Source organism: Agrobacterium sp. SORGH_AS 787, assembly GCF_030819035.1.
GTDB classification, from domain to species: domain Bacteria; phylum Pseudomonadota; class Alphaproteobacteria; order Rhizobiales; family Rhizobiaceae; genus Agrobacterium; species Agrobacterium larrymoorei_B.
In genome coordinates this window covers 2381795-2497137 of record NZ_JAUTBG010000002.1, presented here as the reverse complement: position 1 = coordinate 2497137, position 115343 = coordinate 2381795, and the positions used below count along the sequence as shown (strand labels likewise).

Sequence of the window (115343 nt, the reverse complement as noted above, 5' to 3'; positions counted from 1 at the left end):
TGCTGCGCAGATGCCACTTCGTGGTGATGCTTTTCAACAACCACACCCATTTCGCCAAGAACCGTCAGCATTTCGGAACGCATGTCCTGGAGGCTGTCGACTGGCGGTACGGGGAAATAGCCACCCTTGACGCGCGGACGGTGGCCGAGGTTGCCGGTCTCGTAGTCGGTGTCGTCGTTGGACGGCAACTCGGAGGAATCGAGCTTGAAACCGGTGTTATAGGGATCGGCCTTGTACTTCACGTCGTCGAAGACAAAGAATTCTGGCTCTGGGCCAACGAAAACCGTGTCGCCGATGCCCGACGCCTTGAGGTAGGCTTCCGCCTTCTTGGCGGTGCCGCGCGGGTCACGGTTGTAGGATTCGCCGGAGATCGGATCCAGAATATCGCAGATGATCACCATCGTGGACTGCGCGAAGAACGGGTCCATGTGAACGGTGCCAGGGTCCGGCATCAGCACCATGTCGGATTCGTTGATGGCTTTCCATCCACCGATGGAGGAGCCGTCGAACATGACGCCGTCAGCGAACATGTCCTCGTCCACACAGGCCACGTCCATGGTGACGTGCTGCAGCTTGCCCTTCGGGTCTGTAAAGCGCAGGTCGACGAATTTTACATCGTTGTCCTTGATCTGCTTCAAGATATCATTGGCGGTGGTCATAGCAATTTTCCTTGAGTGGTAATGTTCAACCCGGTGAAGCATGAGCCTTTTTCGGCTCATTTTTTTTAAATGGCGTCCACACCCGTTTCACCCGTACGAATACGGATAACTTCTTCCACATTCGAGACGAAAATCTTTCCGTCGCCGATGCGCCCTGTCTGAGCGGCATTGCGAATCGCTTCGATCACAGCATCCGCATTTTCATCTGCAAGCACCACTTCGACCTTCACCTTCGGCAGAAAGTCGACGACATATTCTGCGCCGCGATAAAGTTCAGTATGGCCTTTTTGACGACCAAAGCCCTTGGCTTCCGTAACCGTTATTCCCTGAAGACCGACTTCCTGAAGGGCTTCCTTCACTTCGTCGAGCTTAAAAGGCTTAATGATCGCTTCGATCTTTTTCATGAGAAAATATCTCTCCGCTTCTCCCGTTAAAGCGGTCTTTCCGCTCCACCACAAGAATGCACGTATCGTGCCAGATCGGAAGCCAGTTTGAATAAAAAATCTGCGAAAATTGACGATGAAGTGAACGATTTCGCGCAGTTTGAGCGTGTTCAGCCTGCAAAATGTTTCCCTGTTGAGCCAAATATGGCAAAATTCTTCGAAAGCGGCCACAATTACAACCTGTTAGCTTACCGACTTCTGGCGTTTTTAATTGCATAAAAAATGATCATTTGATCGATTTTTAGCCTTTCTTTCTTGCCTCAAAAAGCGCCGGTTGCGTTTCGCGATATTTTCCGATGAGGTGCGCATCATGAGTCAGTCAATTCGCCGTCTTCTTGTCGATCCGGTCTCAATGAGCCGCATAGATGCCGCAGCGGAAGCCAGTGGGCTTTCCATCCTCTCGCTCATGGAACGGGCCGGGCAGGCCGTTGCCGCCTGCGCGTTGCGGCATTATCCACAGGCGCATCGGTACGCTGTTCTTTGTGGAACCGGCAACAATGGCGGCGACGGGTTCGTTGCCGCCCGCGCTCTTCGGGAGGCGGGTGCGGAAGTTGCGGTGTTCGTGTTTGGCGACGCGGTCAAGCTCAAGGGTGCAGCAAGGCAGGCCTATGATGCCTTGATGGATGACCAAGAGAATGCAGGCTATGAACCGCTTGCTGCTTTCACGCCGCGAGACGGCGACGTGGTGATCGACGGGATTTTCGGGGCGGGCCTATCGCGTGATGTTCCGTCAGAGGTTGCCGAGGTCATTGGTATTGTGGAGCGGGCGGGGACGCCTGTCGTCGCGATCGATCTGCCATCAGGGCTCTGTGGTCGCCGCGGCGTCGCTCTCGGGGCGGCCTTCAAGGCGATGCATACTGTGACCTTTGTGGCGAAGAAGCCAGGGCATGTTCTGATGCCAGGGCGCGAACTTTGCGGCGCATTGGAGGTTTTCGACATCGGCATTCCTCAGCGGATCGTTGAGGCGCATACAGGTCGCCTCTGGGAAAACTCCGCTGATCTCTGGGAGCGCTGTCTCGTTCTCGATGATGTGGAGACACACAAATTCAAACGCGGTCATCTCACCGTCTTTTCAGGCCCATCCCACGCAACCGGCGCAGCGCGGATGACGGCCCTGTCCGGCTTGCGCGCGGGTGCCGGTATCGTGACGATCGCAGCACCACAGGAAGCGATCTCGGTTCTATCGGCAACGCTCACTGCGGTCATGGTGACGCCCGTTGAGGATCAACATGCGCTGGCCACATGGGCTGACGATCAACGTCATGGCACTTATGTTCTTGGTCCGGGTTTCGGCGATCTGAAGAAGGCCAGAGAGTTCGTATCGCTTCTCAAGGGTCGCGCCCTGGTGCTGGATGCCGATGGTATAACCGCCTTCAAAGATGACAGGGACAAACTCTTCTCGCTCTTCGCCAGTGACGCGCCGCGCATTTTGACGCCGCATGAGGGAGAGTTTGCACGACTTTTCCCGGACGTTCATGCGGATAACACGCTGAGCAAGATCGAAAAGGCGCAAGCCGCTGCCAAATGCAGCAATGCCGTCATCGTCTACAAGGGAGCCGATACAGTCATTGCGGCACCTGATGGCCGTACTAGCGTCAATACGAACGCACCGTCGTCGCTGGCAACGGCGGGCTCTGGCGATGTGCTGGCGGGTATCTGCGGCGCGCTTCTCGCACAGCAGGTGCCGGCATTCGAGGCCGCCGCCGCCGCGGTGTGGTTGCACGGGCAGATTGCGCAGGGCCTCGGGCCGGGGTTGATCGCTGAGGATTTGGCATCGGCTGTCCGCCCATTCGCCGCGTTTCAAACGAAGGCTAAAGCGCGCTAGAAACGAGATGCCTTAGAGCTTGGGCGTATGGCTCGACCAGACGGGCTTACTGATCGTCTGAAGCTCTGCGGTCGGTCTGCCTTCAATGCGAGCGAGCACGGCCCGTGCAAGTTCGCGACCCGCCAGCTTGATATCCTCGTTCATCGTGTGGATTTCCGGTCGAAGCCAGTTGAGGAAGTCGGCGGACTGTTTCGACACGATATCCACATCCGTACCGATCTTCTTGCCACTCGCTTCGATCCCGGCCACGATCGCGATCGTCGAACTGCCGCTGATCGACACGATGCCGTCCGGCACATCGGTGCCGGTCATCAATCTTGCGGTTTCCTGCTTCAGCTCTTCCAGCGGCGTGTCGTTGTTGATGTTGGGCAGAGCGAATTCACTCAGGCCAAAGTCTTTGAGGCCGCGCTCAAACCCGCGGCGGGCGAAGTCATGATAGGAAAACTGGCTTTGCGGAAGCAGCACCGCCACGCGTTTTCGACCACACTGCGCCAAGCGCTTCATCGCCTCATAGACATAGGCTTCGTTGTCGAAGTCGTGAAAAGGGTGATCTATGCCCATGCTGCTGCGGCCATGGGTGGCGAAGGGCATGTTTCGCTCGGTCATCAGCCTCACGCGCGGATCTTCCGGGCGCACTTTGGAAATGATGACGCCATCTGCAGACCCCGTTTCCAGAATGTATCGGATAGGGGTCATCGTATCCTTGGCATGGGTGTGTGGCGTCACCACCAGATGGTAGGGTGTGTTGGTCAAAACCTCGGTGATGCCGAAGACCATCTGCGAGGTAAAACCCATCAATTCCTCATCGACGCTGAGGACGAGCGCGATGACATTTGTCTTGCCAGTGCGAAGACGTACACCCGCGCGGTTCGGCTGATAACCGATCTGCTGCGCGACACGCCGCACGCGCTCCTTGGTGTCCGCACCGATGTCCGGCGCGTCCTTCAAGGCTCTTGAGACTGTGGTGATGCCGAGACCGGTCATATAGGCGATGGTCTTCAGCGTCGGACGTTCGTTGGATGAAAGGGCTTGGCCGCTTGCTTCGATATCTGTGCTGTCGTTCATATGCCGCCACCTTCCTTTACCGGACAGTCATCGTAGTGCGGATTTATCCCATTGCAAAGCTTAAGGTGTCGCAGCGGATTGTGCTCATGAGCGAGTGCGACTGAAACGATGTAGATTTGACACGACCGGGTGAATATTTAATCTTCTTTCAAATGCACCAACGCCCCATTCCGATGGCGGGAGACGAACGAATCCTGTTTAGAGATATCATTAAAAATCTAAGCTAGTGTATTGAAATTGAATACATATGAGAATGTGTTGTATAAGGTTTTTGTGTGAGTATTATCTGATATTTGTCGAGCGCTTTTTTCATGGGTGACGGTTATAATTTTTTACGATAACGTTTCCGCCCGGAGGAATTCCCGATCTGATTTTTCATGGCTGCGGAAGAGGCTGGGACTTGCTTTAACCGCATTGCAGACAGTGGATGGAGTCGCAACGCCATGGCGGTTGCGGGAACAAGCAGGGCAGTGAAAATGGCATCAACCTATGCACGCGATCTCGTTATCGATCTCTCCGGCCCGTGGCGGCTGGCTTCGGCTGAAGGTGATCATAGCACAAGCATAACAATCCCGGGCGATGTCCATACGGCCTTGCGCGAAGCATCGATCATTCCCGATCCGTATTTTGGCAGGAACGAGAATGACGTCCAGTGGGTGGCGCATCGCGACTGGATCATCGAGCGCAGTTTCGTGGTCGATGATGTCGACGCCGGTTGGTATCTCGATATCGACAATCTCGACACGGTGGCCGTCGTCTTCGTCAATGATGCGCCTGTCCTGACAGCCGACAATTGTTTCCGCCGCTACAGACCCGATGTGTCCTCGGCTCTCCAGCCGGGTGAAAACATGATCCGCATCCATTTCCATTCCAGCATCAAGGCAGGCGCCGACCGCCAGGCGGCGCAGCCTTTCTATGTGCCCTACCACCCCGGCAACTCACCCATCCCCAACGGCAATCTTCTGCGTAAACCGCAGTGCCATTTTGGCTGGGACTGGAACATCGCGATCGCGCCACTCGGCCTTTATGGAAACATCCTCCTGCGCCGGCTCGAGACGGCGCGCATCGAGCACGTCACCACCACCCAGCATCATAAGGATGGCGGTGTGGAACTGCATGTGGAGGTCACGCTTTATGCCGCTCAGCCTGGCAGCGTGCCTGTGCATTTGTCGCTCGGCGACGAGAGGCTGAGGCTCGATTGTGGTGTCACTGCTGGTGAGACCGTCATTCGTCATGTGTTCTTTGTCGAAAATCCCAAGCTTTGGTGGCCCGCAGGTAGCGGCGAGCAGGCGCTCTACACGCTGAGTGTCGATCTGCCGGATGAGACCCTGACGCGCCAGATCGGCTTTCGCACCGTCGAGCTTCTGACCGATAAGGATGAGGCTGGCAGCCGTTTTGCGCTTCGCGTCAATGGCCGCGAGATCTTCTGCCGTGGTGCGAACTGGATACCGTCTGACGCACTGTTTTCTCTCTCAAGTGCGCAGAAGACCGAAGACCTGCTTCTCTCCGCCGTCGAAGCCCACATGAACATGATCCGCGTCTGGGGTGGTGGCTTCTACGAACCGGACTGGTTCTACGATCTCTGCGACAGGTTGGGTCTGATGGTGTGGCAGGACTTCATGTTCGCCTGCAATCTCTACCCCTGCACCGAAGACTTCCTCGACAATGTCGAGCTTGAGGTCGACTATCAGGTGAAGCGTCTTGCCTCTCATCCTTCGATTGCGCTCTGGTGCGGCGATAACGAGTTGGTCGGCGCACTGAACTGGTTCGAGGAGTCGCGCAACAACCGCGATCGCTATCTGGTCGCCTATGATCGCCTCAACCGCACCATCGAGCGCGCATTGAAGAAGGCCGCGCCATCGGCCATTTGGTGGCCCTCCAGCCCGGCCTCCGGCTATCTCGACTATGGCGACGCGTGGCATGCGGATGGGTCGGGCGATATGCATTACTGGTCCGTCTGGCACGAGAACAAGTCTTTCGACGATTACCGGACAGTGCGTCCGCGTTTCTGCTCGGAATTCGGTTTCCAATCCTATACGTCCATGCCAGTCATCCGCACCTATGCGGACAACAAGGACATGAACATCGCATCCCCGGTGATCGAACTCCACCAGAAGAATGCGGGCGGCAATGAGCGGATTGCGGGAACGATGTTCCGCTATTTCCGCTTCCCCAAGGACTTCGAGAATTTCGTCTACGTGAGCCAGGTGCAACAGGCGCTCGCCATCAAAACCGCGGTCGAATATTGGCGCTCGCTGAAGCCTCATTGCATGGGCACGCTCTATTGGCAGCTCAACGATACCTGGCCCGTCGCCTCATGGTCGAGCCTCGACTATGGCGGCAACTGGAAAGCCCTGCATTATGCGGCGCGGCGCTTCTTCCAGCCGGTTGCCGTGTCAGCCATTCCTTCTGAAGACGGCAAGTCCCTTCTGTTCTCGATGGTCAACGACACGCTGGACGATGTCGAAATCGACATGAACATCTTCGCCCTGGCGCTGGATGGCGTCCGCATTCCGCTGAAATCCGCCAGTGGCACCTGCGGACCGGATGCTGCGACGCTGTTGACCGAGATCGATCTCGATCAATTTCCGGCTGGCGCGCTGCTCTCCTGGAACTTCATCGCCTCCAACGGGATGATGGGCGAGGGGCATCATGTGCGCGAGACCTACAAGTCACTTGATCTTCGGCCATCCGCTCTAAGCCATCAGGTGAAGGCGCTGGACAACGGAGACGTCGAGGTCGAGGTTCAGGCAGAGGGCTTGGCGCTCTTCGTCATGGTGGAAGCCGATGTTGCCGGGCGCTACTCCGACAATCTCTTTGACCTCGCTGCCGGAGAAAGCCGTCGCATCGTCTTCTCTCCGAGCGAAAAGTCGCAGACCGTTAAGCCGTCGTTCAAGGTGTTCGATCTTTACACGTCGCAGTCCCAGGCTTGAAAGCCGACGGTGATCTTCTAAAGCGTATCGCGATCTTTCAGATTCGCTCACACGCTCTAGATATCTGTTTTGTCGCATGTCGTTATCGCAAAACCGCTGCACACTTTTGCGCGACATGCTTTAGTCTAACCGCACCACGATCCGCCGCCTCTTCGGCGGATCAGCGATTCCACACAAGGGAGGAAATCCATGGCCTGGCAACCGGCTGAAAACCGCTACGCATCCATGAAGTACAATCACTGCGGCCGCACGGGCCTCAAGCTTCCGGCCATATCGCTTGGCCTCTGGCACAATTTCGGCAACGACTTCTCCCATAAGACGAAACAGGAGATTTGCCGCAAGGCCTTCGATCTCGGGATCACTCATTTCGATCTAGCCAACAATTACGGCCCGCCTCCAGGCAGTGCCGAAAGCGCCTTCGGCGAAATCCTGAAGACCGATTTTGCCGGTTATCGCGATGAGCTGATCATCTCTTCCAAGGCGGGTTACAATATGTGGCCCGGTCCCTATGGCGAGTGGGGCAGCCGTAAATATCTGATTTCGTCCTGCGACCAGAGCCTGAAGCGCATGGGTCTGGATTACGTGGATATCTTCTACTCACACCGCTTCGATCCGGATACGCCTCTGGAAGAGACCTGTGGTGCGCTCGATCATATCGTGCGTTCGGGCAGAGCGCTTTATGTCGGTATCTCGTCCTACAACTCCCAGCGCACCCGCGAGGCTGCGGCGATCCTCAAGGATCTTGGTACGCCCTGCATCATTCATCAGCCGAGCTATTCGATGATCAACCGCTGGATCGAAGAGGACGGTCTTGTCGATACGCTGGAAGAACTCGGCATCGGCTCCATCGTTTTCTCTCCGCTCGCACAGGGTATGCTGACCACAAAGTATCTGAACGGCGTTCCGGATACGAGCCGCGCCAGCCAGAACAAGTCGCTCAATCCTGCCTTCCTCAATGAGCGCAACATCGAGAATATTCGTGGGCTCAACGCGATTGCCGAACGACGCGGACAGACGCTGGCGCAAATGGCCATTGCCTGGGTGCTGCGAGGCGGCCGGATTACGTCTGCACTGATTGGCGCAAGCCGGCCAGAGCAGGTGGAGGATTGCGTGAAGGCACTGGAAAAGCCGGACTTCACCGCAGACGAATTGGCCGAAATCGACCGCTATGCACGCGATGCCGACATCAACCTCTGGACCAAATCTGCCGAACTGAAAAAGTGAGGGGAGGTTACCGCTCGGGCGTCTCAGCCCGAGCGGCCACTGACGACTCGCTGATAATATTAGGGATCACGAACTTTAAGTTCATCCTCTAAGCCATCGTCAATGTTACCATATTGTAATTTGCTACTTCAGTTTCCGTTCATACTCGGCGCGATAGGGTCACCCCATCACAACAGGAAAGGAAACACCCATGAAAAAGCTCGTCACCGTTTTTCTGGCTGCGACAACTCTCGCAGCGCCGATGGCTCAGGCGCAGGGTCGCCATGATTACGGGCATGATCGCCGAGGTGTCCACGAACGGACGGTCACCACAAAGAAGGTGATCATCAAGAAGCATCGCTGGGATCGCGGTCAGCGTTTGACGCCCGCTGAGCGACGTCACTTTGTCGATCGTCGCGAGTATCGCCGCTACCACCTCCGAGAGCCGCGTCGCAATGAGCGCTGGGTGCGCGTCGACAACCAGTTTCTGCTGATCAACGCGGTCAGCGGCCTGATCATCGGCCTTGCCGCGGCACGGTAAATCGTAAAGCAGATGGGAGCGGGCGCATCGAGCGCCCGCTTTCTTTTATCAGATCAGGCAGCCTTTCTGTTCCAGTCGGGAAACGGGTCTTTCAGCTCCTGCCAGTTTTCCGGCGTGAAGCGCTCGGCCTCAATCAAACAGGCGTCAAGTTCCTGGCGTAGAGCCGCCTCGCTCATCGGGTCAGCGCCGATGAAGACGATCTCCTGACGCCGATCTCCCCAGACCTTGTCCATATAGGGCGCCAGCATCTTCTCGAAGCCCGGATCGTCCGGCCAGCGTGTCTTCGGTACGGAAGACCACCACAGCCCCATCTTGCCGGTTTTCACCAAAGCGCCTGCCTGGCTGATTTCGCCAACATGGTTGGGCCGCGTGGCCAGCCAGAAGAAGCCCTTGGCGCGGATCACGCCCGGCCAGTCACGATTGATGAAGGCATGGAAGCGGGCAGGATCGAAGGGCCGCTTCGCGCGGTAGACGAAGGAGCGGATGCCGTATTCTTCCGTCTCGGGGATGTGGCCCTTAAAACCGTGCAATTCCTTGAACCAGAGCGGATGTGTTTCCGCCTTGGCAAAGTCGAACAGCCCGGTGCCAAGCACGGCTGCCAGCTCCACTTTGCCAAAATCGGCTTCGATAAGACGTGCATCGGGATTGAGGCCGACGACGATCTTGCGGGCAGCATCAAGCTCTGCTGGGCTGGCGGCAGAGACCTTGTTCAAAACCACGACATTGGCAAATTCGATCTGTTCGACCAGAAGATCGACCAGTGTGCGGTCGTCGCCGTCACCTGCCGTTTCGCCGCGATCCGCCAGGAAATCCGCAGATCCGTAATCCTTCAACAGATTGGCGCAATCCACCACAGTGACCATCGTATCCAGCTTCGCGACATCCGACAGGCTTTGACCGTTCTCGTCACGGAAATCGAAGGTGGCTGCCACGGGCAGGGGTTCGGCAATGCCGGTGGATTCGATCAGCAGGTAATCGAAGCGACCCTGTTCGGCCAGTTGCCTGACCTCGTTCAACAGGTCGTCTCTCAGCGTGCAACAGATGCAGCCATTGGTCATCTCGACCAGTTGTTCTTGTGTGCGTGAGAGATTGGCGCCGCCATCACGGATAAGAGCCGCGTCGATATTGACCTCGCTCATATCGTTGACGATCACCGCCACTCGCAGACCTTCGCGATTGCTGAGGATGTGGTTGAGGAGGGTGGTTTTGCCGGCTCCGAGAAAGCCGGACAGAACTGTCACGGGCAGCTTCTTTTGCATGAAACACCTCATACGTTATAACGTTACATTTGGGTTTAAAAAGAGAGGCGGTCCTTGCCGCCCCTCGATGCCGGTCCGATCAGGACAGGCAGTTCTTCAGCGAGCTGGCAATGCCACGCATCAGCTTGAAATAAAGGTCCGGTCCGGCTTCGAGCGTGCCAGCTTCCGGGTCCAACGTGCCGGACTTGGCGTTGGTGCCTTCGATGGCGACATTGACCAGCTTCGGCTCGAACTGCGGCTCGGCGAAGACGCAGGTTGCGTTGAGTTCCTTCACCTTGGCCTGGATCTGCTTGATGCGGTCGGCACCCGGCATGTTTTCTGGGCTGACGGTGATCGACCCGGCTGTCTTTACGCCGTAGCGATGTTCGAAATACTGGTAAGCATCATGGAAGACGATAAAGGGCTTGTCCTTGATAGGCGCGATGGTCGCTGCAATTTCCTTGTCCAGCGCGTCGAGATTATCGACCAGCTTCTTGGTGTTTTCCTGGTAGGTCTTGGCGTTTGCCGGATCGGCGGTCATTAGCGTCTTTTCGATTTCCGTTGCCATGGCTTTGGCGTTTGCCGGATCGAGCCACAGGTGCATGTCATACTCGCCATGGTCATGACCCTCTTCATGGGCGTGTTCGTGCTCACCCTCATGCGCGTGGTCGTGGCCCTTTTCGCCTTCATGTGCATGATCATGACCCTCATGATCATGTCCTTCATGGTCATGCGTATCCTCGCCCTCATGGGCATGGTCGTGACCTTCCGCCTCTGCGTGGTCATGACCTTCATGGTCACCATGGTCATGGGCCTCGAAGGGGCCGCCCTCGCGGAATTTCAGCCTTTCGATGCCTGGCGCATCGTCCAGTTCAACGACGGTTGCCTTGCCGGCCAGTGATTCCAGCGGCTTTTCGAGAAACTTTTCCAGCCCGTCGCCGACCCAGAAGACGACATCGGCGTTCTCCAGCGCCTTGGCATTGGATGGCTTGAGGCTATAGGTATGAGGAGAAGCGCCGCCATCGACGATGACCTGCGGCTCCGCGACACCTTCCATAATGGCCGCCACCAGGGAGTGGATCGGCTTGATCGATACGACGACATTGGGTGCCGCCATGGCGTTGGATGCGCCGATCATGGCGGCAGAGGCGAGGAGGAGGGCGGCGAGTGACTTCATAGGGCATGCTCCACTTGTATCGAAGTGTAATGTTATTACATAAGTTGCGTAACGCTATAACGTATGCCATAGCCATGTGCAACAGCCGCAATCGGAAAAATCCCATGCTTCATTCTCCGGCCAAAACCGACGGAAATCTCGTCTCCCTGTCCAGTGCAGGTGTAAGACGCAGCGGGCGTTGGCTGGTGCGCGGCGTGGACTTTTCTGTCCGTCGCGGCGAGATCGTGACGCTGATTGGCCCCAACGGATCGGGTAAATCCACCAGTGCCAAGATGGCGATTGGCGTCATGAAGCCGGATGAAGGAAAGGTCGAGCGTCTGGCCGGCCTCAAGGTCGGCTATGTGCCGCAAAAACTTTCCGTCGACTGGACGATGCCTTTGACCGTCTGGAGGCTGATGACGCTGACCGGTGCCTTACCCGCAAGAGAGATCGACGCGGCGTTGAATGCCACCGGCATTGCGCATCTTGCCAAGGCCGAGGTTCAACATCTTTCAGGCGGCGAGTTCCAGCGCGCGCTTCTGGCGCGCGCAATCGCCCGCAAGCCCGACCTGCTCGTTCTGGATGAGCCGGTGCAAGGTGTGGATTTTTCCGGCGAGATTGCGCTTTACGATCTCATCAAAACCATCCGTAATTCCACGGGCTGCGGCATTCTACTGATATCCCACGATCTGCATGTGGTGATGGCGGAAACCGACACGGTCATCTGCCTGAATGGCCACGTCTGCTGCCGAGGTACGCCGCAGGCTGTCAGCCAGAGCCCGGAATATATGCGCCTCTTCGGTGGCGCGGCTGCCAAGGGGCTGGCAGTCTATAGCCACCACCATGATCACACGCATCTGCCGGATGGACGCGTGATGCATTCCGATGGCTCGGTAACGGACAATTGCCACCCGGATGATGGGCATCATCACGGCCACGATGACCATGATCACGCACATTCGCATTCCCATGGCGATCATCATGATCATGAGGACAACGCTTGTGGCTGCGGCCATGACCATCACGGGTCCGATGACGCTGCCCATGCGCGTGGAGTGAAACATGTTTGACGACTTCTTCATCCGCGCCATCTTTGCCGGTGTCGGCGTTGCGCTGACCGCCGGTCCGCTCGGCTGTTTCGTGGTTTGGCGGCGCATGGCCTATTTCGGCGACACCATGGCGCATTCGGCGCTACTCGGTGTGGCGCTCTCGCTGCTGCTTCAGCTGAACCTCATCGTCAGCGTTTTTCTCGTCGCCGCAGCGGTGTCTTTGCTTTTGCTCTTGCTGCAGCGCCGCCAGGCCCTTTCGGCCGACGCGCTGCTCGGCATTTTGTCGCATTCCGCACTTGCTTTCGGTCTCGTCATCGTCGCCTTCATGACGTGGGTGCGGATCGATCTCGTCGCGTTTCTCTTCGGTGATATTCTTGCCGTCTCCGTCACCGATATTCAGATGGTCTGGGGCGGAGGCATCCTTGTGTTGCTGGCCATCGTCTATCTATGGAAACCGCTTCTGGCCTCAACGGTCAATGCGGAGCTTGCCGAGGCAGAAGGATTGCAACCTGAAAGGTCCAAGCTTCTCTTCATGCTGCTGATGGCGCTTGTCATTGCCATCGCCATGAAGATCGTCGGCATCATGCTGATCACGTCTTTGCTGATCATTCCGGCAGCAACGGCCAGACGCTTCTCCTCGACCCCGGAAATCATGGCGGTGCTGGCCTCGCTGATCGGTGCTGTCGCCGTCATCGGCGGGCTGATGGGATCGCTGCAATATGACACGCCGTCCGGCCCGTCGATTGTCGTGGCCGCCGTCTTGCTTTTCGTCTTGAGTCTTTTGCCTGTGCCGGGACGGTCGCGCAGTGCCGAGCAGGGAGTGAACTGATGAACATGAATACGAACGCTAAGAACCTCACGCGCAACCAGTCACTGGTCTACGATGCGCTGTCCCGCTCACAGGCGCCGCTCAGTGCCTACGTTATCCTCGACAAGCTAAGAGACAGCGGCTTTCGTGCGCCCTTGCAGGTCTATCGCGCGCTGGAAAAGCTGATCGAATTCGGTCTGGTCCACCGGCTTGAAAGCCTGAACGCTTTCGTGGCGTGCTCCCATACCAGCGCGGATTGCTGCAGCCATCACCACGGCACGGTGGCCTTTGCCATCTGCAATGCCTGTGGCCAGGTGACCGAGTTCCACGACCACGAGATCGACCATCGCCTGGGCGATTGGGTGAAGGGACAAAAGTTCAAGGCGGAAAAGACCACGATAGAAATCCGTGGACTATGTGCGGCCTGTGCTGCCTAAAGGATTGTCATAAGACAAGCGTGGTGAGCGAATCTGAAAGATTTCGACACGCTTTGATCGCACACAATCTCAGTCGCAATATTGATAATAGTTGATAAGCGTCCTAATTTGCGTGCAGTGCCTTGTAGGAGCGATCAATGATTAGCGCTGATCTCGGAAAGCAGCTGGAAAACTATATACAGAACCTCGTTGATAATGGCCGGTATGGTTCCAAGAGTGAAGTTCTGCGGGAAGGCGTGCGGCTTGTGCAGGAGCGAGAGCGACGACTGGAAGCACTCGACGCTTCGATTTCAAGGGGTATCTCTGATGCTGAGGCTGGAAGAACCCATGCAGCTGAAGATGTGTTCAATGAACTCAAGTCTCGACACATAAACTCGTTGCCGGGCAAATAGGAATGAGGGTTCGCCTTACCAGCGAGGCAAAGGACGATCTCATCCGGATTGCAGATTTTATCGCTGAGAGTAACCCGGTCAGAGCCTTATCTTTTATCGAGGAACTGGAGCAGAGCTGTCTTGCGATTGGCGATATGCCAAATGCATTCCCGTTCGTCGCTCGCTATGAACGCCAAGGTCTTCGTAGGCGGGTACATGGCGACTATCTCATCTTTTATCGTGTCGAGACCGAGCACGTTACCATCATTCATATTCTGCACGGCGCCAGGGATTATGTTGCCATCCTATCCGGAGAGTGACCCAATGGCGCTGAACCGAGAACCGGTCACCCCATCACCTAAAGAGGCTTCAGTTCTTCGGCAAAGCGTTTCCAGTTGGCCACATATTTTTCTGCCGATTTTTTGATGCCCTCGGCTGACTTGTCATCCAGCGAGCGAACAACGCGAGCAGGGGAGCCGACGATGAGGGAATTGTCCGGGAACTCTTTACCCTCCGTGACGAGCGCATTGGCGCCAACGAGGCAATTTCTTCCGATCTTCGCACCGTTCAGGATCGTCGCGCCCATACCGATCAGGGTATTGTCGCCGATCGTGCAGCCATGAATGATGGCGTGGTGGCCTATGGTGCAGTGCTCACCGATCGTGGCGGGGAAACCCGGATCGCTGTGCACCATCACACCTTCCTGGATATTTGTACCGCGGCCGACCGTCATCGGCTCGTTATCGCCGCGAAGTGTGGCGCCGAACCAGATGCCGACATCCTCACCCAGTGTGACGGAGCCGATGACATTGGCATCCGGGGCGATCCAGTATCGACCCGGAGCCGGCAGGTTCGGCACTCTTGCGCCAAGGCGATAGATCGGCATGGGGTGGCTCTCCGATTTCTGTTCGAGCGTTAGACGACCTTGACCGTCAGCGTACCGACACCATCCACACCGCACTCCATGGTGTCGCCCTTTACGATGGGGCCGACGCCTGCCGGCGTGCCGGTCATGATCACATCACCTGCGGCCAGTGTGAAAACCTTCGACAGTTCGGCGATGATTTCCGCCGTCTTCCAGATCATCTGATCGAGATCGCCGGATTGCTTGCGTGTGCCGTTCACATCAAGCCAGACCGCACCCTTGTCTGGATGTCCGATCTTAGAAGCTGGAACAAGCGGCGAGATGGGTGCGGAGAATTCGAAGGCCTTGGCGCCTTCCCAGGAGCGGCCCATTTTCTTCAGCGTGTCCTGCATGTCGCGGCGCGTCATGTCGATGCCCACACCATAACCCCATACGTGATCGAGCGCGGTTTCGACCGGAATATTCGAGCCACCGCTCTTCAGCGCCACGACACACTCGACTTCGTAATGAACGTTGGACGAAAGGTCCGGATAGGGAAAATCCTCACCCGCGGGCAGTAGATTGTCCGGGTTTTTCTGGAAGAAGAAGGGCGGCTCGCGCGATGGATCATGGCCCATCTCGATCGCGTGATCCGCATAGTTGCGCCCGACGCAATAGACCCGTCGCACGGGGAAGGTCTCAGTCGTGCCTTCGACGGGCAGCAGAACGGGTTCGGGGGCGGGGACAACTGTCGCGGGCATGATGGCACTCCTTTTTAGGAGTGGTGTTGTCCCGCAATTTCAAGGCAATTTCCAGTGCAAACTTTCTCGTTTCTTCGCCGTCAGGACAGAAGCCAGACGACATGGCTCGCGACAACGAGGAAGGCTATGATCATCGCCAGCAACCGACCACGACCCGGATCAGCGTTCGTGTTGCTGTCAGCGCCAACAATGCTTCAGCAGAGAGACTTTTCGTCGGTCTTTTCGCCCATCATGAGCTTCTGTTCCGTTTCGTCACAACGCGCTTTCCCAATCCTGTCTATGGTTCGCGGCTCCGCTATACGCATCGCGGATTTGAGATCAGGTGGGTGGATCGTCCAGTCGTTTCGCCTTATATGGACGCAAAACGCCGTTCTTCGAAAGTGCCGACGCGTTATGTCGCACGGGAAGATAGGCTGGTAATCCGGGATTGGCTGATACTATGACGATGATTTCTCGACGCACGGATGGCACGTCGCATTACGCGCGGGGAAAAGTCTTCGCCGTTGCCCCGATGATCGACTGGACGGATACGCGTTGCCGTTTCCTGCATCGCCAGCTCTCACAGCATGCGCTTCTCTACACGGAGATGATCGTTGCCGACGCGATCATCCATGGCAAACGTGACAAGCTCCTTGAGTATCATCCTCAAGAACATCCTGTGGCGCTGCAACTTGGCGGTTCGGATCCCGGCAAGCTCGCCGAGGCTGTGAGGATTGCCGCCGACTATGGGTATGACGAGATCAATCTCAATGTGGGCTGTCCTTCGGACCGTGTTCAGTCGGGTACATTCGGCGCGTGCCTGATGCGCGAGCCTGAAACCGTTGCGGCCTGCGTCGAGGCGATGAAGGCCGTGGCGAATGTGCCGGTCACCGTGAAGTGCCGTATTGGTGTGGATGATCAGGAGCCGGAAGCCGTGCTCCCGGATTTCATCGCGCGCATGGTTGCTTCAGGCGCAGACGCTGTCTGGATTCACGCCCGCAAGGCCTGGCTTCAGGGGCTGTCGCCCAAAGAAAATCGCGAAGTGCCGCCGCTCGATTATCAGCTCGCTTATCGAATGAAGCAGGATTTTCCTGATCTCTTCATCGGCATCAATGGCGGCATTACCGATCTGGATCAGGCGGAAGAGCATCTGAAACATATGGATGGGGTAATGCTGGGGCGGGCCGCCTACCACAACACCTCGATCCTTGCGGATGTCGATCATCGGATCTATGGCGAGCCTCCCCGCGATCTCGACCCGATTGTCTTGCGCGACGCGATGATGGCCTACGCGGACGATTATGCTGCCAAGGGCGGCCGCCTGAACCACGTGACCCGCCATATGGTCGGTCTTTTCCAGGGACTTCCGGGCGCGCGGCGTTTCCGGCAAATCCTGTCCAGCGATGCGACAAAGCCGGGTGCCGGCTCCGAGGTCATTGCTGCTGCCTTCGACGCGATCGACTTCGAGCGAGCGCAGGCGGCAGCCGACGCATAATCTCAAGCGAGGTCAGACGAGGGTTTGCAGCAACTGCGCGCCGTTCGGCGCGTTGACCTTACCACCGGTAATGAAGAAGGCGAAAACATCGCGCGGCGTCTTCTCGGCTTTTCTGTCGGGCGCGATCATCGGGAGGTCGTCGGGCGCGCCACCAGCCGCATAGGTCTTGAGGCGCTCGCTCCACGCCTTCACATCCTTCTCGGGATAGCAGGTCTCGATATCGTCCTCACCCTTTTGCAGGCGGCAATAGACGAAGTCGGCCGTCACATCCGGCAGCATCGGATAATCGTGATGATCGGCGCAGACGATAGCGACATTGTGTTTGGCCAGCAACTCGATGAATTCCGGTACCTGGAAGCTGTCGTTGCGCACCTCAACAACATGTTGCAATTTCAACCCGTCCTGCTTTTCCGGCAACAAGGCCAGGAAGGCGGCGAAGTCATCCGGCTCGAATTTTTTCGTCGGCGCAAATTGCCAGAGGATCGGGCCGAGATGATCGCCAAGTTCGGTTAGCCCTTGAGTGAGGAACTTCGTCATCGATTCCTGGGCTTCGGCCAGAACCTTTCGGTTGGTGACGAAACGGCTGGCCTTTAGCGAGAAAATGAAACCCTCCGGCACTTCGGATGCCCATTTGGCGAAGGTCGCGGGTTTCTGGCTGCCGTAATAGGTGCCGTTCACCTCGATCGCCTTCAATTTGGAGCTCGCATATTCCAGCTGGCGTTTCTTGGTCAGCTTCTCGGGATAGAACGTGCCTTCCCAAGGGTCGAAGGTCCAGCCGCCAATACCAGCGCGGATCGTTCCCGACTTGCTCATCCGTCTCTCCCCATCAAAGCGCAGTTGTTATGCGAGGGGCGGATCACTCCGCCGCCTGTATATTTTTTTCCGGATGGCGCTCCAGCAACTCTTTCAAGAATTGGCCGGTGTAGGAGCGCTTCTCTTTGACGATCTGTTCCGGCGTGCCGGCAGCCACGACCTCACCACCGCCGGTGCCGCCTTCAGGCCCGATGTCGATGATGTAGTCAGCCGTCTTGATCACCTCGAGATTGTGCTCGATCACGACGACAGAGTTACCCTGATTGACCAGTTCATGCAGCATTTCCAGCAGCTTCTTCACGTCGTGGAAGTGCAGGCCGGTCGTCGGCTCGTCGAGAATATAGAGCGTTCTACCGGTGGAGCGCTTGGACAGCTCCTTGGCGAGCTTGACGCGTTGGGCTTCACCGCCTGACAAGGTGTTGGCCTGCTGACCGACCTTGATATAGCCGAGACCGACATCGAAGAGCGATTGCAGCTTGTCACGCACGGCAGGAACGGCGGCGAAGAACTCGACGCCTTCCTCCACTGTCATGTCCAGCACATCGGCAATCGATTTGCCCTTGAAGGTCACGTCCAGTGTTTCGCGGTTGTAGCGCTTGCCGTGGCAGACATCGCAGGTGACGTAAACGTCCGGCAGGAAGTGCATCTCGATCTTGATGACGCCATCGCCCTGGCACGCTTCGCAACGCCCGCCCTTGACGTTGAAGGAGAAGCGGCCCGGCGCGTAGCCACGGGCTTTCGCCTCTGGCAGACCGGCGAACCAGTCACGGATCGGCGTAAAGGCGCCCGTATAGGTGGCCGGGTTGGAGCGTGGCGTGCGACCGATCGGCGACTGGTCGATATCGATGACCTTGTCGATGAACTCGAAGCCGTCGATACGGTCGTGTTCGGCCGGAATTTCGCGCGCGCCCATGACACGGCGTGCGGCGGACTTGTAGAGCGTTTCGATCAGGAATGTGGACTTGCCGCCACCCGATACGCCGGTAACCGCTGTGAAGACGCCGAGCGGTATGGAGGCCGTGACGTTCTTCAGATTGTTGCCGCGCGCGCCAACGACCTTGATCTCCTTGCCCTTCTTCGGTTTGCGACGTTCGGCAGGAACGGGGACGCCCATTTCGCCGGAGAGATACTTGCCCGTCAGCGAGTTCGGGTTGGCCATCACCTCCTGCGGCGTACCCTCGGCAATGACCTGGCCGCCATGGATGCCGGCAGCGGGGCCGATGTCGACCACGTAGTCAGCCGTCAGAATGGCATCCTCATCATGTTCGACAACGATGACGGTATTGCCGATATCGCGAAGATGCTTGAGTGTTTCCAAGAGACGAGCATTATCGCGCTGGTGCAGGCCGATGGAGGGTTCGTCCAGAACGTAAAGAACGCCGGTCAGGCCGGAGCCGATCTGCGATGCAAGCCTAATACGCTGGCTCTCACCGCCAGACAGCGTGCCGGAATTTCGCGACAGGCTGAGATAATCGAGCCCGACATCATTGAGGAAGCGCAGGCGCTCGCGGATTTCTTTCAAGATCCGAACGGCGATTTCGTTCTGCTTGGCGTTCAGCTTTTCCGGCAGGCCTTCGAACCAGTCACGCGCGACCTTGATCGACATTTCTGTGACTTCGCCGATATGCAGCTTGTTGATCTTGACGGCGAGCGCTTCGGGTTTCAGGCGATAACCGGCGCAGGCCGGGCAGGGGGCTGCCGACATATAACGCTCGATTTCTTCGCGTGCCCAGGCGCTATCGGTTTCCTTCCAGCGGCGTTCGAGATTGGGAACGATGCCTTCGAAATTCTTCACTGTTTTGTAGGAGCGCGCACCGTCCTGATACTGGAACTCGATCTTCTCGTCGGTGCCTTTCAGGATCGCTTTTTTGGCGGCATCCGTCAGGTCGCTCCAGCGGCTCGAAAGCTTGAAGCCAAAGGCTTTGCCGAGTGCTTCCAGCGTCTGGTTGTAATAAGGCGATGAAGACTTGGCCCACGGCGCAATAGCGCCATCCTTTAAGGTGCGGGCAGGCTCCGGCACGATCAGCGCCTCATCCACCTTCTGCTGCGAGCCAAGGCCGTCGCAGGTCGGGCAGGCGCCGAAGGGATTGTTGAAGGAGAAAAGGCGCGGCTCGATTTCCGGAATGGTAAAGCCGGAAACGGGGCAGGCAAATTTTTCGGAAAATAGCACGCGTTCATGTGTCTCGTTCAGAGACTTGTTGGCGGAACCGCCAGCGGATGTTTCTTCCGCAGGCAACGGCTTGTCAGCAAATTCCGCCACAGCCAGGCCGTCTGCCAGTTTCAGGCAGGTCTCAAGGCTGTCTGCCAGTCGCGCAGCCATATCCGGTCGCACCACGGCGCGATCCACCACCACATCGATATCGTGCTTGTATTTCTTGTCGAGGGCAGGAACGTCGGCAATCTCGTAGAACTGACCGTCTACCTTGACGCGCTGGAAGCCCTTCTTCATCAGCTCAGCGAGTTCTTTTTTGTACTCGCCCTTACGGCCACGCACGATGGGCGCAAGAATATAGAGACGCGTGCCCTCCTCGAAGGCGAGGATGCGGTCCACCATCTGGCTCACCGTCTGGCTCTCGATCGGCAGACCGGTCACGGGCGAATAGGGAACGCCGACGCGAGCGAAGAGAAGGCGCATATAGTCGTAGATTTCCGTCACCGTACCGACCGTCGAGCGCGGGTTGCGCGAGGTCGTTTTTTGCTCGATGGAAATCGCCGGCGACAGACCTTCGATCTGGTCCACATCCGGCTTCTGCATCATTTCCAGAAACTGGCGCGCATAGGCCGAAAGGCTCTCCACATAGCGCCGCTGTCCCTCGGCATAGATGGTGTCGAAAGCCAGCGACGACTTGCCGGAACCGGACAGGCCCGTCATGACGATCAGCTTATTGCGCGGCAGATCAAGGTCGATGCCCTTGAGGTTATGCTCGCGCGCGCCGCGGATGGAAATCGTCTTCAATTCACTCATGGCAAGGCTCTGGATTTCAGGTGTTTGGACGGATCGGTTCTTATGTCATCATCTGGAACGGCGTGTCGAGGCGATTGACGTTCCGGTATGGTCTTGCCCGGCGCGTTCTCGCCTGGGAATGCTTCTGGATCTGCTTGACTCACTCACCACGCCTTAATAGAACAAAAAAGGAACATATTGCAACCGTGTCCGTTGGCAAGAACATTCCTTGTGGATTGTCGTTCCATTCGCTGCCCATCGCGGCGAGGGATGGTCTATGGTGCGCGGGACTTTTGAACAGGAAAAATGCCGTTCATGACGTTCGGCAGACAGGAAGATAAATATGGCTGGCAGCGTAAACAAGGTTATTCTGGTCGGAAATGTCGGCGCAGATCCAGAAATTCGCCGCACGCAGGATGGCCGTCCGATCGCCAATCTGCGCATCGCGACCTCCGAAAGCTGGCGTGACCGTAATTCCGGCGAGCGCAAGGAAAAGACCGAATGGCACACTGTCGTCGTCTTTAACGAAGGCCTTTGCAAAGTCGTTGAGCAATACGTCAAGAAGGGCGCCAAACTCTACATCGAAGGCGCACTGCAGACGCGCAAGTGGCAGGACCAGAACGGCAATGACCGTTACTCGACGGAAATCGTCCTCCAGGGCTTCAACTCGACATTGACCATGCTTGACGGTCGCGGCGAAGGTGGCGGTGGTGGCCGTGGCGGAGATTTCGGCGGCGGTGGCGATTATGCCGGCGGCGGCTCCTATGGTGGCGGCAGCAGCGGCGGTTACGACCAGCAGCCTTCGCGTGGCGGTGCATCGCGTGGCGGTCAGTCGTCTGGAGGCAACTTCTCCAACGATTTGGATGACGATATCCCGTTTTGATGACGGCGGTTGAGGCACGCGTTGTTTTGCGCTCTTATGCCGACTGATAGGACGACATGAAGGGGTGGCGGTTATGCTGCCCCTTCTTTCTTTAGGCCATTGGGGGAGAGGTGGAAGGCAGACCAGACCAGACATCACCATCGCCGCAACCTGCATGGCGGATCATCCGGCTTTTACGGCATTCTGGATGCTGGGTTCCCTCGTCGCGTCTATCCTTGGCGGTCGCACGGAAAGCGGCTTCGAGTTGAACGGCCTGTCGGCCATCGTCTTCTTCGCCTCCATTATCGCCTCCTTCGTCGTCTTCAACAAACATCTCGGAGGCACGATCTCGAACCGGTTGCTGAAGGCGAAGCGGTGAGCGTGTTCTTTCCTGTAAATTCCGTGCGCGCTTGATCAGGCCCGATCACCGAGCGGCGACTTTTATGGGAGTCATCAGGAATGCATCTTGGCTCCCTTGCAAATCTTGTCGACGATCTTCTTGTCGGACCGTAAAGCAAGGCCGACGAGCTTTGCAGTGTCCGGTGCGAACTTTGCAAAGACCTCTCGATTGGCGGCGTCGTGACCGGTCGCGAACATCTCTTCGATGTAGGCTGATGCCGTGACATCCCGCTCCAACGTTCGCCGATGGATTGTTCTTAGCGTCTCCTGATCAGCGGTCAGAACCACGATTGGCTGGATCGACATCGGATTGTAGACATTATCCGCGGCATCCCGATATGGTTCGCCGATGATCGCGGGCGATTGAGCGATTATGCCGCTTGTCAGAAAAGCGGTGACGTTAAGCTTTTGCCACGTTGCAAGGTCATCGCGGATGATGATCGCGATTTTGGTGTCGAACATGTCTTACTCCTTTGAAGGTATCGAGGACATCGAGCAACTAGCGGTCCAGCGGGCGCTGGGTCTTGAACGTTCGTGCGTGGATTTTCAGCCGGGCGTGCGCGTCGTTGCGGAAAGTAGAGGGATCGAGCGGACCGAGGTGCGGTTCCACGGCAATGGGTTTACACCGCATCGACACGACACTTATGCATTGGGGCTGACCCTGCATGGCGTGCAAACCTTTCGCTATCGTGGCGTCGAGCGGTTCAGCATGCCCGGAAACGTGATCGTGCTGCATCCAGATGAGATCCATGACGGGGCTGCTGGAACGGATGCAGGGCTGATCTATCGTATGGTCTACATGCCGCCTGAGTTGATCGGCGCCATCGACGGTTACTCCCGTTCGTTGCCATTCGTGCCGGATCCTGTTGTCGCCAACGCCGAGTTGTCGGGTGCGCTTGCCTACATTCTGTCTGATCTCGATCACGAGCCGGATGATCTTGCCAAGGACGATGCAATCCAGCGGATCGCAACGATTCTGTCTTACGAAGCAGGAGAGCCTCGCAAGCGCGTTACCAAGGTCGCGCAATCGGCCGTCTTGCAGGCGCGGGACTTTCTTCTCAGTCACAGCGACGAGCCGGTGCGATCCGCCACGCTCGAGGCGATCACCGGGCTGGACCGCTATGCTTTGGCGCGGCATTTCAGGCAGGTATTCGGCACCAGCCCGCACCGCTATCTCGTCATGCGCCGACTGGCCCGGTCGAAGCAATTGCTGTTGGCGGGAGGCAGCTTGGCAGGCGCGGCAGTCGAAGCAGGCTTTGCGGACCAAGCTCATCTCACGCGGCATTTTCGCGATGCCTTTGGTATCACGCCTGGACGGTGGTTGGCGTTACAGGACGGTAGGCCCTGAAAGCGTTTCACCGCATTTGGGATTTTCCCGCCAAGAACGCTGAGCCAAGCGCGATTGCTCCCAGAATTACCGATCCCCAGAACAACGCGCGCGGCGTTCCGTCATAGCATTGGCCTATGAGCGAGCCGAGCAAGGTCGCACCCAATTGCTGGATCGCTCCGAATGCCGATGCGGCCGTACCGGCGATTTTTCCTAGATTCATCATTGAGAGGGCTCCAAGCGTTGCGTCTGCCCATGTGAACATCGCCATCATCGCGGTGATGATAAGAAGGAGCAGCCAGAACGGCAGGAGGTTAAGATAAAGCATAATCAACGCCACACCGGCGAAAGCGATGTGGGTTGTGAGCGCGGTGATGCCTACAGCCTGCGCGCCGAACGAGGGGATCAGGCGCGAACAAGCGAAGGCTGCAATTGACTGGACGACTGCTGTACCCGCCATCGCAAGCGCGAAGTGACCTCCCAGCCCGTAAGCTTGACCATAAAGCGGTTGGGCAGTTGCGATGAAGCCGTAAAGTGTGCCGAGCAGCAGCATAGCTGCTATGCCATATCCAATCGCGCTGCGGTCTCCGGCAATAATAGCCAGCCCGGCCCAGACCGAGCCGAAGCTTAGCGGTCGCCTATTCGCCGGGGCGAGCGTCTCCGGCAATCTCCACCATGTCCAGACCAGTATCACAAGCCCAAGTACCGCCATCGTAAAAAAGACGCCGCGCCAACCGCTGACCATCAAAATGACTTGGCCCATCAGCGGCGCGAGAGTGGGCATGATAAGGAACACCATCAAGACGAGCGACATGGCTTTCGCCATCTCGTTTCCAGAATAGCGATCTCGCAAGATGGCCTGGGACAGGCGAGTCGTGCCAGCTCCCGCTCATTGAATGAACCGAAGAACAAGCATCATTTCCATGCTTTGGGCAAAGGGCGCGAGGAGCGAGGCGCCCACGAATACGAGAAGCCCACATAGGATAGGTGGGCGACGGCCATAACGATCTGCAACCGGGCCGACGACAAAGGATGAGATTGCCGCCCCAAGGAGGAATGCGCCAACGGTTAATTGCGCAAGATTGGACGATGAGGCCGCCAATGCCAGGCCGATATCGGGCAGAGCAGGGAGCATGATATCGAGGGAAATCGAGCTAAGCCCCATAAGGGCTGCAACGAGAAGGACGAGTTCGCTTCGTCCGAGGTCAGTGATTCTAGATAATTCGTGCACCCACCGGTAACGACATGACCGTCCAGATCAACCCCGGAACGTGCGGTCGTTACCCGCCCAACATTGCACAAGAAAAGCGGATGGGCAATTAGCGACGCCTTTGATGAGGTGAAGAGTGCGCGTGGCCACGCTGCCCAGGAGGAGACGTTCGCCGAAAACACGGTCAACGGATGGTTAAGCAAATGCGGCTATTGTGATTCCAGTAGCGCGTTTGAAGGCTGTTTTCAGAGTATGTGGACGAAGCATCATAAGAAAAGACGGTTCGGCCGTCTCGTTGTTCCAGCGATCACGGTCGCCTTTCTTTCCTATTTCGGCTATCATTCCATTCATGGCGATTTTGGGCTGGAAGCCATGGAGCGGCTGGAACGCCAGCGCATTGCCAGAACGGCTGAGCGGGACAAGATCGTCAAGACCCGGGTGGCGCTGGAGCGTCAGGTGGAGTTGATGAGCGATGGGTCGCTTGAGCGGGATATGATCGACGAGATTTCGCGTTATCAGTTGAACATGTCGAAACCGGACGAAATCGTCATCATGAACGGATATATGTGATTAACCTAATTTCGGTTAATCATGGAATTTATTTTTAAATACAGTCGTTTACTTAGAATATGTGCCATGCGTTTATGGCATTGCTGTGGCGACCTTTCTTGCATATGTTACGCGCCGATCCAACCATTCTAATTCAACTAGGGAGGGATGAATGGCGCCGCGCAAAAACGCGTCTGTATCCGGCCGCAAGACAACGGCAAAGACGCCTGCCAAGGAATTCACCGGCAAGAACGCCCCGGATTTCGGCAAGGACGAAGAACTCCACGCGTATCGCGAGATGCTGCTCATCCGTCGCTTCGAGGAAAAGGCGGGCCAGCTTTATGGCATGGGCTTCATCGGCGGTTTCTGTCACCTCTACATCGGGCAGGAAGCCGTTGTCGTTGGCATGCAGATGTCGCAGAAGGAAGGCGATCAGGTTATTACCGCCTATCGTGACCACGGCCATATGCTGGCTGCCGGCATGAGCCCACGCGGTGTTATGGCGGAACTGACCGGACGTCGCGGCGGCCTTTCCAAGGGTAAGGGCGGCTCGATGCATATGTTCTCCAAGGAGAAGCATTTTTACGGCGGCCACGGCATCGTCGGTGCGCAGGTTTCGCTCGGTACCGGTCTGGCCTTCGCCAACAAGTATCGCGGCAACGACAATGTGTCGGTGACCTACTTCGGTGACGGTGCGGCCAACCAGGGTCAGGTCTATGAGAGCTTCAACATGGCTGCTCTCTGGAAACTGCCAATCATCTACATCGTCGAAAACAACCGCTACGCCATGGGCACCTCGACCAGCCGTGCCACGGCGCAGTCGAACTATTCGCTTCGCGGTTCCGGCTTCGGCATCCCGGGCGTTCAGGTGGACGGCATGGACGTTCGCGCCGTCAAGGCTGCTGCGGACGAAGCTCTCGAGCATTGCCGCTCCGGCAAGGGTCCGATCATTCTGGAAATGCTGACTTATCGCTATCGCGGTCACTCCATGTCCGACCCGGCCAAGTATCGTTCCAAGGACGAAGTGCAGAAGATGCGCTCCGAGCATGACCCGATCGAGCAGGTCAAGGCGCGGCTCATGGAGCAGGGCTGGGCGAGCGAAGACGAGTTGAAGGCGATCGACAAGGATGTCCGTGACATCGTGGCCGACAGCGCCGACTTTGCCCAGAACGATCCAGAGCCGGATGTATCCGAGCTTTACACCGACATTCTGCTCTGATCGGGAAAGGGAAAACAATGCCAGTAGAAATTCTTATGCCCGCCCTTTCCCCCACCATGGAGGAAGGCACGCTTTCCAAGTGGTTGAAGAAAGAGGGTGACAAGGTCACCTCCGGCGACGTGATCGCGGAAATCGAAACCGACAAGGCAACGATGGAAGTCGAAGCCGTGGACGAAGGCGTCATCGGCAAGATCCTGATCGATGCCGGTACCGAAAACGTCAAGGTGAATACGGCAATTGCCGTTCTCCTTCAGGAAGGCGAAAGCGCAGACGACCTGTCGTCTTCCGCCGCACCGAAGAAGGAAGAGCCGAAGGCCGAAGCCGCAGGCTCCGGTTCTGATGCCGCCGGCGGCAAGGCCCGCGAAGCCAGCGAAGAACCATCCGCTTCGAAAGAGACGGCGAAGGCCCCGGCTGCACCGAAGATTGAAGTTGCTGCCGATCCGGATATTCCGGAAGGCACCGAGTTCGTCAGCCAGACCGTGCGCGAAGCGCTTCGCGATGCCATGGCCGAAGAAATGCGCTCGGACGAAAACGTCTTCGTCATGGGCGAAGAGGTTGCCGAATACCAAGGCGCCTACAAGATCACCCAGGGTCTCCTGCAGGAATTCGGCGCCAAGCGCGTCATCGATACGCCGATCACCGAGCACGGCTTTGCCGGTATCGGTGTCGGCGCTGCCATGACCGGCCTGAAGCCGATCGTCGAATTCATGACCTTCAACTTCGCCATGCAGGCGATCGACCAGATCGTCAACTCTGCCGCGAAGACGCTCTATATGTCTGGTGGTCAGATGGGCGCACCGATGGTGTTCCGTGGTCCGTCGGGCGCTGCTGCCCGCGTGGCTGCTCAGCACTCGCAGTGCTATGCCGCATGGTACAGCCACATCCCAGGCCTCAAGGTCGTCATGCCCTACACGGCAGCCGACGCGAAGGGGCTTTTGAAGGCGGCGATCCGCGATCCAAACCCGGTTATCTTCCTCGAGAACGAAATCCTTTACGGTCAGAGCTTCGACGTGCCGAAGCTGGATGATTTCGTCCTGCCGATCGGCAAGGCGCGCATTCACCGCAAGGGCAAGGATGCGACCATCGTTTCCTTCGGTATCGGCATGACCTATGCGGTCAAGGCTGTCGCCGAACTGGAAAAGGAAGGCATCGATGTCGAGCTGATCGACCTTCGTACCATCCGCCCGATGGATCTTCCGACGGTGATCGAATCCGTCAAGAAGACCGGCCGTCTGGTCACTGTCGAAGAAGGCTTCCCGCAGTCATCTGTCGGTGACTTCATCTCCAACCAGGTTCAGCGCGCTGCTTTCGATTATCTCGACGCTCCGATCCTGACCATTGCCGGTAAGGACGTTCCAATGCCTTACGCTGCAAACCTGGAGAAGCTGGCTTTGCCGAACGTTGACGAAGTCATCCAGGCTGTCAAAGCCGTCTGCTACAAGTAAGGGGAGGGCGTTTCGATGCCTATCAACATCACCATGCCTGCCCTTTCTCCGACGATGGAAGAGGGCAATCTGGCCAAGTGGCTGGTCAAGGAAGGCGACAAGGTTGCTCCCGGCGACGTGATTGCCGAAATCGAAACCGACAAGGCGACCATGGAAGTGGAAGCCGTGGACGAGGGCACGGTCGCCAAGATCGTGGTTCCAGCCGGCACGGAAGCGGTCAAGGTCAATGCCTTGATCGCCATCCTTGCAGGCGAAGGCGAAGACGTGGCTGACGCGGCAAAGGGTGGCGATGCCGCTCCTGCCAAGTCTGAGGCGAAGGCTGAAGCTCCCAAGCAGGAAGTCAAGGCCGAGGCGCCGAAGGAAGCGAAGTCTGAAGCGGCTCCCAAGGCTGACAAGCCGGTTGCCGATCAGGCGGCTGCTGCTTCCACGCCAGCACCTGTTTCCAAGTCCGGCGAGCGTCTCTTCGCTTCGCCACTGGCACGCCGCATGGCGAAGGATGCCGGTCTTGATCTGTCTGCTGTGTCCGGCTCCGGCCCGCATGGCCGCATCGTCAAGTCGGACGTCGAAAAGGCTGTCGCGTCCGGTGGCGCGAAGGCAGCAACCGCCGCAGCACCGGCACCTGCATCGTCTGCCGCTCCGGCTCCGGCCGCTGCCAAGGGTCCGTCTGATGACAGCGTTCTCAAGCTGTTTGCCGAAGGCTCCTACGAGCTTCTGCCACATGACGGTATGCGCAAGACCATTGCTTCGCGCCTGACCGAGTCGACCCAGACGGTTCCGTCCTACACGGTGTCGATGGAATGCGAACTCGATGCAATGCTGAAGCTTCGTGCCGAGATCAACGCCTCCGCACCGGTGAAGAAGACCGAGAAGGGCGAGGTTCCGGCCTTCAAGCTCTCCGTCAACGACTTCATCATCAAGGCTATGGCGCTTGCATTGCGTGATGTTCCGATGGCGAATGCTTCCTGGACATCGACCGCTCGTGTTCTTCACAAGCACGCCGATGTCGGTGTGGCTGTGTCGATCCCGGATGGCCTGATCACGCCGATCGTCCGCAAGGCCGAGGAGAAGTCGCTGTCGGCCATCTCCAACGAGGTAAAGGATCTCGCCAAGCGCGCTCGCGACAAGAAGCTGAAGCCTGAAGAATACCAGGGCGGCACGACATCCGTGTCCAACCTCGGCATGTTTGGCGTTTCGTCCTTCACGTCGATCGTCAACCTGCCGCAGGCTTCGATCGTCTCTATCGGCGCTGGCGTCGAGAAGCCGGTCGTTCGCGGCGGTAAGATCGAAGTCGGTACGGTAATGACGGCGACCTTCGCCTTCGATCACCGCGTCATCGATGGTGCGCTCGGCGCGGAACTCGCTTCCGCCTTCAAGCGCTACATCGAAAGCCCGATGTCGATGCTGGTCTGATAAAATGGTCGAGCCGGATGCTGATGCAGCCTTCGGCTCTTCTCCTTCTGGAGGCGGATGTGACGAAGACCGTTCTTTGCTATGGCGACAGCCTGACATGGGGATATGACGCCGAAAATCTTGGACGTCATGCCTTTGAAGATCGCTGGCCGAGCGTGCTGCAAAAGGCGCTGGGTGGCGACGTCAATGTCATCGCCGAAGGCTTGAACGGGCGTACCACCGCTTATGACGATCATCTGGCAGATTGCGACCGCAATGGTGCGACGCTGCTTCCGACGATCCTTCATAGCCATGGGCCACTCGATCTCGTCATCATCATGCTCGGCACCAACGATCTGAAGCGTGGTATCGGTGCAGGTTCTGCAGTGGGAGCAGTCAAGGGCGTGGAGCGGCTGGTCAGTCTTATCCGGCATCATGCCTGGTCCTTTGACGATCACGACGAGCCGGAAATTCTGATCGTTTCGCCGCCGCATATTTGCGAAACGGCAAACGAGATGTTCGCCGCCATGTATGCGGGTGCCATCGAGCAGTCGACGATGATGGGTTCGCTCTATCGCGATCTGGCGGATGACAAGGGCTGCGCCTTCTTCGATGCGGCTTCCGTTGCGGTGACGACACCGCTCGATGGCGTTCATTTGGACGCCGAAAACACGCGTGCGCTGGGACGTGGGCTGGAGCCTGTGGTGCGCATGCTGGTTGGAATTTGATGTGAATTCGATTGACGCAGCGGCGCAGAAGTCGCCGTCAAAGAGATAAAGGCAGGACATAGAATGGCTCAATCCTACGACGTTATCGTCATTGGCTCCGGTCCAGGTGGTTATATTGCCGCCATTCGCGCAGCTCAGCTGGGCATGAAGGTTGCCGTCGTCGAGCGTGAACATCTCGCGGGCATCTGCTCAAATTGGGGCTGCATTCCGACCAAGGCATTGCTGCGCACGGCCGACGTGATGCACACGGCCACCCATGCGAAGGATTACGGCCTGACGCTGGAAGGCTCGATCAAGCCGGACGTCAAGGCGATCGTCGCCCGCTCTCGCGGCATTGCTGCCCGTATGAATAATGGTGTCGGCTTCCTGTTCAAGAAGAACAAGGTCGATATCATCTGGGGCGAAGCCAAGATCACCAAGCCGGGTGAGATCGTCGTCGGCAAGTCGACCAAGCCTGTGGTTCAGCCGCAGGGCCCCGTGCCGAAGAACACGCTGGGCGAGGGAACTTACACCGCAAAGCATATCATCGTGGCCACCGGTGCCCGTCCGCGCGCGCTGCCCGGCATCGAGCCGGATGGCAAGCTGATCTGGACGTACTTCGAGGCGATGAAGCCGGAAGAATTGCCGAAGTCGCTGCTGGTCATGGGTTCGGGCGCTATCGGCATCGAATTTGCAAGCTTCTATCGTACGATGGGCGTTGATGTCACCGTTGTCGAAATCATGAGCCAAGTGATGCCGGTCGAGGATGCGGAGATTTCCGCTTTCGCGAAAAAGCAGCTTGAGAAGCAGGGCATCAAGATTCACCTCGAGGCAAAGGTGGCGAAGGTTGAAAAGGGTGCAAACTCGATTACGGCCACTGTCGAGATGAAGAACGGCTCGTCGGAGAAGATCACGGCGGATCGGATGATTTCTGCCGTTGGTGTCCAAGCCAACATCGAGAATATCGGCCTTGAAGCTGCTGGCGTGAAGACCGAGCGCGGATTCATCGTCATTGATGGCTATGGCAAGACCAATGTTCCGGGCATTTACGCCATCGGCGATGTTGCTGGAGGTCCGCTTCTCGCACACAAGGCCGAGCACGAAGCCGTTATTTGCGTCGAGAAAATTGCTGGTTTGCCGAATGTTCATCCGATGGACAAGAGCAAGATCCCGGGCTGCACCTATTGCAATCCGCAGGTCGCATCCGTCGGTCTGACGGAAGCCAAGGCGAAAGAGCAGGGTCGCGAGATCCGCGTGGGTCGCTTCTCCTTTGCTGCCAATGGCAAGGCTGTGGCGCTTGGTGAAGATCAGGGCATGGTCAAGACCATCTTCGACAAGAAGACGGGTGAATTGATCGGCGCGCATATGGTGGGTGCGGAAGTAACCGAACTCATTCAGGGCTTTGTCGTGGCGATGAATCTGGAGACGACGGAAGAAGAGTTGATGCACACCATCTTCCCGCATCCCACTCTGTCGGAGTCGATGAAAGAAAGCGTGCTGGACGCTTACGGCCGTGTGTTGAACGCTTGATAAATTCCCTCGTCGCTCCCACTCTCTGAGGGAGCGACATCAAGGGAGAGCGATCATGTCGATTGTTACGGAAGCCTGGATTGTTTTTCTGCTGATCGGCCTTGTGGCCGGTTTTCTCGCCAGCCTTATCGTTGGCGGTGGCGGGTTGATTGGATGCCTTTTGAGCGGCGTCATTGGCGCTTTTGTCGGTGGCTATTTGTTCAATGCTCTCGGCATCTCGCTTGGTATTGAGAATGCGCTGGTGGTGCAGATCATTCATGCGACGGTGGGCGCGATTATCGTGACGTTGATTGCAAGGCTGATCGCTTAGCGAAGCTCAGGTGACGTGGTGGGTTAAAGAAAGGGATCACGGATGGAAAGTGTAGGCTGGATAGCGGCCATCATCATCGGCGGCCTTGCGGGCTGGCTCGCGGGCAAGCTCATGGACATGCGCTTCGGCATCTTCATGAATATCGTTCTCGGCATTGTCGGCTCTGTGGTGGCAGTGGCGGTGTTGCGCACATTCGATGTCTTTGTTCAAGACAGCCGTCTCGGCTACTTCGTCACGTCTTTCCTGGGCGCAAGCCTTCTGTTATTCCTCGCCAAGCTCGTCAGGCGTTAGAGCCGCTTAGAAGCGGTAGAAGCAGGTTTCTTATGGTCACTATTCTCGACAGGATGTCCCAGCCGGAAGAGAAGCGCATCCGCCATCCCGAGAAGGCACACAAGCCCGACACGGAAGTGGCGCGCAAGCCGGAATGGATCCGCGTCAAGGCGCCCACGTCCAAGGGCTACCACGAGACGCGCGAGCTTGTGCGCAGCCACAAGCTGGTGACGGTGTGCGAAGAGGCCGGCTGTCCAAATATCGGCGAATGCTGGGAAAAGAAGCACGCGACCTTCATGATCATGGGCGAGATCTGCACGCGCGCCTGCGCCTTCTGCAATGTCTCGACCGGTAAGCCCAACCCGCTTGATCTGAATGAACCGGAAAATGTTGCCAAGGCCGTCAAGCAGATGGGCCTCAGCCATGTCGTCATTACCTCGGTCGACCGCGACGATCTCGCTGACGGTGGTGCCGAGCATTTCGAAAAGGTGATCTGGGCAATCCGCGCCGCGTCCCCCAACACGACCATCGAAATCCTGACGCCAGACTTCCTCAAGAAGCCCGGTGCGCTGGAGCGTGTTGTTGCCGCCAAGCCCGACGTCTTCAACCACAACATGGAAACGGTGCCCGGCAACTATCTGACCGTCCGTCCCGGTGCTCGCTATTTCCACTCCGTACGCCTGCTGCAGCGCGTGAAGGAACTGGACCCCACCATGTTCACCAAGTCCGGCATCATGGTTGGCCTTGGCGAAGAGCGAAACGAAGTGTTGCAGTTGATGGACGATCTGCGCAGCGCCGATGTCGACTTCCTGACCATCGGTCAGTATCTGCAGCCGACGCGCAAGCACCACAAGGTCGAGCGCTTCGTGACCCCGGAAGAGTTCAAGTCCTATGAAACGGTCGCCTACACCAAGGGCTTCCTGATGGTGTCATCCAGCCCGTTGACCCGCTCGTCGCACCATGCCGGCGATGACTTCGAACGCCTGCGGGCCAATCGCGAGAAGAAGCTTCTGGCTGCTGCGGAGTAGTTGGAAACCGTAATCGGTCGGCAGTTCTGGGCTCATCTTATGAGGTGGGCTCAGGTTAGACCGTGGGGACTTTTGTCATCGGCGGATCAAGTTCGAAATCTTTCCAGATCGTCAGTACTTGTCCTCGACCTGCATCAGGGGTACGGGCGAGCTAGAAATTGGTTGACCCATGCGGTGGCCGGATGATCATGTGTGGTTCTCGAAAACACGTTTCGATGTGGAGTCCATGCTTGAAACTGAAAGATTGATCCTTCGCCAAGCCCGCCGAGCGGACATCCCGGAACTTTTTGAATTCCTCGGAGACCCGGTAGCAATGCAGCACACCCACAGCGATAGAACGCTTAGGGAGTGCCAGCGGAGAGTGATGGTCCACGAATGGCGAAGACGGCGTGATGGCTGTGCGCCGTGGGTGGTGATACGACGTGAAGACCGACGCATTATTGGATGGGGTGGATTGTATGAGGATCCATTCGATCCTGGTTGGGATTTTGAAGTTGGGTACTACTTCCGACCAGAAGTTTGGGGGAAGGGTTACGCTTCTGAGCTTGTCAACGCGGCGTTGAGCTGCGCAGATGATCAGCTTAAGCTACCCGAGGTTTGGGCAATGGCCCACCCGGATAATGGCGGTTCTAGAAGAGTTTTAGAGAAGGCTGGTTTTGAATTTATGCGCCACCTCCATGATCGAAATCGGCTTTTGTTTCGTAGGCTGCGCCCAGTAGCTGTGTCTTGACAGCGAATGGCGGATCAAGCATCCGAAAAAGCCCCTCGACTCTGCGTCGAGCGGACTTAAGCCAATTGTTCAGGTAGCGCAGCCATTGTTGAAGCAAGCTGCCCCATCCCGAGACCTTGATCAGATATCAAGGTTTTCCGCAAAGGCGGCTCTGTCCTGAATAAAGCGGAAGCGGGCGTCCGCCTTTGTACCCATCAGGTTATCGACAGCTTCACGCGTTCCTTCGAAATCCACATCGTCGATTTCCACGCGCAGCAGCGTACGCTTGGAGGGATCCATCGTGGTTTCCTTCAGCTGCGCGGGCAGCATTTCGCCGAGGCCTTTGAAGCGGCTGATTTCGATCTTGCCGCGGCCCTTGAACTCGGTTTCCATCAGCTCCGCCCGGTGGACGTCGTCACGTGCATAGGCTGACTTCGAGCCCTGCGTGATCTTGTAGAGCGGCGGAACGGCGAGATAGAGATGACTGCCGCGAATGAGTTCCGGCATTTCCTGATAGAAGAAGGTGATCAGAAGCGACGCGATATGGGCGCCATCGACGTCCGCATCGGTCATGATGATGATGCGCTCGTAGCGCAAATCCTCATCGCGGTACTTAGTGCGCGTGCCGCAGCCAAGCGCCTGGATGAGATCGGCGATCTGCTGGTTGGCAGAGAGCTTTTCCCGGCTGGCGCTACCGACGTTCAGAATCTTACCGCGTAGTGGCAGGATGGCTTGGTTGGCGCGGTTGCGTGCCTGCTTTGCCGAGCCACCAGCTGAGTCACCCTCGACGATGAAGAGTTCGGCGCCTTCGGCGGTGTTCTGCGAGCAGTCGGCCAGCTTGCCGGGCAGGCGAAGCTTGCGCACGGCGGTCTTGCGGTTGACCTCTTTTTCCTTGCGGCGGCGCAGACGCTCCTCGCAACGCTCGATCACCCAATCCAAGAGCTTGGCGGCTTCGGCCGGATTGCCGGCGAGATAATGATCGAACGGATCGCGCAGCGCGTTTTCGACGATGCGTTGGGCTTCGACGGTTGCGAGCTTGTCCTTGGTCTGCCCAACGAATTCCGGCTCACGAATGAACACGGACAGCATGCCGACAGCCGAAATCATCACGTCATCTGTGGTGATTTCGCGGGCACGCTTGTTCTGCGTCAGTTCCGCGTAGCTCTTGAGACCCTTGGTCAGCGCGATGCGAAGACCGGCCTCATGGGTGCCGCCTTCCGGGGTGGGAATGGTGTTGCAATAGGAATGGATCTGGCTGTCGCCACCATACCAAGTGACGGCCCATTCCAGCGCGCCGTGACCGCCTGTCTTTTCCGTTCTCCCTGAGAAGATTTCGCGGGTGACGGTAAAGTCCTTGCCAAGCGTGGCCGAGAGATAGTCTTTCAAGCCGCCAGGGAAGTGGAAGACCGCCTTCTCCGGGATTTCACCACCTTCGGGTACCAGACCAGGATCGCAGCTCCAGCGGATTTCGACGCCGCCAAAGAGATAAGCCTTGGAACGCGCCATGCGGAAAATGCGTGCGGCCTCGAACTTGGCATGGTCGCCAAAGATCTGCGCATCGGGATGGAAGCGCACGCGCGTTCCGCGGCGGTTGTGAACATCGCCCAGTTCTTCCAGTGGTCCTTGCGGAATGCCGCGCGAAAAACGTTGGCGGTAAAGCTTGCGGTTACGCGCAACTTCCACTTCCAGCACATCGGAAAGCGCATTGACGACGGAGACGCCCACACCGTGCAGACCGCCGGACGTCTCATAGGCCTTGCCATCGAACTTGCCGCCGGCATGCAGCTTGGTCATGATGACTTCGAGCGTGGACTTGCCCGGTACCTGGGGATGGTTTTCGACAGGGATACCGCGACCGTTATCGCTGACGGTCAAAAAACCTTCGGCGTCGAGATGAACTTCGATAAAGTTGGCATGACCTGCGACCGCTTCGTCCATCGAGTTGTCGATGACTTCGGCGAAGAGATGGTGCAGGGCCTTCTCGTCGGTCCCGCCAATATACATGCCGGGACGCATGCGCACCGGCTCCAGACCTTCCAGAACGCGAATAGACGATGCGCCGTAGTCATCGCCCGACGAAGCGACAGGTGCGGGAGCCGTTTTCGGCTGTGCAACTGCCTTGGCAACTGGGGTTACAGCAGGTGCGGCTTCCCGCGGTTCTGCTTCAGCGCGGCTAGCTGCGGGAAGGCCGGAAAAAAGATCGTTGCTATCGTCCATAGGTCCAGTTCAATCAGATTTTGCCCGGATTTTGTCCATGCGAGCAGACAGGGTTCAGACACCGGTACAGGTGTCAGGCTACTCCAGCAGGGTACAAAGGGCTGACGTTCAACGCGAAGGATTGCGTTGTGGCAGCCCGGATGGCAAGACTTGTGGCGCAAATGAAACGGTTCCTCAAGGCATGTCCACAGCTCTTTTCACCTTTTGTACTCTTTTCTGCCTCTCTGTTGCAGCGATGCCCGCTCAAGCTCAGACCGGTGGCGGGCCGCTAAAACCTTTCAAGGATGATCTGTTCTCAAACCAGACAGTGCTGTCCACAGGGGATGGCGGTGCCTCTCAGGTGATCGACTACCAGGAAATGCGTGACATCAACGGGCGTGACGATACCCCGGAACGGCGGGTGAAGCGGCAATATGTCGATCTGGCGCCAAAGCGTGTGCAGGAGATGGAGACCGTTTCCGTCGCAGGACGGTCCATCGACGTGGGACGCGTCGGTCAGCCAAGCGGGCAGGCTTTCACCGTGATCTTCATCCATGGGCGGGGCGGCGACCGTAGGCTTGGAATGAACGACTATACCTTCGGCGGCAACTTCAATCGGCTGAAAAATCTCGCTGTCGAAAATGGCGGAACGTATTACGCGCCGAGCGTGAAAAGTTTCGATCAAAACGGCGTTGCGGATATAGCCGCGCTGATCTCGGACGCGAAGGCGAAATCAGGCGGCAAGCCCGTCATTCTCGCCTGTGCTTCGATGGGCAGCTTCATCTGCTACGGCGTTAGCCGCGATGCTGCTGCGGTCGCCAATCTCAAGGGTATGGCCCTTCTCGGTGGCGCGGTCGATCCTGATTTTCCAAAGAGTGCGTTCATCAAAGCGAAGAAGCCTGTCTGGTTCACCCATGGCAGCCAGGACAGTGTCTACTCGGCCGATCAGCAGGGCTCGACCTTTCGCGGATTGTTGAAGACGGGCGTGCCGACGCGCTTCACGCTCTATCAGAGCGGAACCCACGGCACGCCTGTCCGCATGACCGACTGGCGCGCAGTTCTCAATTGGATTTTGGCCCACTAGATCGAAAATCTCGTCATTCACGGTAGGTTTTGTACGAAATTCACCAATTTTCGAACCAAAACCTTGCTTTTTTGGGCGAATTCCTGTCGCTGTCTCTTTGAGAAGACACTGCCAACAGTAAACAGGAATGATCGCTCAATGACCCCTGATATTCGCCCGCTCGTCGCTGGAAACTGGAAGATGAACGGAACGCGTGCCTCGCTCGATCAGATCAAGGCGATGGCTGAAGGGGTGAAGGGTCCGCTTGCGGAAAAGGTTGAGGCGCTGATCTGCCCGCCTTCGACGCTTCTCTACGTGGCAACCGCGCTTTGCGATGACAGCCCTTTGAAAGTCGGTGCGCAGGATTGCCACCAGAACGCATTCGGCCCGCATACGGGCGATATCTCCGCAGAGATGATCGCCGACTGCTTCGGGACCCATGTCATCGTTGGTCATTCCGAGCGTCGCACCGACCATGCTGAAACAGACCATCTCGTGCGCGCTAAAGCGATTGCTGCTTATGAGGCCGACCTCATTGCCATCATCTGCATTGGCGAGACTGCGGGACAGCGCAAAGCCGGCCAGACGCTCGACGTCTTGAAGCGCCAGCTCGATGGTTCCTTGCCCGATGAGGCAAGGGCCGCCGATACGGTGATCGCCTATGAGCCTGTGTGGGCGATCGGCACAGGGCTGACGCCAACGGTTGATGACGTCCGCGAAGCGCACGCCTTTATGCGCGATGAGCTCGTCAAGCGCTTCGGCGCCGAGGGCAGGGGCATGCGCATTCTCTATGGGGGCTCGGTTAAGCCGTCTAACGCCCTGGAGCTCATGGCGATCGAGAATGTCGACGGTGCCCTCATCGGCGGCGCCAGCTTGAAAGCCTCCGACTTCCTGTCCATCTATGCAGCTTACGAGCAGTTGACGGCCTGACTTTTTCGGAAAAGCAGCCAGGCTTTCGGTTCCCGGGGGCTTGGAATACGCTGTCGCCTCATGTAAAGAGCCGCAAACTTCTTCATTGTGCTCCTGATGGGGCATGGAATGGATTGTCATGCAGAACGTACTGATTGTTATTCACCTCATGATCGTGCTGGCGCTTGTCGGCGTGGTCCTGATCCAGCGTTCCGAAGGCGGCGGCCTTGGTATTGGCGGCGGTTCGGGCTTTATGTCCGCTCGCGGTACTGCTAATGCGCTGACCCGCACGACGGGTATCCTCGCGGCTCTGTTCTTCGCGACATCCCTCGGCCTTGGTCTGCTGACCCGCTACGAATCGCGTCCAACAGACATCCTGGACCGCATTCCGGCACAACAGGGGCAAGGCAACGGCATTCTCGATACGCTTGGCCCGTCCTCGACGACGCCTTCCACGCCTTCGCAGGCTCCAGCGAATAATGGCGTGCCGTCCACAACGAATGGTGCGTCCAACCAGGCACCTGCAACGACGACCCCAGCCGCTCCGGCTGCAGGTGGCGCAGCTGCTCCAGCACCGGCGCAGCAGCAGGCTCCCACGAGCGACGGCGTTCCGACCGGCGGCTAAATCCGGTTGAAAGACTGACACTTCGGCAGGCAAGCGCATGAGCCTTTGTTGAAAGACAAGGACCATGCGCTGCCTTAGAGTTTTTCAGCGCGTTTTCGTGCCTTAGGCCGCCGCGTAAGGATCCCTGCCGGTTTTCTTTGTTTACGTTCCAGCCACGTCCCAACGCGTCATCAACAGATGATTTCGCGATCAATGAAATTGGGGCTGGCGGAATCATCTATTAAAAGGTAAGCGGTGACTCCCATGGCGCGATATGTATTCATCACAGGCGGCGTGGTATCCTCCCTTGGGAAGGGCATTGCGGCCGCGGCACTCGGAGCGTTGTTGCAATCCCGTGGATATCGGGTGCGGCTTCGCAAGCTCGACCCCTACCTCAATGTCGATCCCGGCACCATGAGCCCCACCCAGCACGGTGAGGTTTTCGTGACCGATGACGGCGCGGAGACGGATCTCGATCTTGGCCACTACGAACGCTTTACCGGGCGCTCCGCAACCAAGACCGACAACATCACCACGGGTCGTATTTACAAGAACATCATCGATAAGGAACGCCGCGGCGATTATCTCGGTGCGACGGTTCAGGTCATTCCGCATGTGACCAACGAGATCAAGGATTTCGTTACCGAAGGCAATGACGATTACGACTTCGTCATCTGCGAAATCGGCGGCACGGTCGGCGACATCGAGGCAATGCCCTTCATGGAAGCCATCCGACAGCTTGGCAACGATCTGCCACGCGGCACGGCGATTTATCTTCACCTGACATTGATGCCCTACATTCCCGCGGCTGGCGAGTTGAAGACGAAGCCCACCCAGCACTCAGTGAAAGAGTTGCAGGCGCTCGGTATTCACCCCGATATCCTCTTGGTTCGTGCCGATCGCGAAATTCCGGAGGCGGAACGTCGCAAGCTTTCACTGTTCTGCAACGTGCGTCAGTCCGCCGTTATCCAGGCGCTGGATGTTGCGAACATCTATGACGTACCGACGGCCTATCATAAGGAAGGCCTCGACAATGAAGTTCTGGCCGCCTTTGGTATCGAGCCTGCACCAAAGCCGCGTTTGGAGCAGTGGGAAGAGGTCTGCAATCGTATCCACACGCCGGAAGGCGAAGTCACGATTGCCATCGTCGGTAAATATACCGGCCTTAAAGACGCCTATAAGTCGCTGATCGAAGCACTGCATCACGGTGGCATTGCCAATCGCGTGAAGGTGAAGCTCGAATGGATCGAGTCGGAAATCTTCGAAAAGGAAGATCCCGCACCCTATCTCGAAAAGGTCAACGCTATCCTCGTTCCAGGTGGCTTCGGTGAGCGCGGTTCTGAAGGCAAGATCCGTGCGGCTCAGTTTGCCCGTGAACGTCAGGTTCCCTATTTCGGTATCTGCTTCGGCATGCAGATGGCTGTCGTCGAAGCCGCGCGCCATCTGGCGGGTATCGAGAAGGCATCGTCGACCGAGTTCGGTCCGACACAGGAACCTGTCGTCGGTCTCATGACCGAATGGGTCAAGGGCAATGAACTCGAGAAGCGCAACGCAAAGGGCGATCTCGGCGGCACGATGCGTCTTGGCGCCTACAAGGCAGCGCTCAAGAAGGATACCAAGATCGCTGACATCTATGGCTCGACCGACATTTCCGAGCGCCACCGCCACCGTTACGAGGTGAACGTGGAGTACAAGGATCGTCTGGAAAATTGCGGTCTGGTGTTCTCCGGTATGTCGCCGGATGGGCTTCTGCCGGAAACGGTGGAGTATCCGGATCACCCGTGGTTCATCGGCGTGCAGTATCATCCCGAACTCAAGAGCCGCCCACTCGATCCGCATCCGCTCTTTGCAAGCTTCATCGAAGCGGCATTGGTTCGGAGCCGTCTGGTTTGATAGACCGGATGTAAGGAAATAGAGATTGAAAGGCCGCAGCAATGCGGTCTTTTGTTTTTGGGGCGATGGAGTGCGTGATGTTGAAGCTGGACCATTTGGCGATTATCGCTCCGTCACTGGAGGCTGGAGCCGATTATGTGCGCGCTACGCTCGGCGTCGACATGCCGCAGGGTGGCAAGCACCCGCAGATGGGAACGCACAATCGTCTGCTGCGTCTCGGCGCGGATGTTTTTCTGGAAGTGATTGCTGTCGATCCGGAGGCCGAGCCGCCAAAGAGACGCCGCTGGTTTGGGCTTGATGATGCGGTCGCGGTTCAGGCAGCCTGGGATGAGGGGCGGCGGCTACGCGGTTGGGTGGCACGCACCAGCGACTTTGCAGGCGTCCTCGCCCGGCACGGCGATTTACTTGGACGTCAGGAGACGGTGTCGCGTGGAGATCGTGAGTGGCTGTTTGCGGTTGCCGATGATGGATCTCTGCCCTGTGGCGGTGTAGCGCCTTCGGTGATGGACTGGGGTGTGCGAGGAAACCCCGCGCCATCGATGCCGGATCTCGGCTTCCAGCTGAAGAATTTCCACATCCAGCATCCTGAGGCGGCTATGGTTGGAAAGCTTTATGCAGACCTCAAGATCATTGACCCTCCGAGTGTGATAGAAGGAGAGCATTTCCGCTACTACGCTGAGATAGACACTCCCAACGGCATTAAGCTCATCGGTTGATGTGGACCATACCTCTGGTGCACCTCTGTTTGTCATGTTCAAGAATCGCAAAAGTAGTTCCTAATATTAATATCACGTCAGAACAAAAATATGTGATTGGAGTTTACTGCTGAATTCGAACGCCAGCGCGCGAGATCAACAGCATGTTCACCAAACTCCTCCCGCTTTATACGCTCCCCGCGATCTATCTTGTCGGCGTAGTGCTAGCCTTGCATCCAGCCGTCGTGCACGCACAAGACCCATCTGCCGTCCCAGTCACGGTCTACAAGGCGAAGGTTGAAGAGATCGACAAGGTCATCAACGGTATCGGCACTGTGGATCCGTTGCAGAGCGTCACGGTAAGGCCGCGGATCGACGGTCAGGTGACGGCCATTCGCTTCTCCGAAGGCCAGATGGTCGAAAAAGGCAGCGTCCTGCTGACGCTGGATGATCGCGAACTTTCATCGGCACTCACTTCTGCGCAGGCAAAGAAGGCGCAAGACGAGGCGCAGTACAATAGTGCGAAGACTGAAGCACAGCGCTATGCATCGCTCGCCGAAAAGGGGGTCGCGTCGGCCTCCACCCTCGAACAGAAGAACGCGTTAAGCCAGCAATACGCGGCCGCCGTCCAATACGACGATGCGATGATCAAAAGCGCTGAGACCCAGCTCGGCTTTGCAACCGTGATCGCCCCGATCTCGGGGCGCACGGGTTTTAAGCAAGTCGATGTGGGAAGTGTGATCAGCGCAAGCTCTACCGATGGTATCGTGACGATCACACAGATGGATCCGATTGCCGTATCCTTTGTCGCGCCGGGTGACAGGTTCGGCGAGATCCGTCAGGCGCTCAGTGAAAAAATCGCGGCGGTCACCCTGATTACCACGGATGGAAGCCACGTCCTGGCAAAGGGCCAATTGACGACAATGGATAACTCGGTCGACGCCTCCAACGGCTCCATCCATCTCAAGGCGATCTTCGACAACGGCAACGGCGCTCTTTGGCCCGGGCTACCGGTCGCGACGACGCTCACAGTCGAGCACAAGAGCGGTGTGGTCGTTCCCGACAAGGCTCTGGCAAGAGGGCGTGACGGGCTCTACGCCTATGTCGTCTCTAAAGATAACAAGGTGGAAAAACGCAACGTGAAGACGGCCTTCGTGACCGATGCAAGAGCGCTGGTGACAGACGGTATCAAAGAAGGCGAAGAGGTTGTCATGGATGGCCAGTCGCGGATCGGCAACGGCGCGATTGTCAGCGCCACACCCTGGACCGGATCGCCGACGGGTGAACTCGCCGAGAAGGCGAACTGACGATGAAAAACGATCAGGACCAGAACCGCACGTCTAGCTTCTTCGATTTCTTCATCCTGCATCCGGTGGCAACCGGGCTACTGATGACGGGCATTTTCCTAGTTGGCGCGATCTGCTACCCGTTCATGCCGGTTTCAGCGCTTCCGCAGATCGATTTTCCGACCATTCAGATTGCTGCCAATCTCCCTGGTGCTTCGCCGGAAACCATGGCCTCCAGTGTCGCGCAACCGATCGAACAGGCGCTCTCGCGTGTCAGCGGGATCACCGAGATGACGTCGAACAGCTCGCTCGGCACCACGTCGATTACGGTGCAGTTCGATCTCGATAAGAATATAGAGACCGCTGCAAGCGACGTGCAGACCGCGATCAGCGAAGCGGCGGGTGAGCTTCCCAAAGATATGACGTCTCTCCCCACGGTGCATAAGGCAAACCCTGCTGACGCGCCGATCATGCAGCTTTCGGCAACGTCAGATACGCTGACCCTACCGCAACTCGACGAGTATATTGAGCGCAACGTCGCTTCGAAAATCGGTCAGGTCTCAGGCGTGGCCTTCGTCAACATTGGCGGGAAGCAGAAACCGGCCATCCGCATCGCTGTCGATCCCGGTCGCTTGGCACAAGCCGACGTGACGATGGAGGATGTGCGCACTGCCATCGGCAATCTCAGTCTCAGTGCACCAAAGGGGAACATCGATGACCCGACACGCACATTTCCGATCTATACGAACGACCAGATTTCCAGCAGCGCGGAATGGAACGACGCCGTCATCGCCTATCGAAACGGCGGGCCGGTGCGTATTCGCGATATAGGGCAGGCGACGGACGGTGCGGAAGACAGCAAGATGGCGCACTGGACGAATGGCGAGCGTGGGATCGCGCTCGACGTTTTTCGCCAGCCAGGCGCGAATGTGATTGCTGTCGTCAATGCGGTGAAGGAGCAATTGCCCGCACTTCAGGCCTCGCTGCCGCCCTCGGTGAAGCTGGAGCTGGTGACCGACAGGACAACGACGATCCGCGCCTCGGTGACGGATATTCAATTCACGCTTATGCTGACCATTGGTCTCGTCGTTGTCGTCATCTTTCTTTTCTTGCGCAACCTGCGCGCAACACTCATTCCTGTGCTGACGCTTCCGATTGCGCTTGCGGGATCGCTGGCGCCTATGTGGCTTCTCGGCTTTAGTTTGGACAATCTGTCGCTCATGGCGCTGGTCGTCGCCGTCGGCTTCGTCGTCGATGATGCGATCGTCATGTTGGAGAACATTACCCGCCACATCGAAGACGGGGTTGAGCCGAAGCAGGCAGCGCTCCAAGGCACGCGGGAGATCGGCTTTACGATCGTATCGATCAGTCTGTCACTCATTGCCGTTCTGATCCCTATTTTGTTGATGGGTGGCATCATTGGTCGACTGTTTCGGGAATTTGCCGTGACGCTGACTGTTGCGATCGTCATTTCCGCCATCGTCTCGCTGACGTTGACGCCGATGCTGGCATCCAAATTCATCCGCCCAATCGAAATGGATCAGCGCAGCCGTTTCTATCTGGCGGGAGAGGCATTCTTCGACGGTTTGACGGCGCTCTACATTCGGAGCCTAAAACCAGTCATCCGACACCGCTTTTTGACGCTCCTCATTTTTCTCGCGACCATTGCAGTCACCGGCTATCTGTTTGTCGTCGCGCCCAAGGGCTTTTTTCCGGAGCAGGATACCGGGTTCATCGCTGGTCTTTCACAGGCTTCTCCCGACATATCCTTTACCGAGATGGCGAAGCTTCAGGAGCGCGTCAGCGAGATCATCATGAAAGATCCCGCCGTCTACAGTGTCTTCATGGATATCGGCGGTGGCAATGGTGGCAATGCGCTAAACCAAGGCCACGTCAACATTACCCTGAAGCCTCTGGAAGAACGTGGTGTGAGCGCGAAACAGGTCATCGACAGGCTGGGCACGGCCTTAAATGCGCAGCAGGGTATCAAGCTTTTCATGCAGTCGGCACAGGACATCAACATTGGTGCGCGCCCGGCGAAAACCCAATATCAGTTTACGCTCCAAGATGCCGATATCGCGGAACTGAGCAACTGGTCGGATAAAATCACCAGCAAGCTCTCTGGGCTGCCCGAACTGCGCGATGTCGGAAGCGATCAGCAAGCGGAAGCACCCAACCTGACGATCAAGATCGACCGCGCGGCAGCAACGCTTTACGGCGTGCTTCCTTCCACGATCGATGAAACGCTTTACGATGCATTCGGTCAGCGCCAGGTTGCCTCCTTCTCCAGTCAGACCGACACTTTCCGCGTCATTCTTGAGGTCTTGCCCGACTTGCAGCGAGACATTGCCACGCTCGATCGCCTCTCGGTCAGAGCAAGCAACGGGACGCTTGTTCCGCTTTCTGTGGTGGCGAAGTGGACGACGGACGGAACCTCTCCGGTATCGATTGCGCACCAGGGTCAATCGCCAGCGGTCACCATCTCGTTCAACCTTGCACCCAACGTCGCCCTGGGGAATGCGACGGCTGTGATTGAAAATGCCGTATCCAACATGCATCCGCCGGGGTCGCTTCAAACATCATTTTCCGGTAGCGCGAAGGCCTTCAAGGATTCGCTTGGCACCATACCTCTGCTCATCCTGGCGTCGCTGGTTGTCGTCTACATCATTCTCGGCGTGCTCTACGAAAGCCTTATCCATCCGCTAACGATCCTCTCGACTTTGCCTTCGGCGGGTCTTGGTGCGCTTCTGGCCTTGCAGGTGGCCGGCTTCGACTTTGGGCTGGTAGCCATGATCGGGGTCATTCTGTTGATAGGTATCGTCAAAAAGAATGGGATCATGCTGGTCGATTTCGCCATACAGGCAGAGGGGGAGGAGAGATTGTCGAGCGAGGAGGCGATCGTCAAAGCCGCTCAGATGCGTTTCAGACCAATTCTGATGACCACGATGGCCGCTCTTTTGGGTGGCATACCGCTCGCTCTTGGTCACGGATCCGGCGCGGAACTTCGGCAGCCGTTGGGCTATGCCATCGTCGGTGGCTTGATGGTCAGCCAGGTGCTCACGCTCTACACCACTCCCGTTATCTATCTTTTGCTCGATAAGCTAAGGCGCAGAAATGATGAGCCCGCTGGCGATGTCGCGACTGCCTGATCAACGGGATGACGTGCAGGAGCCAGCGTTAATCCACCATGGGTCTAGGAGAACAGTGTCTTTCGTAAGCTTGGGAGACAAGCGTCTGCCGCTTTCGCTGAGGAGCTACTTAACGATACGCTACGCTCGGCTATGATTGCCGTAGAGTAGAACGCCGCATGTGAGATCGGCTTGAACACGCACTGTGAAGCTCACATCTGGCCGCGGCTGCGACGCAGTTCGCGTATCGACCTTTTGAAGCCTCAGAGCTGACACGCTTGGCAAGACCGTTGACGGCAAAGACCTTTCAATGACCCTGAAAGTAAAAACCCCAGCGCGATACTGATCGCCATAAGGCTCACAGTATCGCGCTGGTGTCGGCTTCACATCTGACTATCGGTCGCGCGTCACAGACATCTCACCGAAGATACGAGCCATTTCCTTCTGAACGTCCCGTTCAGCTGCAGCTGGGGCTTCCGAGAACTTAGGCTCGGGGTGAGGATCCGGTGTGGTGCTATCCAGGTTTACCGCGGGTGCATTCGCAGGTACCGCGGATAAATCGGCGTTGGCATTGTTGCTCTTGGCGATCTCTGCCTCGAGGAAGCTTTCGAAATCACTTGTCAACTGGTCGCCAAAGACCGGCCCATTGTCACTGGCAGCGAGCGGTTCCGGTTTTGCGATAATCGGTGCCGCAGGAGCAGCGGGTGCTGTCGTAATAGGAGGTGCTGCCCGGTAGGCGGGGAGCACGTGATCGCGGGTAGCGTCGAGACCATCAATCGCGCTTTGCTCGGTCACGGACGGTTCACTCTGTGCTACCGGCCCAGGGTCTTGTGCCGTGACGGGCTCTGCCGTCAGCGGCGGTTCAAAAAAACTCGGTTCATAGGAGGCGGACACCAGCGGTGCGACAGTTGGAGTCATCGCTGATGTTGGGGAAGCGGCGGGTGGCTCGGAAACCACCGGCTCTGGAGAGGCTGAGGCGACAGGTGGCTTCGTGCCCTCATCCGCCTGCATCATGGCGGCCGCAACGATTGGAGTTACGACCGGAATGGCTGGGGCGATGGGCTCGCGGGCTAGCGCCCTGGGGGCTGGTGGCGTGACCGGTGCTGGGGTTTCCCGCACCGGGGACGATGTGGAGGGAGCTGCCGCTGAGACGGTAGGTGCCGGTGGCGTCGATTGGGGCTTTCGGACTGCGGGTTGCGATTGCGCTGGTATGGCAGCCGGAGCTGGCCTGCCTGCTGCCACGGCTGGGGCAGGCGAGGGTACAGGTCTCGCGGGTGCTGCGCTCATCACCGGCTTTTTGGGCTCTTCAGAAGCGGGATTCTTCAGTTCAGGGGGCACCGATGCTGCTGCTGGGCGAACATCCTCTTGCGGTGCCTGCACAATGCTGCGCTGTCGGTCTGCGGAGAGGCTGCGGTCTGCATCGCGCGCAATCAGAGCATCTTCCTGCGGATCGCGGACATCCTTCATGAATGGGATCGCACCAATACCACTTTCGATGACAATATCCGTCGGACCGCCAATCATCACCAGATGTTCCACATTGTCGCGACGAACGAGGACCAAGCGACGGCGTGCATCGACTGCGGTAGCGTCCAATACCTGAAGTCGTGGCTGCCGGTTTCGCCCGCCACGAATAAATGGCGCAGAGCCGCTGCGTCTGCGAATAAACCATAGGACGATGGCGAGCAGCAGCAATGCCGCACCAACGCCCACCACTGCAATAATCAGGCGATTGCCATATGCGCCAATGAAATCTTCCATAATGCAGCCGGTCCCTTCAGCCATTTCGTGCAGCGGAAATGTACCCGCATTACATTTGTTCACAGAACGTGACCGGAAAAGACGATTTTTTTTCGCTCGGCACAAGAATTTATCCTGTTCGTCCACGAATTTGCTGCAAGTTTGACGAAAGCACCTGACTATAGAGCTTGTCTCAGAGCCCGCAGCTTGCCGATATCGTTATTGGTTGTGCATGGGCGGCGCTTATAGATGGACGAAGCTTTTTGATATTTATGCAAATTGCTACAAGGATATAGAAGCGATTCCGTGCGAGGCGGCTGTTTTTCGTCATGTCACAACAGCTAGTGGTCTGATTTTGACATTTGCTACCGCTTGCAGAGGACTCGAGAGCAAATGTCAAAATCTTCAAGACCACTAGTAAGTTTTTGTTTCTAGTGGAGTTTGCGAACTTGACATCTGATTCTCGAGATCGCCGCGTATGGGTAGCAAATGTCAAATTCATCCCACCAGCAGAACTGCAAGGGTAAAAACCTCGATGACCAAGGTGCGTCAAACCACTGATAACGACTTCCCCTTGGTGGACAGGCGTGGGCGTTCCGCCACCGTGCTTCGCATCCTGCTGCTGGCTCTTGTGCTTGTCGCTGCGGCCGTAGCTTTCGTTTATTTCAAGGATTCTCTTGAGAACGAGATCGTGCTCGGCATTCTGGGCGTGCTCGCCATGCTTGGGATTTTCTTCCTCGTCTCTTCGGTAATTGGTTTTATAGAGGTCATGCCACAGTCGCAGTCCGACGGAATGGCGCGGCGGTTTCTCTCGTCGCATCCCGATGGCACACTGATCACCGATACCAAGGGGCGTCTGGTCTATGCCAACGCCACCTATTGCCAGATGACCGGCGCGACAAGGGCGACGGACATACAGAGCCTTGAACAACTTCTTTCGCGTGACCGGGAATCGACGGAAGCGCTCTATCGCCTCATCAACGGATTGCGTGAGGGACGGGACGGTTACGAGGAGTTCCGTCTTCTCAAGCCTCTCAGCCAATCAGCAGCCGGCCAGCTTGGCCCGCGCTGGTTCCGGCTCAAGGCGCGCTTGCTGAAGGAGGTCAACGGCCAGGATCTGCATGTCTTTCAGATTGCCGATATCACTGCCGAGCGCGAGGATCAGGAACGTTTCTTCCGCGAATTGCAAAACGCCATCGATTATCTCGACCACGCCCCCGCCGGCTTCTTTTCCGCTGGCCGCAAGGGCGATATCGTTTATCTCAACGCCACGCTGTCCGAATGGCTCGGCATCGATCTTGCGCAGTTCTCCCCAGGCTCACTGAATGTCTCCGATATCGTCGCAGGCGAGGGCATGGCGCTGATCGAGTCGGTTCAGCCACACGCGGGTAGCAACCGGACCGAAATGCTCGATCTCGACATGCGTCGGGTCAACGGACAGAGCATGCCAGCACGCCTCGTTCACCAAGTGACGGCGGCGCGCGACGGCGCCCCTGGTGAAAGCCGGACACTGGTTCTGATGCGGCCCAAAGGGCAAGAGAACGCGGAATCGTCATCGGCGATGCGGTTCACCCGCTTCTTCAACAATACGCCAATGGCCATCGCGTCGTTGGATGGCGAGGGACGCATCTTGCGCACCAATGCGCCGTTCCTGAAGCTTTTTTCTGGTGTCGTCAGTCGCGATGATATCGAGAATGCCGTTCCCTTTGAGACGGTGCTGCATGATAATGAGAAGGCGAAGCTCGCCCATGCTATGAGCGCCGCCAAGGATCGGCAAGGCGATATTCCGCCATTCGACTCTCGCCACCCAAAGGATGAGGCGCGTCACTTCCGATTTTACGTCAATGCGGTGATTGACCAGAATGACGAGGCGCCGGAAGAGATGGCGATCGTCTACGCCATTGAGGTGACCGAGCAAAAAGCGCTCGAAACCCAGATGGCGCAGACGCAGAAGATGAATGCCGTCGGCACGCTGGCGGGCGGTATCGCGCATGACTTCAACAATGTTCTGACCGCCATTCTGCTGTCGTCAGATCATTTGTTGCTGCAGGCACGGCCGGCGGATGCGAGCTTTGCCGACCTGATGGAAATCAAGCGCAATGCCAACCGCGCCGCCGTATTGGTTCGGCAATTGCTTGCCTTCTCACGCAAACAGACAATGCGACCTGCCGTGCTCAATCTGACCGACGTGATCGGCGATCTGCGCATGCTGGTCGACCGGCTAATCTCCGGTACCAATGTAAAGTTGGAAGTGGATTATGGGCGCGATCTCTGGCCGGTAAAGACCGACCTGTCACAGTTCGAACAGGTGATGATCAATCTCTGCGTCAATGCCCGCGACGCGATGCCTGATGGCGGCAAAATCAAGGTGACCACGCGCAATCTCCTGGCCTCGGACGTTGCGGCTTTCGGCAAGAGCGAGCTTCCGGCCGAAGACATGGTGATGGTCGAGGTTGCCGATACCGGTACGGGTATTCCGCCCGAGATCATGGACAAGATTTTCGAGCCCTTCTTCACCACCAAGGAAGTGGGCAAGGGAACAGGACTTGGCCTTTCCATGGTCTATGGCATCGTCAAGCAGTCCGGCGGCTTCATCTATCCGGAATCGGAAGTTGGGAAGGGAACTGCTTTCCGTATCCTGCTACCGCGCCATGTCGTCGAGGCTGTGCAGTCCGTGCCGGTTGCCGAGGGTGCAGAGGGCCAGCAGGCGGCGCAAGCCGTCGTTGCAAAGCCCGAAACCAAGGACGAACCGCTCGATCTTACCGGCAAGTCTGCCGTGGTACTGCTGGTGGAGGACGAAGAGGCGGTACGCCGCGGTGGCAAACGCATGCTGGAAACGCGCGGCTATACTGTCCACGAAGCCGGTTCCGGCACCGAAGCGCTGGAGGTGATGGAGGAGCTTGAAGGCAAGGTGGATATCGTTGTCTCCGACGTCGTCATGCCCGAGATGGACGGTCCTTCGCTGCTGCGCGAGCTACGCAAGTCCTATCCCGATCTCAAATTCATTTTCGTGTCCGGCTATGCCGAAGATGCTTTCGCCAAGAATCTGCCGGCCGATGCCAAGTTCGGGTTCCTGCCAAAGCCGTTCTCGCTGAAGCAGCTTGCGGTTGCTGTGCGTGAAATGTTGGACGGTGAGAATTAATTCGCCACGCATTGGGGCTTCAAACTGGTCTCTAAATAACCGTCTAGTGACGGCGCAGCGATAAAGGGCCGCGCAACTTTCGCACAATTTCTCCGCTGTATGTTGAAATATGGGAGGGAGGCTCACCCTTGAGCCTGAACCCGTCAGACATCTTTCTACATTTCGCCGGATGCAAACAGATTAGTGATTGCAGTGCAGCGCGAGGGGCTTAAAATCGACTAATACAGACCTAAATAAGAAGAGGCGAAATTCTTGCTCGCACCCTTCATCGCTTGCGGGTTTGATTTTGGAGAATGATGAAAAATGATCGTTAAGTCGATCTACATGCAAGGCGACAGCGAAGGGGAGGACGGCGGTACGAACCGCGGCACGTCTGTTATCACCCGCACCAAGCCTAAGACGAAACGACCGAATTTGTACCGTGTTCTTCTTTTGAACGACGATTACACTCCCATGGAGTTCGTCATTCATATTCTGGAGCGTTTTTTCCAGAAGGACAGGGATGCCGCCACCCGCATCATGCTGCATGTCCATCAGCATGGTGTCGGTGAATGTGGGGTCTTTACTTATGAGGTCGCAGAGACAAAAGTAAGCCAGGTCATGGATTTCGCCCGACAGCACCAGCATCCGCTGCAATGCGTCATGGAAAAGAAATGAGGATCGCAACGTGCCAACTTTTTCCCCGAGTCTCGAGAAGGCGCTGCACCAGGCACTGACCTTTGCCAATGAGCGTCACCACGAATATGCGACGCTCGAACATCTGCTTCTTGCGCTGCTCGATGACGTCGATGCAGCCGCCGTCATGGGCGCATGCAATGTCGATCTCGACACCTTGCGCAAGACGGTGATCGACTATGTCGACAATGAACTCTCCAATCTCGTGACGGGATATGACGAGGATTCCAAGCCGACATCGGGCTTCCAGCGTGTCATTCAGCGCGCCGTCATTCATGTCCAATCGTCCGGCCGCGAAGAAGTGACCGGTGCCAACGTACTCGTCGCGATCTTCGCCGAGCGCGAAAGCCACGCTGCCTACTTCCTGCAGGAGCAGGAAATGACCCGCTACGACGCGGTGAACTACATCTCTCACGGTATCGGCAAGCGTCCTGGCTCTTCCCAGACCCGCACGCCACGCGGTGCGGATGAGGGCGAGAACGAACCGAAGGCTGCCCGTAACGGTGGCGCGGAGGACGATGCGTCCGGCGCTAAGAAGCAGCCCGATGCGCTGAAGGCCTATTGCGTCAACCTTAATGACAAGGCCCGCAACGGCCGGATCGATCCGCTGATCGGCCGTCATGAAGAGGTCAACCGCACGATACAAGTTCTCTGCCGTCGTTCGAAGAACAACCCGCTTTATGTCGGCGATCCAGGCGTCGGAAAGACAGCGATTGCCGAAGGTTTGGCGAAGCGTATCGTCGAAGGCAAGGTGCCCGAAGCGCTGATCAACGACACCATCTTCTCGCTCGATATGGGCACGCTGCTTGCCGGTACGCGCTATCGCGGCGACTTTGAAGAGCGCTTGAAGCAGGTCGTCAAGGAACTGGAAGAATTTCCGGGTGCCGTGCTGTTCATCGACGAGATCCATACGGTGATCGGCGCCGGTGCGACATCCGGCGGTGCGATGGATGCGTCCAACCTTTTGAAGCCTGCTCTGTCTTCCGGCGCGATCCGTTGCATCGGTTCGACGACCTATAAGGAATACCGGCAGTTCTTCGAGAAGGATCGTGCGTTGGTGCGTCGTTTCCAGAAGATCGACGTCAACGAGCCTTCCATCGATGATGCCATCGAAATCATGAAGGGCCTGAAGCCCTATTTTGAAGAGTATCATCATCTTCGCTACACGAACGAGGCCATCAAGGCTGCTGTGGAGCTGTCGGCCCGATACATTTCCGACCGCAAGCTTCCCGATAAAGCAATCGACGTGATCGATGAAACGGGTGCGGCTCAGATGCTGCTTCCCGCCTCCAAGCGTCGCAAGCTGATCACCGAGAAGGAAATCGAAGTCACGATCGCGACCATGGCACGCATTCCGCCGAAAACGGTCTCGAAAGATGATGAGATGGTTCTTGCCAATCTCGAGCGGGAATTGCGCTCGGTGGTTTACGGTCAGGACACGGCCATCGAAGCACTCTCCACCGCCATCAAGCTGGCGCGTGCGGGTCTTCGCGAACCGAACAAGCCAATCGGCTCCTATGTCTTCTCCGGTCCGACCGGCGTTGGCAAGACCGAGGTCGCCAAGCAGCTTGCATCGTCGCTGGGTGTTGAAATGCTGCGCTTTGACATGTCGGAATATATGGAGCGCCACACGGTCTCTCGTCTGCTGGGCGCACCTCCCGGCTATGTCGGTTTCGATCAGGGCGGTCTTCTGACAGACGGTGTCGATCAGCATCCGCACTCCGTCGTGCTGCTGGACGAAATCGAGAAAGCCCATCCGGATATCTACAACATTCTGTTGCAGGTCATGGATCACGGGTCTCTAACGGATCATAACGGCAAGAAGATCGACTTCCGCAACGTTATCCTGATCATGACGACGAATGCGGGCGCGTCGGAGATGGCAAAGTCTGCCATCGGCTTTGGTTCGTCCAAGCGCTCGGGCGAAGATGAAGAGGCATTGAACCGCCTGTTCACACCGGAATTCCGCAACCGTCTGGATGCGATCATTCCGTTCTCTCCGTTGCCGACCGCGGTCATTCACAAGGTGGTTCAGAAGTTCGTTATGCAGCTTGAAACCCAGCTGTCCGAACGTAACGTTACCTTCGATCTGCACGACGATGCCGTCGCTTGGCTTGCAGAGAAGGGCTATGATGAGAAAATGGGTGCGCGTCCACTTGGACGCGTAATCCAGGAACACATCAAGAAGCCGCTGGCAAACGAGATCCTCTTCGGCAAGCTGAAGAAGGGTGGCGTCGTCAGCGTCAGCCTGGACAAGAAGGAAGACGGCAAGGACGGCCTGAAACTCGACGTGTTGCCAGAGACGGCACCTGTCAAGCCGAAGCCTGAAGCTGAGCTGAAGGCTGCGAAGTCTCCTGGCAAGGCGAAAGCCAAGGCCTCCAAGGTTGAGGAGCAATCCGAGGTTTTGGTGGCAGATGCCGACAAAAAGGATGACGATGCCAAGCCACGTCGCAAGGGCAACACCGTTCCGAAGGTCCCGAAGAAAAAGTGATATGACGTAACGGAGACATTCCGGATAAGCGGCGGGGAAAATTCTCCGCCGCTTTTTCTTTTGCCTCAACTCTCGACGTCTACGCGTTGGATCGTGAGGGGTGAGGATGGCACGAGAGCCAAATCTCTGAGATTGTTGGACAGCCTTTCAAACCGCTTGCGTCATTTTAGACGCGCAGATCTTGAAAAGCGTGATAGACAAGCGTCGGCTTGTGCTGAAGCATCCAACCGCTTCTCCCAAGTCCTGCCAAATTATCGATTGCATCCGGAACTGCCGATGTCTGCATATGATGACACGCATTCTCTTCCTCTCTGGTTTGCAAGAGGAATGATGGGAATATTTTCGCTTCCTGCGCTTATTCTCATGACGTCTTTTGTAGGGTTCAGCGCCTTTGCGCTGGAGTCCGGCGTCACGCGCGGAGAGGCGGTCTTTATGACGCTGACCATCTGGGCCTTACCGGCCAAGATGATTTTGATTGGGTCGATGGTCAGCGGAGCAGGGATGGCGGCGTGTTTCCTGGCGGTGACATTGTCGTCGATCCGTATGATGCCCATGGTGGCGTCCATCGTACCGGATATGCGGACAGCAAAGACACCCATATGGCTGCTGCTGTTCCTTTCGCATTTTGTGGCGATTACGGCCTGGGTTTATGCGACGCAAAATCTGACGAAAGTGCCTCGCGAAGCGCGAGTGGCGTGGTTTGCAGGGTTCGGCATCACTCTCACGCTTATCAACGCGGCGATCGTTGCTATCTGCTACGGCGTGGTCGCTGCTTTCCCGCCGCTTGTCGCCGGCGTGCTGTTCTTCCTGACGCCAGTTTATTTTATCTCCTCCATATGGGCCTCAGCGCGGCACTCAGTCGTCAAGGTGGCCTTCATCATCGGGGTCATCGGTGGGCCGCTATTCGCCATGATCGAGCCTGAGTTTGACATTCTCTACGCTGGCATTGGCGGGGGAACGCTTGCCTACCTCATCGACCGCTTCTGGTTTCGTCGCAAGATTGTCCCATCATCGACGGAGGGTGAGCCATGACAGACGTGTGGTGGGCCCCCTATCTCTTCATCGCTCTTGCCGGTTGGATCGCCACCGACATCTGGCGGTGGCTTGGGGTGGTGGCTGGAAACAAGCTGAAGGAAGACTCGGAGGCTTTGCATTGGGTGAGGGCAGTTGCCACGGCGCTGGTGATGGCGGTGACAGCGAAACTCGTCGTTTTCCCAACGGGGGCGCTGTCCCACTCGCCTATGGAGCTTAGAATCGGTGCTGCTCTCATCGGATTCATTGCGTTTCTTGCAAGCGGTCAGCGCGTCATCGTGGGGGTTATCGTGCCGATCGCAGTCCTCGCGGTTGGCCTTCTCCTCCTTGGTCTATAGAGGATGTTAAGTCTGGCGCCCTAACATCTTGCTGCGTATTTCCAGCAAGGATTCTTCCGTTGTATTTTCTAAGGGCAGAACGCTTCGTCTTTTCGATCATATGCGCGCTGTTTGCCGTCGATCTTGTTCTAGTCGCGGTCAAAGGCGTTGGCTTGGATGTCGCTGGTTACAGCCTGTCACTGGTAATTGGCGGTGGACTGCTCCTTCTTGGCCACATTTACCGATCGAAGAAGAGAGAGGAGAGGATGGCTGCCGCACTGATCTCGGCAAGTTTGTTCATCCTGTTTTCCATCTGCGGTTCTGTTTTCAATTACATGTTTCTGCCGATCCAATATCCGACGATCGACCACGCACTTATTCATATCGATGGCGTGATTGGATACGACTGGCGCAGTGCTGTAGAACTTGTGGCGCACGTCCCGTTGATCGGGAGGGCACTCTTCATCGTATACACGACATCGCTGCCGCAGCTTTTGCTCACGATCATCATCTTAGGTTTTAGTGGCGACTATCGACGGCTCCAACATTTCCTGCTGACGGGTGTGCTCGGGGCTCTCGCGGGTATCATCTTTTGGATTTTCTTTCCAAGTTACGGTCCCAGTGCCTATCAAGATTTGCCCGAGTGGGTCCTTGAGACTATTCCTCTCGCCGTCACCCCGTACTACGGGAAGGAGTTGATACAGCTCGGCGGTGAAGGACCAACTTATCTAAGTCCAGCCTCCGTCCTTGGCTTGATTGCATTCCCGTCGTTTCACATCTTCATGGCGGCCATGTCAGTGTGGTTCGTTCCTCGTTATCGCTTCCTAGTAGCGGTTTCTATCGCTATCAATCTGACCATGATCCCGGCCGTGCTCGTACAAGGCGGTCATCACCTTTGTGATATTGTTGGGGGAATGCTCGCCTTCGCGTTTATCTGCCCGTCGGCTCGTTGGCTTCTTGATCGAATGGAAGCCGACGGGCATGAATCCGCGCGTCCGTCTCCAGGCGTTGAGACGCAAACGCCAAACTAAAAAAGGGAGCGTCGAACGCGCTCCCCCAACTTCCGATATGCATGCCCTCGTTAGTGGACGGTCAAGACGTGTGCTCGGCTGCTTGCGAGCAGGAATGCCTCTCGGGCTGCTTCAAGATCACAGCGGCCAGCCACTGCATCCAGGCACTGCTTTTTGGCTAATTCGTATTCGGGACCGTGCTCGTCGGGCCAGCGATATGTGAGCATCTCAAGCGCTACGAGCGGGCTGTATATTTCTATAGCCGCGCACATGGGTAGATGGACTGCGACAGGCTTGCACCACTGCGCGTGATGGCAAGGCTCTGAGTTATGAATAAGCATCGCGTTCTCCTCTCTCACCGCGCACGACTAACCCCAGCCTCACGATTCGGTTCCCGATCACGTAAAAAGTGAACACATTAGGGGTTTCTTTTTTTCAAAGATGAATGGAAAATGAACGAACACATGAACCGGAGATGAACAAAAGATCTGTTCGCGCGTTAACACTGCTCTTAATGAAGGAGGCCCGATTATGTTCAATCTGTCTGGAATTCAGGAAAGCTTTTTCGGCGACCGCATGGCTGGCGTTTGTCAGGCAATCACATCTGCTCTGGCCTTCGAATCGGGCCTTGAGAAATCCAACATCTCAGCAACAGCTGAAAACGACGTTATCTATCTGCAGGGAACTGCCGATTCCGTCGAGGCGATCGAGACGGCCATTAGTCTGGCGTCGTCCATTTCGAACTGCCGTATTCTTAGCCATGTAGAGCCAGTTTACTGAAAATCAAGAGCCGGGCCTAGCTGCCCGGCTTGATCGTAAACAAATATGCTGGTGAAGACTGGGTTGCATATTTCGCACCCATCTAACAAGGCGCGTTGGCGATCTCTCGCCCGGATTATTTAGAGATTTTATCTGATCTGTGCTGTTCTCACCGTGTCGCCAACGGTGATACCGAGCTTCTTCGCAGCGCCGCCATTCAGTTCCAGAACATAGCGCACCGGTCCATTTGAACTGATGATGTCCTCAGAATGGGGCACCGCGTTTGTGTGGATGTGGGTGATTTTTCCTGCCTTGGAAATGAAGAGCATGTCGAGTGGGATGAAGGTGTTCTTCATCCACATCATGACATCTCTGTCTTCTTTGAAATCAAACAGCATCCCGTGATCGTCGCTCATGGACTTGCGAAACATCAGCCCTTGCTGGCGCTGACTGTCGCTGTTCGCGACTTCCACCGTGAACGTTTGTGTTTTGCCCGCAGTGCTGATGATCTCGAGCTTTTCGCTTGGAAAGGTCTCTTGAGCCGTGGCGCCTGCAAGAGACGCCACAAAAAAGAGAAGCGCCCAAAAGGCGCTTGTAATACAACGAATGTCAGAGCGGGTCATCAGTGCGCCATTCCAATTCTGGCTGGATTGTCGGGATGTACCTCGGCAGCCATCAACCCCTTGTCGCCATCACCGTAGCGCACAAGAACCACCTGTCCAGGACGAAGCTCGGTAAGGCCGAAGCGGCGCAGTGTTTCCATGTGGATGAAGATGTCCTCGGTTCCTTCGCCACGCGTCAGGAAGCCGAAACCCTTGGTCCGGTTGAACCACTTGACGATGGCGCGCTCGAGGCCGCTGTGGGGCGTCACGTGAACATGAGTACGAACCGGCGGCATCTGGGATGGATGAACAGCCGTCGACTGATCCATTGAGAGAATGCGAAACGCCTGATAGCCACGGTCCCGCCGCTGGATGAGAGCAACGATCCTCGTGCCCTCCAGAATGGTCTGGTAGCCGTCGCGCCGCAGGCAAGACACGTGCAGAAGGACGTCCTGCATACCGTTGTCCGGCACAATGAAGCCGAAACCTTTTGCCACGTCGAACCATTTAACGACGCCGGTGATCTCGATCAGGTCAACGGCATCGCCAGAAAAATCTTCGAATTCGGCGACGCTCTTCGACGACATTCTATCAGCCATTTTGCCCAGCCCCTCAATACGCACCACTACCGGTCAACTGATTCCCTACTAAGAGATTAACATTGCAGTAACGGTTATACGCAAGTCCTAGTTTTCAGTTTCAAGAGCGGTTTTTAACGATCAGGGCTTGCTCAAGGCTGACGGGCATCGTCTAAAACGTTTCCGTCTTCGCGTTAAAAGCTCTAGGGTCGCGCCCCTAAGCCGAACGTTACATATGAGAGGAATATATAATGCGTTATCTACACACCATGGTTCGTGTCAAAGACCTGAAGGCGTCGCTCGAATTCTACTCTGACATTTTCGGTTTGCAGGAAATTCGCCGCATTGAAAATGAGAAGGGCCGGTTTACCCTCGTATTCCTCGCTGCGCGCGACGACGTGAAAGCGGCAACGGAGAACAAGGCACCGGCTCTCGAGCTGACCTATAACTGGGACACCGAGGATTACGGCGGCGGACGTAATTTCGGTCATCTGGCCTATGAGGTGGACGATATCTACGAGATCTGCGCCAAGCTGCAGGCAGCTGGCGTCACCATCAACCGCCCGCCGCGTGATGGGCATATGGCCTTCGTTCGCTCGCCCGATGGCATCTCCATCGAGATATTGCAAAAGGGCACAAGCCTGGCACCAGCCGAGCCATGGATATCTATGGCGAACACCGGTTCCTGGTAAGACCGCAGGCAGACACGCAATCCTCCGCGTTTCGCCGTGGTCGACCAGCGAGTCCTGTAGTTTCGGTTTGGCGTGAAGCGCTGACGAAATGGGAGGGTTTTCGGTGCGGTCATAGCGCAGGACGCGGAGGTTTTTCCTTTTGAAAATGGAGACTGGTCAGCAGCGACGACGATCGCGCGGCGCAGTAGCGATCGCCTCATCAGTCGCCGTGTCGCTCCTATTGCTATCGGGTTGTGTTTCGTCAAAGACAGATGGCAAGGATGTTGCGGCGGTTCTAGACCCGGCGGCTCTGGCACCCGAGCAAGCCTCAGTTGGAACGCAGTCCGCCGCGCCTGCCGATGGGCAGGCTGCTCGACCGGGTTACGTCGATCCCAGAATGGTGTCGGCGGCTACCGGTAAATCAGCAGCTCAATCCATGCAGAGCGGCGCATCACAGGCGCCACAGCAGCAGGCAGTCGAGAACAGCCCGAACCAGCCAAATGGGGCGTATGCCATGCAGCCAACGGGTGTTGCTGCTGGGTCCCAAAGCATTTTCTCCGGCGGCGCTGCGCAAACTGGCCAAGCAGATATGGACAGCGTTCCAGCCTATGCTCCAACGCGGCGGATCGTGCCCGCTCTGAAGAGCGTTTATTCTTCCCAAGGCCACGCCCCTGTGGAGCCTGCACCGCAAACTCCTCAAGACCAGTCGTCCAATGCAGTTCCTGCGGCTTCCACCACCGTCCCGACAAATTCCCTTGCGAGCGACAAGTCCTCGCCGGACGAGGAGCCGTCGCAGGGTCCGCAGAACATCCCAATGGCCGCCGCCTTATTCGCTGGCGTTCCCAAAAAGCGTGGTGCAGTGGGACAGGATGCTGTAGTGGCACCAGGTGGCTTGGCGCAGCCCGCCGTTGCCTCCAGCCGTAAGGCTTCGGTGTCTTTTGACGAAAGCCATCTTGACGACGATGACGACAAGCCTACCGGTTTGATGAAACTGGCATCTATGTCTGGATTGACGCGTATCGCACCCAATGGGCTCGTCTTGCAGACGAACCAAGTGAATGTCGGATGCCTGAAGCCAGAGCTTGTCCGTCGGATCAAGCAGCTCGAATCCCATTATCGCAAGCCCGCGATCATCACTTCCGGCTACCGCCCGCCGAAGGGCGCCACGCACGGATCGAAGCACTTCACCTGTGAGGCGGTGGACATTCAGATCAAGGGCATCTCAAAGTGGGATCTTGCAGAGTATTTGCGCTCTTTGCCCGGGAGGGGCGGCGTCGGCACCTATTGCCACACGGAATCGGTTCATATGGATATAGGTGAAAGCCGGGACTGGAACTGGCCTTGCCGTAGAACCAGCACCAGCAGCTGATCCGGCCAAGCCCATCAACGCCGCGCCAGTTTTTAATGTGTCGAAGCTGCCCTGTCGGCCAGCATTCGTACCAGGACGTCTGATTGGGAAATCATCCCCGCGAGTTTGTGATTGGCGTCCACCACCGGCAAATAATGCAGGCCCTGTTCGGCGAAGATGACAATGGCGTCCTCGATGGCCGTCTTCGGCGAGACTGTCTTTACAGGGGACGTCATGATGTCTTTGACCGTGTCATTGGGTGCTGGCTTGCCAGTGCCAATTAGTCGTAACCGTTGAAGGAGGCCGATGCGTGGGCGGCCATTGGTCCAATTCGCCTTGTCGAGGAAATCCGTCTGGGTGACGATACCCACGACTTCCGCCACATCGTTTGTTACAGGCAGTGCTTTGACGTTGCGGCTGCGCATCAGACCATGGGCGTTTCTCAGCGAATCGTCTGGCGCTACGCCAATGACATCTCGGGACATGATGCTGGCGCAATCGAGATGGGTCGCGCGTCGGCGATAGGACCGGAGCTCTGTGCGGCGCAGAATTGTTTCAAGGTCGTCACGATCGATGTCGAGAACCTGGTCATAGTCCTTCAGCACGTCGTCCAGATCGGCAGAGGAAAAGCCGATCCGCTCTCTCGGTGCTGGATCCTTCATTCCATGCGCTGTCGCTTGGGGACGGATGGAATGCGGGTAGGGCCGTCCGGTAAAATTGTTATAGAGGACCGCGAGCACCAGAAGCGCCACCGAATTGCCAAGGACCGGCCAGAAAACGAATCCGTAGCCAAGGTCGTGGATCGCAGGGCCGCCCAGAACAGCGGTCAGTGCCACCGCCCCGCTGGGCGGGTGAAGGCATCGCAGGCTGATCATCGCACCGATAGCAATTGCAATTGCCAGAGCGGCAGCGAAAACGGGCTGAGGCACGATAAGAGCGATTGTGACGCCGATCAGCGCCGCAACGGTGTTACCGCCAAGGATCGACCACGGCTGCGCCAGTGGACTGGAGGGGACGGCAAAGAGCAACACGGCAGACGCCCCCATGGGCGCGATCAAGACAGGGAGTGAAAGACCCGCGCCGACGACGACGTATCCGATCAGGCTTGCGAGGAGGATGCCGATCCATGCGCCTGCACTTGCACGAAAACGCTCCTTGTAGCTGACGGGTGTCGCTTCCGGCAGGATGAGCCGCAACAGGTTTTTCATTTTCTTTCCAAATGCAGATGGCCTTCGGACTGGGCTTTTACCCAGAAATGAAAATTCTGTCGCGGAGATATCGCCTTTAAAATCAGCCGTTCATGACAGATTTTACTCCGTCCACCACGAACTGGACGGAAAGCGCTGCGAGCAGCACACCGAGCAGGCGAGTGAGGATGGCGCGGCCGGTGTTGCCGAGGAAGCGGTCCAGCCGATCGGCTGCAAGCAGCGCGGCAAAGACGATGACCATGCTGAAGGCGAGCAGCAATATGAAGAGGGCTTTATCGAAGCTCGTCTCCATCGTGCCGGAGATCAGCACGGTGGCGGAGATTGCGCCCGGACCGGCGATGAGGGGCAGTGCCAAAGGGAACACAGCGATGTTCTGGATGTGATCCTGGGTGACCGCGACTTCGGACGTCTTCTCCTTTCGCTCCTGCCGCTTCTCGAAAATCATTTCGAAGGAAATCCAGAAAAGCAGTAGACCACCGGATATCCTAAACGCGCCAAGCGATATGCCGAGCAGTTGCAGGATGGACGCGCCGAACAGAGCGAATACGGCGAGGATTCCGAAGCCGATCAACGAACCTCGCAAGGCAACCTGTCCGCGCTGAGCGCGGGTCATGCCCATGGTCAGCGCCAGGAAGACAGGTGCCAGTCCCGGTGGATCGAGTGTGACGAGCATTGTCGTCAGGGCATTGATGAAGAGTTCCGTGCTTGCCATGCCTTCCCCTGTTCTGATCCCACCCGGTTCCTGGCGTTTACAGGTGTCTGTGACCTGTTTTAGCGTAATGCTCGGTAAGAGGAAGCGCTATTGGAACCCCCGGCCTCGGCTTTTGCTCTGATGCCTGCAGAAAACTGTGTATCGTCTTGTAAATGACGTAAAAGACTGTTCAAAACCGGCGGAGAAATTGGCGTGCGGACGCCATTTCCGTTATAAAAATCCATCCGATTCTTAACAGAGAATGTGATCCGTTTTGACTGACCAGAGCCCCCCCGGCGGCGGAAAGCTTCCGCCAGGCATTGAACCAATTTCCATCATGGAGGAAATGCAGCGGTCGTATCTCGATTACGCCATGAGCGTTATCGTCTCGCGCGCGCTGCCTGATGTCCGTGACGGGTTGAAGCCAGTTCATCGCCGTATTCTTTATGGCATGTCGGAACTCGGCATCGACTGGAACAAGAAATACGTCAAATGCGCCCGCGTCACCGGTGACGTGATGGGTAAGTACCATCCGCACGGCAACGCTGCTATCTACGACGCATTGGCCCGTATGGCGCAGGATTGGTCCTTGCGCCTTCCTCTCATCGACGGCCAAGGCAATTTCGGCTCTATCGATGGCGATCCGCCAGCAGCCGAGCGTTACACCGAATGCCGCCTGCAGAAGGCCGCGCATTCGCTGCTCGATGATCTGGACAAGGAAACCGTCGATTTCCGAGACAACTATGACGGCACCTTGCAGGAGCCGGTCGTGGTGCCTGCCAAGTTTCCGAACCTTCTGGTCAACGGGGCAGGCGGCATCGCCGTCGGCATGGCGACGAATATTCCGCCGCACAACCTGTCAGAAGTTATCGATGGCTGTATCGCGCTCATCGACAAGCCGGAAATCGAGCTGCCGGAACTGATGCAGATCATTCCAGGTCCGGACTTCCCGACGGGCGCGTTTATCATGGGCCGCTCCGGCATTCGCTCAGCTTATGAAACGGGCCGTGGCTCGGTCATCATGCGCGGGCGCGCCACCATCGAGCCGATGCGCGGTGACCGCGAGCAGATCATCATCACCGAAGTTCCCTTCCAGGTGAACAAGGCGTCGATGATTGAAAAGATGGCCGAACTGGTGAAGGAAAAGCGCATCGAGGGTATCTCCGACCTGCGCGACGAATCCGACCGCCAGGGCTACCGTGTCGTGGTCGAACTGAAGCGCGACGCCAATGCGGAAGTGATCCTCAACCAGCTTTACCGCTACACGCCACTGCAGACCTCGTTTGGCTGCAACATGGTGGCGCTGAACGGCGGCAAGCCGGAGCAGATGACGTTGCTCGACATGCTGCGCGCTTTCGTCTCCTTCCGTGAGGATGTCGTCAGCCGCCGCACCAAGTACCTGCTTCGTAAGGCGCGCGACCGTGCGCATGTGTTGGTGGGTCTCGCTATCGCCGTCGCCAATATCGACGAAGTCATTCGCGTGATCCGTCAGGCGCCGGACCCGGCCTCTGCCCGTGAAGAGCTGATGACCCGCCGTTGGCCAGCAGCCGAAGTGGAAAGCCTGATCCTTCTGATCGACGATCCGCGTCACCGCATCAACGAAGATGGCACCTATAACCTCTCGGAAGAGCAGGCCCGCGCGATCCTCGAACTGCGCTTGGCACGCCTAACGGCACTTGGCCGCGATGAAATCGGCGACGAGTTGAACAAGATCGGCGCCGAGATTAGCGAATACCTCGAAATCCTGTCCTCGCGCATCCGCATCCAGCAGATCGTCAAGGACGAGCTTGCCGCCATTCGTGAAGAATTCGGCACGCCGCGCCGCTCGGAGATCATCGAGGGCGGCCCTGACATGGACGATGAAGACCTCATCGCCCGCGAAGACATGGTCGTGACCGTGTCGCATCTGGGTTACATCAAGCGCGTGCCGCTGACCACCTACAAGGCGCAGCGCCGCGGCGGCAAGGGCCGCTCTGGCATGGCAACGCGCGACGAGGACTTCGTCAACCGTCTCTTCGTCGCCAATACCCACACACCGGTTCTGTTCTTCTCCTCGCGTGGCATCGTCTACAAGGAGAAGGTCTGGCGTCTGCCGATCGGTACGCCGCAGTCCAAGGGCAAAGCGCTGATCAACATGCTGCCGCTGGAAGCCGGTGAACGCATCACCACCATCATGCCGCTGCCTGAAGACGAGACGACCTGGGAAACCCTCGACGTGATGTTCTCCACCACGCGTGGAACGGTTCGTCGCAACAAGCTTTCCGACTTCGTTCAGGTCAACCGTAACGGCAAGATCGCGATGAAGCTCGATGAAGAGGGCGATGAAATCCTCTCCGTCGAGACCTGCACCGATCGGGACGACGTGTTGCTGACGACGGCGCTTGGCCAGTGCATCCGCTTCCCCGTGGACGACGTGCGCGTCTTTGCTGGCCGCAACTCTGTGGGCGTGCGCGGCATCAATATGGGCGAGGGCGACCGGATCATTTCGATGACCATCGTCAGCAGCAGCGATGCAGAGCCTTGGGAGCGGGCAGCCTATCTCAAGCGGTCCGCAGCAGAGCGTCGTGCGGCAGGTGTCGATGAGGAAGATATCGCGCTTGTTGGCGAGGAGGTCACGGAAGAGGGTGAACTCAGCGAAGCCCGCTATCAGGAACTCAAGAGCCGCGAGCAGTTCGTTCTCACCGTCTCCGAGAAGGGTTACGGCAAGCGTTCGTCGTCTTACGACTTCCGCACCTCGGGACGCGGTGGCAAGGGTATCCGCGCGACCGATACGTCGAAGACGTCGGAGATTGGCGAACTCGTCGCAGCCTTCCCCGTCGAGGATAGCGACCAGATCATGCTGGTCTCCGATGGTGGTCAGTTGATCCGCGTGCCCGTCAACGGCATCCGTATCGCCAGCCGTGCGACAAAGGGCGTCACCATCTTCTCCACCGCCAAGGATGAGAAGGTTGTCTCCGTCGAGCGCATCAACGAGCCGGAAGGCGAAGATGAAGTCGAGGCGCTGATCGAAGGCGCTGAGGATCTGACCAGTGGCGACGCGGCTCCTGCGTCCGACACGGACGGTTCTGCCGAGTAAGCTGTGGGGTGTGGCGCCAGCCGCCGCATCCTTTTTCAAACGGTCGCTCTAGGATCGAACCCGGAAATGAAAAAACCCTGCGAAACGAAGGTTTCGCAGGGTTTCTTTTTGAGCCGCCGTTTCTCAACGAAGACGGAGATGCACAGGCGCCCGGCCGGATGGTCCATCAATATGAAGATGGATTGTCGCATCGGGCTGGTTGCTGCGCCACGCGCGAGCGCCGTGGCAAAGCAGGAGATTGACCAGATCACGGGTCTTATGCCTGGATCTGTTGAGCCCGATATCGGCAATTTTCATCGCCGCTTCGTGTATTGGATGAAGCACCGAAGCGGACTGACTTCTGCCTTTGCCGGGTGCGATGTCCAGGTAGTTTTCATTGATCGCCATCTGTAAAGCCTCGTTACTCAATACAATTCGAGGAGTGGGCAGGCCATGTTTTACAAACGTCATGGCCTGTCCTGGAACAGTCGGTTGGCCTACTGGAGCGAAGCCCAGCAGCTGACACCATTTCTTCTTCAGAGCATTGCATGCGTTGACTGCATCATTCTGACCGTCGAAGCCACCGAAACGGGCGCGATACATCTGGGCGCCGTCCTTGGTGAATGCGACCGTAAATGGTTTGGCGGTACGCAATACATTTCCGCCTTTATCCTGCGCTGCCTGAAGCAGGTTGCGCGCGGAATTCTCGTCTGGGGATGCGCCGATCTGGATGACCCAACCAGTACCTGCAGCGGGAGCTGCGGGAGCCGAAGGGGCCGTAGAGGCGGTTACGATATTATCGACCTTCGTGGAATTGGTGACCACGGAACGATCCGGTTTCATGCTGACTGGAGGAACAGGCTTTACCGGAGCGCGCGGACGTGTTGCGACATCCATCGCGGCAACGGCCGCATTGGCAGGCGCTGAGGCAAATGCGGAGACCGGTGCCTCGTCGCCGTAACGCTGCTGGGGAACAGGACCAGCATTTGGAAGACCTGAGGTGGGCGAGGTAGCGGCCACGACAGCAACGGGTTCTTCAATCGGAGCCGACGGCGTTGCCGCAATCAGGTTGCTGTTGCCTCCGCGCGAAGCCTTAGGCAGATATTCTGCAACGAGCTTGCGCATTGTGGCGTCACGGGCGGCACTCGAACGTCCTCCGAGGACGACTGCCACGATAGAGCGGCCGTCAAGCTGCGCCGAAGTTGCAAGGTTGCTGCCAGCAGCGCGGGTGTAACCCGTCTTGATGCCGTCGACGCCGCGAACCGTACCAACAAGACGGTTATGGTTGCCGATGACCTGCTTGCCGAATGTGAAGGTGCGGGTGCTGAAATAGCCGTAATATTGCGGGAAATGCTGACGGAGAGCGATGCCGAGGCGGGCCTGGTCGCGCGCCGTTGTCATTTGCGCAGTATTAGGAAGACCGTTCGCATTGCGATAAGTGGTTCGGGTCATCCCAAGCGCACGGGCTTTTGCCGTCATCATTCGTGCAAAACGGTCTTCCGAACCCCCGACATATTCGCCAAGTGCAGTTGCCATGTCATTGGCAGACCGTGTTACGAGAGCGAGAATAGCTTGCTCGACCGTTACGGAACCGCCGGCGCGAACGCCAAGCTTCGATGGAGGCTCCTTGGCGGCATTGGCAGAAACCGGAACCTTGGAGTCGAGCGTGAAGCGTCCGGCATTCAAGGCTTCGAAGGTAAGGTAAAGCGTCATCATTTTCGTCAAGGACGCCGGATAACGCAGACCGTCGGGGTCTTCGCTGTAAAGCACCTTACCCGTCTTGGCATCGATGACGATGCCAGCATATTTCGGGTCAGCCTTCGCCACCTGCGTGGCGGAAACGGTCGTTGTCGCCACAGCCGCTGCGAACAGCAAAGCCTTTACAAAAGAGGTCGCGCCTACTGCGCGACCAAGCGCCTCAGATAGTTTTTTCAACACAGTTGAACTCTTCAATCGCATGCCACAGATCCGTCCGACACGCCCCGCCAGACAATTTCACGTTTCGAAATTTAGGCGAATGACGTTACCAAGTGGTTTATGAATCGTATGCGTGAATCATAAAATGCTGCATTTCCGGCATCTGGCTTTGTCAAACAGAGTGAATCTTTTCAGAATCTTAGCGCTGTGTGTCGCGGTCTCGCAGACACAGGTGAAATGATAGTTGAGCGCGCCGCTATTGAATCGGTCGCTTGCCGCTGCTACCTGATGCTGAAATCAAAGGACGAAGAATGGCTTCTCGCGATCGATACTCACGGAAACTCGAATGTTCGCGCTGCGGGCATACCGGATTTGCCGAAGCGTCGGAGATAGATGAAAAAGCATCTGCCCATGTGGATTTTCGCATTGATGAAATGCCACGTGGGTTCAGAGCGGAGCGCCCCTCGACGAACCCGGCCGACTACATGATCCGTTGTGCCCAATGCGGCAACATTTTCCGTTTTCAGCAGAAGACAGCCTATGCGCCTGGCGGCGAGCCTCGCAACCGGCGCGCCTGAGTCGGCCGTTCATCCTGATTCAGTATGTTGCGGAAGGAGTTCGATATGAATCTCGACACGCAGACGGAAAAAACCAAGCCGCCGCGCAAGCCGCTTTGGCCGTGGCTTCTGCTGCTCCTCCTGACGCTGCTAACCATTTATTGGTACCATTGGTTCACCCAGATGGTCGACGACCTGATCGTCAATATGCCCACTGCCATTGTTGAACTCTTGGATCATCTCATTGGCGAGGAGTCCCGGCGTGCGGGTCCCGCCCCAGACCAAAAAGTGGCGAGTCGTCGTGCCCGCACCCTGACGATGACACAAAAAAGCCCCGCTGAATTGGCGGGGCAGGTTGTTCGCTCGGGGAAAGTTGGGCAATGCCCTGGAGCGATGGCGGCAAGCTATCTTTAAAATAGGTGATCGGCGAGGCCATATTGCTGGTGATCGGTACGCCTGACGACAAAAAGCGTCAGCAAGCCCGACCTATTTCCCAAAAAAGAACCCGCGCGAGGCGGGCTGTCAGTCGAGAGGGGAACTAGAGACTGGGAGTCTCGGTCATATAACGTCCAACACGCAAATAAGGTTGCCAAAGAAATCGGATTTTTTGTCGATCTTGGCTCATTGCACTTTAATCATTCATCGCTCTCAAACGACGCCCAAGAAAAAAGCCCCACCTTCAAGGCGGGGCGAGGTGTTACCTGATTGGCTCTCAGGACTTGGGAGCTCCCCCGTAAAAGAGGAACGAGGATTGAATTAGCTCAGGGTTATTTGTTGTGAAAGGTCATTGCGCCGGGGATCGGTACGCTTGCTCAAAAGAATTGCCATGAACTGGTTTTGCTTCCGGGCTATCCAGTCTTTTCGGATTGGCTGCGCATTCATCGCGTGTTCAGCGCTGCTGTGGCAAATTGACCGTGCGTTGGGTGGCGAAGTTCGATGCCAACTCACCTGGAGATTTCTGCCATGAAGAAAGTTCTGCTTTCAATCCTCGCCGCGGTGCTGACTGCCAGCACGCTGTTTGCCAGCGTTCAAACCGCTTCTGCTCAATATTATGATGGACCTTATCGCTACGATCGCCGCGGACCTCCGCCTCCACCTCCGCCTTATCGTGATCCTCCACGCAGGCATCATCATAACAATACCGGCGCGGTGATCGCCGGCGGTATTGCAGCCGGTCTTTTGGGGGGCATTATCAGCGGCGCCATCACCAATGATAGCGGACCGCGGTATGTAGAGCCCCCACCGCCACCGCCACCGCGCTGCTGGCTCGAAGATCGCCGGGTGCCAAACTCCTATGATGGTGGATGGCATATGGAAAGTTTCCGGGTTTGCCAGTAATCGCAGCTCACTCACGAAAAAGCCGGCTGAAACGCCGGCTTTTTTGCATATGCTTGGTAGAATGAAGATCGTTTACGCGCTCGCTCGGACTTGGTCCCGCCCCTTGGGATCTGCTCGATCCGAGAGCCTTTCCAACTCATTCAAGAGTTTTCCCGGCAGGCAAGGCTTTTGGCAGAAAGCCGACGTCGCATAGCGTTGTGCCAGCTGCCGTCCGTCGGCATGGCCGGAATGGAAAACGAAAGGGACGCCGCGTTCGGCGAGAATGTCGGCGATGGGGAAGACTACGCCATCAATCAAGCGCACATCGAGGACGGCGCAAGTCGGCGTATTTTCCTTCAGATAAAGCGAAGATTGCTCGATACTGGCAAACGGCCCTGCAACATCCCATCCGGCCTCTTCAAAGGTCATTTGGAGGTCGAGGGCAACGAATATTTCGTCTTCAATGATGAGTACCGATTTGCGTGTCATTTAAAACCGAACGTGGCAGAGTAAGAATATGATGGAGTTCGGAGCCGTCGAGTTTGGTGTCAATCTCGCCTCCCAATTGCCGCGCGGCGCTTGACAGTAGAAGAGTTCCAAATCCTTTTTCCCCGAACTCTACAACGGGCTTCCCTATTGTTTCGTTCCATAGCAGATAAATATTTTCGTTATCTTCGTCCCAACTCACATCCAGCTTGCCATCGCTTTTGCCAAGCGCTCCGTATTTTAGCGCGTTCGTCGACCATTCATGCAGGATGAGGGTCAGCGGCGTAATGCATTTTGCAGGGATTGGGAGGGAGTCTTGCGAAATTTCGATGCCGCCCTTTTGCTCGTAGGGTGCGAGGATTGTCTTGACCAGTTCCGCAATCTCGACCGGGCCAGTGCGCTTCTGGTTCGACGCGAGCGAATGAGCGTTGCCCAGCGCGAGTATACGGCCTTCAACATCTGCGACCAGACTTTGCACCGTGTCATGCTTTCGACCTGCCATGCGCAGGATGCCACCGATCATGGCGAAGAGGTTCTTTACCCGGTGGTTCATCTCGTTCAGCATCAGCTCGCGCGTTTCTGCAAGCCGGTATTCGGCCGTCACATCAACGGTCACTCCGATGATCCTCGGAGAATCGACGTCTCCCACGTAACGTCCGAACACCTTGATCCAGCGAGATCCCTGTGTGGACGCAAGTTCGGTCGTCAGGTCGAAACCACCGTGGTCTTTCTCCGCCTGCTGGATTGCTTCGAGAACCTCTATCCGATCCTCCTCCCGAATTTTTGCGAGGAAGTCGTGTGTGCTGAGGTAATTGCTTTGCGCTTGCAGCAATTCCCGTGTCGAGCCGCCGAGTAGAAACTCCTGGCGTTCCGGAAGGTATTCCCACACGCCGATGCCTGCAGCCTCAATAGCGAGCTCGTGCCGGTTCTGTTCCCGTTGCAACTGGGTTTCAACACTCACCGCATGGGAGATGTCGGTCATGACGATGGTTGCACCGGTGATGGTGCCGTCCGAGATTCTGTAGGGGAGAATTCTCAGCGTAAACGTCTTTCGGGTTTCTTCGTGCCAGACTGTGTCCTGGTAATCGACGCCATCATCCATCACGCTACGAACCTGGTCGAGATAGTCCGGCGTCAAAATGCGTGTGGTGACATCCGAGATTGGACGACCACGATCGGACGCTTGTAGCGGCATGATTTCGGTCGCGGCGCGGGTGAAGGAGCGCACACGCAGGTTTCGGTCGAGAACGATGATGGCGAGGTTGGTGGAATCGAAGAAGTTGCGAAGATCGGTATTGGCGATCGTCAGCTGCTCGATCTTATTCTTTAGCTCGTCATTGACCGTCGTCAGCTCTTCGTTTGTCGATTGAAGCTCTTCGTTCATCGACATCATTTCTTCGTTGGAGCTCTTCAGCTCCTCATTCGCGGTCTCAAGCTCTTCGGTGGCAGAGCGTAGACGATGCTTGGCCGAGCGCAGTTCGCGCTCAAGGGCTTCGACATGACCGTTGCTCGGTTCAAGGTTGATGAGGTCGCTTTCTTCCAATGGCTTGAACTGCCCGGTGTCCTGAAACACCAAAAGGAACCTGTCGTCGTCCACCGGATCGCAGATGATGTCGGTCGTCAGCGAGCCAAACTCGGTGATGACTTCAACCTTGCTGGACATGACGCGCTTTTTCGCGGCATGGGCTTGGCGCAGCAGAGGTCCGATCTGCTCCTTCACGCCGGGGCGAGCAAGCGAGGCAGCGCTGGTCTCGTTGGAGCGGGAAACCGGAAAATCGAAAAAGCGGCTGAGCTTGCCGAAGGCCGCCATGATCTGACCTTCCTGATCCAGAAGCATGCTGGCAGGCACGTATCTTTCAAGCAGACGCGACACGACGGTTTCGTCGTCGCTTCTGGCTGTGTCGTGCTGGACGTCTGCGCCGCCTGATCGACGACCCTGATCCTGGCGTCCGCCGGGAAGCGGAATGGGATAGGTGGGAAGACCCGGCAGTCTTTCGAAAAGCCGCGCCTTTTGGTCGATGCTGGCGAAAACCGTCTCGAACCGACCGACACTTTCGGACGGCCCCAGGAAAAGAAAGCCGCCCGGTCGCAACGCATAGTGGAAGAGCGGCATAATGGTCTTTTGCAGCTTGTCGTCAAAATAGATGAGCAGGTTGCGGCAGGAGACTAGGTCGATCTTCGAGAAGGGCGGATCCTTGACGAGACTGTGGCCGGAGAAGCGGATCATATCCCGGATCTGGCCGACGAAGTTGAAGCGATCCTTATGTGGAACGATATATTGCTCCTGCAAAGCCGGTGGAATATCGGCCAGCGCGGCGTTCGGGTAAGATCCCGATCGCGCGATTTGCAGCATGCTTTCATCGATATCCGTTGCGAAGATCTGGACATCGCACATCACCTGCAACTCGCGGGCCGCTTCGGCGAATAGCATGGCAATGGAATAGGCTTCTTCGCCACTCGAGCAGCCTGGCACCCAGACACGCACGCCGTCTTCACGTGCTTCCTGGCTCTGGAGGAGCGGACGGATCGCCCGATCTCGAAGAACGTCAAAAAACTCCCGGTCGCGGAAGAAGCGCGTGACGTTGATCAGCAGGTCGCGAAACAGGGCCTCGCATTCCTCGTGATCGCGTTGCAGCCGGTGCAGATATTCCTTTGCGTGTTCGATCCCAAGAACATGCATTCTGCGTTCGATACGACGAATGAAGGTGGTCTTTTTATAGCCGGAAAAATCGTGGCCGACGGAGTTGCGGAGCGTTCTGCACAGCTCGTCAATATGATCTTCGACCAGAGAGGGTTGCGCATCGGCAAGCACCTTCGTGCGCCTGAAGAAAAAGCCCGTGATGCAGGTGAGAATCTTGTCCGGTGGCTGGATGAAGTCGACGAGACCCGTGCCTGCAGCAGCAAGCGGCATGCCGTCGTATTTCGCCGTCGCGGGCTCCTGGGCAACGCATAAGCCGCCATTTTCCTTGATGGCGCGAAGGCCCGTCGAACCGTCTGCGCCCGTGCCTGACAAGATAACGCAGGCGGCATTGCCATTCTGGTCGTTGGCAAGCGAGATAAAAAAATCGTCGATCGGGCGACGCAGTCCGCGCGGCTGGGCAAAATTCGTCAGCTCAAGCGTACCGTTTGAAATGGACAGGCCATGCCCTGGCGGTATGATAAAAACGGTATCCGGCTGTATGCGCTCTCCGCCCTGACACTGCTTGACGGAGAGTGCTGTGTGTCGTCCGATCAGCTCCGCCAGCATGCTTTCATGATGAGGATCGAGATGCTGAACGACGACGAAGGCAAGGCCGGTAGGGACTTCAGCGGAGGCGAACATCTCACGCAGAGCTTCCAGCCCTCCGGCAGATGATCCGATACCGACGACGGGCACATCCTGGGCTTCTGAACGTTGGTTCAAGCTCAATTCCTCAAGGTCTCACCAGAATGGCTCTGGTCGCTTTTATCAAGTTCGGCCAAGGTCACTTTTGCCTGCGCGATGGTGGTGGCCGAGCTTGCAATCGTTGCCAGACTGCCTTCGATGATGACGTTGTGGCCTTCCAGCATGGGCTGAATACGGGTGAGCGTCGTGCCTAGATCAGTGTTGTATCTGTCGAGGAGATCGGGCCTGGTGCGGCTGATATCGAATTGCGAGGCGAAGATGTACTGAACGTCGCCGGAGGACGAAGTCAGTTTCGACATGAACAGGAGGTTGACGAAAGGGCTGCCATCTTTGCGGAAATTGACGATGGGCGTCCGTATCACCGAAGAGGTCGGCCGCGACAGGAAGGAATGTATCTTCGTGCGCGCCTCCTCGTTCAAGGCTCGCTCACCATCTGCGCTGTGCTGCAGCATACGGCAATTCTTGCCCAGCACATCGGCGTCTTCATAGCCGGTCAAGGTTTTGAAATGCTGGTTGACGAGAACGAGTTCGTTGTCTCCTTTCGCTTCGGCAAGCGCGAGGGCGACTGTTGCATTATTGAAGAACTCCCGGAGGGGAGGCAGAATAAACGATGTCGGCATTGTCTCATCAACTCAATGTATTTCTTATTTAATTAAGGTAGATTTCTTGTTTTGATAAGGGCAAGTCGCGATAAACATCACTTGCAGCATGAAAACATGCCCTTCATCTAAGCTTGATGTCGATGACTGCCGACGCAATTCTGCCGTCTTAAAGAAGACGCTGCGCGTGCCACTTCAGGTGATCGTCCATGAAGGTGGAGATAAAGTAGTAAGAGTGATCGTAACGGTCATGAAGGCGTAGTGTGAGGCCGATATCGGTTCCCTTGACAGCCTCTTCGAAGAGCCATGGACGCAAGCCGTTTTCGAGGAAACTGTCGGCTTTTCCCTGGTCGATCAGAAATTCGGGGAAGCGTGCGCCATCTTCGACCAATGCGCAGGCATCGTAGTTGCGCCAAGCCGATTGATCTTCACCAAGATATTTTTCGAGCGCCGGGCGAGACCAGTCCGCCGACGACGGTGCGACGATCGGCGCGAAGGCAGAGCAGCTTTTGAAGCGTTCGGAGTTTTTCAGCGCGATCGTCATGGCGCCATGACCGCCCATCGAATGTCCGAAAATACCCTGGCGGGTCATATCGGCGCGGAAGTGCTCACCGATCAGCGCGGGAAGCTCTTCCGTGATGTAGCTGTACATTTGGTAATGCTCAGCCCAGGGCGCCTGGGTGGCATCGAGGTAGAAACCTGCACCTTTGCCCATCTGCCAATTCGTCAACTCGTCGGCCACGTCGTTGCCGCGCGGAGAAGTATCCGGGCAGACGATGATGAGACCGAGCTCTGCTGCAAGCCTACGATACTCGCCCTTTTCCATCACATTGGCATGGGTGCAGGTCAGGCCCGAAAGATACCAGAGAACAGGGCAGGGCTCATTGATCGCCTTTGGCGGCACAAAGACGGCGAAGGTCATCTCGCATTTGCATGTTTCCGACTCATGCGCATAGACGCCCTGCATGCCGCCGAAAGCCGTGTTCTGAGAAATAACCTTCATGTTCTGCATCCTTTTATGAAAGCGGTATCAGCCTGCAAGCGATACAGCGGCATTAACCGCTGCAGCCACCAGCACCGTATTGAAGAAGAAAGACACGATCGAGTGCACGAGCGTGACCTTACGCATGGCCGTCGTGGTCACGGCAACGTCGGAAGTCTGCGCCGTCATGCCGATGACGACGGAGAAATAGAGAAACTCGTAAATGCCAGGGGCTTTGGTCTCAGGAAAATCCATGCCACCCTTCGGCTCTCTTTTGCCGCCATCGGCAGACGGACGCCAGAACAGATGGGCATAATGGACCGCTGCCATGGTGTGGATCGTCAACCAACCCAAAATGACCGATAGAAAGGACAGGGTGAGAGACAGCGCGGTTTCGCCAGAGTGATTGAGCGCCATGAACAGCGACACCACGGCGACGACGACCGCAAACAGCGTGATGAAGATGATGGCGATCGCCGGGAGATCGTCGCTATCGGCATGCGCCTTCAGATGCGCTGCTGTAAGATAAGGAAGGCGGAGGGCGAGTAAGAACAGATAGGTGAGAAAAAATGCGACGGCCGCGGATTCGATGGCGAGCTTGGGGATGAGCATGAGCGTTGCTGCCAGCACCGCGCCTCCCAGGACTGCGGCAATCAGAAACGGCCGGTGACGCGTATAAAGGCTGATCTTTGTCTGTTCTTTGGTCTTGGGTGCTGTCGCCATGCTCGATTACTTCTTTATCCGGCGACACAGCCGGTCAAGTGTTTCCAGGAACTGCGAACGGTCGCGTGGGGAGAAGGCGGCATTGTAGCCTTTGCTTTCTCCGGTTTCACGCAGATGCGCGCCCAGATCGCGCATGGCGGTTGCCATTCCGATATTGGTTTGATCGAAAACGCGACCGGTCGGACCCGTCACCATCGCGCCATTTGCGACACAACGACCTGCCAGCGGAACATCCGCGGTGATGACGATGTCACCTTCGCCGGCGCGTTCGGCGATCCAATCATCAGCCGCATCGAAACCGCTGGAGACGATCACATTCTTCACCTTCGGATCACGAGAGGGCCGCAGCCCAGAATTGGCGACAAAGGTAACGTCGAGATCATGCCGTTCTGCGACTTTCAATATTTCCGTCTTCACCGGACACGCATCGGCATCGACATAGATCTGCGGCATCGAGAAGGTTCGTCCTTTTGGATTGTTCGTAGGGCAATCGCCTGGGTGCCCATTTGAGCTTTTTTCCGGCCCTGCGCAACATGTTTGCGCTTGCCCGCGTTTTATGACGCTATCGTCTTCGATCCATTTTAAGTCATTCATAAAAGAAAGAGATTGCCCCTTATGACAGACGTCGAGCAGTCCCCGAAGATCAACCGTCTTGTTTTACAGCAAGTCATTGCGGGCTTGAGCGACGGGCTCATTTTGCTGGAGCCGGATGGCGCCATTTCTTGGGCCAACAAATCGGCGCTCGATATGCATAGGGTGGAGACGCTTGATGAGCTTGGCGCAGACATTGCCGCCTATCGCAAAAATTTCACCCTGCGCTATCGCAACAACCATCTTCTGGATGAGGGGCAATATCCCTTGGAAAGGCTGTTTGCCGGCGAGGAGGTTGATGATGTTACCGTCGAGATTTCGCCAGCCTCCGATCTCGACCAGACGTGGGTCCATACCGTTCGAGGCATGGTGATTGAGGATGCGGGTGCAAAGCCGGATGTGACGGTTCTGATCATTCGCGACGAGACACCGCTTTATGAGGCGGAAGAGCGCTTCGAAAGAGCCTTCAACGCCAATCCGGCACCGGGTCTGATCTGCCGCATGCAGGACAAACGCTTCATCCGCGTCAATCAGGGTTTCATGGAAATGACCGGGTTTACCCGCGAGGAGATCATCGGCCGGAGCGTTGAGGAGCTTGGTCTCTTTTCCAATTGCGAAACCGGACAGGACGCGCTTGATCGGCTTGAGGACGGACGCGTCATTCGTCACCGGGAAGCGTTAATCCCAATCCCAGAGGGTGACCGGCTGGTTATCGTTGCGGGCGAGGTGATCGCCGTTGGCGAAGAGCCCTGCATGCTTTTTACCTTCGCCGATCTCGATGGGCGCAGAAAGGCGCAGAATGCGCTTCGCCAGAGCGAGGAACGCTTCTTCAAATCCTTCCGTCTCTCCCCGGCGCCAACTGCGATTTCCCGGCTCGAGGACTTCGTCTTCACCGAAGTCAACAATGCGTTTCTTCAGCTGTGCGGACGCAAGGAGCAGGACATCATCGGCAAGACAGCGAGCGAACTGAAATTGTGGGATGACGTCAATGCACGCAGAGACGTGGAACGCCGCTTGAAAAGCAATGTGCCGATCCGCGAAGAGCCGCTCAGAATGAATCTCAAGGATGGCAGCAGCGCTGAATGTGTCGTCTCTGCGGAACGCGTCGAAATCAATGACCAGCTCTGCGTCATCTGGGCACTTCAGGATGTGACGGAACGTCGCCGATCCGAAGACGAATTGATCGAGGCCATAGAAACCGTCATGGCCGACACCTCCTGGTTCAGCCGCACGGTGGTGGAGAGGCTGGCGGGCCTTCGTCAGACATCAAGAGGAACGGTCTCGACGGCATCGCTTAGCGATCTGACCGAGCGCGAAGACGATATTCTCACATTGATCTGCGAAGGCTGCAGCGACAAGGAGATGAGCGACAGGCTGAACCTCTCCAAACACACGATCCGCAACCATATTGCCTCTCTCTACGGCAAGATCGGTGTCAACCGCCGTGCAGCGGCGGTCATCTGGGCGCGCGAGCGTGGCTTCAGCGGGCGCAAATTGCGCAAGACATAAATCTTCCCGCTGATTTTACTGAAAATAGGCCAGTTTGTACCAGTAGGATTAGTAGTTTTCTCTCTGATGCGGAGTTGTGCCTCACTCTATCTTTTCATCATGGCGCCAATGACGGCGACATAACGATGAAAAGGAAGGAGTTCTAATATGGATAACAACCGCATCGAAGGCGCAGTTCGCCAGGTCAAGGGCTCGATCAAGGAAGCCGTCGGCAAGATCGCTGGCAACGTGCGTATGCAGGCTGAAGGCCGCGCCGAAAAGGTAGCAGGCGAAGTGCAAAGCAAGTACGGCGAGTCGAAGGACACCGTGCGCAGGGCCTTCAAGTGAAGACCTTGGCAAGGAGTCGATCGAGATGATGATTTCTTCCGACGAGGCACGGTCACCAGTCGCGAACCCCCAGGACTGCAGCCTCTGCGCCGCACTTCAAGCCATCATTGCCTATGCGGATGGCCAGGAAGGCAGTCGTATCACGGTGTCCATCGAGAATGGCAGGGTTATGCTAACGGGTGAGGTGGAAACGCTTGCCTCACTCGAATGCGCAGTTTTCATCGCGGAGTGTTTTGCTTCTCGTCCGATCATCGCCGATCTCTCAATTAAGCCGACAATCCAGTCCATAGCGCCCCGGCGCATGGCCAGACCAGATCTCTCTATAAACGACAACAGGAGTCCCCTATGAAGAAGCTCGTTCTTGCCACCGCAGTTGCCGCTCTTGCCGTTGCACCGGTCGCACATGCCGAAGCAAAGCGCTCGCACAAGCATATGGAAACCGCACAGAAAGAGCGGGTCGGCACGCTATCTTGTGAAATCGCAGGCGGCATCGGCCTGGTCGTCGGATCAAGCAAGGCGGTATCCTGCGAGTTCCGTCAGCGTTCGGGTGAAGTTGAACGCTACACGGGTAAAATCGGCAAGATCGGCCTCGACGTCGGTGTTACCGGAAAGCAATATCTGAGCTGGATCGTCTTTAACACGGCTGAATCCCGTGTCGGCGATGGCGCACTCAGCGGTACTTATGTCGGCGCATCGGCCTCTGCCGCGGTTGGTGTCGGTCTCGGTGCAAACGCTCTGATCGGCGGCAACGCCAAGAACTTCGCGCTGCAGCCGCTGAGTGCCCAGGCAGGCACGGGCGTCAACCTTGCAGCCGGTATCGCTAGCCTTCAGTTGAAGTCTGCCAGCTAATTGGCGCGCTGAGACTAAAACAAGATCAGAAGCGGATGACATGCGTGCGGGGCGGTGGGGTTTACACCGCCCCGACTGTTTCAAGTGCCTGTTTCTTTCTATTGATTGTCTTCAGGCCTATGGTGCTCTCCAAGCCGCCTATGCCAGGCGGCTGCCGCCTCTCCTGCAAGGTTGCGCATCTCACGCAGAGCCAACTGATCGCCTTCGTTGAGGCGATGGCGGCGGTATCGCAACCCGGCAAGGTCGTGCAGCGCGACCTCGACATCGATGCTCGCCAAACCTGCGGTACGCTGTGCGGTGCGCACTTCAAGGACAGGTCTGCCGGCGATGACGTTTTCCAGATAGGCAAGGTTCGCCTCCCGGCCTTTGGTGATCAGCTGATGAAGCGGGGGGCCGAGATCCGGCCACAGAACGAGAACGGCAAGCAGTGCCGCGATACTGCCCAGGAGGTTATCGACCACCCGCGCTGCGGCAATGCCACTTCCAGGATGCATCATATCGGTCACGATAATGAAGAGCGTCGTCAGGAAGACGACGAAGATCGTGTAATTCACCGACCGCAGCGAAATCGTAACACTGGCGAGCAGGATAGCCAGGGGGCATAACACCATTTGATTCTGCGTGATGAAAAGCAGGCTCAGCGCCAACACGCCACCGAGCAGGGAGCCAAGAACACGTTCAAGCGACCGCGCCCATGTCACGCGAGCGCCGCCCTGAAGGCAGACGATCAACGCCATTGTTGCCCAGTAGGGATAGCCCAGCTGAAAGATGATGGCGGCGTAGTAGACGCCAATGACGCCCGCTGACTGCCGTAAAGCCAGTCGGAGCGCACCATTCATCCGGTCCTTCCAGTTCGTGGCGGCCTGATCCGGCGGTGCTGCCAGGGCCTCGGTGGACTGATCCGTGTTTTCCACTACGTGCAACGCCTGCTGCAATGCCAGCACACAGCCAGTCATGACATCGTCCGTGAGAGTGTTGCCTATCCTTTCCAGCCGTTCGATGCCACGGCGCAAAACGACTTTCTTACTCCTCTCTCGTAAAGAGAGGCGGACACCGAGCAGGGCGGTGTCGAATGCGCGTGCCGTCACCGCACGCTCTGTTGTCGGCCCCAACTTGTGGATATAGGCATGGTCCAAAGCGACGAGGGCGCCAAAGATGATCTCGGTCGCTCGAAGCGCATTGTGATATCGGCGTGCATCTCCCGGGTACCGTGCCAGCACCGCTCTCAGCCGCTCCATCGCCATTCGAACGGCACGTCTGTGTTCGGCATGTTCACTATGCCACTGCGCGTCCCTATGGCCGCCATCGCCGATCGCGGCCAGGTCTTTCGCCATGTCTGACAGGCGCGTAATGACGGCGCCCGCGTTCCGGTGGAGTGATGCCGTTGGATCGATGCGCCAGAACAAGTTGATCAGGAGGAAGGCCCAGCTTCCACCGGCCAGGAAAGTCAGCGACTGTGCTGTCGCAGTTGGAAGTGGGTGCGGAAAGCCCACGGCAACGACGGCGACAACAGCAAGCAGGGTCCCGAGCACGCCGTCCAGGGAAAAAGCCGCCCCAACCAGTATGGCAACGAAGACAAGGGCAGGGCCGACGGCAAGGCCAGCTTCCGTTCCCGCCGACGCGGCCCACGATCCGGTGAAGGCGATCGCGGTGCCGATCAGGACGAAAAGTCCGAGTGTGCGGCGGCGCATGGCATGAGGACCCGGTCCGTCGCAAAGACATGTCCAGAACGCAGCAAAGACTGCCCATCCCAGTGAGGGCTGACCGGCCACCAGCGCGAGAATCACAACGGTGCTCCGACAGCAAGCGCTGCGCGCGCACCTTCATCGCCGCTAAACTGCTCTGGCAGCAAGCCGACGGCCCGCAACTCCAGCCGGCGTGCTGCCCGTCGAAGATAATGGATAGCCCGTCTACTTTTCCGCCTGATTTTGCTGAGGCGTCTTTGCTGCTCAAGAGCGGCCATAGCGTACCCATATGATTTGTTCTGCAACAGCATGCACCAACGTACCAACAGCGCTTCCCAGCAAAACCTCCGCGCCTCGATACAATCCCACTTCCCACAAAGGCGTGTCGGCCGTGGTTGTCAGGAACACGATGGGGCAGGTCCACATGCAGACCTTGAGGGATGGATAACGCCGCACGATGATGGCAGCCAATCCGACCGCAATGGCAATTTCGTAAGCCTGCCCCGCGCCAAGCCACTGTGACGTCGTGCCGACGACGACGGCGATGATCACACCAAGCAGGGTGCCGACAAACCGCCCGATAGTGGCTTGGCGGGTATCGCCAAGCCTTTCCTGACCCACGATGATGCCGGACATGGCCGCCCAGACGGGATGGGGAAGCCGGACCGCCTCTGCCAGGATGAAGGACAGTGTCGCGGCCCCGGAGCAGCGCAGAACGAAAGCCAGGTCGCGGACGCGTGTCTCGTTCACTCTCGTCTTCCCTTACCGCAGCAGATTTGTACGGGCGAGTTCAACCACTTCATCACCGCGGCCACTGATGATGGCCCTCAGCATATAGAGGCTGAAGCCCTTGGCCTGTTCCGCCTTGATCTTCGGCGGCATGACGAGTTCCTGTTTCGCGGTTACGACATCGACCAGCACAGGTCCTGGATGGGCAAAGGCCGAACTCAGTGCCCAATCGACGTCAACCGACTCTTCCACCCGGATGCCTTTGATGCCCATGGCGTTGGCCATGGCGGCAAAATTTGGGTTCTTCAGGTCTGTGCCCGTGTCGATATAGCCCGCCGCTTTCATCTCCATCGCTACGAAGCCGAGGGAGCCGTTATTGAAGACAATGATTTTCACCGGCAGGTTGAGTTGCGACAGCGTGATGAAATCGCCCATCATCATGGTGAATCCGCCGTCACCCGAAAGTGACACGATCTGCCGATCCGGTGCTGCAGCCTGCGCGCCGATGGCCTGAAGCATGGCGTTTGCCATCGAACCGTGATTAAAAGAGCCGAGAAGACGCCGCTTGCCATTCATCGCGAGGTAGCGTGCCGCCCAGACGGTGGGGGTGCCGACATCGGCTGTGAAGATCGCATCTTGTGCAGCAAGTTCGCTGACCCGTTGCGCCAGATACTGGGGATGGATCGGCTTGCCGGCGCCGGAAGGTTTTGCCAGATCGTCCAGCCCTTCGCGCGCCTTGACGTAATTTGCACGAGCAGCATCAAGAAAACGAGTGTCAGTGCGGGGTTTCAAGTGGGGCAGGAGGGCGGCAATCGTTTCGCCGACATCGCCGACCAGGCCTAGTGTCAGGGGCGCGCGCTTGCCGAGCGCGCCCCGCATCTCGGTCGATCTGAACGATCCGCGCCTTGGTGGGATAGAAGGTGCGATAGGGGAAGTCGGTACCGAGCATGACGAGTGTGTCGGCATTTTCCATCGCGTGATAACCAGACGAGAAGCCGATGAGGCCAGTCATGCCGACATCGAAGGGATTGTCCCATTCGACGTGTTCCTTGCCGCGCAGCGCATGCACGACAGGAGCTTTCAACGCATCCGCCAGAGCCACGACCGCGTCGTGATGGCCGGCACAGCCGCTGCCCGCGAGAATGGTGATCGCCTTGCCCTCATTCAGTAACTCGGCGAGGCGGCTGATTTCCTCTTCGCGTGGAAGAATGCGGGGCAGGGACGGAACGGCCTGAGGCGGAACCGTCGAAACGGGCGCATCGGCGAGAGCGACATCGCCCGGAATGACAAGCACGGCAACACCGTTCTGGCCGATCGCCGTATTCAGCGCGCGGTTGAGAACGCCCGGCATCTGCGCGGGATTTGAGACAAGCTCGACAAAATCCGCGCATTCGCGAAACAGTTCCTGCGGATGGGTTTCCTGAAAATAGCCAAGCCCGATTTCGGAGGATGGTATATGGGCCGCAATTGCCAGCACCGGAACGTGGTTGCGCTTGCAGTCGAACAGGCCATTGATCAAATGGAGGTTGCCCGGGCCGCAGCTGCCCGCGCAGACGGCAAGCTTACCTATTACCGCCGCTTCGGCGCCCGCCGCAAAGGCAGCGGTCTCTTCATGGCGCACATGCATCCATTCTATTTTCCCAAGCCGCCTCAAGCTGTCGTTCAGCCCGTTGAGGCTATCGCCCGTAACGCCCCAGATGCGCTCAACGCCAATATCGGCGAGGCTTTCTGCCAGTAGATCAGCGACGGTCATGGTCATGGATGTCTCCTTTCTTCACGTCGTTGTTCTTCCTTGAAAGCTAGAGACGTTTCGATCTAATTTCCAATATATGGATTGAGGCTTTTTCATATATGATATTGGATGACATTGATATTCGGCGGCTTCGCTACTTTCTCGTCGTTGCAGACGAAAAGCATTTTACCCGCGCGGCAGACAGGATCGGCATTCGCCAGCCGCCGCTCAGCATGCAGATCCGCCAGCTTGAAGAAACGGTGGGCGCTCGGCTTTTTACCCGTCATGCCAAGGGGGTAGAACTAACGGCTGCGGGGAGGGTGTTTCAGGACACAGCGCTCGACATCGTCGGGCGTTTTGAGGATGCCGTCACTCAGGTTCGACGCCACGCGGCGGGCCAGACTGGCCGCCTTCGCCTGGGCTTTGCCGGAGCCACCTATTTTCATCCGGCCATTCCGCTTATCATTCGCGCTTACCGCTCAGCCTATCCCGATGTGGTGCTGTCGCCGGAGCAGAGCAACACTCCCGCACTTCTTGCTGGCCTGCGCGAGGGAAGGCTGGATGTGGCTTTTATCCGCCCACCCGTTTTGGAGGATGGCTTGCTCTCTGTTCGGGCCTGCCTCGATGAGGACATGGTGGTGGCGCTGCCTGCGGATCATCCCTTGTGTGACCATGACAAGTTGCCGCTTGACGCTGTCGCCGGTGAGAATCTCATTCTCTTCCCACGGGACATTGGGCCCGGTCTTTACGACAGCATCGTCTCGGCGTGCAACGAGGCAGGCGTCAGTCCCAAGCTGGGCCAGGAGGCGTCGCAGATCGTCTCCATCATCCCGCTGGTTGCGGCAGGTTTCGGCGTTTCGATCGTGCCGCGTTCTGTCGCTTCGATACGCAATGAAGGAGCTGTCTACCGCCCGATCGCCGGGAAGTCGCCTCGCGCGCCGATCGCAATCGCCACACGGACCGACGACCATGCGAAGCTGGTGACATCCTTCGTGACGAGTGCTGTGCAAACTGCGAGGTCCAATGCTCCAGCCGATTTTGCGCCCGCTCTGAGATAAGGAGATGTGATCTATGTGGCCTGTGGCGGTTGTTTAGCAAATGCTGTTCAACTATTGATGCCGCGCTTGTGATCAAAAACGCGCAAAGGCCATCATGCTAATTCCAGACATAAAGCTTCCACCGCGCCCTTTGAAATTGAAGCGCGGCGTGTTGTCCATACCGTTCGCCTACTCCTTCTCTCCGGTAATCCTGCTGGCAATTGCCGTCTTCATGCTGGTAGCGGAAGGACCGGGAATTATCCGGGATTACAAGATCAGCCAGAACCCGGTTGAGATTGAGGACGGCGACCTTAACGGCAGTTGCAAGACCCGTAAGGCTGTCTTCACTACCTGCACCGCCAAGCTCGCCTATGACTATCAAGGCAAGCACTACGATAGCGACGTCGAGGTGATGTTCGTCGATATCCACTCCGGAGACTACGAGGCAGGCCTCTTTATCTCGGGCTCGGATCCTCAGCTTGCGACGATTTCGCTCGGTCTCGACATGCTGTGGAACCGGATCGTCACGCTGGTGATCATCGCCGTTCTTCTGAGCTTCGGCGGTATTGCACTGTTTGTGGCACTCGTTCGATACTTCCGGGCAAAGGCGAAGCTCAACGAAGCGCAGCCACTCACCCTGTTGCCGGTCGCTCTGACGAATGTCACCAAAAAGCGCGGCGGAGTCTTCCTCACCTATTCAGACACCATTCGCGACGACAAGACAAAGCGGCAATCCTTCTCGCTGATGCGCAAGGACGAGGTTCCATTCATCAATGGACAATCCGAGAAGCACGATATCGCTCTCGCCGCATGGCAGAAGAACAGCCCTCTGCCGGTCATTCTGGATAGCCGTTTGGAGCGTATCGAAATGACCGAAGCGGAGAGGGCGCAGGCATTGTCAGCTTTCGCTCCCGATGCAGCCGTTTCGGAAAACACACAGACCACAAGAACCCAGCCTCAAAAATCGGCTGGCGCCTCCGCCGTGCATGGCGTCAAGGCGTTCGGTATTATCATACTGCTGATGATTGTCGGGCTCGGAGGCTACTGGCTCTGGTATGTCACCGCTGCGCCGTCACAATTCACGTCACCAGCGATGGACATCAACAACCTGATGCCAGGCCCGATCAACAAATGGGGCTGCGCTCAATTGCAGAAGCGTTTCGGCGACCAGGACGCACCGTTTGGATGCACGGCAGGCGACTATAGAAGCTGGAAGTGAGTCATCGCGATGGGCCGGAACAGTTACACGGTTCTGGCTCGTTTTCTGACGTGTACTATTCGCTTCCTGTGGCAAACAGACCAGTTATGTCTTTGAAATAAAAAAGGAATCAGTGGCGGATGGGGTGGGATTCGAACCCACGGTACGGTCTCCCGCACGCCGGTTTTCAAGACCGGTTCCTTAAACCACTCGGACACCCATCCTTGCCTGTCGCGGGTTTATAAACGTTTGCGCCAGCGCGTCAATTGCCTCAAAAGCCTTATTTTCCAGTCGCTCCCGTCGGCGCAATTTTAACCAAACCTTAACCACGTTGATTACAATTTTAACTTTCCAGAACCTATCGTTCGCATTTTCGCCATGTTGCGGGCAAGATTAGGCATCCGTTAAGTGCTTCGGTGTGATGGGCGTGATCATCGAGGTGTGAGAGGGGCCGTGCACAGGTGCGGTCTGAAGCAGCACGGGGCAGAAATTTGAAGTCTACCGTTACGAAGATTGGCGTCAGCGTCAAATGGGTCGGCATTGCCGTTCTCTGTGCCGCGACCGCATCATGTTCGACGACGTCGGAAACAAAAACGAAGCCAAAGCGCAGCAAGGAATATTTCGCCGAGTCGGAATATGGCGTGAAGGCAAGTCCGCGTATCGCAGAAGGTGCCAACGTCCCCAAGGGCGGTGGCCGGTTCCTCGTGGGCAATGCTTATACGGTCAAAGGCCGTCGGTATTTCCCGAAGGAAGATCCAGGCTACGACAAGACCGGTCTGGCCTCCTGGTACGGATCTGCTTTCCATGGTCGCATGACGGCCAATGGTGAGGCTTACGACAAGGAACATCTTTCCGCCGCTCACCCGACATTCCCGCTTCCGAGCTATGCCCGCGTCACCAATCTTGAAAATGGTTCATCCGTTGTCGTTCGCGTCAACGATCGCGGTCCATTCCATGAGGGTCGTCTGATCGACGTGTCCAGCAAGACTGCCGATCTTCTCGACATGAAGGGCACCGGCACTGCCAATGTACGGGTGCAGTATGTCGGTCGCGCGCCGCTCGATGGTCACGACATGCCATTCCTGATGGCGTCTTACATCCCCAAGGGATCGCGCGCTCCTGGCGTCAATCCTGAAGGTCAGATTGCAAGCGGCGTGATGGTGGCTTCCGCATCGCAGCGAAACATTCCGATTCCATCCAACCCTGCCTATGGTGGCTCGGCGCAGACCGCGCTGGTTGGCACGAAAAAGAACAATGCGCTTCAGGCCATGCCGCTGGTAGAAGGTCCGGCACCTGCTTCTTTCGGAGGGCAAGGCAATGTTCAGTTCATTGCGCTTCCAGAGATTGGCCCCTTCATCAACGAGCGTCCTGAAGGCAACTTCCTTCGCGTTCCAGGCCCATCGCCACGCTACGCTTCTGCCTATTCCGAAGCTGCGCCAGCATCCAAAGCTGCTCAGGTTTTCGATGCCGTCCTTGTCGACCATGGCGAGCTGACGGAAGAGTCCATTCTGAACTACGTGAAGAACAAGCAGAACAAGGTCCGTTGAGCTTTGTCTCGACGGCCTTGTGGCCCATAATCGCTGTATCCAACGACGATTCCATTTTTCGGATCGTCCGGCAGGCGTGAAGTAGCAAACAGACGGCGGGCCGGCGTTTCATGGTGACTTTGATACCGAAAATCATCCGTCGTTTCAGCTTCGCTGCGCTGGTGCTGGCCTGCAGCGCAGCGACTGCGTCCGCGCAATCCGGTGGTCTCGTCGTCAAGGCACAGCAGGCCTATATGATCGATGCCGAGACCGGCACGGTTCTGCTATCGCTGAATGAGACCACGCCGTTTCCGCCTGCGTCTCTTGCCAAGCTGATGACGGTGGAAACCGTTTTCGATGCGCTGAAGAATGGTCGCGTCTCGCCAGAGACGGCCTATCCTGTGTCAGAATATGCCTGGCGAACGGGTGGCGCTCCCTCCCGAACCTCCACCATGTTTGCCGCGCTAAAATCCTCCGTGAGCGTCAATGATCTTCTGACGGGCGTGGTGGTGCAAAACGCCAATGATGGCTGCATCATTCTGGCGGAAGGCATAAGCGGCTCCGACACGGCCTTTGCCAAGGCGATGACGGACCGCGCGAAAGCGCTTGGGTTGACGGGAAGCGTCTTTGCCAACTCCACCGGGCTTCCTGACCCGGCCAACACAACGACTGCCAAAGACATGGTCATGCTGGCCAAGCACATTCGTGAGACCTATCCGGATCGCTACGGCCTCTTTACCAAGCCGGATTTCGAGTGGAACCGCATCTTCCAACGCAACAAGAACACGCTTCTTGCGCCTGATCTCGGCATCGATGGTCTGGGGCTCGGTTTTGCCGAGGGCCACGGTTATTCCGCCGTTGTTTCTGCCGAAAGAGACGGTCGCCGTATCTACCTGACGCTGGCCGGGATGGAAGACGACAAAACGCGGCAGGAAGAGGCCCGTCGCGTCGTCGAGTGGGGGCTGACGGCCTTTCAAAAGCGCGAGCTGTTTCAAAAGGACGAGACCGTCGGCAGCGTGAGCGTTTACGGCGGTGCGGCTTCAGCAATCGATCTTGCGGTGCATGAGACGGTGAGCGTGCTTGTGCCACTCAACAACCCTGATCGGCTGTCGGGCCGCATCGTCTACAAATGGCCGCTCAATGCGCCTCTCGATGCAGGGTATAACGCCGCGACGCTTCGCATATTCTCCGGCGAGAGATTGCTGCGGGAAGTGCCTCTTTACACGACCGCGGCCGTCGCGCCCGGCACGCTCAGCCAGAACGCGGCCGGTGCTTTGAAAGAGCTGTTGTTTTTCTGGCTCTGAAAGAGCCTGCCGCCCGCCTGAAAAGGATGTGCAGCGGTCAGCAAGCGGTTTCGCACCCCATCGATATCGTCTAATAAGAAGCAAGAGACGAGACTATCAGGAAGAGACATTGCCCCAAAAAGGACTGTTCATAAGCTTCGAAGGCGGTGAGGGCGCTGGCAAATCCACGCAGATCCGTATTCTGGCGGAAACGCTGCGCAGCCGCGGGCTTGAAGTCGTCGTGACACGCGAGCCAGGCGGTTCGCCAGGGGCTGAAGCCATTCGTCACGTGCTGCTCTCGGGTGCTGCAGAGGCTTTTGGCGTGCGCATGGAAGCGATGTTGTTTGCCGCAGCCCGTAACGACCATGTGGAAGAGGTGATCCGTCCGGCACTCGAGAGCGGTGCTGTGGTTCTCTGCGACCGATTTCTCGATTCATCGCGCGTCTATCAGGGCACGACTGGAAATTTGGAGCCGGAGTTCATCGAAACGCTGCAGCGCATTGCGGTGGACGGCACGATGCCCGATCTGACGCTGATCTTCGATATTCCCGCTGTGGATGGTCTGGCGCGCGCGCGGAAGCGTGCCGATGATGGTGCGGCACCCGATCGCTTCGAGAAGGAAGAGTTGGAGACGCATGAAAAGCGGCGCGAAGCCTATCTCGACATTGCGCTGAACGAGCCCCGCCGTTGCCGCATCGTGGATGCCAAGCAGCCGCAGGAGAGGGTGACGGAAGACGTTCTGGCGATGGTCGAGCCACTCCTTGAGCGTTTTGAACACCTTTCGGATGTGGCGCAATGAGTGAGACACCGGGCGTTCTCGATGGTGCGATTGCACCGCAGGACAATACGCGCCTTTTTGGCCATGAAGAAGCAGAGCAGTTTCTGGCGCAGTCCTATCGCTCGGGCAAGGGGCATCATGCCATCCTGATCGAGGGGCCAGAGGGAATCGGCAAAGCAACGCTTGCCTTTCGCTTTGCCAATCACGTTCTGTCGCATCCCGATCCGGCTGTGGCACCGGACCAAATTGCCGATCCTGAACCCTCGTCTTTCGTCAGCCGCCAGATATCATCCGGCGCCTCGCACAATCTGCTGCACCTGACGCGACCGGTTGACGAGAAAACAGGGAAAACCAAGTCAGCCATCACGGTTGATGAGGTGAGGCGGGCAGGGCACTTCTTCTCGCAGACGTCGGGTACCGGTAACTGGCGGATCGTGATCATCGACCCGGCGGACGATCTCAATCGCAACGCTGCCAATGCGATCTTAAAAATACTGGAAGAGCCGCCGAAGCGGGCAATGTTTCTGGTTCTGTCGCACGCGCCCGGCAAGCTTCTGCCGACCATACGATCGCGCTGCATGCCGCTGCGTCTCCAGCCTTTGGCTGACAGCGCGATGGAAAATGCGCTCGAGAATCTGGGGCTTTCGGTTGCGGGGGAGAAGAGGGCGGCCCTGCTGCAAGCCTCTAAAGGAAGCGTGGCCCAGGCGCTGAAGCTCGTCAATTATGGCGGTTCGGACATCGTCGATGTGTTCAACGCCGTGATGAGCGCTGAGGGACCTTCTGCGCGCAAGCAGATGCACAAGCTGGCCGATGTTCTTGCGCAGAAGGATGGCGATATCATCCTCGGTTTCTTCATGGAGCACGCGACTGAGGAGTTGATGCATCGCGCCAAATCCGCAGCGATCGCGGGGGATCTGAAGGGCGCCGAACGCCAAGCCCGACTGTCCTCCTCGCTGTCCGAGCGTATCACCATTGCGCAGGCGTATAATCTCGACAAGAAGCAGATGGTGCTCTCCATTCTGGAAGATATGCGTTCGGTTTGATCCCCGATAAAATCGACCGCTTTTGCTTTCGCTTGCGCGAACAATAGGCTAAAGCGGTCTATCTCAAAAATCAGACCGTAAAGCCGATCGAGCGTCATGACAGACAAGACCCCTTTCTACATCACCACCGCGATTTCCTACCCCAATGGCAAGCCGCATATCGGCCATGCCTATGAGCTGATCGCGACGGATGCCATGGCGCGGTTTCAGCGTCTGGATGGGCGGGATGTCTTCTTTCTGACGGGTACTGACGAGCACGGCCAGAAAATGCAGCAGACGGCGCGTGCGGAAGGCATTTCTCCGGAGGAACTGGCGCAGCGCAATTCCGACCAGTTTCGCGAGATGGGCAAGCTGCTGAATGCCTCCAATGACGATTTCATCCGTACCACGGAAGAGCGTCACCACGAGACATCGCGCAATATCTGGAACCTGATGTCGTCAGCCGGTGACATCTACAAGGATAGCTATGCTGGCTGGTACTCCGTCCGCGACGAGGCCTATTACGCTGAGGACGAGACAGACGTGCGTGCCGATGGCGTTCGCTACGGGCCGCAGGGCACGCCGGTGGAGTGGGTCGAGGAGGAAAGCTACTTCTTCAAGCTCTCCGAGTACCAGGACAAGCTTTTGAAGCACTACGAAGAGAATCCCGATTTCATTGGTCCGGCCGAGCGCCGCAATGAAATCATCTCCTTCGTCAAATCGGGTCTCAAAGATCTTTCCGTTTCGCGCACGACCTTCGATTGGGGCATCAAGGTGCCGGACGATCCGAAGCATGTGATGTACGTGTGGGTGGATGCGCTGACCAACTACATTACCGCGACCGGCTACATCGAAGACAAAAATGGCCCGCGGGCAAAATACTGGCCAGCTGATGTGCACATCATTGGCAAGGATATTATTCGCTTCCACGCCGTCTACTGGCCAGCCTTCCTGATGAGTGCCGGTCTGCCGCTGCCAAAGCGGGTCTATGCGCATGGCTTCCTGCTCAACAAGGGCGAGAAGATGTCGAAATCGCTCGGTAATGTGGTCGATCCGGTCAATCTGGTGAACCACTTCGGGCTCGATCAGGTGCGCTATTTCTTCCTGCGCGAGGTCTCCTTCGGCCAGGATGGCAGCTATAGCGAGGAGGGGATTGCCACCCGCATCAACGCCGATCTCGCCAACGGTATCGGCAACCTCGCCAGCCGCTCGCTTTCGATGATCGTCAAGAACTGCGACGGGCAGATCCCCACACCGGGCGCCTTCACGGACGAAGACAAGGCCATGCTTGCTGCTGCCGACGCGCTTCTGGCAAGCTGCCGCGACGAAATGAACAAGCAGATGATCCACAAGGCGCTGGCCTCGATTATCGCCGTCGTTTCCGAGACGGACCGCTACTTCGCCAGCCAGGAACCATGGGCGCTGAAGAAAACCGATGCGGAGCGCATGGGCACCGTGCTTTATGTGACGGCGGAAGTCGTGCGCCAGATCGGCATTTTGCTGCAGCCCTTCATGCCAGCCTCCTGCGAAAAGCTTCTCGACTTGGTTGCTGCACCCGCCGACAAGCGGGACTTTGCGGCACTTGGAGAAGCTGGCCGACTGGTGCCCGGCACGCCGCTTGAGGCGCCGAAACCGGTCTTTCCGCGTTACGTGGCGCCGGAGGCGTAAAGTAGAGCATGCTGATCGACACCCATTGCCATCTGGACTTTGCCGATTTCGATGCCGAGCGCGACGACATCATCGCGCGCGCCCATGCGTCCGGCGTCGCCCAGATGGTGACGATCTCGACCCGTGTTCGGCGCTTGCCGGAACTGTTGAAGATCGTCGAGAGATACCCGTCGGTTTTCTGCTCGGTCGGTACGCATCCGAACAATGCAGACGAGGAACTGGATATTTCGGCTGATGACCTCGTACGGCTTGCCAACAGCCACGACAAGATCGTAGCGATCGGCGAGGCGGGTCTGGATTACTTCTACGATACGCAGAAGCCGGAAGACCAGAAAACCGGTCTGCGACGTCACATCGAAGCGGCACGGATCACCCAGCTTCCGCTCGTTATTCACAGCCGCAGCGCCGATGATGATATGATCGCAATCCTGCGCGAAGAAAGCGGGAAGGGAGCCTTTCCCTTTATTCTGCACTGCTTCTCTGCCGGACCGGAACTGGCGAAGGCTGGCGTGGAAATGGGCGGCTACGTTTCATTCTCCGGCATTTTGACCTTTCCGAAATCGCAAGACATCCGTGATATCGCTGCGACCGTTCCACTAGACCGCCTGTTGGTGGAAACGGATGCGCCCTATCTCGCGCCGAAGCGCTGGCGTGGGAAGCGCAACGAGCCATCCTACATCATCAACACGGCTGAGGTGCTGGCCGATGTTCACGGCGTGTCTTACGAAAAGATGGCCGAGATCACGACGGACAATGCTTTCCGCTGTTTTTCGAAAATGACGAAGGTCTGATCTTTGGCATTGTATCGGCGTCGCTTTACCATTCTTGGCTGCTCCTCTTCTCCCGGCGTTCCGCGCATCAACGGAGACTGGGGCGCCTGCGACCCGACCAATCCGAAAAACAGACGTACCCGCGCGGCCTTTCTGATCGAGCAGATCGCGCCGGATGGCGGCGTAACAACGGTCGTTGTCGATACCGGTCCGGATTTCCGCGAACAGATGATTGCTGCCGGCGTTAAGACGATCGACGCGGTGCTTTACACGCACCATCACGCCGATCATTTACACGGCATAGATGACCTGCGCGGTTACTTCATCACCTCTGGAAGCCGGATACCGGTCTATGCTGAGCCGGAGACCATGAAGCGCATTCACGACGGTTTTCCTTACTGTGTGGAGACACCAGTCGGCAGCAATTATCCGCCGATCGTCAAACCCCATCTGATCGAGAATCTGGATCAGGACATCGTTATCGAAGGCGAGGGTGGTCGGCTGCGCATCATGCCGCATTTGCAGCAACATGGAGATATCGTTTCGCTCGGCTTTCGCATCGGTGATGTGGCCTACTGCACCGATGTCAGTGATTTTCCGCTCGAATCCGTGGCAAAACTCCAAAATCTCGACACGATCGTCATCGACACATTGCAGTATCGCTATCACCCCAGCCATCTTTCGCTTGAGCAGTCGCTCGATTGGATCGAGAAACTCGGGGCAAAGCACGCTATCTTGACGCATATGCACACGCCACTGGATTACGACACCGTCTTGCGGGAAACGCCAGACCATGTCGAACCCGGCTACGATCAGATGCGTTTCGAGGTGGAACTGGCGGATGAGCGCCTGTAGCTGTCATAGAGGAATGCAATGTCGATCAAGCCTTTCCGCGCCCCCAGCATGGCGAGCTTTTTCGACAATATTCGCAGCGGACGTCTGCGTGCTCTCTTCCGCCGTGGTGAACTTGCACTTGTCGTCCTGGCAATTCTCGTCGGTGCTGCCGCAGGTCTCCTCGTTGCTCTGATCGGCGCACTCAGCACGGCTCTTCACGTCATTGTCTTCGGTGTCGAGAGGCTCAGCAGCAGCAATCTCACGGGTTGGATCGTGCTGACGGGGCCAGTCCTCGGAGGCGTGGTTCTCGGCCTTATTCTCTTCATCCTGTCGCGAACACGCAAGAAGCCGATGGTCGACCCGATCGAAGCCAATGCGCTGCATGGTGGACGCCTTTCTCTGACCGATAGCATCATTGTCTGCGTGCAGAACATTGTCTCCAATGGCTTTGGCGCCTCCGTGGGGCTGGAGGCTGGCTATACGCAGGTCGCGAGCGGCGTCGCATCGAAGCTCGGTCTCAATCTGAAGCTGAGGCGAGGGGACATGCGTATCCTTGTCGGATGCGGGGCTGCCGGCGCGATTGCCGCCGCCTTCAACGCGCCGTTGACAGGCACCTTCTACGCTATCGAGTTGATCATTGGTACCTATACGATTGTCACGCTTGCACCCCTGATCGTTTCAGCGCTGGTGGCGAACATCGTTGCGGGCTTGGTGTCGTATCATGGCATCAATATCGACGTGATCGGCTCCGGTGCGGTAACACCGTCGGATTATGTGCCTGCCACCTTTCTCGGCGTCGTCTGCGCAGGCATCGGTATCGTTCTCATGCAGGCCGTATCCTTTATCGAGGAGACGGCGCGCAAAAGCGCGATACCACTCTGGCTTCGCCCCACACTTGGCGGCCTCGTCGTCGGCGCGCTGGCCTTGATTTCACCGCAGGTGCTTTCCAGCGGGCACGGTGCTTTGCATCTCAACCTCGACGCGGATATCACGCTTTTTGGGCTTCTGGGATTGTTTCTGCTCAAGGCAACCGCCAGTGCGGTCTCCATCGGCTCCAGTTTTCGTGGGGGCCTGTTCTTTGCTTCGCTGTTCATGGGCTCGCTGCTCGGCAAGATTTTTGCGATCTGTGCGCCACACATCGGTTATGGCGCCACGCAACCGGTCGTCTACGCCGTGATCGGCATGAGTGCCTTTGCTGCGGCCATTATCGGTGGCCCTTTGACCATGACCTTTCTTGCCCTGGAGTTGACCGGCGACTTCCAGATCACGGCGCTTGTGCTGGCCGCCGTTATCACCACGTCGCTCGTGGTGCGCACCACCTTCGGCTATTCCTTCGCAACGTGGCGTTTTCACTTGCGCGGAGAAAGCATCCGCAGCGCCCATGACATCGGCTGGATCCGCGATCTGACCGTCGGCAAGATGATGCGTGCCGATATCCGCAAAGCCAATCTCAGCATGGGCCTTGAAGCCTTCAAGGAAAAGTTTCCGCTCGGCTCAACCCAACGCGTTATCATGACCCATGACGACGGCCGCTACGCCGGCATCATTCTCGTGCCGGAAATCTATGCCGATCCGATGGAACGCGACGCTTCCAAGATCGGCCTTGAGACATATCTCCATTACAAGAACGACGTGCTGCTGCCGACCATGAACGCCCGCCAAGCCGCTGCAGCCTTCGACAATACCGAAAGCGAAGCACTGGCCGTCGTCAACGACAAGGTGGAGAACCGGCCGGTTGGGCTTCTGACCGAGAGCCATACGCTGCGACGCTACAGCGAAGAACTGGAGATGCGACGTCGCGAGGCCTCTGGCGAGATTTGAGTGGGATCAGCGTCGTACGGGAGAACCTTCGGATCGCCGCCCCAATCATTCGTTTTAGTTCCATAATCTATATTATGCGATCTTAGGATGTGTCTAATTGGGGGCAATAATGATGTTTGACTTGGGTACGCACCTACTCCCAAATCGACATGGATGAATGGCGTGAGATTGGCAGCTCTCGCATGGTGGGACGCCCTGTGACATCATCCCTGGGAGGCTTGGGCGTCATGCCTTTTCCATTTTCCGACAGATCCGCGCACCAAGTTCATCGACCAAGTCTTCTCGGATTAAAATGGTGATTACTGCCGAGATGCGGCATAGCGGTTAGCTTGGTCGAATCCACACGCTGCGCTTGAGCATGGCCTCACACTCACTATCGAAATGCTTGATCGGGCGAGATTTAGCTGACGCTCCATCTGGCCATTTGCAAGAGTTAGAACGTCTGGCACTTACGGTCACTATCTCTTCAGGAGGCGTAATTGGCCCTCAACCAGCATGCCACCGCATCTGCGTTTCTCTCTGGCGGATGCACGGGATAGAAGACGTGTTCGATAGTGCCGGACCTAATGATCATTGTGAGCCTTCTCAGTAAAGTCATGCCTCCGGCTTGGAATGTTGGTAGACCAAGAGCTGACGTGAGAAGAAGTGACTGGTCAGAAAGTAGTTGAAACGGCAAGTGAAGCCGCACAGACGGCTCGCTCCGAGTTCTCTCAATTCCGCGAAATGGTCGCGGAAAGCGCAAGATTGTGGCGTGCATCCTCTTGCCCCGGGAATTGCATCCATCCTTCAATTGTCTCCACTCCAGGAGCGCTTGTTCGTGGGTAAGCGTATATCACAGACAGCCCCGGACCTCGTAGATCGACAGACGTTCCATCCGTTGCTTTTAATTGAATGCCCGGGACGCCCCCATGCCAAGCAAACGTTGAGCTACGCCTTCATCATCTCCAATCCCCAGCGGACCGACATTCCCGAATTCAGTCATCTCAGCCTCGTCGCTTTTCTTCCCTTGATACACCGGAGAGTGTGAATGTTCAGCCTAGCTTATTTCGCTTGCCTCACCCTGCCCCTTGCCTTCGACCCCTCGCCTCGCCCTGGCGCTTGAAGGCGTTTCGCCAAACGCCAGCTTGAACGACTTGGTGAAATGCGAGGGATTGACGTATCCGACGTCGAAGGCGACCTCGGTGATCTCGCGGTCCGTATTTGTCAACAGCTCAAAGGCCCGTTCGAGGCGCAGTTGGCGGTATGCTGATGCAGGTGGCATGCCGATTGTTATCTCGAAGAGACGTTCCAATTGTCTGCGGGAGAGACCAACGGATTTAGCAAGCTTCTCGGTGTTGATGTCACCCGATAGGTGCTGCTCCATCGTGATCAGCGAGGCGAGAACACGCGGCTCCTTGACTTGCAGCTTCAAGGGCTGACGGGATTGCGGCGCGTTCGAGCTTCGCACCCGCTCCATCTGGAGGACCTCCAATGCATTGCGGGCAGCGTTTCGGCCGATGTGACGCTCGACGATGACGTTTGCCAGATCCGCGGAACTGCTGCCGCCGGCGCAAGATCCTCTCCGGCCCTTAAGATGGAACAGGCGATCGGGCCGCACGACGAGATGCGGGAAGCGCTCCTGGAATGCCTGGTAGTGAAGCCAGCTGACGCAGACTTCGTGGCCGTCAAGCAGCCCTGCTTCCGCGAGGATGAAGGAGCCGGTGCATACGCCGATCATCCTCACGCCCTTGGCGGCAGCAGATTTCAGGAAGGTCATGGTGGCGTGATCGACGGGTTCCGGCACGCGCAAGAGGCCGCCCACCACGACGATGTAATCAAAGTTGGAAGGGTCGATGAAATCGCTCGTCGGCGCGATCTGGACACCGCAGCTTGAGGTGATGAGATGTCTGGTGCTGCCCAGAACATGCCAGTCGGCAAAGACTCGGCCGGAATGATCGGTCTCGTCGCTGGCCAGCCGCAGCGTATCGATGAACAGCGCAAATGGCGACAGCGTAAAGGATTTGGCCAGAACGAAGCCGACCTTCAACCGCTTTGCTGGCGAACTATCCTGACGATTCCGGAGGTGCTTCATGTCTGGTCCTCCGGAGTCTTGTCACATGACCCCGAAGGCCTGCGCAAGCAAATAGTGATCTCTTGCGAGGCCCACTTATGTGTCAGGCCGAGGGTTCTCTGGCGCCGCGGGCTCAGGCGAACGGTGTAAAGCCAGGGCCATCATTCCGTGATCTTGACGAGCAGCTTGCCGAAATTGCCGCCGGAAAGCATCGCGGTAAAAGCTTCGGGTGCCTTCTCGAGACCATCGACGATGTCTTCGCGGTAATGGATTTCGCCAGCTGCGAGACGAGGACCGATCTCGGCTAGAAACTCATTGAAATGGTCTTTGGCGAATTCGATCTGGATGAAGCCCCGCACAAGAACGCTCTGGCGAAGGATCGTCGACATTGTGGCTGGGAGGCGATCCTTGTCACCAATGCCGGCGCCATTGTAATGCGCGACGAGCCCGCAGACCGGCACGCGGGCGAACTGGTTGAGGAGCGGCAGTACGCCGTCCCAGACATGACCGCCTACATTCTCGAAATAGACATCAATACCCTTGGGGCAAGCGGCCTGAAGGTCCGTTGCAAAGCTGTCCGATCGGTGGTCGACCACGGCGTCGAACCCGAGTTCATTCTTGACGTACGCGCATTTTTCCTTGCCGCCAGCAATACCGACGGCGCGGGCGCCGGCAAGTTTTGCAAGCTGGCCGACCATGGAGCCGACCGGTCCCGACGCTGCGGCGACGACTACCGTTTCCCCTGCTTTTGGCTGGCCGATAAATTTCAGTCCCGACCATGCGGTAAATCCCGGCATGCCGAGCGCGCCGAGCGAAGTTGTGATCGGCGCGCCGTGGGTTTCGACATGGCGGAGTTGGTCGCCGTTGACAACGGCATGGCTGCTCCAGCCTGTTCTGCCGCGCACGATATCGCCGGGTGAAAAATCGTTATGTCTGGATTTCACGACCTCTGAGATCGCCTCTCCCTCCATGACACCGCCCACAGGCACGGGTGCTGCATAGGATTTCGCGTCGCTCATGCGACCACGCATGTAAGGGTCAAGCGAGAGATAGAGAGCCTTAAGGGTGACGTCGCCCTCTCCTGCCTCCGGCAGTTCGAACTCCTCGACGCGGAAATTCTCAGGTCCTGGTTGGCCAACGGGCCTGCTTGCAAGAACGATGCGGCGTGCAGAAGTCATCTGATGCTCCTCTTTCAGGGGTCAGACTTATCTAGGAACCCTTGCTGCATTTCCAAGTCGGTGCAGAGCGAGCAGCTCCGCATTCTCTCAAGATCGGCTCGACGAACGCCAGACGGTTCAGCATACTGCCTCCGCACTTTCACCATGTGACGTCAGAGACGCGCGTTTGTCCGGTGGCTTTCAGATGGCTGGCGCCTTGATGAAACCTGCGCAGTCATGCAAGTTGTCGTGCCTATTTGTGAGAGTGCCACAATGCCTCTGAGTTTGCGAAAAATGCAATCGGCCTATCTTCTGTCGGTTATATTCCTCTTCACCTATCAGACCGCCAGCTGGGCTTGCGAGGTCCTGCCCGCCAATGCCGGTCCGGCGGCAAGAACCGTCGAGGATATCGCGCTTGAAGACGGGCAGCGACAAAGGCTCCTGATTACTGATCCGAGTATCCGGCTTGGCACGGTCATCCTGTTTCCTGGCGGTGCTGGGGATGTGGGTGTCAAGCGTGATGCGTCGGTGCGCCACGACAAAAATTATGTTTTGCGGAGTGAGCCCATCTGGTCCGCATGCGGTTACACAACCATCGTCCCGGATACGATTGACCGGGCAAATTTGCGCGGCATGAGGAGCGCGCCCTCATATGCGAATGTCATCAATCGCATTGTCACTTTCGCGAGTAAGCGCGACGGCAAACCGATCTTTCTTTTGGGAACGAGCCAGGGCGCGATTGCGGCGGCGAATGGTGCGGCGCATGCGAAGCCCGGCTCCATCGCCGGTGTGGTCCTAAGCGAATCCGTTTCCGTCAAGGGTGGAAGCGGCGAAACAGTCTTCGATGCGGGTCTCGATAAAATCGACGTCCCTGCCCTTATCGTCGCCAATGCCGATGACAAATGCGTCGTCGCTCCTCCGACTGCAGCCAAAAAGATCGCGGACGCATTTCACGCGCGGACAGACGTCACGGTGTTGAGAGTGAGCGGTGGAAAAACAAGTTCATCCGATGATTGCGGCTCACTCACGCCACATGGCTATTACGGCATAGAAGACAGTGTGACCAACTCGATCATCGATTGGATGGATTCCAAGCGCTGAACCTGTGCGGTAAAGGCATCAACGATCTTGTTCCCAACCTTCAGTGGGCTATGGTGCCATCCAACTCCTGAGGTCAATCCGTTTCAGATCCATGACATTCCGCAGCCGCCTTATCCTCTACGCCTTGCTGACCTCCCTCACCTCGCTCAGCATTGATGCTTTGCTGCCGGGGCTGAGGCAGATCGGACTGGAACTCGGAGTGGCACCACCACTCTCCACGCATCACGTGATTTCGCTGTTCATCTTCGGCATGGCCTTTGGCGAACTCGTCATCGGCCCTCTCTCGGATGCGTTCGGGCGCAAGCAGGCGCTAGTCGGTGGGCTTTGCGTCTATCTGCTGGGAACAGTCGTCGCGCTCTTTGCCCAGTCGTTGGAAATGGTGCTGATTGGCCGGTTCCTGCAAGGCGTGGGCGTCTCAGGCCCGAAAATTGCGACCCGTGCCATGATCCGTGACCAGTTCGAGGGTGATGCGATGGCGCGTGTCATGTCCTTCATGTTCACGCTGTTTATCCTTGTGCCTATGCTGGCTCCCGCTCTTGCGCAGGGGCTCATCGCGATATCCGGCTGGCGCAGTGTGTTTGCCGCCTATTTCGTCATCGCCGTGGCGCTTGGTGCGTGGGTTATTGCCCGGCATCCCGAAACGCTGCCTGTGGCACGGCGTATTCCATTTCGACCGCGTCTGCTACTTCTGAACGCATTTCGCATTCTCTCCAGCCCTCGGGTGACGCTGCTGATCGTCGCCACCGGACTGGTTTTCGGGGCACAGCTCCTCTATCTCAGCACGGCTGCGGATCTTTTCTTCGAGGCTTATGGCGTGGTGGAAACCTTCCCGCTCTACTTCGCGGCTCTCGCTGTCGCGATGGGCCTTGCTTCGTTCATCAATGCGAGGCTGGTCCAGCGCCTCGGCGCGGTGACGATGGCGCGGGCGGGTTTCATTGGTTTAACGGCAGTGTCTCTATTGATGGTGATCGCGACCTTGGTTGCAGGCATCACCCTGCCCTTCGCGGCATTCTTGACGCTGCTGTTTCTCGTCTTCTTTGCGATCGGTATCCTGTTTGGCAATCTCAATGCCATGGCAATGCAGACACTTGGAAACGTTGCAGGCTTTGGCGCCTCTCTGGTCGCGTCCGGGTCGAGCCTCGTTGCCACCGTCTTTGCGGTGGTCTTTGGCGGCTTTTACAGTGGCAACACAACGTATTTGGCAACTGGATTCTTCGCAGCAGGACTGTCGTCACTCCTACTTGCCGAGATTGCCATCAGAAGAAACGAGTTGCCGGTGGTTGGCGCCAGCCTATGACGGCGTTCGAGCGGTGGCTTACCGGCTTCCGGGAAACAAAGCGGTCGCAAGCGTGGAGGGCGCGGTTCGGTTCAACTTGAACTCGGATATTACCCGCTCTGCTACTCCGAAGGCCAGATCCCGCTCTATCGTGGATGCGTCGAGGCCGATTGCGGTGACGGTGAATTTCGCCTCCGCGATGACCTCGCCCGTCTGCACCGCCGCAGCGCGAACCACGGCCTTCACCGAAGCTCGTTGGCCAAGAAGCAAGGAGCCTTTGGTATAGGATTCGAGGCGGATGGTCAGCACGACTCGCGGGCGCGCACGCACTCTCACCGTATCGTTGATGGCATTGGCGACCTGATAGTGGATCGACTGCATAAGCTCCGGCGATATGTCCGGCCGGGCGGCAACGAAAGCGCCCCGCACGTCATAGATCAGCCGGTCTCGCTCGCCCGTTTCAGGTCCAAGCCTGAAAGACATGAGCGCAAGAGACGCCAGCAAAACCATGCCGAAACGCTTCAGTTGCCTATACAAGAAAGACGCCTCCCCTTAGGTAACCCTTGGGGTGCATCATCATCCATCGTGGTTAAAAATGCTCTAAGTCCCGCCGGCGACCTTTACCGCGCTGCAGCAAGAACACGGGTGGCTGCGCGCATGTCGGTAAAGCGCACGGCGCGACGGTGCTGCGCCTCTTCGTCTTCACCCCATTGCTCAGCTGCCCAGTCTTCATCGAGATGAGCGAGTGCCCAGACCTCTTCGAGAGATTTTTCCCCTTCGGCCAGTGCGAGCGCGAGAAGCGCTGATCCCGTGAGCGTGGTCATGGTATGGAGGGCAGCAAGCTTGATCGGTGTATCGTATTTGCGCAGCGTTACAGCAAAGGCCGCGACGGCCTCGCGTGGTTGTTCCTGGTGCATCACACCTTCGATCAGGATAAAGCGCGCTCCCAGCGTGTTCGCCGCCCAGTCGATGACAGGGTCCCACTGCTCGGTCTGGCGTTCGACCAGCGCTTCCGGTTCGCCCGCGCGGTAGCACAGCAGATCGCTGGAGGAGAAGCGAAGGATATCTTCGAACACCGCCTGCGGATCATTGGCCACGCCGTCAATCGCCGTGTTGATATGGCGTGAAATCGGCATGGTCGATGGATCGATAACCTCAGCCTCAGCATCCCACTCGTCGCGCATCAGAACGGCGAGCGCTCTTGTCGGTACAGACAGCACATTTTTCGCAGGCGTGCGTAAGGTTTTGCCATCGAGATGGATCGTAAAGGTTCCGTCCTCCGCCTCCTCAACGGTGACGTCCTTGTAGAAGCGCTTGGGCAGCGGCTTCTGCATCTGGATTTGCGCCCGGCGGATCGGGTCTGGATGGCTCAAGCCCTCCGAAAGATCGTTCAGCAAATCACGCATCTTCTGTCCTTATCAGCCCGGTATGTGGCCGGGAATTTCGCTTGGATGGTTGACGATCGCATCCGCACCTGCGGCCCAGAGCGCGTCGACGGAGGCGTAACCCCAGGCAACACCGATTGCCTTTGCACCGGCGGCCTTGGCCATCTGCATGTCGTAGATCGCATCGCCGATGACGACCGTATCGGCCGGAACGATCCCGGTTTCGTGGCAGCACTCGCTGACCATCGCCGGATGAGGTTTAGAGGGGCAATCATCGGCCGTTCGCGACACGATGAAATGCGAGCGGAAACCATGTGTGTCCATGATCAAATTGAGGCCGCGGCGGGATTTGCCCGTCACCGCGCCCATCAAGAGTTCCTCGCGCTTGGCAAGCTTTTCGATCATCGGCATGATGCCGTCGAAGATTGGCTCCTGAAAGCCAGCCTCGGCGCGCGTTTCGGCAAAGATCGCCTTATAATGCGCCATCATGGCGGTCGCCTCGTCGTCCACATGCGTCTTCCCTTGCATGCGGGCAATAGCGATGTCGAGCGTCAGGCCAATGATCGACTTCGTCAGCGACACATCAGGGCGCGGATATCCGAAATGCACGAAAGTGCGCGCCATGACTTCATGGATAAGGCCGACGCTATCGACCAGCGTCCCATCGCAATCGAACAGAACAAGCTTCATTGATCGTCCCTGTCGCCATCGGCAACGTCGAGTCCGAGAAGATTCCAGGTCTGCACCATATGGGGCGGCAAGGGCGCGCTGACTCGGAGGCGTCCGCCTGACGGATGGGGAATATCGATATGACGCGCATGCAGGTGCAGGCGCTTCTGGATGCCGCCCGGGAAATCCCAGTTCGGATCATCGATATAGTATTTCGGATCGCCGATGATGGGATGGCCCATATGCAATGCATGGACGCGGAGCTGATGGGTGCGGCCTGTGTAAGGCTCCATCTCTAGCCACGCAAGGTTCTGCGCAGCGGTATCGATGACCCGGTAATAGGAGATTGCGTGGTCGGCACCCTCTTCGCCATGTTTGGCGATGCGCATGCGGTCGCCATCCGGCGTCTGTTCTTTGACCAGCCAGCTCGAGATCTTGTCCTGGTGTTTGCGTGGCACGCCCTTCACCAGAGACCAATAGGTCTTCTTGGTATCGCGTTCGCGAAAAGCCGCGGTCAGTTTTTGCGCTGCGCCGCGCGTGCGGGCAACGACAAGAACGCCCGACGTATCGCGGTCGAGGCGATGCACGAGACGGGGCTTTTCACCCTTCTGGTTCGTCCAGGCTTCCAGAAGACCGTCGATGTGGCGGTTTACACCCGACCCACCCTGCACCGCGATGCCGGCAGGCTTGTTGAAGACGAAAACCTTGTCATCCTCATGCAGCAACATGCGCTTGAGCAGATCGCCGTCTTCCGAATGCTTCAAATCCTTGGAGCCGATCGGACCGCTCTTGACCTTGGCATCGACATCGAGCGGCGGCACCCGGACCATCTGCCCAGGTTGAACGCGAGCATCGGTCTTCACCCGTCCACCATCCACACGAACCTGGCCGGATCGCATCAGCTTCTGCAGCTGGCCAAACCCCAGTCCCGGGTAATGAATCTTGAACCAGCGGTCGAGACGCATTCCGGCCTCGTCGGCCTCTACCTTGATGTGCTCGATACCTGCCATGGCAATTCCAGTCTTTCTTTTCTGATCTGCCGCCTCGTTCCTGTGCGGCCTTTGCCTTGCCTTTAAAACAAAGCGCGGCCCAAGGCCAGCCCGGCAAAGATCGCAGCAAAAGAAACCAGCAGGCTGGCGAGCAAATAGAGGGCGGAAAGGCCGAGTGCTCCCCGTTCAAACAGAACAACGGCATCCAGCGTGAATGACGACCAGGTGGTGAAGCCTCCAATAATCCCGGTGACGATGAAGACGCGCATTTCAGCAGAAGCATCGAAGCGGCGCGCGATCATCTCGACGAAGAGACCGATGGCGAAGGCGCCCACGATGTTCACGGTCAGCGTCCCCCAGGGAAAGTTTGGCCCGGCGAGGCGCGTTGCCCAAAGCCCGACAAGATATCGCCCGATGGAGCCTATGGCGCCGCCGACGGCGACGAGAAGAATGTTCAACATGCAAAGAGGCTCCGGCACTATCGATAGACGCTGATTGCGCCCCCAGCTTTATGCCATGATGCTGGATTTAGAAATATGCCGGTTTCAGACGAGCCCTCGCAGATGATTAAAATACGCATCAATTTCAACCACTAGGTTTAGCCTAAGATAAATTTCACCCTGCTATGTTGCTGTCCAGTATCGCTATCGAGGTCTGGCAATGTGGCAGGTGTGGTCGGTTTCCGCAAATATCGCGGCTTATGCGTCCGAGGGCGCAAAAGCTTCGCAGCGCGCTCCGCGCAAGAGCGAGGTTGAAAAGGCTGCCAAGGAGTTGAAGCAGATCACGCGCAACGATGGGTCGGACCATAGCGTAACGAATCTCACAGCTGCCGCGCCCTCCCTTTCCCTCTTCACCTCCGGACGGCAAAACCCTCAGGCGACATTGGAGCAGGCTCGTCACGCCTATCAGGAAGATTGGGGCGCGTCCGACTAAAGCCTGTCGCGCGACCTTTCAGATTCGCTCTCTACGCTTTAGATCCTTGTTTTGTCGCATGTCGTTATCGCGAAACCGCTGCACAGTTTTGCTTGGACCAAGCTTTAAGCTTCGGCCCTTGTGACGACGTTCAGATTCCTGTCAGGCAAATCACCCAACCTCTTTTCGAAATGACTGAAACAGAGGTTCATCATGAAGACCCTAGCGAAATTGAAGATGGCAGCGGTCGCTGCTTTGACGCTCGCAGCTCCGGCATTTGCCGCAACCACCATCCTGGTTCACGAAGGCGGCGAAGGCGGGCAGCCGATGACGCTCACCCTCGATAAGACCAGCGTCAAAGCTGGCGAAGCCGTCTTCATGGTCCATAACGACGCCGTGTCGGAAGAGCACGAGATGGTTCTCGTCAAGCTGAAGTCGCCCGAGGAGGCGATCCCGCTGAACACAGCCAAACATCGCGTCGATGAAAAGAAGCTGAAGAGCCTTGGCGAAGTGTCGGATCTGAAACCTGGTGCAGATGGTCAACTGAAAGCCAAGCTGACGCCAGGGGCCTATCTGCTCTTCTGCAATATCAAGGGCCACTATGAGGCTGGAATGCAGGCGAAGCTCACGGTGACGAAGTAGAACTATTGGAACGTCGATGGCCGTCGGGATGCCTTTGCGTCCCGACGGCCAGTTTTTTTCCGAGCCGTCAGTTATGATTGTGCTTCGCCTCACCCGCATTGGCGGGACCAACCGGAAGCTCGATCGAGACCTGTCCGGCCTTCTCGAAAGTGAGCGTGACCGGAACCTTCTCGCCTTCTGCGAATGGCTTCTTGACGTTGAAGAACATGAAATGGAGGCCGCCTGGCGAGAGCTCTACCGTCTGACCGGCCGGTACGACGATACCGTCATTCAGCTTGCGCATCTTCATGACGTCATTGGCCATAGCCATTTCATGGATTTCGGCGCGACCTGCCAGGGGAGACGAGACCGAGACGAGCCGATCGTCAGAGGCTCCTGTGTTGCGGATGGTGACAAATCCACCGCCAACCGGCTGCCCCGGCAACATGGCCTTGGTGGACGCGTTCGATAATTCCAGATCCCCCGCCTTGACCACGCTGGCGGAGCCACTCGCGTCTGTCATCGCACCATGATCATGGTGGGCGTGCCCCTCGCCTTCATGAGATTGCTTGGCGGTGATGCGGATCACTGGCGCCGGGTTGTCAAGCGAATGCGGGTCCTGGCCCTCTGGCGCGATCTGATCCCAGCTTGCGGTGCCCTTGTCGCCGCAAAGCTGCTTCACCTTGAAAGGAAGCGTCTTGCCTGGCGCAACACCTGCGATCTTCCCCTGAATGTTGAAGGTGTCATAGAAATCGTCCGGCAGGTTGCCACCCTTCCAGCGAATTTCGATAGGGCCACCCGTCACGTCTTTTCCGTGGTTCTTGTAGGTCTTCTGGTAGTCGCCCTTGATGATCTCCAGCTCCCAGCCCGGTTTCGGCTGCGGCTTGGCGGAGATGAAACCCTCGGGCAGAACGACTTGAACCTCTGTGGTGGCAAGGCCGCCGTCGCAGCCATGCGGCACCTGAAGGGCAGCAACGATGGTGCTATCCTCTTCCGCCGAGCCATTGACGAAGCTGGTATGGGCAAAGGCGGACGTCGTCGAGAGAGCGGCTGCGATAGCTGCGACTGTGGCGTGCTTGATAGTTTTCATCTTTCGATCCTTGCGGCTGCTTCATATGGCAGTCCGTTTTTAAAAGTGCCGCGCTGCGGCGTTGTCTGCGAGGGATCAGAAAGTTGAGTATGGCGGTCCGCGGGCGCGGTTGGTGCGCAGGTCTGAAAGCTTGACCGTCTCTTGTTGCCGCAGAAGGGCATTTTCGAGCGACGCGGGATTTGGATTGAGGCCGTCGTCTGCAAGTGGAGTTGGCAGAAGGATGGAGGATGCCAGCAGGCACGCCTCGCAAAAGAGGATCGCACCGCCTTTGTGCTTGCCATGCTGAGATTGATTCTGCGACAGATGCTCGGAGCAGATCTCGGCAAAGGTGCCATCCGGCAAGCGATAGGCTTCATCAAGTGCAGCGACAGGGGCAGCCTGAACCGGCTTGTGCGCGAAGCCAAGAGACAGCATCAGCACGGCGCAGACTATGCGCAGCACAGACTCGATTGTCTTTGCCCTGTTGCTTTCGAACACCCTCATGATCATTCCGATACCGTGCTTTGATCCAAAATCAAAGACCAACTCGGCCTGTGACGGAACACCTCCTCCATGGGTGACGTTTGATTTGCAGCATTCAACGCGTCAGACAGGAGTTGATACGATGCCAGCAAAATCCAAAGCCCAGCAGAAAGCCGCAGGTGCAGCCCTTGCCGCCAAGCGTGGCGACATGCCCAAATCTCGTTTACAAGGCGCTTCAAAAAGCATGGCTAAGTCCATGACGGAGAAAGAACTTGAAGATATGGCGTCTACCAAACGCAAGACTCTTCCAGAGAAAAAAGATAGCTGAATTTAAGCTATTTCTAAGAAATAGAATCGCCAATCGGATGACAGGCTGATGACGCAGGTTGAACAAAAAACTGTTCGCCTGCGTCATTTGGTCCTTGCCAATCCAAGAGCTTCAAAGATAATGAGCTTCCATATCGTTGGGAGAAACCGCTTCAATGCGGTGCCGAAGGAGCAACCGCCCCGGAAACTCTCAGGCAAAAGGACCAACGGTCGAACGGAACTCTGGAGAGAAGCCTCCTTGTAACTGAAGGGCAGGCTCGCCGAAGGGATAACAATCTCAGGCGACAAGGACAGAGGGGGCTCTTGAACCCGACGCTCGCAGAGTGTCATGAACATGAGCCCGCGCGAACGCGCTACCCTGGAGGCGTCCTTGGCCGATACAGCCGAGCTGAAAGTCACCCCGCTCCATTCCCTGCATCTGTCCCTTGGCGCTCGCATGGTGCCCTTTGCAGGCTACGATATGCCCGTCCAATATCCCGCAGGCGTTTTGAAGGAACATCTTCACACGCGCGCATCGGCTGGTCTCTTCGATGTGTCCCATATGGGCCAGGTCATCGTGAAGGCTAAGTCTGGCAAGGTCGAGGACGCTGCACTTGCTTTGGAAAAGCTGGTTCCTGTCGACATCCTTGGCCTCAAGGCTGGTCGCCAGCGCTACGGCTTTTTCACCGATGACAATGGCTGCATCCTCGACGACCTGATGATCACCAATCTCGGGGACCATCTTTTCGTTGTCGTCAATGCTGCCTGTAAGGATGCCGACCTTGCGCATATGAAGGCACATCTTTCCGACAGTTGCGAGATCACGCTGCTTGATGATCGAGCATTGATCGCGCTTCAAGGTCCGCGCGCGGAGGCCGTTCTCGCCGAGCTTTGGGCCGGCGTCTCCGACATGAAGTTCATGGATGTGCGCGAAATTCCGCTGCACGACGTTCCCTGCATCGTCTCCCGCTCCGGTTATTCCGGTGAGGACGGTTTCGAGATTTCCGTTCCGGCCGACAAGGCCGAGGACATTGCAAAGGCCCTGCTCGAACATCCCGATTGCGAGGCCATCGGTCTTGGCGCGCGCGACAGCCTGCGACTGGAGGCCGGTCTTTGCCTCTATGGTAACGACATCGACACGACGACGTCGCCGATCGAAGCATCGTTAGAATGGGCCATCCAGAAGGCGCGCCGCACGGGCGGTGACCGCGAAGGCGGTTTTCCGGGTGCTGATCGTATTCTCGCGGAACTTGGCAAGGGCACGGCCCGTCGACGCGTTGGCCTGAAGCCGGAAGGCAAGGCGCCGGTGCGTGGTCATTCCAAGCTGTTTGCCGATGCCGAGGGCAAGACCGAAATCGGAGAAGTCACCTCGGGCGGTTTTGGCCCAACTGCGGAAGGCCCCGTTGCCATGGGCTACGTGCCAACCGACTATACGACACCCGGCACGGCGATCTTCGCCGAAGTGCGCGGCAAGTATCTGCCCGTAACCGTCGCTGCCCTGCCCTTCATTACACCCACCTACAAGCGCTAATCTGCGGAGAAACCCATGCTGAAATTTACCCAGGAACACGAGTGGCTGAAGATCGAAGGCGATGTTGCCACCGTCGGGATCACCACGCACGCCGCAGAACAGCTCGGCGATCTGGTCTTTGTTGAACTGCCCGAAGTCGGCGCGACCTTTTCCAAAAATGGCGAAGCCGCAACCGTTGAAAGCGTCAAGGCAGCGTCGGATGTCTATTGTCCGCTGGATGGCGAGATCGTCGAGATCAACCAGGCGATTGTCGACGATCCGTCGCTCGTCAATTCCGACCCGCAGGGTGCCGGCTGGTTCTTCAAGCTGAAGCTTTCCAACACCGCCGATGCCGATGCGCTGCTCGATGAAGCCGCCTATAAGGAGCTGGTCGCGTAATGAACACGCCCACTGAATTTCATTTCACCGACTACCAGCCCTATGACTTCGCCAATCGTCGTCATATCGGCCCGTCGCCGGCTGAAATGGAGGAGATGTTGAAGGTCATCGGCTATAAGAGCCTGGATGCCCTGATCGATGCCACCGTGCCCTCCTCCATCCGTCAGAAAGACCCGCTTGCCTGGGGTGCTGCCTTGACCGAACGCGAGGCACTCGACCGCCTGCGCGAGACAGCCAACAAGAACAAGGTTCTGACCTCGCTGATCGGCCAGGGTTACTATGGCACGATCACGCCGCCGGTCATCCAGCGCAACATTCTGGAAAACCCCGCCTGGTATACGGCCTATACGCCCTATCAGCCGGAAATCTCGCAAGGCCGTCTCGAAGCGCTCCTGAACTTCCAGACGATGATCTCCGACCTGACCGGGCTAGACGTTGCCAACGCCTCGCTTCTCGATGAAGCAACGGCTGCTGCCGAGGCCATGTCCATGTGCCAACGCGTGGCAAAGTCCAAGGCAACCGCCTTCTTCGTCGATGCCAACTGCCACCCGCAGACCATCGCATTGATCGAAACGCGTGCTGCGCCACTCGGCTGGAAAGTCGTGATCGGCAATCCGTTTACGGATCTCGATCCGGTGGATGTCTTCGGCGCGATCTTCCAGTATCCCGGCACGCACGGTCATGTCAGTGATTTCTCCGGTCTCATTTCGCGGCTGCATCAGACGGGTGCTATCGCAGCTGTTGCCTGCGATCTGCTGGCGCTGACGCTGCTCAAATCTCCCGGTGAGATGGGCGCGGATATCGCCATCGGCTCTTCGCAGCGCTTTGGCGTTCCGGTCGGTTACGGTGGCCCGCACGCTGCCTTCATGGCGGTCAAGGATGCGCATAAGCGCTCCATGCCGGGCCGTCTGGTTGGCGTGTCGGTCGATGCACGCGGCAACCGCGCCTATCGCCTGTCGCTGCAAACCCGCGAGCAGCATATTCGCCGCGAGAAGGCCACCTCGAACATCTGCACTGCCCAGGTTCTGCTGGCCGTCATGGCATCCATGTATGGCGTCTTCCACGGCCCGCAGGGCATCAAGGCCATCGCCCAGCAGACCCACCAGAAGGCGGTGCTGATGGCGAAGGGCTTGGAGAAGCTTGGCTACAAGATTGAGCCGGAAACCTTCTTCGATACGATCACCGTCCATGTCGGCCACATGCAGGCGCTGATCCTGCGTGCCGCAGTTGCCGAAGGGGTCAACCTTCGCAAGATCGGCTCCACCAAGATCGGCATGAGCCTTGACGAACGCACCCGCCCGGCAACGCTGGAAGCCGTCTGGCGCGCCTTTGGCGGCAACTTCTCGATCGCCGACTTTGATCCGGAATATCGACTGCCAAAAGATCTATTGCGTACAAGTGCTTACATGACGCATCCGATCTTCCACATGAACCGCGCCGAAAGCGAAATGACGCGTTACATCCGTCGTCTTTCGGATCGCGATCTGGCACTCGACCGAGCAATGATCCCGCTCGGCTCCTGCACCATGAAGCTCAACGCGACAGCGGAAATGCTGCCGATCACCTGGCCTGAATTCTCCGACATCCATCCTTTCGTCCCTGCCGATCAGGCGCTGGGCTATAAGGAGATGATCGACGACCTTTCCGCCAAGCTTTGCGCTGTCACTGGTTACGATGCCTTCTCCATGCAGCCGAATTCCGGCGCGCAGGGTGAGTATGCGGGTCTGCTGACGATCCGCAACTACCATCTCGCCCGTGGCGATGCGCACCGCGATGTCTGCCTGATCCCAACCTCCGCGCACGGCACCAACCCTGCCTCCGCGCAAATGGTTGGCATGAAGGTGGTCCCCGTCAAGGCAAAGGAAAACGGCGATATCGATATCGACGATTTCCGTGCAAAAGCAGAGCAGTATGCGGAAAACCTCTCGTGCTGCATGATCACCTATCCGTCGACCCACGGCGTCTTTGAAGAAACGGTTCGCGAGATCTGCGATATCGTCCACGCCCATGGCGGCCAGGTCTATCTGGACGGTGCTAACATGAACGCGATGGTTGGACTGTCGCGACCTGGCGATATCGGCTCCGACGTCAGCCACCTCAACCTGCACAAGACCTTCTGCATTCCGCATGGCGGCGGTGGTCCTGGCATGGGGCCGATCGGCGTCAAGGCGCATCTTGCTCCTTACCTCCCCGGGCATCCTGCAAGCGACGGTCGCTCTGGTGCCGTCTCGGCCGCCCCGTTCGGCTCTCCATCCATCCTGCCGATCTCCTGGAGTTACTGCCTGATGATGGGCGGCGAAGGGCTGACGCAGGCGACCAAGGTTGCGATCCTCAACGCCAACTACATCGCCGCGCGATTGAAGGGCGCTTACGACGTGCTCTACAAGTCCGAGGCTGGCCGCGTGGCGCATGAGTGCATCATCGACACACGCCCTCTGAACGACATCTGCGGCGTGACCGTGGATGACGTGGCCAAGCGTCTGATCGACTGCGGCTTCCACGCCCCGACCATGAGCTGGCCGGTCGCTGGAACCTTGATGATCGAGCCGACGGAATCTGAAACGAAGGCCGAAATCGACCGCTTCTGCGACGCGATGCTGACCATCCGTCAGGAGGCCCGCGACATCGAGGAAGGCCGTGCGGACAAGCTCAACAACCCGTTGAAGAATGCCCCGCACACCGTCGAAGACCTCGTCGGCGAATGGGATCGTCCCTACAGCCGCGAACAGGGTTGCTTCCCGCCGGGCTCCTTCCGCGTGGACAAGTACTGGTCCCCGGTCAACCGCATCGACAATGTCTATGGTGACCGCAACCTCATCTGCACCTGCCCGCCCATGAGCGAGTATCAGGAAGCGGCGGAGTAAGGCCAAATAGCGAAGCCCGGAGCGATCCGGGCTTCTTTCGTTTTGTTCGGTCCCGATTCACGATTTGATAGCCGTCGTTATAAGATGTCCAATAGACCACTGTGCGAACAGGGCTGCACGCCGTATAAAAGCAATCGACATCTGTTCTTTTAAAAATTTTGGCTATGCTCTCTCCTATCGCCACATCGCTTAGCATCGTTTCTGTCAGCCTGTTCTTCGGCATGGCGCTGCTTTCGGCATGGCGGCGTTTCGGGGTCCAGTTCTATGCCGTCTTCTGGGCGCTCTCCTTCATCCTATCGGCAGCCGGGCATGGCGTCCGGGTCCTTGGCGTTATCTGGCCTGAGTATCAGAGCGCGATGGCAATGCTCGCTTGTCAGGCTTCGATCGGCAGTTTCGCGCTGCTGGCAATTGGTTTCCGCTCCCGCGCCAATCTCGACCATCGTTTGATCTCTGTTTTCTGGGCATTGTCCGCTGTTGCCATCCTGGTGTTTTGGAGCGCGCAGCCTTTCGATTGGCGGATGGCATCGCGGGTTACGACGTCAGCGGCCGATGCTCTCTTCGTTGGAATGATCGTCTTTCTCCCTAGGCACGCCAAAGGCGTGTCGCCATCGATACGTATAGCCTTGGCACTCTTTGGGCTTTACATTCTCTCCGTCGGTATTGCGGCGTGGATGGTCCGGCCTGGTGGGGAGATAAACGAGGCGTCCTTCATTATTCTCCTGTCGCTCGGCACGCCAACGGGCATGATGGCGACTGGAATCTTGACGCTCTTCATCCTGGCCGCGGATCTTGCCGCAGAGTTGCAGAAGAAGGCGCAATATGACTACCTGTCGACCCTGCTGAACCGCCGAGGTTTTGAGGAGAGGCTTGCTGCCCAGCGCGTGGCGGCGAAAGAAGCTGGCTTTATTGTCGCGACCGATCTTGATCGCTTCAAGTCCATCAATGACAGCCTGGGTCATGCAACGGGAGATGAGGTCATTCGTCGCTTTGCTCGCCATCTGCAAGACGCCGCGGGTCCTCGGGACTTGGTTGGAAGAATGGGTGGCGAGGAATTCGCCTTCTTCATCGCATCCAGCGACGGGCGAAACGTGCTGGAGCGCGTAGAGCGTCTGCGCACCAGCGTACCCGCCCTCTACCCCGACATTGATCTAAGGGCGCCTGTGACCGCAAGCTTTGGCGTCGTGCGGCTAAAGCCGGAGGAAAGCTTTCAGCAGGCCTATGCGCGTGCGGACGCTGCTCTCTACGCCTCAAAGAATGCAGGCAGAAATACCACCGTGGCAGATCTCGGCGAAGCTGCCTGAGACGCTGGCTATACGGCGGTGCCTTCGGACCACGTGTTATCGCGTGAGCCTGATATCCGCGGTAACGACGCTCGGTCCGTTGGCTCCGTCCCTGTCCGTCGTGCGCAGCCTCAAGCCATCGCGTCCAAGCTTGCTGATGGTCATTCCGGCCACGCGATCGCCATTGATGTCACGGTTCCAGCGGACTGTCAGATTGATGTCTTCGCCTTTGCGGCTGCCGCTGAGTGCAGATGGCAGCCCTGATGGGCCAACATAGTTTCCACTGTATCTCGTGCCTCTTGCCGTCAAGTCTGCGGAGATTGATCGGCGCACGACCACGAAGCCACGGCAGGTGCCATTCATCTGCAACGAAGGTCCTGACGCCGTCGTCTGGAAGGTGCAGTTGACATTGACGGGGCGAGAGCCGATGCGTGTGGTCACTGTGCCGCTGCCTTTCCAGCTTCCACCAAGCGAGGACAGAAAGGCAGTTTCATCCGCTGCTGCGGGCGTAGACATCATTGCGCCTAAGGCGAAAAGGCAGGCTGTCTTCAGTTTCATGGTGATCGCTCCCTATCAAGAAACGCGAACGGCGAAGACATCCGTAGAGTTCCTAATTTAGATCGTTATGATCCATAGCAACCAATAACGTTTTCGTGCGTTTGTCGCTCGCTTCACCCCCTATTCGGAAACACGCCGATGACAATCCTCACCTCTTCTTCCGCTGGCCGAGGCGCTCTGAGCAGGCCGAGCGGCATCAGCGATCGCACTCTTTTTGCCCTCGCCGTCTTGAACTTCTTCCTGGCAGACGCACGTGATGGGCTCGGTCCGTTTCTCGACGCGTTTCTGGCCACCAACGGCTGGTCGCCCATGCAATTGGGCATCATCGCGACTGTCGGCGGCCTTGTTGGCCTAGCGGCAACACCCCTTTGCGGCGCATTGGTGGATGGGACGACGTGGAAGCGGGCGCTGATTGCCGGGCCGGTCATTCTCGTGACTGCCGGTGCGCTTCTGACCTTGATCTTCCCCACAGAGACCATTGTCTGGGGTGGTCAGATCATGACGGCGGTTGTCGGCGCAACCGTCGGTCCGGCGTTGGCTGGTTTGACGCTCGGTCTCGTTGGAGAAAAGCTGTTTTCCAAACAAATCTCACGCAACGAGTTTTGGAACCATGGCGGCAATTTTGCTTCGCTATTTGCCACATATGTTGCCGTTTCCTATTTCGGAATTTCTGGCGTCATAGGCCTGATGATCATCACCGCCATCGGAACACTGATTGCAATCACCGCAATTGATCCTGACCAGATCGATCACAAGGTGGCGCGTGGTCTGGGCCATGATGAAGGCGAGCCCGGGCCATCAGGCTTTGGGGTGTTGTGGCACGAGCGAGGCCTGATCCTGCTTGCCATTATTCTGCTGATATTCCATTTCGGCAATGCGCCAATGGGCCGACTGATTGCCCAGGATTTTGCCGTTGAGCTCAACTCGCCTTTCAAGACGACGGCGATTATTACGGGTGTGGCGCAGTTCGCCATGATCTTCGTGGCAGCACTTGCACCTTGGCTCATCCGCCGCTTCGGCCTGTCAGCAGTTTTTCTGATTGCGCTCGCCGCTCTGCCAGTGCGTGGGCTGCTCGCTGCGTCCTTCGAACAGTTCTGGGTCGTCTATCCGGTGCAGTTACTCGACGGCATTGGAGCCGGTCTTCTCGGCATTGCGACACCTGTTGCTGTGGAGCGGATTTTAAAGGGCACGGGCCGCTTCAATGTGGGTCTTGCAAGCGTGATGACCGTTCAGGGCATTGGTGCATCGCTGAGCAACGGCGTTGCCGGGTGGCTCACCACGGAGGGTGGCTTTGCGCTTTCGCATCTGGTGGGCGGTGGTGTCGCAGCGATTGCGATCCTGCTCTTTATTCTCTTCCGGCGAGACATCGTTCCAAAGGATGAGCCTGAGACAGAGTAAACCAAGGCATTGCTGAAAACAAAAAAGGAGGCTCGTGGCCTCCTTTTCCTTTTGATATTATAATGACATCAGCCGACGAATGCGCGCTCGATGACGAATTCAGCGGGCTTGTTATTGGCGCCTTCAGTTAGACCGGCCTTCTCCAGCAGTTCCTTGGTGTCTTTCAGCATCGCTGAAGAGCCGCAGATCATTCCACGGTCAATCGCAGGATCGAGAGCTGGAACACCGAGGTCGGCAAACATCTTGCCGTTTGCGATCAGATCGGTGATGCGGCCCTTGAAGGGATATTCCTCACGCGTCACTGTTGCATAATGCTTGAGCTTGTCGCCGGCGATCTCACTCAGGAACTCGTGATTCTTGATCTCTTCCACGAGGTCGAAGCCGTATTTCAGTTCGGCGACATCGCGGCAAGTGTGAGTAAGGATCACTTCCTCGAACTTCTCATACGTCTCCGGATCTCGGATGAGGCTTGCAAAAGGTGCAATGCCCGTGCCGGTCGAAAACATATAGAGGCGCTTGCCGGGGGTCAGCGCGTCGAGCACCAGCGTCCCTGTCGGCTTCTTGCGCATCAGCACGGTATCGCCTGGCTTGATTGCCTGCAGATGGGAGGTCAGGGGACCATCCGGCACCTTGATGGAGAAGAACTCAAGCTCTTCATCCCAGGCTGGGCTGGCGATCGAGTAAGCGCGATAAATCGGCTTGTCACCGACCATAAGGCCGATCATGGCGAATTCGCCGGATCGGAAGCGGAAGCCAGCCGGGCGCGTCATGCGGAATCGGAAAAGATGATCGGTATAATGCTCAACCGAAAGAACCGTTTCGGCATAGACGCCGTCAGGGATCTTGACCGCAAATTCTTCCGTTTTGGCTGGAGCGTTCATTTTCTTTCCGTCCATTTTACAAAAAAGCCAGACATTCTCGATGCGGGGAATACACTATCCGCACCGCCTTTTGAAGGTACAGGAATGTCATTAGAGCTATGCAGGTAAAAATATGTATCTCTAACTCATATTTACGAGCAATGGCTCATACTGCCGCACGCCTGCGCCAGCTATAGGTTTCACCTTCGGCTGCCGGTGTTGCCGTCGGCTGGTAGTAGACATTGATGCCAGGCAGCCGGTTTTCCGACAAGCGGCGGATCGCCGTCTCATTGGTAACGGCGAAGCTGGTAAACCCGGTTCTGAGCATCAATGGCACCTGGTCGATCAAAACGTCACCGACGGCTCGCAACTCGCCCTGATAATTCAGCCGCGTGCGCAGCAGCGAAGCATGGCTGAATCCGCGTCCGTCATTGAAGGCTGGGAAGCTGACAGCGACAAGCGCGATACGATCAATGAAGGGCGCAAGCCTCGTCACGTCGTCGGCCGGCGTAATGAGCAC

The 115343-nt window shown here is 57.4% G+C and carries 106 protein-coding genes, 1 tRNA gene, 4 pseudogenes and 1 riboswitch (2 of these 112 running past the window's edge); of the genes and pseudogenes, 68 read left to right on the top strand and 43 right to left on the bottom strand.

Annotated features, from left to right (window positions below):
* Together glnA and QE435_RS21370 are read right to left on the bottom strand one after the other, a co-directional pair.
* Positions 1-659, bottom strand: the beginning of a protein-coding gene (gene glnA, locus QE435_RS21375) for a type I glutamate--ammonia ligase (protein WP_306933016.1). The gene continues 751 nt to the left of window position 1, outside the view; only the first 659 of its 1410 coding nucleotides appear in the window; the start codon lies at positions 657-659; its stop codon lies off the left edge, out of view.
* Positions 660-724: 65 nt separating this feature from the next.
* A complete protein-coding gene (locus QE435_RS21370) occupies positions 725-1063 on the bottom strand; it encodes a P-II family nitrogen regulator (protein WP_007753933.1) in 339 nt (112 codons plus the stop codon).
* A gap of 349 nt (positions 1064-1412) precedes the next feature.
* Between QE435_RS21370 and QE435_RS21365 the strand changes: the two genes are divergently transcribed.
* Entirely contained in the window at positions 1413-2927 is a 1515-nt protein-coding gene (locus tag QE435_RS21365; RefSeq protein ID WP_349042593.1) for an NAD(P)H-hydrate dehydratase, read from the top strand.
* A 12-nt stretch (positions 2928-2939) separates the two neighbouring features.
* On the opposite strand, the gene QE435_RS21360 is transcribed toward QE435_RS21365, so the two are convergent.
* Entirely contained in the window at positions 2940-3992 is a 1053-nt protein-coding gene (locus QE435_RS21360) for a LacI family transcriptional regulator (protein WP_349042592.1), read from the bottom strand.
* A 476-nt stretch (positions 3993-4468) separates the two neighbouring features.
* On the opposite strand from QE435_RS21360, the gene QE435_RS21355 reads away from it, so the two are divergent.
* The 3 genes from QE435_RS21355 to QE435_RS21345 all read left to right on the top strand — a co-directional run bounded on the left by QE435_RS21355 (position 4469) and on the right by QE435_RS21345 (position 8669).
* On the top strand, positions 4469-6925 hold the full coding sequence (locus QE435_RS21355) for a glycoside hydrolase family 2 protein (protein WP_349042591.1): 2457 nt from the start codon (positions 4469-4471) through the stop codon (positions 6923-6925).
* Positions 6926-7114: 189 nt separating this feature from the next.
* Positions 7115-8149: an L-glyceraldehyde 3-phosphate reductase gene (gene mgrA / locus QE435_RS21350; protein ID WP_349042590.1), complete on the top strand. Its 1035-nt coding sequence runs from the start codon at positions 7115-7117 to the stop codon at positions 8147-8149.
* 190 nt (positions 8150-8339) lie between these two features.
* Positions 8340-8669, top strand: coding sequence for an RcnB family protein (locus QE435_RS21345; RefSeq protein WP_349042589.1), 330 nt, complete (start codon positions 8340-8342; stop codon positions 8667-8669).
* A 53-nt stretch (positions 8670-8722) separates the two neighbouring features.
* Here the strand turns inward: QE435_RS21345 and zigA are convergent, their stop codons facing one another.
* Entirely contained in the window at positions 8723-9928 is a 1206-nt protein-coding gene (zigA, locus tag QE435_RS21340) for a zinc metallochaperone GTPase ZigA (protein WP_349042588.1), read from the bottom strand.
* Positions 9929-10007: 79 nt separating this feature from the next.
* On the bottom strand, positions 10008-11084 hold the full coding sequence (locus QE435_RS21335) for a zinc ABC transporter substrate-binding protein (RefSeq protein ID WP_349042587.1): 1077 nt from the start codon (positions 11082-11084) through the stop codon (positions 10008-10010).
* 104 nt (positions 11085-11188) lie between these two features.
* Between QE435_RS21335 and znuC the strand changes: the two genes are divergently transcribed.
* From znuC to QE435_RS21310, 5 genes are all read left to right on the top strand, one after another.
* The gene (gene znuC, locus QE435_RS21330) at positions 11189-12133 is read left to right on the top strand and encodes a zinc ABC transporter ATP-binding protein ZnuC (RefSeq protein WP_349042586.1); all 945 of its coding nucleotides are present in this window, start codon (positions 11189-11191) and stop codon (positions 12131-12133) included.
* Complete coding sequence (gene znuB, locus QE435_RS21325) at positions 12126-12941, top strand: zinc ABC transporter permease subunit ZnuB (RefSeq protein ID WP_349042585.1); 816 nt, start codon at positions 12126-12128, stop codon at positions 12939-12941. The genes znuC and znuB overlap by 8 nt, the downstream gene beginning before the upstream one ends.
* Entirely contained in the window at positions 12941-13357 is a 417-nt protein-coding gene (gene zur / locus QE435_RS21320) for a zinc uptake transcriptional repressor Zur (RefSeq protein ID WP_309771117.1), read from the top strand. The genes znuB and zur overlap by 1 nt, the downstream gene beginning before the upstream one ends.
* Before the next feature lie 137 nt (positions 13358-13494).
* A complete protein-coding gene (locus QE435_RS21315; RefSeq protein WP_309771116.1) occupies positions 13495-13749 on the top strand; it encodes a type II toxin-antitoxin system ParD family antitoxin in 255 nt (84 codons plus the stop codon).
* Positions 13750-13751: 2 nt separating this feature from the next.
* A complete protein-coding gene (locus QE435_RS21310) occupies positions 13752-14048 on the top strand; it encodes a type II toxin-antitoxin system RelE/ParE family toxin (protein WP_349042584.1) in 297 nt (98 codons plus the stop codon).
* Positions 14049-14086: 38 nt separating this feature from the next.
* Here QE435_RS21310 and QE435_RS21305 read toward each other — a convergent pair whose 3' ends face one another.
* Both QE435_RS21305 and QE435_RS21300 read right to left on the bottom strand, forming a co-directional pair.
* On the bottom strand, positions 14087-14614 hold the full coding sequence (locus QE435_RS21305) for a gamma carbonic anhydrase family protein (RefSeq protein WP_349042583.1): 528 nt from the start codon (positions 14612-14614) through the stop codon (positions 14087-14089).
* 29 nt (positions 14615-14643) lie between these two features.
* Positions 14644-15333 (bottom strand): fumarylacetoacetate hydrolase family protein, encoded by a 690-nt coding sequence (locus QE435_RS21300; protein ID WP_306932991.1) that lies wholly within the window; start codon positions 15331-15333, stop codon positions 14644-14646.
* A gap of 101 nt (positions 15334-15434) precedes the next feature.
* Between QE435_RS21300 and QE435_RS21295 the strand changes: the two genes are divergently transcribed.
* Both QE435_RS21295 and dusA read left to right on the top strand, forming a co-directional pair.
* Complete coding sequence (locus QE435_RS21295) at positions 15435-15776, top strand: hypothetical protein (protein ID WP_349042582.1); 342 nt, start codon at positions 15435-15437, stop codon at positions 15774-15776.
* Positions 15777-15778: 2 nt separating this feature from the next.
* Positions 15779-16807, top strand: a complete 1029-nt coding sequence (dusA, locus tag QE435_RS21290; RefSeq protein ID WP_349042926.1) for a tRNA dihydrouridine(20/20a) synthase DusA — start codon at positions 15779-15781, stop codon at positions 16805-16807.
* Between the two features lie 12 nt (positions 16808-16819).
* Here the strand turns inward: dusA and QE435_RS21285 are convergent, their stop codons facing one another.
* Positions 16820-17620 (bottom strand): DUF72 domain-containing protein, encoded by an 801-nt coding sequence (locus QE435_RS21285; protein ID WP_349042581.1) that lies wholly within the window; start codon positions 17618-17620, stop codon positions 16820-16822.
* Between the two features lie 43 nt (positions 17621-17663).
* A complete protein-coding gene (gene uvrA / locus QE435_RS21280; protein WP_306932987.1) occupies positions 17664-20585 on the bottom strand; it encodes an excinuclease ABC subunit UvrA in 2922 nt (973 codons plus the stop codon).
* A gap of 322 nt (positions 20586-20907) precedes the next feature.
* On the opposite strand from uvrA, the gene QE435_RS21275 reads away from it, so the two are divergent.
* Both QE435_RS21275 and QE435_RS21270 read left to right on the top strand, forming a co-directional pair.
* The gene (locus QE435_RS21275) at positions 20908-21447 is read left to right on the top strand and encodes a single-stranded DNA-binding protein (protein WP_349042580.1); all 540 of its coding nucleotides are present in this window, start codon (positions 20908-20910) and stop codon (positions 21445-21447) included.
* 73 nt (positions 21448-21520) lie between these two features.
* Positions 21521-21805 (top strand): hypothetical protein, encoded by a 285-nt coding sequence (locus QE435_RS21270; protein ID WP_349042579.1) that lies wholly within the window; start codon positions 21521-21523, stop codon positions 21803-21805.
* Positions 21806-21879: 74 nt separating this feature from the next.
* Here the strand turns inward: QE435_RS21270 and QE435_RS21265 are convergent, their stop codons facing one another.
* Positions 21880-22287 (bottom strand): DUF2000 family protein, encoded by a 408-nt coding sequence (locus QE435_RS21265; protein WP_349042578.1) that lies wholly within the window; start codon positions 22285-22287, stop codon positions 21880-21882.
* On the opposite strand from QE435_RS21265, the gene QE435_RS21260 reads away from it, so the two are divergent.
* Positions 22286-23173 carry an AraC family transcriptional regulator gene (locus tag QE435_RS21260; protein ID WP_349042577.1) on the top strand — a complete coding sequence of 296 codons (888 nt, stop codon included), beginning with the start codon at positions 22286-22288 and terminating at the stop codon, positions 23171-23173. The genes QE435_RS21265 and QE435_RS21260 overlap by 2 nt on opposite strands.
* A 7-nt stretch (positions 23174-23180) precedes the next feature.
* On the opposite strand, the pseudogene QE435_RS21255 reads toward QE435_RS21260, so the two are convergent.
* Positions 23181-24317 (bottom strand): annotated as a pseudogene (locus tag QE435_RS21255) (MFS transporter).
* 297 nt (positions 24318-24614) lie between these two features.
* Between QE435_RS21255 and QE435_RS21250 the strand changes: the two are divergent.
* The 10 genes from QE435_RS21250 (at position 24615) to QE435_RS21205 (ending at position 33539) form a co-directional block, all read left to right on the top strand.
* Complete coding sequence (locus QE435_RS21250; protein WP_062427380.1) at positions 24615-24932, top strand: septum formation initiator family protein; 318 nt, start codon at positions 24615-24617, stop codon at positions 24930-24932.
* Between the two features lie 151 nt (positions 24933-25083).
* Positions 25084-26130, top strand: coding sequence for a pyruvate dehydrogenase (acetyl-transferring) E1 component subunit alpha (pdhA, locus tag QE435_RS21245; RefSeq protein ID WP_062427379.1), 1047 nt, complete (start codon positions 25084-25086; stop codon positions 26128-26130).
* Positions 26131-26147: 17 nt separating this feature from the next.
* On the top strand, positions 26148-27575 hold the full coding sequence (locus tag QE435_RS21240) for a pyruvate dehydrogenase complex E1 component subunit beta (RefSeq protein ID WP_349042576.1): 1428 nt from the start codon (positions 26148-26150) through the stop codon (positions 27573-27575).
* A gap of 15 nt (positions 27576-27590) precedes the next feature.
* Positions 27591-28985, top strand: coding sequence for a pyruvate dehydrogenase complex dihydrolipoamide acetyltransferase (locus tag QE435_RS21235; RefSeq protein WP_349042575.1), 1395 nt, complete (start codon positions 27591-27593; stop codon positions 28983-28985).
* A gap of 59 nt (positions 28986-29044) precedes the next feature.
* Positions 29045-29692 (top strand): SGNH/GDSL hydrolase family protein, encoded by a 648-nt coding sequence (locus QE435_RS21230; protein WP_349042925.1) that lies wholly within the window; start codon positions 29045-29047, stop codon positions 29690-29692.
* A gap of 63 nt (positions 29693-29755) precedes the next feature.
* Entirely contained in the window at positions 29756-31201 is a 1446-nt protein-coding gene (gene lpdA, locus QE435_RS21225) for a dihydrolipoyl dehydrogenase (protein WP_349042574.1), read from the top strand.
* Between the two features lie 55 nt (positions 31202-31256).
* Positions 31257-31511, top strand: coding sequence for a GlsB/YeaQ/YmgE family stress response membrane protein (locus tag QE435_RS21220; protein ID WP_306932970.1), 255 nt, complete (start codon positions 31257-31259; stop codon positions 31509-31511).
* 42 nt (positions 31512-31553) lie between these two features.
* The gene (locus QE435_RS21215) at positions 31554-31802 is read left to right on the top strand and encodes a GlsB/YeaQ/YmgE family stress response membrane protein (RefSeq protein WP_042619429.1); all 249 of its coding nucleotides are present in this window, start codon (positions 31554-31556) and stop codon (positions 31800-31802) included.
* Between the two features lie 32 nt (positions 31803-31834).
* On the top strand, positions 31835-32809 hold the full coding sequence (gene lipA / locus QE435_RS21210) for a lipoyl synthase (protein ID WP_062427372.1): 975 nt from the start codon (positions 31835-31837) through the stop codon (positions 32807-32809).
* Between the two features lie 169 nt (positions 32810-32978).
* A complete protein-coding gene (locus QE435_RS21205) occupies positions 32979-33539 on the top strand; it encodes a GNAT family N-acetyltransferase (protein WP_349042573.1) in 561 nt (186 codons plus the stop codon).
* A gap of 120 nt (positions 33540-33659) precedes the next feature.
* On the opposite strand, the gene parE is transcribed toward QE435_RS21205, so the two are convergent.
* On the bottom strand, positions 33660-35735 hold the full coding sequence (parE, locus tag QE435_RS21200; protein WP_349042572.1) for a DNA topoisomerase IV subunit B: 2076 nt from the start codon (positions 35733-35735) through the stop codon (positions 33660-33662).
* A 181-nt stretch (positions 35736-35916) separates the two neighbouring features.
* Between parE and QE435_RS21195 the strand changes: the two genes are divergently transcribed.
* The 7 genes from QE435_RS21195 to QE435_RS21165 all read left to right on the top strand — a co-directional run bounded on the left by QE435_RS21195 (position 35917) and on the right by QE435_RS21165 (position 45313).
* The gene (locus tag QE435_RS21195; RefSeq protein ID WP_349042571.1) at positions 35917-36798 is read left to right on the top strand and encodes an alpha/beta hydrolase; all 882 of its coding nucleotides are present in this window, start codon (positions 35917-35919) and stop codon (positions 36796-36798) included.
* Between the two features lie 138 nt (positions 36799-36936).
* Positions 36937-37707, top strand: a complete 771-nt coding sequence (gene tpiA / locus QE435_RS21190; protein WP_309771096.1) for a triose-phosphate isomerase — start codon at positions 36937-36939, stop codon at positions 37705-37707.
* Between the two features lie 118 nt (positions 37708-37825).
* On the top strand, positions 37826-38311 hold the full coding sequence (secG, locus tag QE435_RS21185; RefSeq protein WP_306932956.1) for a preprotein translocase subunit SecG: 486 nt from the start codon (positions 37826-37828) through the stop codon (positions 38309-38311).
* 243 nt (positions 38312-38554) lie between these two features.
* Entirely contained in the window at positions 38555-40183 is a 1629-nt protein-coding gene (locus QE435_RS21180) for a CTP synthase (protein WP_306932954.1), read from the top strand.
* Positions 40184-40260: 77 nt separating this feature from the next.
* Positions 40261-40899 (top strand): VOC family protein, encoded by a 639-nt coding sequence (locus QE435_RS21175; protein ID WP_349042570.1) that lies wholly within the window; start codon positions 40261-40263, stop codon positions 40897-40899.
* 143 nt (positions 40900-41042) lie between these two features.
* Entirely contained in the window at positions 41043-42185 is a 1143-nt protein-coding gene (locus tag QE435_RS21170; protein ID WP_349042569.1) for an efflux RND transporter periplasmic adaptor subunit, read from the top strand.
* Between the two features lie 2 nt (positions 42186-42187).
* Positions 42188-45313: an efflux RND transporter permease subunit gene (locus QE435_RS21165; RefSeq protein WP_349042568.1), complete on the top strand. Its 3126-nt coding sequence runs from the start codon at positions 42188-42190 to the stop codon at positions 45311-45313.
* Positions 45314-45685: 372 nt separating this feature from the next.
* Here QE435_RS21165 and QE435_RS21160 read toward each other — a convergent pair whose 3' ends face one another.
* The gene (locus tag QE435_RS21160; protein WP_349042567.1) at positions 45686-47053 is read right to left on the bottom strand and encodes a flagellar biosynthetic protein FliO; all 1368 of its coding nucleotides are present in this window, start codon (positions 47051-47053) and stop codon (positions 45686-45688) included.
* 514 nt (positions 47054-47567) lie between these two features.
* Here QE435_RS21160 and QE435_RS21155 point away from each other — a divergent pair.
* The 6 genes from QE435_RS21155 (at position 47568) to QE435_RS21130 (ending at position 55720) form a co-directional block, all read left to right on the top strand.
* Positions 47568-50174 carry a response regulator gene (locus QE435_RS21155; protein ID WP_349042566.1) on the top strand — a complete coding sequence of 869 codons (2607 nt, stop codon included), beginning with the start codon at positions 47568-47570 and terminating at the stop codon, positions 50172-50174.
* A 303-nt stretch (positions 50175-50477) separates the two neighbouring features.
* Positions 50478-50831 carry an ATP-dependent Clp protease adapter ClpS gene (gene clpS / locus QE435_RS21150; RefSeq protein ID WP_062427364.1) on the top strand — a complete coding sequence of 118 codons (354 nt, stop codon included), beginning with the start codon at positions 50478-50480 and terminating at the stop codon, positions 50829-50831.
* Between the two features lie 10 nt (positions 50832-50841).
* Positions 50842-53340: an ATP-dependent Clp protease ATP-binding subunit ClpA gene (clpA, locus tag QE435_RS21145; RefSeq protein WP_349042565.1), complete on the top strand. Its 2499-nt coding sequence runs from the start codon at positions 50842-50844 to the stop codon at positions 53338-53340.
* A gap of 276 nt (positions 53341-53616) precedes the next feature.
* Entirely contained in the window at positions 53617-54372 is a 756-nt protein-coding gene (locus QE435_RS21140) for an AzlC family ABC transporter permease (RefSeq protein ID WP_349042564.1), read from the top strand.
* Positions 54369-54710: an AzlD domain-containing protein gene (locus QE435_RS21135; protein WP_349042563.1), complete on the top strand. Its 342-nt coding sequence runs from the start codon at positions 54369-54371 to the stop codon at positions 54708-54710. The genes QE435_RS21140 and QE435_RS21135 overlap by 4 nt, the downstream gene beginning before the upstream one ends.
* Before the next feature lie 59 nt (positions 54711-54769).
* The gene (locus QE435_RS21130; protein ID WP_349042562.1) at positions 54770-55720 is read left to right on the top strand and encodes a phosphatase PAP2 family protein; all 951 of its coding nucleotides are present in this window, start codon (positions 54770-54772) and stop codon (positions 55718-55720) included.
* 50 nt (positions 55721-55770) lie between these two features.
* On the opposite strand, the gene QE435_RS21125 is transcribed toward QE435_RS21130, so the two are convergent.
* Positions 55771-56040, bottom strand: coding sequence for a DUF982 domain-containing protein (locus tag QE435_RS21125; RefSeq protein ID WP_306932937.1), 270 nt, complete (start codon positions 56038-56040; stop codon positions 55771-55773).
* A 190-nt stretch (positions 56041-56230) separates the two neighbouring features.
* Between QE435_RS21125 and QE435_RS21120 the strand changes: the two genes are divergently transcribed.
* Entirely contained in the window at positions 56231-56479 is a 249-nt protein-coding gene (locus QE435_RS21120) for a BON domain-containing protein (protein ID WP_062427358.1), read from the top strand.
* 128 nt (positions 56480-56607) lie between these two features.
* Here QE435_RS21120 and QE435_RS21115 read toward each other — a convergent pair whose 3' ends face one another.
* Together QE435_RS21115 and QE435_RS21110 are read right to left on the bottom strand one after the other, a co-directional pair.
* Complete coding sequence (locus QE435_RS21115; RefSeq protein ID WP_349042561.1) at positions 56608-57081, bottom strand: DUF192 domain-containing protein; 474 nt, start codon at positions 57079-57081, stop codon at positions 56608-56610.
* Positions 57081-57659, bottom strand: a complete 579-nt coding sequence (locus tag QE435_RS21110) for a cold-shock protein (RefSeq protein WP_306932933.1) — start codon at positions 57657-57659, stop codon at positions 57081-57083. The genes QE435_RS21115 and QE435_RS21110 overlap by 1 nt, the downstream gene beginning before the upstream one ends.
* 230 nt (positions 57660-57889) lie before the next feature.
* Between QE435_RS21110 and gloA the strand changes: the two genes are divergently transcribed.
* Together gloA and QE435_RS21100 are read left to right on the top strand one after the other, a co-directional pair.
* Entirely contained in the window at positions 57890-58330 is a 441-nt protein-coding gene (gloA, locus tag QE435_RS21105; protein WP_349042560.1) for a lactoylglutathione lyase, read from the top strand.
* A 145-nt stretch (positions 58331-58475) separates the two neighbouring features.
* Positions 58476-59678, top strand: a complete 1203-nt coding sequence (locus tag QE435_RS21100; RefSeq protein WP_349042924.1) for a D-Ala-D-Ala carboxypeptidase family metallohydrolase — start codon at positions 58476-58478, stop codon at positions 59676-59678.
* A 32-nt stretch (positions 59679-59710) separates the two neighbouring features.
* Here the strand turns inward: QE435_RS21100 and QE435_RS21095 are convergent, their stop codons facing one another.
* Entirely contained in the window at positions 59711-60865 is a 1155-nt protein-coding gene (locus QE435_RS21095) for an HPP family protein (protein ID WP_349042559.1), read from the bottom strand.
* Between the two features lie 82 nt (positions 60866-60947).
* Complete coding sequence (locus QE435_RS21090; protein ID WP_349042558.1) at positions 60948-61577, bottom strand: MarC family protein; 630 nt, start codon at positions 61575-61577, stop codon at positions 60948-60950.
* 253 nt (positions 61578-61830) lie between these two features.
* Between QE435_RS21090 and gyrA the strand changes: the two genes are divergently transcribed.
* Positions 61831-64632: a DNA gyrase subunit A gene (gene gyrA / locus QE435_RS21085; protein WP_309771086.1), complete on the top strand. Its 2802-nt coding sequence runs from the start codon at positions 61831-61833 to the stop codon at positions 64630-64632.
* A gap of 123 nt (positions 64633-64755) precedes the next feature.
* On the opposite strand, the gene QE435_RS21080 is transcribed toward gyrA, so the two are convergent.
* Positions 64756-65082 carry a hypothetical protein gene (locus QE435_RS21080; RefSeq protein WP_349042557.1) on the bottom strand — a complete coding sequence of 109 codons (327 nt, stop codon included), beginning with the start codon at positions 65080-65082 and terminating at the stop codon, positions 64756-64758.
* Positions 65083-65108: 26 nt separating this feature from the next.
* Positions 65109-66570, bottom strand: a pseudogene (locus QE435_RS21075) (D-alanyl-D-alanine carboxypeptidase).
* Positions 66571-66839: 269 nt separating this feature from the next.
* Between QE435_RS21075 and QE435_RS21070 the strand changes: the two are divergent.
* The 3 genes from QE435_RS21070 (at position 66840) to QE435_RS21060 (ending at position 68423) form a co-directional block, all read left to right on the top strand.
* A complete protein-coding gene (locus tag QE435_RS21070) occupies positions 66840-67106 on the top strand; it encodes a hypothetical protein (protein WP_309772998.1) in 267 nt (88 codons plus the stop codon).
* 45 nt (positions 67107-67151) lie between these two features.
* Positions 67152-67499 carry a hypothetical protein gene (locus tag QE435_RS21065; protein ID WP_349042556.1) on the top strand — a complete coding sequence of 116 codons (348 nt, stop codon included), beginning with the start codon at positions 67152-67154 and terminating at the stop codon, positions 67497-67499.
* Positions 67500-68048: 549 nt separating this feature from the next.
* A complete protein-coding gene (locus QE435_RS21060) occupies positions 68049-68423 on the top strand; it encodes a hypothetical protein (RefSeq protein ID WP_306932917.1) in 375 nt (124 codons plus the stop codon).
* Between the two features lie 72 nt (positions 68424-68495).
* Here QE435_RS21060 and QE435_RS21055 read toward each other — a convergent pair whose 3' ends face one another.
* From QE435_RS21055 to QE435_RS21030, 6 genes are all read right to left on the bottom strand, one after another.
* A complete protein-coding gene (locus QE435_RS21055; RefSeq protein WP_349042555.1) occupies positions 68496-68891 on the bottom strand; it encodes a response regulator in 396 nt (131 codons plus the stop codon).
* On the bottom strand, positions 68863-72291 hold the full coding sequence (locus tag QE435_RS21050) for a CheR family methyltransferase (RefSeq protein ID WP_349042554.1): 3429 nt from the start codon (positions 72289-72291) through the stop codon (positions 68863-68865). Before QE435_RS21050 ends, QE435_RS21055 begins: the two co-directional genes overlap by 29 nt.
* 2 nt (positions 72292-72293) lie before the next feature.
* Entirely contained in the window at positions 72294-72893 is a 600-nt protein-coding gene (locus tag QE435_RS21045; RefSeq protein WP_306932914.1) for a PAS domain-containing protein, read from the bottom strand.
* Between the two features lie 148 nt (positions 72894-73041).
* The gene (gene fghA, locus QE435_RS21040; RefSeq protein ID WP_349042553.1) at positions 73042-73875 is read right to left on the bottom strand and encodes an S-formylglutathione hydrolase; all 834 of its coding nucleotides are present in this window, start codon (positions 73873-73875) and stop codon (positions 73042-73044) included.
* Between the two features lie 27 nt (positions 73876-73902).
* Positions 73903-74577: a DUF1345 domain-containing protein gene (locus tag QE435_RS21035; protein WP_309771081.1), complete on the bottom strand. Its 675-nt coding sequence runs from the start codon at positions 74575-74577 to the stop codon at positions 73903-73905.
* A 6-nt stretch (positions 74578-74583) separates the two neighbouring features.
* The gene (locus QE435_RS21030) at positions 74584-75030 is read right to left on the bottom strand and encodes a YaiI/YqxD family protein (RefSeq protein ID WP_306932908.1); all 447 of its coding nucleotides are present in this window, start codon (positions 75028-75030) and stop codon (positions 74584-74586) included.
* A 162-nt stretch (positions 75031-75192) separates the two neighbouring features.
* On the opposite strand from QE435_RS21030, the gene QE435_RS21025 reads away from it, so the two are divergent.
* The 4 genes from QE435_RS21025 to QE435_RS21010 all read left to right on the top strand — a co-directional run bounded on the left by QE435_RS21025 (position 75193) and on the right by QE435_RS21010 (position 77853).
* Complete coding sequence (locus tag QE435_RS21025; protein ID WP_349042552.1) at positions 75193-76677, top strand: helix-turn-helix transcriptional regulator; 1485 nt, start codon at positions 75193-75195, stop codon at positions 76675-76677.
* A 147-nt stretch (positions 76678-76824) separates the two neighbouring features.
* A complete protein-coding gene (locus QE435_RS21020) occupies positions 76825-77004 on the top strand; it encodes a CsbD family protein (RefSeq protein ID WP_306932905.1) in 180 nt (59 codons plus the stop codon).
* 25 nt (positions 77005-77029) lie between these two features.
* On the top strand, positions 77030-77353 hold the full coding sequence (locus tag QE435_RS21015; protein WP_349042551.1) for a BON domain-containing protein: 324 nt from the start codon (positions 77030-77032) through the stop codon (positions 77351-77353).
* On the top strand, positions 77350-77853 hold the full coding sequence (locus QE435_RS21010) for a DUF992 domain-containing protein (protein ID WP_349042550.1): 504 nt from the start codon (positions 77350-77352) through the stop codon (positions 77851-77853). The genes QE435_RS21015 and QE435_RS21010 overlap by 4 nt, the downstream gene beginning before the upstream one ends.
* A 98-nt stretch (positions 77854-77951) precedes the next feature.
* Here QE435_RS21010 and QE435_RS21005 read toward each other — a convergent pair whose 3' ends face one another.
* The 3 genes and pseudogenes from QE435_RS21005 to poxB form a co-directional block, all read right to left on the bottom strand.
* A complete protein-coding gene (locus QE435_RS21005; protein ID WP_349042549.1) occupies positions 77952-79640 on the bottom strand; it encodes an FUSC family protein in 1689 nt (562 codons plus the stop codon).
* Between the two features lie 162 nt (positions 79641-79802).
* Positions 79803-80288 (bottom strand): FUSC family protein, encoded by a 486-nt coding sequence (locus QE435_RS21000; RefSeq protein ID WP_349042548.1) that lies wholly within the window; start codon positions 80286-80288, stop codon positions 79803-79805.
* Positions 80289-80300: 12 nt separating this feature from the next.
* A pseudogene (poxB, locus tag QE435_RS20995) lies at positions 80301-82026 on the bottom strand (ubiquinone-dependent pyruvate dehydrogenase).
* Positions 82027-82118: 92 nt separating this feature from the next.
* Here poxB and QE435_RS20990 point away from each other — a divergent pair.
* Together QE435_RS20990 and QE435_RS20985 are read left to right on the top strand one after the other, a co-directional pair.
* Positions 82119-83057: a LysR family transcriptional regulator gene (locus tag QE435_RS20990; RefSeq protein WP_349042547.1), complete on the top strand. Its 939-nt coding sequence runs from the start codon at positions 82119-82121 to the stop codon at positions 83055-83057.
* 94 nt (positions 83058-83151) lie between these two features.
* The gene (locus QE435_RS20985; RefSeq protein WP_349042546.1) at positions 83152-84255 is read left to right on the top strand and encodes a hypothetical protein; all 1104 of its coding nucleotides are present in this window, start codon (positions 83152-83154) and stop codon (positions 84253-84255) included.
* A gap of 113 nt (positions 84256-84368) precedes the next feature.
* On the opposite strand, the gene QE435_RS20980 is transcribed toward QE435_RS20985, so the two are convergent.
* Positions 84369-84458 (bottom strand) — tRNA-Ser (locus tag QE435_RS20980).
* 267 nt (positions 84459-84725) lie between these two features.
* Here QE435_RS20980 and QE435_RS20975 point away from each other — a divergent pair.
* The 8 genes from QE435_RS20975 to QE435_RS20940 all read left to right on the top strand — a co-directional run bounded on the left by QE435_RS20975 (position 84726) and on the right by QE435_RS20940 (position 93936).
* Positions 84726-85781: a septal ring lytic transglycosylase RlpA family protein gene (locus QE435_RS20975; protein WP_309771066.1), complete on the top strand. Its 1056-nt coding sequence runs from the start codon at positions 84726-84728 to the stop codon at positions 85779-85781.
* Between the two features lie 110 nt (positions 85782-85891).
* Complete coding sequence (locus QE435_RS20970) at positions 85892-87064, top strand: D-alanyl-D-alanine carboxypeptidase family protein (protein ID WP_349042545.1); 1173 nt, start codon at positions 85892-85894, stop codon at positions 87062-87064.
* 109 nt (positions 87065-87173) lie between these two features.
* Positions 87174-87842 (top strand): dTMP kinase, encoded by a 669-nt coding sequence (tmk, locus tag QE435_RS20965; protein ID WP_349042544.1) that lies wholly within the window; start codon positions 87174-87176, stop codon positions 87840-87842.
* Positions 87839-88864 (top strand): DNA polymerase III subunit delta', encoded by a 1026-nt coding sequence (locus tag QE435_RS20960; RefSeq protein ID WP_309771063.1) that lies wholly within the window; start codon positions 87839-87841, stop codon positions 88862-88864. Before tmk ends, QE435_RS20960 begins: the two co-directional genes overlap by 4 nt.
* A gap of 96 nt (positions 88865-88960) precedes the next feature.
* Positions 88961-90511 (top strand): methionine--tRNA ligase, encoded by a 1551-nt coding sequence (gene metG / locus QE435_RS20955; protein ID WP_349042543.1) that lies wholly within the window; start codon positions 88961-88963, stop codon positions 90509-90511.
* An 8-nt stretch (positions 90512-90519) separates the two neighbouring features.
* The gene (locus tag QE435_RS20950) at positions 90520-91302 is read left to right on the top strand and encodes a TatD family hydrolase (protein WP_349042542.1); all 783 of its coding nucleotides are present in this window, start codon (positions 90520-90522) and stop codon (positions 91300-91302) included.
* A gap of 3 nt (positions 91303-91305) precedes the next feature.
* Entirely contained in the window at positions 91306-92136 is an 831-nt protein-coding gene (locus tag QE435_RS20945; protein ID WP_349042541.1) for an MBL fold metallo-hydrolase, read from the top strand.
* An 18-nt stretch (positions 92137-92154) separates the two neighbouring features.
* Complete coding sequence (locus QE435_RS20940) at positions 92155-93936, top strand: chloride channel protein (RefSeq protein ID WP_349042540.1); 1782 nt, start codon at positions 92155-92157, stop codon at positions 93934-93936.
* 466 nt (positions 93937-94402) lie between these two features.
* Here the strand turns inward: QE435_RS20940 and QE435_RS20935 are convergent.
* From QE435_RS20935 to QE435_RS20925, 3 genes and pseudogenes are all read right to left on the bottom strand, one after another.
* Positions 94403-94918: pseudogene (locus tag QE435_RS20935) on the bottom strand (peroxiredoxin).
* Positions 94919-94972: 54 nt separating this feature from the next.
* Positions 94973-96007, bottom strand: a complete 1035-nt coding sequence (locus QE435_RS20930) for a GlxA family transcriptional regulator (RefSeq protein ID WP_349042539.1) — start codon at positions 96005-96007, stop codon at positions 94973-94975.
* A 140-nt stretch (positions 96008-96147) separates the two neighbouring features.
* Positions 96148-97164 (bottom strand): NADP-dependent oxidoreductase, encoded by a 1017-nt coding sequence (locus QE435_RS20925; RefSeq protein ID WP_309771054.1) that lies wholly within the window; start codon positions 97162-97164, stop codon positions 96148-96150.
* A gap of 252 nt (positions 97165-97416) precedes the next feature.
* On the opposite strand from QE435_RS20925, the gene QE435_RS20920 reads away from it, so the two are divergent.
* Both QE435_RS20920 and QE435_RS20915 read left to right on the top strand, forming a co-directional pair.
* Positions 97417-98244 (top strand): alpha/beta hydrolase, encoded by an 828-nt coding sequence (locus QE435_RS20920; RefSeq protein ID WP_349042538.1) that lies wholly within the window; start codon positions 97417-97419, stop codon positions 98242-98244.
* Positions 98245-98335: 91 nt separating this feature from the next.
* On the top strand, positions 98336-99541 hold the full coding sequence (locus tag QE435_RS20915) for an MFS transporter (RefSeq protein WP_349042537.1): 1206 nt from the start codon (positions 98336-98338) through the stop codon (positions 99539-99541).
* Between the two features lie 18 nt (positions 99542-99559).
* Here the strand turns inward: QE435_RS20915 and QE435_RS20910 are convergent, their stop codons facing one another.
* The 5 genes from QE435_RS20910 to crcB all read right to left on the bottom strand — a co-directional run bounded on the left by QE435_RS20910 (position 99560) and on the right by crcB (position 103024).
* Positions 99560-100057 (bottom strand): hypothetical protein, encoded by a 498-nt coding sequence (locus tag QE435_RS20910; protein ID WP_306932846.1) that lies wholly within the window; start codon positions 100055-100057, stop codon positions 99560-99562.
* Between the two features lie 83 nt (positions 100058-100140).
* Positions 100141-100926 carry an ATP12 family chaperone protein gene (locus QE435_RS20905; RefSeq protein WP_349042536.1) on the bottom strand — a complete coding sequence of 262 codons (786 nt, stop codon included), beginning with the start codon at positions 100924-100926 and terminating at the stop codon, positions 100141-100143.
* Between the two features lie 12 nt (positions 100927-100938).
* Entirely contained in the window at positions 100939-101595 is a 657-nt protein-coding gene (locus QE435_RS20900) for an HAD-IA family hydrolase (RefSeq protein ID WP_349042535.1), read from the bottom strand.
* Positions 101592-102584, bottom strand: coding sequence for an RluA family pseudouridine synthase (locus tag QE435_RS20895; RefSeq protein WP_296075801.1), 993 nt, complete (start codon positions 102582-102584; stop codon positions 101592-101594). Before QE435_RS20895 ends, QE435_RS20900 begins: the two co-directional genes overlap by 4 nt.
* Positions 102585-102646: 62 nt before the next feature.
* Positions 102647-103024, bottom strand: coding sequence for a fluoride efflux transporter CrcB (crcB, locus tag QE435_RS20890; RefSeq protein ID WP_306932839.1), 378 nt, complete (start codon positions 103022-103024; stop codon positions 102647-102649).
* Between the two features lie 199 nt (positions 103025-103223).
* Here crcB and QE435_RS20885 point away from each other — a divergent pair, with 199 nt between their 5' ends.
* Together QE435_RS20885 and QE435_RS20880 are read left to right on the top strand one after the other, a co-directional pair.
* Positions 103224-103496 (top strand): hypothetical protein, encoded by a 273-nt coding sequence (locus tag QE435_RS20885; protein WP_349042534.1) that lies wholly within the window; start codon positions 103224-103226, stop codon positions 103494-103496.
* 192 nt (positions 103497-103688) lie between these two features.
* The gene (locus QE435_RS20880) at positions 103689-104117 is read left to right on the top strand and encodes a plastocyanin/azurin family copper-binding protein (RefSeq protein ID WP_349042533.1); all 429 of its coding nucleotides are present in this window, start codon (positions 103689-103691) and stop codon (positions 104115-104117) included.
* A 67-nt stretch (positions 104118-104184) separates the two neighbouring features.
* Here QE435_RS20880 and QE435_RS20875 read toward each other — a convergent pair whose 3' ends face one another.
* Both QE435_RS20875 and QE435_RS20870 read right to left on the bottom strand, forming a co-directional pair.
* Entirely contained in the window at positions 104185-105186 is a 1002-nt protein-coding gene (locus tag QE435_RS20875) for a copper chaperone PCu(A)C (RefSeq protein WP_349042532.1), read from the bottom strand.
* Positions 105187-105261: 75 nt separating this feature from the next.
* Positions 105262-105627 (bottom strand): hypothetical protein, encoded by a 366-nt coding sequence (locus QE435_RS20870; RefSeq protein ID WP_349042531.1) that lies wholly within the window; start codon positions 105625-105627, stop codon positions 105262-105264.
* A 163-nt stretch (positions 105628-105790) separates the two neighbouring features.
* On the opposite strand from QE435_RS20870, the gene QE435_RS20865 reads away from it, so the two are divergent.
* From QE435_RS20865 to QE435_RS20845, 5 genes are all read left to right on the top strand, one after another.
* A complete protein-coding gene (locus tag QE435_RS20865) occupies positions 105791-105976 on the top strand; it encodes a DUF3008 family protein (protein WP_349042923.1) in 186 nt (61 codons plus the stop codon).
* A 127-nt stretch (positions 105977-106103) separates the two neighbouring features.
* Positions 106104-106191, top strand: a riboswitch (glycine riboswitch).
* 154 nt (positions 106192-106345) lie between these two features.
* On the top strand, positions 106346-107485 hold the full coding sequence (gcvT, locus tag QE435_RS20860; protein ID WP_349042530.1) for a glycine cleavage system aminomethyltransferase GcvT: 1140 nt from the start codon (positions 106346-106348) through the stop codon (positions 107483-107485).
* Positions 107486-107500: 15 nt separating this feature from the next.
* Positions 107501-107863: a glycine cleavage system protein GcvH gene (gene gcvH / locus QE435_RS20855; protein WP_112952526.1), complete on the top strand. Its 363-nt coding sequence runs from the start codon at positions 107501-107503 to the stop codon at positions 107861-107863.
* Positions 107863-110727 carry an aminomethyl-transferring glycine dehydrogenase gene (gene gcvP, locus QE435_RS20850; protein ID WP_349042529.1) on the top strand — a complete coding sequence of 955 codons (2865 nt, stop codon included), beginning with the start codon at positions 107863-107865 and terminating at the stop codon, positions 110725-110727. Before gcvH ends, gcvP begins: the two co-directional genes overlap by 1 nt.
* Before the next feature lie 164 nt (positions 110728-110891).
* A complete protein-coding gene (locus QE435_RS20845; RefSeq protein WP_349042528.1) occupies positions 110892-112028 on the top strand; it encodes a GGDEF domain-containing protein in 1137 nt (378 codons plus the stop codon).
* A 36-nt stretch (positions 112029-112064) separates the two neighbouring features.
* Here the strand turns inward: QE435_RS20845 and QE435_RS20840 are convergent, their stop codons facing one another.
* Positions 112065-112565, bottom strand: coding sequence for a hypothetical protein (locus QE435_RS20840; RefSeq protein ID WP_349042527.1), 501 nt, complete (start codon positions 112563-112565; stop codon positions 112065-112067).
* A 138-nt stretch (positions 112566-112703) separates the two neighbouring features.
* On the opposite strand from QE435_RS20840, the gene QE435_RS20835 reads away from it, so the two are divergent.
* Positions 112704-113963, top strand: a complete 1260-nt coding sequence (locus QE435_RS20835) for an MFS transporter (protein ID WP_349042526.1) — start codon at positions 112704-112706, stop codon at positions 113961-113963.
* A gap of 68 nt (positions 113964-114031) precedes the next feature.
* Here QE435_RS20835 and QE435_RS20830 read toward each other — a convergent pair whose 3' ends face one another.
* Both QE435_RS20830 and QE435_RS20825 read right to left on the bottom strand, forming a co-directional pair.
* On the bottom strand, positions 114032-114844 hold the full coding sequence (locus QE435_RS20830; RefSeq protein WP_062425338.1) for a ferredoxin--NADP reductase: 813 nt from the start codon (positions 114842-114844) through the stop codon (positions 114032-114034).
* Between the two features lie 145 nt (positions 114845-114989).
* A protein-coding gene (locus tag QE435_RS20825; RefSeq protein ID WP_349042525.1) for a DUF934 domain-containing protein crosses the window boundary here: on the bottom strand, positions 114990-115343 show its 3' portion. It continues 153 nt past the right edge of the window; only the last 354 of its 507 coding nucleotides appear in the window; its start codon lies off the right edge, out of view; the stop codon is at positions 114990-114992.

Excerpts from the sequence above, each read along its gene's own strand:
- QE435_RS21295 (WP_349042582.1), top strand. The coding sequence starts at position 15,435 with ATGGCTCGCGACAACGAGGAAGGCTATGATCATCGCCAGCAACCGACC.
- QE435_RS20895 (WP_296075801.1), bottom strand. The coding sequence starts at position 102,584 with ATGGCAGGTATCGAGCACATCAAGGTAGAGGCCGACGAGGCCGGAATG.
- QE435_RS21370 (WP_007753933.1), bottom strand. The coding sequence starts at position 1,063 with ATGAAAAAGATCGAAGCGATCATTAAGCCTTTTAAGCTCGACGAAGTG.
- QE435_RS20845 (WP_349042528.1), top strand. The coding sequence starts at position 110,892 with ATGCTCTCTCCTATCGCCACATCGCTTAGCATCGTTTCTGTCAGCCTG.
- lipA (WP_062427372.1), top strand. The coding sequence starts at position 31,835 with ATGGTCACTATTCTCGACAGGATGTCCCAGCCGGAAGAGAAGCGCATC.
- parE (WP_349042572.1), bottom strand. The coding sequence starts at position 35,735 with ATGGACGATAGCAACGATCTTTTTTCCGGCCTTCCCGCAGCTAGCCGC.
- QE435_RS20875 (WP_349042532.1), bottom strand. The coding sequence starts at position 105,186 with ATGAAAACTATCAAGCACGCCACAGTCGCAGCTATCGCAGCCGCTCTC.
- QE435_RS21155 (WP_349042566.1), top strand. The coding sequence starts at position 47,568 with ATGACCAAGGTGCGTCAAACCACTGATAACGACTTCCCCTTGGTGGAC.
- QE435_RS21205 (WP_349042573.1), top strand. The coding sequence starts at position 32,979 with ATGCGGTGGCCGGATGATCATGTGTGGTTCTCGAAAACACGTTTCGAT.
- QE435_RS20950 (WP_349042542.1), top strand. The coding sequence starts at position 90,520 with ATGCTGATCGACACCCATTGCCATCTGGACTTTGCCGATTTCGATGCC.
- gloA (WP_349042560.1), top strand. The coding sequence starts at position 57,890 with ATGCGTTATCTACACACCATGGTTCGTGTCAAAGACCTGAAGGCGTCG.
- zigA (WP_349042588.1), bottom strand. The coding sequence starts at position 9,928 with ATGCAAAAGAAGCTGCCCGTGACAGTTCTGTCCGGCTTTCTCGGAGCC.
- QE435_RS21065 (WP_349042556.1), top strand. The coding sequence starts at position 67,152 with ATGAATCTCGACACGCAGACGGAAAAAACCAAGCCGCCGCGCAAGCCG.
- QE435_RS21125 (WP_306932937.1), bottom strand. The coding sequence starts at position 56,040 with ATGCTTATTCATAACTCAGAGCCTTGCCATCACGCGCAGTGGTGCAAG.
- QE435_RS21120 (WP_062427358.1), top strand. The coding sequence starts at position 56,231 with ATGTTCAATCTGTCTGGAATTCAGGAAAGCTTTTTCGGCGACCGCATG.
- QE435_RS21140 (WP_349042564.1), top strand. The coding sequence starts at position 53,617 with ATGTCTGCATATGATGACACGCATTCTCTTCCTCTCTGGTTTGCAAGA.
- QE435_RS21100 (WP_349042924.1), top strand. The coding sequence starts at position 58,476 with ATGGAGACTGGTCAGCAGCGACGACGATCGCGCGGCGCAGTAGCGATC.
- QE435_RS21010 (WP_349042550.1), top strand. The coding sequence starts at position 77,350 with ATGAAGAAGCTCGTTCTTGCCACCGCAGTTGCCGCTCTTGCCGTTGCA.
- QE435_RS21165 (WP_349042568.1), top strand. The coding sequence starts at position 42,188 with ATGAAAAACGATCAGGACCAGAACCGCACGTCTAGCTTCTTCGATTTC.
- QE435_RS21365 (WP_349042593.1), top strand. The coding sequence starts at position 1,413 with ATGAGTCAGTCAATTCGCCGTCTTCTTGTCGATCCGGTCTCAATGAGC.
- QE435_RS21180 (WP_306932954.1), top strand. The coding sequence starts at position 38,555 with ATGGCGCGATATGTATTCATCACAGGCGGCGTGGTATCCTCCCTTGGG.
- zur (WP_309771117.1), top strand. The coding sequence starts at position 12,941 with ATGAACATGAATACGAACGCTAAGAACCTCACGCGCAACCAGTCACTG.
- QE435_RS21360 (WP_349042592.1), bottom strand. The coding sequence starts at position 3,992 with ATGAACGACAGCACAGATATCGAAGCAAGCGGCCAAGCCCTTTCATCC.
- QE435_RS21090 (WP_349042558.1), bottom strand. The coding sequence starts at position 61,577 with ATGGCAAGCACGGAACTCTTCATCAATGCCCTGACGACAATGCTCGTC.
- QE435_RS20985 (WP_349042546.1), top strand. The coding sequence starts at position 83,152 with ATGCTAATTCCAGACATAAAGCTTCCACCGCGCCCTTTGAAATTGAAG.
- QE435_RS21335 (WP_349042587.1), bottom strand. The coding sequence starts at position 11,084 with ATGAAGTCACTCGCCGCCCTCCTCCTCGCCTCTGCCGCCATGATCGGC.
- QE435_RS20970 (WP_349042545.1), top strand. The coding sequence starts at position 85,892 with ATGGTGACTTTGATACCGAAAATCATCCGTCGTTTCAGCTTCGCTGCG.
- uvrA (WP_306932987.1), bottom strand. The coding sequence starts at position 20,585 with ATGAGTGAATTGAAGACGATTTCCATCCGCGGCGCGCGCGAGCATAAC.
- QE435_RS21025 (WP_349042552.1), top strand. The coding sequence starts at position 75,193 with ATGACAGACGTCGAGCAGTCCCCGAAGATCAACCGTCTTGTTTTACAG.
- QE435_RS21035 (WP_309771081.1), bottom strand. The coding sequence starts at position 74,577 with ATGGCGACAGCACCCAAGACCAAAGAACAGACAAAGATCAGCCTTTAT.
- pdhA (WP_062427379.1), top strand. The coding sequence starts at position 25,084 with ATGGCGCCGCGCAAAAACGCGTCTGTATCCGGCCGCAAGACAACGGCA.
- QE435_RS21345 (WP_349042589.1), top strand. The coding sequence starts at position 8,340 with ATGAAAAAGCTCGTCACCGTTTTTCTGGCTGCGACAACTCTCGCAGCG.
- QE435_RS20830 (WP_062425338.1), bottom strand. The coding sequence starts at position 114,844 with ATGAACGCTCCAGCCAAAACGGAAGAATTTGCGGTCAAGATCCCTGAC.
- QE435_RS21195 (WP_349042571.1), top strand. The coding sequence starts at position 35,917 with ATGTCCACAGCTCTTTTCACCTTTTGTACTCTTTTCTGCCTCTCTGTT.
- secG (WP_306932956.1), top strand. The coding sequence starts at position 37,826 with ATGCAGAACGTACTGATTGTTATTCACCTCATGATCGTGCTGGCGCTT.
- QE435_RS20840 (WP_349042527.1), bottom strand. The coding sequence starts at position 112,565 with ATGAAACTGAAGACAGCCTGCCTTTTCGCCTTAGGCGCAATGATGTCT.
- QE435_RS21175 (WP_349042570.1), top strand. The coding sequence starts at position 40,261 with ATGTTGAAGCTGGACCATTTGGCGATTATCGCTCCGTCACTGGAGGCT.
- QE435_RS21355 (WP_349042591.1), top strand. The coding sequence starts at position 4,469 with ATGGCATCAACCTATGCACGCGATCTCGTTATCGATCTCTCCGGCCCG.
- dusA (WP_349042926.1), top strand. The coding sequence starts at position 15,779 with ATGATTTCTCGACGCACGGATGGCACGTCGCATTACGCGCGGGGAAAA.
- QE435_RS20940 (WP_349042540.1), top strand. The coding sequence starts at position 92,155 with ATGTCGATCAAGCCTTTCCGCGCCCCCAGCATGGCGAGCTTTTTCGAC.
- QE435_RS21235 (WP_349042575.1), top strand. The coding sequence starts at position 27,591 with ATGCCTATCAACATCACCATGCCTGCCCTTTCTCCGACGATGGAAGAG.
- QE435_RS20900 (WP_349042535.1), bottom strand. The coding sequence starts at position 101,595 with ATGAAGCTTGTTCTGTTCGATTGCGATGGGACGCTGGTCGATAGCGTC.
- QE435_RS21300 (WP_306932991.1), bottom strand. The coding sequence starts at position 15,333 with ATGCCCGCGACAGTTGTCCCCGCCCCCGAACCCGTTCTGCTGCCCGTC.
- QE435_RS21135 (WP_349042563.1), top strand. The coding sequence starts at position 54,369 with ATGACAGACGTGTGGTGGGCCCCCTATCTCTTCATCGCTCTTGCCGGT.
- QE435_RS21030 (WP_306932908.1), bottom strand. The coding sequence starts at position 75,030 with ATGCCGCAGATCTATGTCGATGCCGATGCGTGTCCGGTGAAGACGGAA.
- znuB (WP_349042585.1), top strand. The coding sequence starts at position 12,126 with ATGTTTGACGACTTCTTCATCCGCGCCATCTTTGCCGGTGTCGGCGTT.
- QE435_RS21080 (WP_349042557.1), bottom strand. The coding sequence starts at position 65,082 with ATGACGTTTGTAAAACATGGCCTGCCCACTCCTCGAATTGTATTGAGT.
- QE435_RS20990 (WP_349042547.1), top strand. The coding sequence starts at position 82,119 with ATGATATTGGATGACATTGATATTCGGCGGCTTCGCTACTTTCTCGTC.
- QE435_RS20865 (WP_349042923.1), top strand. The coding sequence starts at position 105,791 with ATGCCAGCAAAATCCAAAGCCCAGCAGAAAGCCGCAGGTGCAGCCCTT.
- QE435_RS20880 (WP_349042533.1), top strand. The coding sequence starts at position 103,689 with ATGAAGACCCTAGCGAAATTGAAGATGGCAGCGGTCGCTGCTTTGACG.
- QE435_RS21260 (WP_349042577.1), top strand. The coding sequence starts at position 22,286 with ATGTCTTACTCCTTTGAAGGTATCGAGGACATCGAGCAACTAGCGGTC.
- QE435_RS20905 (WP_349042536.1), bottom strand. The coding sequence starts at position 100,926 with ATGCGTGATTTGCTGAACGATCTTTCGGAGGGCTTGAGCCATCCAGAC.
- QE435_RS20930 (WP_349042539.1), bottom strand. The coding sequence starts at position 96,007 with ATGAAGCACCTCCGGAATCGTCAGGATAGTTCGCCAGCAAAGCGGTTG.
- QE435_RS20915 (WP_349042537.1), top strand. The coding sequence starts at position 98,336 with ATGACATTCCGCAGCCGCCTTATCCTCTACGCCTTGCTGACCTCCCTC.
- QE435_RS21110 (WP_306932933.1), bottom strand. The coding sequence starts at position 57,659 with ATGGCTGATAGAATGTCGTCGAAGAGCGTCGCCGAATTCGAAGATTTT.
- fghA (WP_349042553.1), bottom strand. The coding sequence starts at position 73,875 with ATGAAGGTTATTTCTCAGAACACGGCTTTCGGCGGCATGCAGGGCGTC.
- gcvH (WP_112952526.1), top strand. The coding sequence starts at position 107,501 with ATGCTGAAATTTACCCAGGAACACGAGTGGCTGAAGATCGAAGGCGAT.
- crcB (WP_306932839.1), bottom strand. The coding sequence starts at position 103,024 with ATGTTGAACATTCTTCTCGTCGCCGTCGGCGGCGCCATAGGCTCCATC.
- QE435_RS21275 (WP_349042580.1), top strand. The coding sequence starts at position 20,908 with ATGGCTGGCAGCGTAAACAAGGTTATTCTGGTCGGAAATGTCGGCGCA.
- mgrA (WP_349042590.1), top strand. The coding sequence starts at position 7,115 with ATGGCCTGGCAACCGGCTGAAAACCGCTACGCATCCATGAAGTACAAT.
- tpiA (WP_309771096.1), top strand. The coding sequence starts at position 36,937 with ATGACCCCTGATATTCGCCCGCTCGTCGCTGGAAACTGGAAGATGAAC.
- QE435_RS21215 (WP_042619429.1), top strand. The coding sequence starts at position 31,554 with ATGGAAAGTGTAGGCTGGATAGCGGCCATCATCATCGGCGGCCTTGCG.
- QE435_RS20920 (WP_349042538.1), top strand. The coding sequence starts at position 97,417 with ATGCCTCTGAGTTTGCGAAAAATGCAATCGGCCTATCTTCTGTCGGTT.
- QE435_RS21055 (WP_349042555.1), bottom strand. The coding sequence starts at position 68,891 with ATGACACGCAAATCGGTACTCATCATTGAAGACGAAATATTCGTTGCC.
- QE435_RS21265 (WP_349042578.1), bottom strand. The coding sequence starts at position 22,287 with ATGTTCGACACCAAAATCGCGATCATCATCCGCGATGACCTTGCAACG.
- QE435_RS21310 (WP_349042584.1), top strand. The coding sequence starts at position 13,752 with ATGAGGGTTCGCCTTACCAGCGAGGCAAAGGACGATCTCATCCGGATT.
- gcvP (WP_349042529.1), top strand. The coding sequence starts at position 107,863 with ATGAACACGCCCACTGAATTTCATTTCACCGACTACCAGCCCTATGAC.
- QE435_RS21250 (WP_062427380.1), top strand. The coding sequence starts at position 24,615 with ATGTGGACGAAGCATCATAAGAAAAGACGGTTCGGCCGTCTCGTTGTT.
- QE435_RS21045 (WP_306932914.1), bottom strand. The coding sequence starts at position 72,893 with ATGCCGACATCGTTTATTCTGCCTCCCCTCCGGGAGTTCTTCAATAAT.
- QE435_RS21170 (WP_349042569.1), top strand. The coding sequence starts at position 41,043 with ATGTTCACCAAACTCCTCCCGCTTTATACGCTCCCCGCGATCTATCTT.
- QE435_RS21240 (WP_349042576.1), top strand. The coding sequence starts at position 26,148 with ATGCCAGTAGAAATTCTTATGCCCGCCCTTTCCCCCACCATGGAGGAA.
- QE435_RS20960 (WP_309771063.1), top strand. The coding sequence starts at position 87,839 with ATGAGTGAGACACCGGGCGTTCTCGATGGTGCGATTGCACCGCAGGAC.
- lpdA (WP_349042574.1), top strand. The coding sequence starts at position 29,756 with ATGGCTCAATCCTACGACGTTATCGTCATTGGCTCCGGTCCAGGTGGT.
- QE435_RS21070 (WP_309772998.1), top strand. The coding sequence starts at position 66,840 with ATGGCTTCTCGCGATCGATACTCACGGAAACTCGAATGTTCGCGCTGC.
- QE435_RS21060 (WP_306932917.1), top strand. The coding sequence starts at position 68,049 with ATGAAGAAAGTTCTGCTTTCAATCCTCGCCGCGGTGCTGACTGCCAGC.
- QE435_RS21115 (WP_349042561.1), bottom strand. The coding sequence starts at position 57,081 with ATGACCCGCTCTGACATTCGTTGTATTACAAGCGCCTTTTGGGCGCTT.
- QE435_RS21015 (WP_349042551.1), top strand. The coding sequence starts at position 77,030 with ATGATGATTTCTTCCGACGAGGCACGGTCACCAGTCGCGAACCCCCAG.
- QE435_RS21160 (WP_349042567.1), bottom strand. The coding sequence starts at position 47,053 with ATGGAAGATTTCATTGGCGCATATGGCAATCGCCTGATTATTGCAGTG.
- metG (WP_349042543.1), top strand. The coding sequence starts at position 88,961 with ATGACAGACAAGACCCCTTTCTACATCACCACCGCGATTTCCTACCCC.
- QE435_RS21315 (WP_309771116.1), top strand. The coding sequence starts at position 13,495 with ATGATTAGCGCTGATCTCGGAAAGCAGCTGGAAAACTATATACAGAAC.
- QE435_RS21095 (WP_349042559.1), bottom strand. The coding sequence starts at position 60,865 with ATGAAAAACCTGTTGCGGCTCATCCTGCCGGAAGCGACACCCGTCAGC.
- QE435_RS20885 (WP_349042534.1), top strand. The coding sequence starts at position 103,224 with ATGTGGCAGGTGTGGTCGGTTTCCGCAAATATCGCGGCTTATGCGTCC.
- QE435_RS21270 (WP_349042579.1), top strand. The coding sequence starts at position 21,521 with ATGCTGCCCCTTCTTTCTTTAGGCCATTGGGGGAGAGGTGGAAGGCAG.
- QE435_RS21020 (WP_306932905.1), top strand. The coding sequence starts at position 76,825 with ATGGATAACAACCGCATCGAAGGCGCAGTTCGCCAGGTCAAGGGCTCG.
- clpS (WP_062427364.1), top strand. The coding sequence starts at position 50,478 with ATGATCGTTAAGTCGATCTACATGCAAGGCGACAGCGAAGGGGAGGAC.
- QE435_RS20925 (WP_309771054.1), bottom strand. The coding sequence starts at position 97,164 with ATGACTTCTGCACGCCGCATCGTTCTTGCAAGCAGGCCCGTTGGCCAA.
- QE435_RS21220 (WP_306932970.1), top strand. The coding sequence starts at position 31,257 with ATGTCGATTGTTACGGAAGCCTGGATTGTTTTTCTGCTGATCGGCCTT.
- QE435_RS20835 (WP_349042526.1), top strand. The coding sequence starts at position 112,704 with ATGACAATCCTCACCTCTTCTTCCGCTGGCCGAGGCGCTCTGAGCAGG.
- znuC (WP_349042586.1), top strand. The coding sequence starts at position 11,189 with ATGCTTCATTCTCCGGCCAAAACCGACGGAAATCTCGTCTCCCTGTCC.
- QE435_RS21285 (WP_349042581.1), bottom strand. The coding sequence starts at position 17,620 with ATGAGCAAGTCGGGAACGATCCGCGCTGGTATTGGCGGCTGGACCTTC.
- QE435_RS21305 (WP_349042583.1), bottom strand. The coding sequence starts at position 14,614 with ATGCCGATCTATCGCCTTGGCGCAAGAGTGCCGAACCTGCCGGCTCCG.